This is a genomic window from Variovorax ureilyticus (genome assembly GCF_050632185.1).
GTDB classification, from domain to species: Bacteria; Pseudomonadota; Gammaproteobacteria; order Burkholderiales; family Burkholderiaceae_C; genus Variovorax; species Variovorax ureilyticus_A.
This window is the reverse complement of sequence record NZ_CP192579.1, coordinates 2,709,007-2,822,440: the sequence shown is the minus strand read 5'-3', so window position 1 is coordinate 2,822,440 and position 113,434 is coordinate 2,709,007. Positions and strand designations below refer to the sequence as shown.

At 62.7% G+C, this 113,434-nt stretch carries 103 protein-coding genes, 1 tRNA gene, 8 pseudogenes and 2 riboswitches (2 of these 114 running past the window's edge); of the genes and pseudogenes, 68 read left to right on the top strand and 44 right to left on the bottom strand.

Features of this window, described 5'->3' with window-relative positions; genetic code table 11:
• From ACQ858_RS13920 to ACQ858_RS13900, 5 genes and pseudogenes are all read right to left on the bottom strand, one after another.
• Positions 1-414, bottom strand: partial view of a GyrI-like domain-containing protein gene (locus tag ACQ858_RS13920; protein ID WP_431273302.1) — the 5' portion only. The gene continues 129 nt to the left of window position 1, outside the view; 414 of the gene's 543 nt are visible here — the first part of the coding sequence; its start codon is at positions 412-414; the stop codon falls past the left edge of the window.
• Positions 415-499: 85 nt separating this feature from the next.
• Entirely contained in the window at positions 500-643 is a 144-nt protein-coding gene (locus ACQ858_RS13915) for a hypothetical protein (protein WP_431273301.1), read from the bottom strand.
• Positions 644-706: 63 nt separating this feature from the next.
• Positions 707-2,450, bottom strand: a pseudogene (locus tag ACQ858_RS13910) (PhoH family protein).
• Positions 2,451-2,639: 189 nt separating this feature from the next.
• Positions 2,640-3,116, bottom strand: coding sequence for a peroxiredoxin (locus ACQ858_RS13905; RefSeq protein ID WP_431273300.1), 477 nt, complete (start codon positions 3,114-3,116; stop codon positions 2,640-2,642).
• 121 nt (positions 3,117-3,237) lie between these two features.
• Positions 3,238-3,624 (bottom strand): Mth938-like domain-containing protein, encoded by a 387-nt coding sequence (locus ACQ858_RS13900; protein ID WP_431273299.1) that lies wholly within the window; start codon positions 3,622-3,624, stop codon positions 3,238-3,240.
• A 66-nt stretch (positions 3,625-3,690) separates the two neighbouring features.
• Between ACQ858_RS13900 and ACQ858_RS13895 the strand changes: the two genes are divergently transcribed.
• The 6 genes and pseudogenes from ACQ858_RS13895 (at position 3,691) to moaD (ending at position 9,753) form a co-directional block, all read left to right on the top strand.
• Positions 3,691-4,914 carry a pyridoxal phosphate-dependent aminotransferase gene (locus tag ACQ858_RS13895; RefSeq protein WP_431273298.1) on the top strand — a complete coding sequence of 408 codons (1,224 nt, stop codon included), beginning with the start codon at positions 3,691-3,693 and terminating at the stop codon, positions 4,912-4,914.
• Positions 4,915-4,960: 46 nt separating this feature from the next.
• Positions 4,961-6,283 (top strand): homoserine dehydrogenase, encoded by a 1,323-nt coding sequence (locus ACQ858_RS13890; protein WP_431273297.1) that lies wholly within the window; start codon positions 4,961-4,963, stop codon positions 6,281-6,283.
• Positions 6,283-7,698: a threonine synthase gene (gene thrC, locus ACQ858_RS13885; RefSeq protein WP_431273296.1), complete on the top strand. Its 1,416-nt coding sequence runs from the start codon at positions 6,283-6,285 to the stop codon at positions 7,696-7,698. Before ACQ858_RS13890 ends, thrC begins: the two co-directional genes overlap by 1 nt.
• 13 nt (positions 7,699-7,711) lie before the next feature.
• Positions 7,712-8,258, top strand: a pseudogene (gene mobB, locus ACQ858_RS13880) (molybdopterin-guanine dinucleotide biosynthesis protein B).
• A 22-nt stretch (positions 8,259-8,280) separates the two neighbouring features.
• Positions 8,281-9,499: pseudogene (locus ACQ858_RS13875) on the top strand (molybdopterin molybdotransferase MoeA).
• Positions 9,500-9,501: 2 nt separating this feature from the next.
• Entirely contained in the window at positions 9,502-9,753 is a 252-nt protein-coding gene (moaD, locus tag ACQ858_RS13870) for a molybdopterin converting factor subunit 1 (protein ID WP_088957616.1), read from the top strand.
• Here moaD and dapA read toward each other — a convergent pair.
• A complete protein-coding gene (dapA, locus tag ACQ858_RS13865; RefSeq protein ID WP_431276857.1) occupies positions 9,740-10,636 on the bottom strand; it encodes a 4-hydroxy-tetrahydrodipicolinate synthase in 897 nt (298 codons plus the stop codon). The genes moaD and dapA overlap by 14 nt on opposite strands.
• A gap of 243 nt (positions 10,637-10,879) precedes the next feature.
• On the opposite strand from dapA, the gene ACQ858_RS13860 reads away from it, so the two are divergent.
• Complete coding sequence (locus tag ACQ858_RS13860) at positions 10,880-11,356, top strand: molybdenum cofactor biosynthesis protein MoaE (RefSeq protein ID WP_431273295.1); 477 nt, start codon at positions 10,880-10,882, stop codon at positions 11,354-11,356.
• 12 nt (positions 11,357-11,368) lie between these two features.
• On the opposite strand, the gene ACQ858_RS13855 is transcribed toward ACQ858_RS13860, so the two are convergent.
• The gene (locus tag ACQ858_RS13855) at positions 11,369-12,361 is read right to left on the bottom strand and encodes a Bug family tripartite tricarboxylate transporter substrate binding protein (RefSeq protein ID WP_431273294.1); all 993 of its coding nucleotides are present in this window, start codon (positions 12,359-12,361) and stop codon (positions 11,369-11,371) included.
• Positions 12,362-12,450: 89 nt separating this feature from the next.
• Between ACQ858_RS13855 and clpB the strand changes: the two are divergent.
• The 3 genes and pseudogenes from clpB to arfB all read left to right on the top strand — a co-directional run bounded on the left by clpB (position 12,451) and on the right by arfB (position 15,838).
• Positions 12,451-15,071: pseudogene (gene clpB / locus ACQ858_RS13850) on the top strand (ATP-dependent chaperone ClpB).
• 38 nt (positions 15,072-15,109) lie between these two features.
• A complete protein-coding gene (locus ACQ858_RS13845) occupies positions 15,110-15,406 on the top strand; it encodes a hypothetical protein (RefSeq protein ID WP_431273293.1) in 297 nt (98 codons plus the stop codon).
• Between the two features lie 24 nt (positions 15,407-15,430).
• On the top strand, positions 15,431-15,838 hold the full coding sequence (gene arfB, locus ACQ858_RS13840) for an alternative ribosome rescue aminoacyl-tRNA hydrolase ArfB (RefSeq protein WP_431273292.1): 408 nt from the start codon (positions 15,431-15,433) through the stop codon (positions 15,836-15,838).
• Here the strand turns inward: arfB and ACQ858_RS13835 are convergent.
• Positions 15,807-17,524, bottom strand: a pseudogene (locus ACQ858_RS13835) (SulP family inorganic anion transporter). The gene arfB and the pseudogene ACQ858_RS13835 overlap by 32 nt on opposite strands.
• 61 nt (positions 17,525-17,585) lie before the next feature.
• Complete coding sequence (locus ACQ858_RS13830) at positions 17,586-18,485, bottom strand: LysR family transcriptional regulator (RefSeq protein WP_431273291.1); 900 nt, start codon at positions 18,483-18,485, stop codon at positions 17,586-17,588.
• A gap of 141 nt (positions 18,486-18,626) precedes the next feature.
• Here ACQ858_RS13830 and ACQ858_RS13825 point away from each other — a divergent pair, with 141 nt between their 5' ends.
• Together ACQ858_RS13825 and ACQ858_RS13820 are read left to right on the top strand one after the other, a co-directional pair.
• Positions 18,627-20,411, top strand: a complete 1,785-nt coding sequence (locus ACQ858_RS13825; RefSeq protein ID WP_431273290.1) for a sulfatase-like hydrolase/transferase — start codon at positions 18,627-18,629, stop codon at positions 20,409-20,411.
• A gap of 18 nt (positions 20,412-20,429) precedes the next feature.
• Complete coding sequence (locus ACQ858_RS13820) at positions 20,430-20,831, top strand: hypothetical protein (protein WP_431273289.1); 402 nt, start codon at positions 20,430-20,432, stop codon at positions 20,829-20,831.
• A 51-nt stretch (positions 20,832-20,882) separates the two neighbouring features.
• On the opposite strand, the gene ACQ858_RS13815 is transcribed toward ACQ858_RS13820, so the two are convergent.
• Positions 20,883-21,770, bottom strand: coding sequence for an AraC family transcriptional regulator (locus tag ACQ858_RS13815; RefSeq protein ID WP_431273288.1), 888 nt, complete (start codon positions 21,768-21,770; stop codon positions 20,883-20,885).
• A gap of 113 nt (positions 21,771-21,883) precedes the next feature.
• On the opposite strand from ACQ858_RS13815, the gene ACQ858_RS13810 reads away from it, so the two are divergent.
• The gene (locus ACQ858_RS13810) at positions 21,884-23,125 is read left to right on the top strand and encodes an MFS transporter (protein ID WP_431273287.1); all 1,242 of its coding nucleotides are present in this window, start codon (positions 21,884-21,886) and stop codon (positions 23,123-23,125) included.
• Positions 23,126-23,244: 119 nt separating this feature from the next.
• On the opposite strand, the gene ACQ858_RS13805 is transcribed toward ACQ858_RS13810, so the two are convergent.
• The gene (locus ACQ858_RS13805) at positions 23,245-23,757 is read right to left on the bottom strand and encodes a 6,7-dimethyl-8-ribityllumazine synthase (protein ID WP_431273286.1); all 513 of its coding nucleotides are present in this window, start codon (positions 23,755-23,757) and stop codon (positions 23,245-23,247) included.
• A gap of 84 nt (positions 23,758-23,841) precedes the next feature.
• Positions 23,842-23,999, bottom strand: a riboswitch (FMN riboswitch).
• 208 nt (positions 24,000-24,207) lie between these two features.
• Here ACQ858_RS13805 and ACQ858_RS13800 point away from each other — a divergent pair.
• Positions 24,208-25,005, top strand: coding sequence for a hypothetical protein (locus ACQ858_RS13800; protein WP_431273285.1), 798 nt, complete (start codon positions 24,208-24,210; stop codon positions 25,003-25,005).
• Positions 25,006-25,088: 83 nt separating this feature from the next.
• A complete protein-coding gene (locus ACQ858_RS13795; protein WP_431273284.1) occupies positions 25,089-26,804 on the top strand; it encodes a thiamine pyrophosphate-binding protein in 1,716 nt (571 codons plus the stop codon).
• Positions 26,805-26,875: 71 nt separating this feature from the next.
• Here ACQ858_RS13795 and ACQ858_RS13790 read toward each other — a convergent pair whose 3' ends face one another.
• Together ACQ858_RS13790 and ACQ858_RS13785 are read right to left on the bottom strand one after the other, a co-directional pair.
• Entirely contained in the window at positions 26,876-27,295 is a 420-nt protein-coding gene (locus ACQ858_RS13790) for an SWIB/MDM2 domain-containing protein (RefSeq protein WP_431273283.1), read from the bottom strand.
• 183 nt (positions 27,296-27,478) lie between these two features.
• The gene (locus tag ACQ858_RS13785) at positions 27,479-28,342 is read right to left on the bottom strand and encodes a DMT family transporter (RefSeq protein WP_431273282.1); all 864 of its coding nucleotides are present in this window, start codon (positions 28,340-28,342) and stop codon (positions 27,479-27,481) included.
• A gap of 94 nt (positions 28,343-28,436) precedes the next feature.
• Here ACQ858_RS13785 and ACQ858_RS13780 point away from each other — a divergent pair, with 94 nt between their 5' ends.
• From ACQ858_RS13780 to ACQ858_RS13710, 15 genes are all read left to right on the top strand, one after another.
• On the top strand, positions 28,437-28,829 hold the full coding sequence (locus tag ACQ858_RS13780) for a gamma-glutamylcyclotransferase family protein (protein WP_431276856.1): 393 nt from the start codon (positions 28,437-28,439) through the stop codon (positions 28,827-28,829).
• Positions 28,830-29,070: 241 nt separating this feature from the next.
• Positions 29,071-30,402: an isocitrate lyase gene (aceA, locus tag ACQ858_RS13775; protein ID WP_088957602.1), complete on the top strand. Its 1,332-nt coding sequence runs from the start codon at positions 29,071-29,073 to the stop codon at positions 30,400-30,402.
• Positions 30,403-30,857: 455 nt separating this feature from the next.
• A complete protein-coding gene (gene thrS, locus ACQ858_RS13770; protein ID WP_431273281.1) occupies positions 30,858-32,732 on the top strand; it encodes a threonine--tRNA ligase in 1,875 nt (624 codons plus the stop codon).
• A gap of 171 nt (positions 32,733-32,903) precedes the next feature.
• Positions 32,904-33,440 (top strand): translation initiation factor IF-3, encoded by a 537-nt coding sequence (gene infC, locus ACQ858_RS13765; RefSeq protein WP_431276855.1) that lies wholly within the window; start codon positions 32,904-32,906, stop codon positions 33,438-33,440.
• Between the two features lie 147 nt (positions 33,441-33,587).
• Positions 33,588-33,791 (top strand): 50S ribosomal protein L35, encoded by a 204-nt coding sequence (gene rpmI, locus ACQ858_RS13760; RefSeq protein ID WP_028253491.1) that lies wholly within the window; start codon positions 33,588-33,590, stop codon positions 33,789-33,791.
• Between the two features lie 24 nt (positions 33,792-33,815).
• Positions 33,816-34,175 (top strand): 50S ribosomal protein L20, encoded by a 360-nt coding sequence (gene rplT / locus ACQ858_RS13755; protein ID WP_088957598.1) that lies wholly within the window; start codon positions 33,816-33,818, stop codon positions 34,173-34,175.
• Between the two features lie 129 nt (positions 34,176-34,304).
• On the top strand, positions 34,305-35,381 hold the full coding sequence (pheS, locus tag ACQ858_RS13750; RefSeq protein ID WP_431273280.1) for a phenylalanine--tRNA ligase subunit alpha: 1,077 nt from the start codon (positions 34,305-34,307) through the stop codon (positions 35,379-35,381).
• Positions 35,382-35,400: 19 nt separating this feature from the next.
• Positions 35,401-37,839 carry a phenylalanine--tRNA ligase subunit beta gene (pheT, locus tag ACQ858_RS13745; protein ID WP_431273279.1) on the top strand — a complete coding sequence of 813 codons (2,439 nt, stop codon included), beginning with the start codon at positions 35,401-35,403 and terminating at the stop codon, positions 37,837-37,839.
• Positions 37,836-38,207 (top strand): integration host factor subunit alpha, encoded by a 372-nt coding sequence (locus tag ACQ858_RS13740; RefSeq protein ID WP_431273278.1) that lies wholly within the window; start codon positions 37,836-37,838, stop codon positions 38,205-38,207. Before pheT ends, ACQ858_RS13740 begins: the two co-directional genes overlap by 4 nt.
• Before the next feature lie 66 nt (positions 38,208-38,273).
• Positions 38,274-38,738 carry a MerR family transcriptional regulator gene (locus ACQ858_RS13735; RefSeq protein ID WP_431276854.1) on the top strand — a complete coding sequence of 155 codons (465 nt, stop codon included), beginning with the start codon at positions 38,274-38,276 and terminating at the stop codon, positions 38,736-38,738.
• A 26-nt stretch (positions 38,739-38,764) separates the two neighbouring features.
• A tRNA-Pro gene (locus tag ACQ858_RS13730) sits at positions 38,765-38,841 on the top strand.
• 192 nt (positions 38,842-39,033) lie between these two features.
• Positions 39,034-40,230, top strand: coding sequence for a tyrosine-type recombinase/integrase (locus ACQ858_RS13725; protein WP_431273277.1), 1,197 nt, complete (start codon positions 39,034-39,036; stop codon positions 40,228-40,230).
• Positions 40,231-40,674: 444 nt separating this feature from the next.
• The gene (locus ACQ858_RS13720) at positions 40,675-40,866 is read left to right on the top strand and encodes a helix-turn-helix transcriptional regulator (RefSeq protein WP_431276853.1); all 192 of its coding nucleotides are present in this window, start codon (positions 40,675-40,677) and stop codon (positions 40,864-40,866) included.
• Between the two features lie 339 nt (positions 40,867-41,205).
• Positions 41,206-42,726 carry a DNA-primase RepB domain-containing protein gene (locus tag ACQ858_RS13715; protein WP_431273276.1) on the top strand — a complete coding sequence of 507 codons (1,521 nt, stop codon included), beginning with the start codon at positions 41,206-41,208 and terminating at the stop codon, positions 42,724-42,726.
• A 231-nt stretch (positions 42,727-42,957) separates the two neighbouring features.
• Positions 42,958-43,350, top strand: a complete 393-nt coding sequence (locus ACQ858_RS13710) for a MobC family plasmid mobilization relaxosome protein (RefSeq protein ID WP_431273275.1) — start codon at positions 42,958-42,960, stop codon at positions 43,348-43,350.
• Here the strand turns inward: ACQ858_RS13710 and ACQ858_RS13705 are convergent.
• The gene (locus ACQ858_RS13705; RefSeq protein ID WP_431273274.1) at positions 43,347-43,514 is read right to left on the bottom strand and encodes a hypothetical protein; all 168 of its coding nucleotides are present in this window, start codon (positions 43,512-43,514) and stop codon (positions 43,347-43,349) included. The genes ACQ858_RS13710 and ACQ858_RS13705 overlap by 4 nt on opposite strands.
• A gap of 1,188 nt (positions 43,515-44,702) precedes the next feature.
• Here ACQ858_RS13705 and ACQ858_RS13700 point away from each other — a divergent pair.
• The 5 genes from ACQ858_RS13700 to ACQ858_RS13680 all read left to right on the top strand — a co-directional run bounded on the left by ACQ858_RS13700 (position 44,703) and on the right by ACQ858_RS13680 (position 50,079).
• Positions 44,703-45,236, top strand: a complete 534-nt coding sequence (locus ACQ858_RS13700; RefSeq protein WP_431273273.1) for a hypothetical protein — start codon at positions 44,703-44,705, stop codon at positions 45,234-45,236.
• Between the two features lie 2,301 nt (positions 45,237-47,537).
• Positions 47,538-47,990 (top strand): HAD domain-containing protein, encoded by a 453-nt coding sequence (locus ACQ858_RS13695; protein ID WP_431273272.1) that lies wholly within the window; start codon positions 47,538-47,540, stop codon positions 47,988-47,990.
• Entirely contained in the window at positions 47,987-48,832 is an 846-nt protein-coding gene (locus ACQ858_RS13690) for a metallophosphoesterase (protein WP_431273271.1), read from the top strand. Before ACQ858_RS13695 ends, ACQ858_RS13690 begins: the two co-directional genes overlap by 4 nt.
• On the top strand, positions 48,829-49,239 hold the full coding sequence (locus ACQ858_RS13685; protein ID WP_431273270.1) for a hypothetical protein: 411 nt from the start codon (positions 48,829-48,831) through the stop codon (positions 49,237-49,239). Before ACQ858_RS13690 ends, ACQ858_RS13685 begins: the two co-directional genes overlap by 4 nt.
• 6 nt (positions 49,240-49,245) lie before the next feature.
• Positions 49,246-50,079 carry a metallophosphoesterase gene (locus ACQ858_RS13680; protein WP_431273269.1) on the top strand — a complete coding sequence of 278 codons (834 nt, stop codon included), beginning with the start codon at positions 49,246-49,248 and terminating at the stop codon, positions 50,077-50,079.
• Between the two features lie 98 nt (positions 50,080-50,177).
• Here the strand turns inward: ACQ858_RS13680 and ACQ858_RS13675 are convergent, their stop codons facing one another.
• The 4 genes from ACQ858_RS13675 to ACQ858_RS13660 form a co-directional block, all read right to left on the bottom strand.
• Positions 50,178-50,732: a DUF6988 family protein gene (locus ACQ858_RS13675; RefSeq protein WP_431273268.1), complete on the bottom strand. Its 555-nt coding sequence runs from the start codon at positions 50,730-50,732 to the stop codon at positions 50,178-50,180.
• 136 nt (positions 50,733-50,868) lie between these two features.
• Complete coding sequence (gene xseB, locus ACQ858_RS13670; protein ID WP_431273267.1) at positions 50,869-51,078, bottom strand: exodeoxyribonuclease VII small subunit; 210 nt, start codon at positions 51,076-51,078, stop codon at positions 50,869-50,871.
• Between the two features lie 11 nt (positions 51,079-51,089).
• Positions 51,090-52,421 (bottom strand): exodeoxyribonuclease VII large subunit, encoded by a 1,332-nt coding sequence (gene xseA / locus ACQ858_RS13665; RefSeq protein WP_431273266.1) that lies wholly within the window; start codon positions 52,419-52,421, stop codon positions 51,090-51,092.
• Entirely contained in the window at positions 52,418-52,888 is a 471-nt protein-coding gene (locus ACQ858_RS13660) for a DUF5710 domain-containing protein (RefSeq protein WP_431273265.1), read from the bottom strand. Before ACQ858_RS13660 ends, xseA begins: the two co-directional genes overlap by 4 nt.
• Positions 52,889-53,228: 340 nt before the next feature.
• Here ACQ858_RS13660 and ACQ858_RS13655 point away from each other — a divergent pair, with 340 nt between their 5' ends.
• Entirely contained in the window at positions 53,229-53,741 is a 513-nt protein-coding gene (locus ACQ858_RS13655; RefSeq protein ID WP_431273264.1) for a hypothetical protein, read from the top strand.
• Between the two features lie 138 nt (positions 53,742-53,879).
• Here ACQ858_RS13655 and ACQ858_RS13650 read toward each other — a convergent pair whose 3' ends face one another.
• Positions 53,880-54,155, bottom strand: a complete 276-nt coding sequence (locus ACQ858_RS13650; RefSeq protein ID WP_431273263.1) for a hypothetical protein — start codon at positions 54,153-54,155, stop codon at positions 53,880-53,882.
• Positions 54,156-54,270: 115 nt separating this feature from the next.
• Here ACQ858_RS13650 and ACQ858_RS13645 point away from each other — a divergent pair, with 115 nt between their 5' ends.
• The 4 genes from ACQ858_RS13645 (at position 54,271) to ACQ858_RS13630 (ending at position 56,335) form a co-directional block, all read left to right on the top strand.
• Positions 54,271-54,453: a hypothetical protein gene (locus ACQ858_RS13645; protein WP_431273262.1), complete on the top strand. Its 183-nt coding sequence runs from the start codon at positions 54,271-54,273 to the stop codon at positions 54,451-54,453.
• 92 nt (positions 54,454-54,545) lie between these two features.
• Positions 54,546-55,040, top strand: coding sequence for a hypothetical protein (locus tag ACQ858_RS13640; RefSeq protein WP_431273261.1), 495 nt, complete (start codon positions 54,546-54,548; stop codon positions 55,038-55,040).
• Positions 55,024-55,836, top strand: a complete 813-nt coding sequence (locus tag ACQ858_RS13635; protein WP_431273260.1) for a hypothetical protein — start codon at positions 55,024-55,026, stop codon at positions 55,834-55,836. Before ACQ858_RS13640 ends, ACQ858_RS13635 begins: the two co-directional genes overlap by 17 nt.
• 109 nt (positions 55,837-55,945) lie before the next feature.
• On the top strand, positions 55,946-56,335 hold the full coding sequence (locus ACQ858_RS13630; RefSeq protein WP_431273259.1) for a hypothetical protein: 390 nt from the start codon (positions 55,946-55,948) through the stop codon (positions 56,333-56,335).
• 375 nt (positions 56,336-56,710) lie between these two features.
• Here the strand turns inward: ACQ858_RS13630 and ACQ858_RS13625 are convergent, their stop codons facing one another.
• The 7 genes from ACQ858_RS13625 to ACQ858_RS13595 all read right to left on the bottom strand — a co-directional run bounded on the left by ACQ858_RS13625 (position 56,711) and on the right by ACQ858_RS13595 (position 62,695).
• The gene (locus ACQ858_RS13625) at positions 56,711-57,052 is read right to left on the bottom strand and encodes a hypothetical protein (protein WP_431273258.1); all 342 of its coding nucleotides are present in this window, start codon (positions 57,050-57,052) and stop codon (positions 56,711-56,713) included.
• Positions 57,053-57,108: 56 nt separating this feature from the next.
• Positions 57,109-58,545, bottom strand: a complete 1,437-nt coding sequence (locus ACQ858_RS13620) for a CAP domain-containing protein (RefSeq protein WP_431273257.1) — start codon at positions 58,543-58,545, stop codon at positions 57,109-57,111.
• Positions 58,546-58,693: 148 nt separating this feature from the next.
• On the bottom strand, positions 58,694-59,488 hold the full coding sequence (locus tag ACQ858_RS13615) for a hypothetical protein (protein ID WP_431273256.1): 795 nt from the start codon (positions 59,486-59,488) through the stop codon (positions 58,694-58,696).
• A 3-nt stretch (positions 59,489-59,491) separates the two neighbouring features.
• Positions 59,492-59,779 carry a hypothetical protein gene (locus tag ACQ858_RS13610; RefSeq protein WP_431273255.1) on the bottom strand — a complete coding sequence of 96 codons (288 nt, stop codon included), beginning with the start codon at positions 59,777-59,779 and terminating at the stop codon, positions 59,492-59,494.
• A gap of 7 nt (positions 59,780-59,786) precedes the next feature.
• On the bottom strand, positions 59,787-60,773 hold the full coding sequence (locus ACQ858_RS13605) for a hypothetical protein (RefSeq protein ID WP_431273254.1): 987 nt from the start codon (positions 60,771-60,773) through the stop codon (positions 59,787-59,789).
• Positions 60,774-61,311: 538 nt separating this feature from the next.
• Positions 61,312-61,857: a hypothetical protein gene (locus ACQ858_RS13600; protein WP_431273253.1), complete on the bottom strand. Its 546-nt coding sequence runs from the start codon at positions 61,855-61,857 to the stop codon at positions 61,312-61,314.
• Positions 61,850-62,695, bottom strand: coding sequence for a hypothetical protein (locus ACQ858_RS13595; protein ID WP_431273252.1), 846 nt, complete (start codon positions 62,693-62,695; stop codon positions 61,850-61,852). The genes ACQ858_RS13600 and ACQ858_RS13595 overlap by 8 nt, the downstream gene beginning before the upstream one ends.
• Positions 62,696-62,912: 217 nt before the next feature.
• Here ACQ858_RS13595 and ACQ858_RS13590 point away from each other — a divergent pair, with 217 nt between their 5' ends.
• From ACQ858_RS13590 to ACQ858_RS13545, 10 genes are all read left to right on the top strand, one after another.
• On the top strand, positions 62,913-63,443 hold the full coding sequence (locus ACQ858_RS13590; protein ID WP_431273251.1) for a hypothetical protein: 531 nt from the start codon (positions 62,913-62,915) through the stop codon (positions 63,441-63,443).
• Positions 63,444-63,702: 259 nt separating this feature from the next.
• A riboswitch (yybP-ykoY riboswitch) is annotated at positions 63,703-63,873 on the top strand.
• A 9-nt stretch (positions 63,874-63,882) separates the two neighbouring features.
• Positions 63,883-64,455 (top strand): TMEM165/GDT1 family protein, encoded by a 573-nt coding sequence (locus ACQ858_RS13585; protein WP_431273250.1) that lies wholly within the window; start codon positions 63,883-63,885, stop codon positions 64,453-64,455.
• Positions 64,456-64,583: 128 nt separating this feature from the next.
• Positions 64,584-64,952, top strand: a complete 369-nt coding sequence (locus tag ACQ858_RS13580) for a hypothetical protein (protein WP_431273249.1) — start codon at positions 64,584-64,586, stop codon at positions 64,950-64,952.
• 92 nt (positions 64,953-65,044) lie between these two features.
• On the top strand, positions 65,045-65,935 hold the full coding sequence (locus ACQ858_RS13575; protein ID WP_431273248.1) for a TolC family protein: 891 nt from the start codon (positions 65,045-65,047) through the stop codon (positions 65,933-65,935).
• A gap of 17 nt (positions 65,936-65,952) precedes the next feature.
• A complete protein-coding gene (locus tag ACQ858_RS13570) occupies positions 65,953-66,339 on the top strand; it encodes a TolC family protein (protein ID WP_431273247.1) in 387 nt (128 codons plus the stop codon).
• A gap of 9 nt (positions 66,340-66,348) precedes the next feature.
• A complete protein-coding gene (locus tag ACQ858_RS13565; RefSeq protein ID WP_431273246.1) occupies positions 66,349-67,941 on the top strand; it encodes an efflux RND transporter periplasmic adaptor subunit in 1,593 nt (530 codons plus the stop codon).
• Between the two features lie 16 nt (positions 67,942-67,957).
• Entirely contained in the window at positions 67,958-71,164 is a 3,207-nt protein-coding gene (locus ACQ858_RS13560; RefSeq protein ID WP_431273245.1) for a CusA/CzcA family heavy metal efflux RND transporter, read from the top strand.
• A gap of 72 nt (positions 71,165-71,236) precedes the next feature.
• Positions 71,237-71,689, top strand: a complete 453-nt coding sequence (locus ACQ858_RS13555) for a hypothetical protein (RefSeq protein ID WP_431273244.1) — start codon at positions 71,237-71,239, stop codon at positions 71,687-71,689.
• 113 nt (positions 71,690-71,802) lie between these two features.
• Complete coding sequence (locus tag ACQ858_RS13550; RefSeq protein ID WP_431273243.1) at positions 71,803-72,228, top strand: hypothetical protein; 426 nt, start codon at positions 71,803-71,805, stop codon at positions 72,226-72,228.
• A gap of 196 nt (positions 72,229-72,424) precedes the next feature.
• Complete coding sequence (locus ACQ858_RS13545) at positions 72,425-72,790, top strand: DUF4148 domain-containing protein (protein WP_431273242.1); 366 nt, start codon at positions 72,425-72,427, stop codon at positions 72,788-72,790.
• 34 nt (positions 72,791-72,824) lie between these two features.
• Here ACQ858_RS13545 and ACQ858_RS13540 read toward each other — a convergent pair whose 3' ends face one another.
• Positions 72,825-74,147 carry a heavy metal sensor histidine kinase gene (locus ACQ858_RS13540; protein WP_431273241.1) on the bottom strand — a complete coding sequence of 441 codons (1,323 nt, stop codon included), beginning with the start codon at positions 74,145-74,147 and terminating at the stop codon, positions 72,825-72,827.
• Entirely contained in the window at positions 74,144-74,827 is a 684-nt protein-coding gene (locus ACQ858_RS13535) for a heavy metal response regulator transcription factor (protein WP_431273240.1), read from the bottom strand. Before ACQ858_RS13535 ends, ACQ858_RS13540 begins: the two co-directional genes overlap by 4 nt.
• A 329-nt stretch (positions 74,828-75,156) precedes the next feature.
• On the opposite strand from ACQ858_RS13535, the gene ACQ858_RS13530 reads away from it, so the two are divergent.
• The 9 genes from ACQ858_RS13530 to ACQ858_RS13490 all read left to right on the top strand — a co-directional run bounded on the left by ACQ858_RS13530 (position 75,157) and on the right by ACQ858_RS13490 (position 86,767).
• Positions 75,157-75,486 carry a zinc ribbon domain-containing protein gene (locus ACQ858_RS13530; protein ID WP_431273239.1) on the top strand — a complete coding sequence of 110 codons (330 nt, stop codon included), beginning with the start codon at positions 75,157-75,159 and terminating at the stop codon, positions 75,484-75,486.
• A 49-nt stretch (positions 75,487-75,535) separates the two neighbouring features.
• On the top strand, positions 75,536-75,910 hold the full coding sequence (locus tag ACQ858_RS13525) for a hypothetical protein (protein WP_431273238.1): 375 nt from the start codon (positions 75,536-75,538) through the stop codon (positions 75,908-75,910).
• Between the two features lie 113 nt (positions 75,911-76,023).
• Positions 76,024-77,325, top strand: coding sequence for a TolC family protein (locus ACQ858_RS13520; protein ID WP_431273237.1), 1,302 nt, complete (start codon positions 76,024-76,026; stop codon positions 77,323-77,325).
• 79 nt (positions 77,326-77,404) lie between these two features.
• Complete coding sequence (locus ACQ858_RS13515) at positions 77,405-78,541, top strand: efflux RND transporter periplasmic adaptor subunit (RefSeq protein ID WP_431273236.1); 1,137 nt, start codon at positions 77,405-77,407, stop codon at positions 78,539-78,541.
• A gap of 16 nt (positions 78,542-78,557) precedes the next feature.
• The gene (locus ACQ858_RS13510; RefSeq protein WP_431273235.1) at positions 78,558-81,686 is read left to right on the top strand and encodes an efflux RND transporter permease subunit; all 3,129 of its coding nucleotides are present in this window, start codon (positions 78,558-78,560) and stop codon (positions 81,684-81,686) included.
• Positions 81,683-82,021 carry a P-II family nitrogen regulator gene (locus ACQ858_RS13505; RefSeq protein ID WP_431273234.1) on the top strand — a complete coding sequence of 113 codons (339 nt, stop codon included), beginning with the start codon at positions 81,683-81,685 and terminating at the stop codon, positions 82,019-82,021. The genes ACQ858_RS13510 and ACQ858_RS13505 overlap by 4 nt, the downstream gene beginning before the upstream one ends.
• A 475-nt stretch (positions 82,022-82,496) precedes the next feature.
• Positions 82,497-83,408: a cation diffusion facilitator family transporter gene (locus ACQ858_RS13500; RefSeq protein ID WP_431273233.1), complete on the top strand. Its 912-nt coding sequence runs from the start codon at positions 82,497-82,499 to the stop codon at positions 83,406-83,408.
• A 404-nt stretch (positions 83,409-83,812) separates the two neighbouring features.
• Entirely contained in the window at positions 83,813-86,425 is a 2,613-nt protein-coding gene (locus ACQ858_RS13495; protein WP_431273232.1) for a heavy metal translocating P-type ATPase, read from the top strand.
• Positions 86,426-86,533: 108 nt separating this feature from the next.
• Positions 86,534-86,767, top strand: a complete 234-nt coding sequence (locus tag ACQ858_RS13490) for a hypothetical protein (protein ID WP_431273231.1) — start codon at positions 86,534-86,536, stop codon at positions 86,765-86,767.
• Between the two features lie 92 nt (positions 86,768-86,859).
• Here ACQ858_RS13490 and ACQ858_RS13485 read toward each other — a convergent pair whose 3' ends face one another.
• From ACQ858_RS13485 to lhpI, 4 genes are all read right to left on the bottom strand, one after another.
• On the bottom strand, positions 86,860-87,978 hold the full coding sequence (locus ACQ858_RS13485; protein ID WP_431273230.1) for a branched-chain amino acid ABC transporter substrate-binding protein: 1,119 nt from the start codon (positions 87,976-87,978) through the stop codon (positions 86,860-86,862).
• 151 nt (positions 87,979-88,129) lie between these two features.
• Positions 88,130-89,410, bottom strand: coding sequence for a Glu/Leu/Phe/Val family dehydrogenase (locus tag ACQ858_RS13480; RefSeq protein ID WP_431273229.1), 1,281 nt, complete (start codon positions 89,408-89,410; stop codon positions 88,130-88,132).
• A 349-nt stretch (positions 89,411-89,759) separates the two neighbouring features.
• Complete coding sequence (gene lhpH, locus ACQ858_RS13475; protein WP_431273228.1) at positions 89,760-90,767, bottom strand: trans-3-hydroxy-L-proline dehydratase; 1,008 nt, start codon at positions 90,765-90,767, stop codon at positions 89,760-89,762.
• A 61-nt stretch (positions 90,768-90,828) separates the two neighbouring features.
• Positions 90,829-91,809, bottom strand: a complete 981-nt coding sequence (lhpI, locus tag ACQ858_RS13470) for a bifunctional Delta(1)-pyrroline-2-carboxylate/Delta(1)-piperideine-2-carboxylate reductase (protein ID WP_431273227.1) — start codon at positions 91,807-91,809, stop codon at positions 90,829-90,831.
• A gap of 292 nt (positions 91,810-92,101) precedes the next feature.
• Between lhpI and ACQ858_RS13465 the strand changes: the two genes are divergently transcribed.
• The gene (locus ACQ858_RS13465) at positions 92,102-92,848 is read left to right on the top strand and encodes a FadR/GntR family transcriptional regulator (RefSeq protein ID WP_431273226.1); all 747 of its coding nucleotides are present in this window, start codon (positions 92,102-92,104) and stop codon (positions 92,846-92,848) included.
• Positions 92,849-92,891: 43 nt separating this feature from the next.
• On the opposite strand, the gene ACQ858_RS13460 is transcribed toward ACQ858_RS13465, so the two are convergent.
• On the bottom strand, positions 92,892-93,017 hold the full coding sequence (locus ACQ858_RS13460; protein ID WP_431273225.1) for a hypothetical protein: 126 nt from the start codon (positions 93,015-93,017) through the stop codon (positions 92,892-92,894).
• Between the two features lie 343 nt (positions 93,018-93,360).
• Between ACQ858_RS13460 and ACQ858_RS13455 the strand changes: the two genes are divergently transcribed.
• Positions 93,361-94,206 (top strand): LysR substrate-binding domain-containing protein, encoded by an 846-nt coding sequence (locus tag ACQ858_RS13455; RefSeq protein ID WP_431273224.1) that lies wholly within the window; start codon positions 93,361-93,363, stop codon positions 94,204-94,206.
• A 148-nt stretch (positions 94,207-94,354) separates the two neighbouring features.
• Positions 94,355-95,669: pseudogene (locus ACQ858_RS13450) on the top strand (MFS transporter).
• 120 nt (positions 95,670-95,789) lie between these two features.
• Here ACQ858_RS13450 and ACQ858_RS13445 read toward each other — a convergent pair.
• A pseudogene (locus tag ACQ858_RS13445) lies at positions 95,790-96,088 on the bottom strand (YnfA family protein).
• A 582-nt stretch (positions 96,089-96,670) separates the two neighbouring features.
• Here ACQ858_RS13445 and ACQ858_RS13440 point away from each other — a divergent pair.
• Together ACQ858_RS13440 and ACQ858_RS13435 are read left to right on the top strand one after the other, a co-directional pair.
• Positions 96,671-97,927 (top strand): amidohydrolase family protein, encoded by a 1,257-nt coding sequence (locus ACQ858_RS13440; protein ID WP_431273223.1) that lies wholly within the window; start codon positions 96,671-96,673, stop codon positions 97,925-97,927.
• A gap of 117 nt (positions 97,928-98,044) precedes the next feature.
• Positions 98,045-99,652: a tripartite tricarboxylate transporter substrate-binding protein gene (locus ACQ858_RS13435; protein ID WP_431273222.1), complete on the top strand. Its 1,608-nt coding sequence runs from the start codon at positions 98,045-98,047 to the stop codon at positions 99,650-99,652.
• Positions 99,653-99,803: 151 nt separating this feature from the next.
• Here ACQ858_RS13435 and ACQ858_RS13430 read toward each other — a convergent pair whose 3' ends face one another.
• From ACQ858_RS13430 to ACQ858_RS13400, 7 genes are all read right to left on the bottom strand, one after another.
• The gene (locus ACQ858_RS13430; RefSeq protein ID WP_431273221.1) at positions 99,804-100,034 is read right to left on the bottom strand and encodes a hypothetical protein; all 231 of its coding nucleotides are present in this window, start codon (positions 100,032-100,034) and stop codon (positions 99,804-99,806) included.
• A gap of 42 nt (positions 100,035-100,076) precedes the next feature.
• Complete coding sequence (locus ACQ858_RS13425; RefSeq protein WP_431273220.1) at positions 100,077-100,271, bottom strand: hypothetical protein; 195 nt, start codon at positions 100,269-100,271, stop codon at positions 100,077-100,079.
• A gap of 60 nt (positions 100,272-100,331) precedes the next feature.
• Positions 100,332-101,246, bottom strand: a complete 915-nt coding sequence (locus ACQ858_RS13420; protein WP_431276852.1) for an SOS response-associated peptidase family protein — start codon at positions 101,244-101,246, stop codon at positions 100,332-100,334.
• Between the two features lie 300 nt (positions 101,247-101,546).
• Positions 101,547-102,215 (bottom strand): SOS response-associated peptidase, encoded by a 669-nt coding sequence (locus tag ACQ858_RS13415; RefSeq protein WP_431273219.1) that lies wholly within the window; start codon positions 102,213-102,215, stop codon positions 101,547-101,549.
• Positions 102,216-102,221: 6 nt separating this feature from the next.
• Complete coding sequence (locus ACQ858_RS13410; RefSeq protein ID WP_431273218.1) at positions 102,222-102,551, bottom strand: hypothetical protein; 330 nt, start codon at positions 102,549-102,551, stop codon at positions 102,222-102,224.
• 255 nt (positions 102,552-102,806) lie between these two features.
• Complete coding sequence (locus ACQ858_RS13405; RefSeq protein WP_431273217.1) at positions 102,807-102,947, bottom strand: hypothetical protein; 141 nt, start codon at positions 102,945-102,947, stop codon at positions 102,807-102,809.
• Between the two features lie 91 nt (positions 102,948-103,038).
• Positions 103,039-105,408 (bottom strand): heavy metal translocating P-type ATPase, encoded by a 2,370-nt coding sequence (locus ACQ858_RS13400; RefSeq protein WP_431276851.1) that lies wholly within the window; start codon positions 105,406-105,408, stop codon positions 103,039-103,041.
• A 93-nt stretch (positions 105,409-105,501) separates the two neighbouring features.
• On the opposite strand from ACQ858_RS13400, the gene ACQ858_RS13395 reads away from it, so the two are divergent.
• The 4 genes from ACQ858_RS13395 to ACQ858_RS13380 all read left to right on the top strand — a co-directional run bounded on the left by ACQ858_RS13395 (position 105,502) and on the right by ACQ858_RS13380 (position 109,364).
• Positions 105,502-105,633 (top strand): hypothetical protein, encoded by a 132-nt coding sequence (locus tag ACQ858_RS13395; protein WP_431273216.1) that lies wholly within the window; start codon positions 105,502-105,504, stop codon positions 105,631-105,633.
• A 116-nt stretch (positions 105,634-105,749) separates the two neighbouring features.
• Complete coding sequence (cadR, locus tag ACQ858_RS13390) at positions 105,750-106,193, top strand: Cd(II)/Pb(II)-responsive transcriptional regulator (protein ID WP_431273215.1); 444 nt, start codon at positions 105,750-105,752, stop codon at positions 106,191-106,193.
• A gap of 149 nt (positions 106,194-106,342) precedes the next feature.
• Positions 106,343-108,268 (top strand): FTR1 family protein, encoded by a 1,926-nt coding sequence (locus tag ACQ858_RS13385; RefSeq protein ID WP_431273214.1) that lies wholly within the window; start codon positions 106,343-106,345, stop codon positions 108,266-108,268.
• 250 nt (positions 108,269-108,518) lie between these two features.
• Entirely contained in the window at positions 108,519-109,364 is an 846-nt protein-coding gene (locus ACQ858_RS13380; RefSeq protein ID WP_431273213.1) for a hypothetical protein, read from the top strand.
• Positions 109,365-109,481: 117 nt separating this feature from the next.
• On the opposite strand, the gene ACQ858_RS13375 is transcribed toward ACQ858_RS13380, so the two are convergent.
• From ACQ858_RS13375 to ACQ858_RS13365, 3 genes and pseudogenes are all read right to left on the bottom strand, one after another.
• On the bottom strand, positions 109,482-109,844 hold the full coding sequence (locus ACQ858_RS13375) for a copper-binding protein (RefSeq protein ID WP_431273212.1): 363 nt from the start codon (positions 109,842-109,844) through the stop codon (positions 109,482-109,484).
• A 152-nt stretch (positions 109,845-109,996) separates the two neighbouring features.
• Positions 109,997-110,305: a hypothetical protein gene (locus ACQ858_RS13370; protein ID WP_431273211.1), complete on the bottom strand. Its 309-nt coding sequence runs from the start codon at positions 110,303-110,305 to the stop codon at positions 109,997-109,999.
• 411 nt (positions 110,306-110,716) lie between these two features.
• Positions 110,717-113,434 (bottom strand): annotated as a pseudogene (locus ACQ858_RS13365) (efflux RND transporter permease subunit); it runs 452 nt beyond the window's last position.

Below are 113,434 nucleotides of genomic sequence, written 5' to 3'. Positions count from 1 at the left end.
GGCCGCTGTACGCCTCGAAGTCGCTTCGATAGCGACGCTTGATTTCGGGATGTGCATCGAAATATTGCCAGATCGCCTGCCACACCGCGAGAACCATCTGCGGCATCGCACCCTGTCCGGCGAAGACGAGGTAGTCGCCCCCTCGATGCGCACCGCTTCCGGGCCATCCGCAACTGCGACGCCGGTCGTGATGTCGAAGGCGCCGTCCGCGTCGGTCTCGTAGGCCGAGTAGACGCCGTAGAGGTGCATGTCGGCGATCCGATGCGGCGTCTTCTCGTAGATGCGCTCGTCGAAAAAGCGGTTCCACAGGGTGCTGATTCGCGCGGCCTGGGGGTTGTTTTCATCATGGTTGGTGGTTCGTGCGGTCAGGCCTGCGACGCTGAACGCATCCAGTCGTTGAAGTTGAGGTTGCATGACTTGCTCCATATCGAATTCATCGCTCCGCTGGCAGAGCGAACCCGGTTGCGGCGTCGGATTCCGAGCCGCCGGATGACGCGTGTCAGGCCAGCGCGTGCCTGACTTCGTTGCCCTCGGTATCCCGCAGGTCGGCGACAGGGATGTCAAACCAGTTGACGCTGGTGGTCATGATGGGCTTCCTCAGGCGGTGAATGAAGCCTGGATGCTGCACGACAGCTGCTGACAACGTTCTGTCAGGAGCGTTGTCAGCGTGGAGCTCCGGCCGGTTCGACCCGGCTGCGAGCTGCTGCTAGAGCACTTCGCTGGCGAAGTCGGCGAGGCGCGAGCGCTCGCCGCGTGCCAGCGTGATATGGCCGCTGTGGGGCCAGCCCTTGAACTTGTCGACTGCGAAAGTCAGGCCGGACGAGCCCTCGGTCAGATAGGGGGTATCGATCTGCGCGAGGTTGCCCATGCAGATGATCTTGGTGCCCGGACCTGCTCGCGTCACCAGCGTCTTCATCTGCTTCGGCGTGAGATTCTGTGCCTCGTCGATGATCACGTACTTGTTCAGGAAGGTGCGCCCGCGCATGAAGTTCATGCTCTTGATCTTGATCTTGCTGCGGATGAGCTCGTTGGTCGCCGCGCGGCCCCATTCGCCGGCGCCTCCGCCGTCGCCCTTCGCGAGGAACTCGAGGTTGTCGTCGAGCGCGCCCATCCACGGGCCCATCTTTTCCTCCTCGGTGCCCGGGAGGAAGCCGATGTCCTCGCCGACGCTGACGGTGGCGCGGGTCATGATGATCTCGGTGTAGCGGCGGTCGTCCAGAACCTGCGTCAGGCCGGAAGCGAGCGCCATCAGCGTCTTGCCGGTGCCGGCGGTGCCGGTCAAGGTCACGAAGTCGACCTCCGGATCCATCAGCAGGTTCATTGCGAAATTCTGTTCGCGGTTTCGCGTGTTCACACCCCAGACTGCATTCTTGATGGAGCCGTAGTCCTTCAGCGTCTTGAGCACCGCCGTCTTGTCGCGGATCTCGGTGACCCGCGCATACATGCTCGGCTCGCCGGGCGCTTCGAAATAGATGAACTGATTGATGTAGAGGTTGGGCACGATCGGTCCGCTGATGCGGTAGAACGTGCTGCTGCCGCTCTGCCAGCTCTCGATGGTCTTGCTCTGGCGGGTCCAGAAGTCAGTCGGCAGCGCGAGCGAGCCGGAGTAGAGGAGGTCGCCGTCATCCAGCGTCTTGTCGTTCTGGTAGTCGTCGGCGTCCAGTCCGAGCGCGCGCGCCTTGACACGCATGTTGATGTCCTTCGACACCAGCACGACTTCCCGCTTCACGCGTCCCGGCGCGTCCTTCGAGTTGAGGTCGCGCAGCGCCTGGACGACGCCGAGGATCTGATTGTCCGCCTTGCCTTGCGGCAGACTGGTTGGCAGGGTGTAGTCGAGCGGTTCCGTCTGGAAGAAGAGCTTGCCGCCAGCTTCGCGATGGCCGGTGGTGTCCAGCTTCAGACCCTTGCCGATGTCCGCGCCCTGTGCCGCGGCCAGTGCGTCCAGCGTCCGGCTGGCCTCGGCGCCCGTTGCGGGCCACTTCCGTCGTGCCCTTCTTGTGCCCATCGAGCTCCTCCAGAACGATCATTGGCAGGAAGATGTCGTGCTCCTCGAAGCGGAAGAGGCACACCGGATCGTGCAGCAATACGTTGGTGTCGAGCACGAAAAGCTTGGCCGGCCCGTTCGACTTGTTACGTTTGGCGCGCGGCTGGGTCTGGCGCGTGACTGCAGCCGCGGTCTCCGCGACCGCCGACGGGACGGGCGAGGGCGCTTTCGCCACTGGGAGCGGGGCTTTCGCCTTGAGCAGGGGGAGGGCCTCGACGTTGCCACCCGATTCGGCGGCGTGGCGATCGAACAGTTCGAGCGGACGGGGTCCGGTCGTGCCGCTTTCTTCAGATTTCCGATCAGTTGAGCGGCGACCGCCTCGGCCCTGCGAAGGCCGAGCGGGCGCGTCGTGCGCGCTGGGCGAGAGCATGGCGGCACGTTTCGTGGGGGCGGGAGGCAAGGGCATGGGGCAGTTTGCTCGCAAGAATGAAGGGGCCAGAAAACGAAAAAGCCGCCTGAAGAACCTGGCGGCTTTGTTCGGTGGATGCGGTCGCGGAGCTCAACGGCATGGGGCCATTATGCACATCGCGTGTGTCACTACCTCTGTTCGTTGCGCGCCGCCAACGCAGACGCGCAAAACCTCGCACTTGGCAAATCAGGCGGCCTTTTTGAGCGCCTTGACAGCTTTGAGTACCTCGTCGACATGGCCGGGGACCTTGAGCCCGCGCCACTCGGCCTTGAGATGGCCGTCCGCACCGATCAGGAACGTGCTGCGTTCGATGCCCTTGACCTTCTTGCCGTACATGATCTTGTTCTTGACCACGCCGAACATGTGGCACATCTTTTCTTCGGTGTCCGCGATCAGTTCGAAGGGGAGCTCGAGTTTGGCCTTGAATTCGTCATGCGACTTCATGTTGTCGCGCGAGACACCGAACACGGTGGCGCCAGCCTTTTCGAAGTCCTTGTAGCGATCGCGGAACTGCATGGCTTCGGTGGTGCAGCCTGGCGTGTTGTCCTTGGGATAGAAGTACATCACCAAAACCTGGCCGAGATGCGAGGTGTTCGAGACCTTCAGGCCGCCGGTGGCATTGGCATCGAATTCGGGAATGGGTTTGTTGACAACGATCGCCATGAAACTTGTTTTCTCCAGTTTGGTTCCATGCTCGAGCGAGTCGAGTTCATGGAGGATTGGTCGTTGCTAGATGAGGGCGGGCCGCCGGATTGCAACCCACAATTTTACCTCGAAATGCCTCCTACTGCCCGCTGGGGGCCTCCTCAATAAGGAGGGCGGCGACCACGTGGCGCCCTTCGCTGGCGAGGATGTTGTAGGTGCGGCACGCCGCGGGCGTGTCCATCGTCTCGACGCCGGTCCGCTGAATCATGAGCGGCTGGAGCCAGGCCGGCTTGGGGAACCGGATGCGCTTTCCGCTACCGAAGATGATCAGTTCGGCGCCCAGTGAAGCCAGTTGGGCGAAGTGCTCCGGTCCCAGGTCTTCGAAGCGGCTGCAATCCCATGTGAAGCGCTCGCCGCGCGAGCCGACGACGACGCTGGAATCGATACGTTCGTTGTTGACGGCGACCCAACCCGGGCCGTGTGCAGTGAGTGTCTGGACGTCGGATTTGTCGGGCTGGAGCTTCATCGGAAAGGGCAGGGAACTGTGGTCAAATTATAGGTTTTCCCCCGCGCAGACCCCCTTGGAGGGACTTTGAAACCGCTCAAGAAATCGGCCAAGCTGGCCAATGTGCTCTACGACATCCGCGGGCCGATCATGGACGCCGCCAAGCAGATGGAGGAGGAGGGCCAGAAGATCATCAAGCTCAACATCGGCAATCTGGCCGTGTTCGGCTTCGATGCGCCCGAAGAGGTCCAGCAGGACATGATCCGCAACCTCCCGGCCTCGGCCGGTTATTCGGACAGCAAGGGCATCTTCGCGGCGCGCAAGGCGGTGATGCACGAGACGCAGAAGCAGGGGATCGCAGGCGTCACGCTCGACGACATCTATCTCGGCAATGGCGCGAGCGAGCTGATCGCGATGGCGACCAACGCGCTGCTCAACGACGGCGACGAACTGCTGCTGCCCGCGCCCGACTATCCGCTGTGGACGGCTGTCGCGAGCCTGTCGGGCGGCAAGCCCGTGCACTACCTTTGCGACGAGGACAACGGCTGGATGCCCAGGCTCGACGACATCCGCGCCAAGGTCACGCCGCGTACCAAGGGCATCGTCGTCATCAACCCGAACAACCCCACCGGGGCGCTGTATTCGGATGAGCTGCTCAAGGGCATCGTCGAGATCGCCCGAGAGCACGGCCTGGTGATCTTCGCCGACGAGGTCTACGACAAGGTGCTCTACGACGGTGTCAAGCACACCGCGATCGCGAGCCTGTCGAAGGACGTGCTCACGCTCACCTTCAACTCGCTCTCCAAGAGCTATCGCTCGTGCGGCTATCGCGCGGGCTGGCTGGTGGTGTCGGGCGACAAGAAGAGGGCCCGCGACTACATCGAGGGACTCAACATGCTCTCGAACATGCGCCTGTGCGCCAACGTGCCGGGGCAATGGGCGATCCAGACGGCGCTCGGCGGCTACCAGAGCATCAACGAGCTTGTGGCGCCCGGCGGGCGACTTCGCCGCCAGCGCGATCTGGCCTACGAGCTCATCACGGCGATTCCGGGCGTGAGCTGCGTCAAGCCGAGTGCCGCGCTCTACATGTTCCCGAAGCTCGATCCGAAGATCTACCCGATCGAGGACGACCGGCAGTTCTTCCTCGACCTGCTCAAGGAGACCAAGGTGATGCTAGTCCAGGGCACCGGCTTCAATTGGAAGACGCCCGACCACTTCCGCATTGTTTTCCTCCCCCACGAGGAGGATCTGCGCGAGGCCATCAACCGCATTGCCGGCTTCCTCGAACGCTACCGAAACCGGCTTGCCTGATCCGCCGGCCTTGCTTTTCCCGCTTTCCCGCATTGAAGACAAAATCATGAAACCCATCCAAGTTGGCCTGCTCGGCATCGGTACGGTCGGCAGCGGCACCTTCAAGGTGCTTCGGCGCAATCAGGAAGAGATCAAGCGCCGCGCCGGCCGCGGCATCGAGATCACGATGGTTGCCGACCTCGACACGACGCGAGCCAGGGCGGTCGTCGGAGAAGGCGTGAAGGTGGTTGACGATGCGCGAGCCGTCATCGCCAACCCCGAGATCGACATCGTGATCGAGCTCATCGGCGGCTATGGCATCGCGAAGCAGCTGGTGCTCGAGGCGATCGCCGCCGGCAAGCACGTGGTGACCGCCAACAAGGCGCTGCTCGCGGTGCACGGCACCGAGATCTTCGCGGCCGCCCACGCGAAGGGCGTCATGGTCGCGTTCGAAGCCGCGGTCGCAGGCGGCATCCCGATCATCAAGGCGCTGCGCGAGGGCCTCACGGCCAACAGCATCCAGTGGATCGCCGGCATCATCAACGGCACCACCAATTTCATCCTGTCGGAGATGCGGGACAAGGGGCTCGACTTCGAAACCGTGCTCAAGGAAGCGCAGCGCCTCGGCTACGCCGAAGCCGATCCGACCTTCGACATCGAAGGCGTCGATGCGGCCCACAAGGTGACGATCATGAGCGCGATCGCGTTCGGCATCCCGGTGCAGTTCGACAAGGCCTACGTCGAGGGCATCACCAGGCTCGCCGCGCAGGACATCAAGTACGCCGAACAGCTCGGCTACCGCATCAAGCTGCTGGGTGTCACCAAGCGCGTGGCGCAGGGCGTCGAGTTGCGCGTGCACCCGGCGCTGGTGCCTTCGAAGCGCCTGCTGGCCAACGTTGAGGGCGCGATGAACGCGGTCATGGTCAACGCCGATGCCGTCGGCACGACGCTCTACTACGGCAAGGGCGCGGGGAGCGAGCCGACCGCCAGCGCCGTCATCGCCGATCTGGTCGACATCGCGCGCCTGCACACGGCTGACGCGGCCCACCGCGTGCCGCACCTCGCTTTCCACCCCGATGCGATGAGCGACCTCAAGGTCCTGCCGATGTCGGAGGTGGTGACGAGTTACTACCTGCGCATGCGCGTCGCCGACGAAGCCGGCGTGCTGGCGAAGGTCACCGGTCTGCTCGCCAGCGCGGGCATCAGCATCGATGCGGTGCTGCAGCGGGAGGCCGACGAAGTGGGCGGCGAAGGCTCGACGCAGACCGACCTCATCATCCTCACGCACGACACGCGCGAAGGCACGCTCGACGAGGCGCTGGCCCAGGTGCAGGCGCTGCCGACCGTGCTCGCCCCGATCGTGCGGATTCGCAAGGAAGAGTTGTCCTGATGCGCTACCTCTCCACGCGCGGCCACCCTGAACGTCGCCGCTTCTGCGAAATCCTGCTTGAAGGCCTTGCGCCCGATGGCGGCCTGTATCTGCCCGAGCAGTATCCGAAGGTCGATGCCGCCACGCTCGCCAAGTGGCGCGGCCTGCCTTATGCCGAACTGGCATTTGAAATCCTTTCGCTCTACGTCGACGACATTCCGCCGGCCGATCTGAAAGCGATCTGCGCCAAGACGTACACGGAGGAGGTGTTCGGCACGCCCGACATCGTGCCGCTGCGCGAGCTCGAGGACGGCGTCTACATCGAAGCCTTGTCCAACGGCCCGACGCTCGCCTTCAAGGACATGGCGATGCAGCTCCTCGGCAACCTGTTCGAGTACGAGCTGGCCCGTCGCGGCGAACAGCTCAACATCCTCGGCGCGACCAGTGGCGACACCGGCAGCGCAGCCGAGTACGCGATGCGCGGCAAGAAGGGCGTGCGTGTCTTCATGACCTCGCCCGACGGCCGCATGAGTCCGTTCCAGCAGGCGCAGATGTTCAGCCTGCAGGACGAGAACATCCACAACATCGCCATCTCCGGCGTCTTCGACGACTGCCAGGACATCGTCAAGGCGGTGTCGAACGATCTGGCCTTCAAGCGCAAGTACAAGATCGGCACGGTCAATTCGATCAACTGGGCGCGGCTGCTGGCGCAGGTGGTCTATTACTTCGCCGGGTACTTCCAAGCCACGGCGAGCAATGACAAGCCGGTGAGCTTCACCGTGCCGTCGGGCAACTTCGGCAACGTCTGCGCGGGGCATGTCGCGCGCATGATGGGCCTGCCGATCCGCACGCTCGTCGTTGCGACCAACGAGAACGATGTGCTCGACGAGTTCTTCCGCACCGGCGTCTATCGAGTTCGCTCGGCGGCCGACACGCACGAGACCTCGAGCCCCTCCATGGACATCTCGAAGGCCAGCAACTTCGAGCGTTTCGTCTTCGATCTGGTGGATCGCGATGCCGCCAAGAGCCGCGCGCTGTTCGAGGGCGAACTTGGCCGCGCCGGCCGCTTCGACCTCAGCGGCGATCCGGCCTTTGCGAAGGCCGCAACCCAGTTCGGCTTCGCGAGCAGCCGCAGCACGCATGCCGACCGCCTCGCGACGATCCGCGACACCGACAAGCGCTTCGCGACCCTGATCGACACGCACACGGCCGACGGGCTCAAGGCCGCGCGCGAACATCTCGCGCCGGGCGTGCCGATGATCGTTCTCGAAACCGCCCTGCCGATCAAGTTCGCCGAAACGATCGTCGAGGCGCTGGGCCACGAGCCGGAGCGTCCCGCGCGGTTCAAGGGCATCGAGAACCTGCCCAAGCGGGTCGTCAAGCTCCCGGCCGACGTTGACGCGGTGAAGGCGTATATCGCCCGGCACTGCGATTGATCTCGCCCGACGCATGAAAGTCATCGGCTTCGCCGGCTTCTCCGGCGCGGGGAAGACGACGCTCGTGGAGCGGTTGATCCCCGTGCTCAAGCGGAAGGGGCTGCGCGTTTCCGTGGTCAAGCACGCGCACCACAAGTTCGACATCGACCACCCGGGCAAGGACACGTACCGGCACCGCGAGGCGGGCGCCTTCGAAGTGGTGGTCGGCTCGGACAAGCGCCCGGCACTCATCCGCGAATTCGAACAGCCGACGCGGCTCGACGTGCACGACCTGATCGCGGAACTCGATCCGGGCGCCGACTGGGTCCTGGTCGAAGGCTTCAAGCACAGCGACCTGTTGAAGCTCGAGGTGTGGCGTGCGCCAGCGGAAGGCGAAGAGCCACGGCCGGTGCGCTACGTCGAGGACCGGTTCATCGTCGGCATCGCCACCAACACGCCGTCGAGCCTGCCGCAGGCCGCCAGAGCTGCCGATCTTTGACCTCGACGACACCGATGGCATCGCCGAGTGGCTTCTGCTGCACGCCGAGCGATTCGCATACAAGGTGAAGGACCATGGCTGAAACTTCCTCACGTCCCCCGCTGATGGCGCTCGACGAAGCGCTGTCCCGCCTGCTTGCCGCGGCATCGCCCCGGCTTGGTGCTGAAAGCGTCTCGACCTTCGACGCCGATGGCCGCGTGTTGGCGCAGGACGTGGTTTCGGGCCTCACCGTGCCGCCGCGAGACAACAGCTCGATGGACGGCTATGCAGTTCGCGCAGGTGATTGCCGAGGCCGCTGGCGCCGTTCTGCGCGTGGCGCAGCGTATTCCGGCCGGCACCGTCGGCACGCCGCTCGCGGCCGGCACCGCGGCGCGCATCTTCACCGGAGCGCAGATCCCCGAAGGTGCCGATGCCGTGGTCATGCAGGAGGACACGCAGGCATTGCCGGAGGAAGGCAGCCTGGGCAGCGTTCGCATCGAGATCGCGCCCGCGCGGGGCCAATGGATCCGTCGCGCCGGCGAGGACGTGGCCGCCGGCGACATCGTGCTGTCAAAGGGCGAGCGTCTTGTCCCCGCGGGTCTGGGACTGGCCGCCAGCGTCGGACTGGCCCAGTTGCAGGTCTCGAAGCGTCCGCGCGTCGCGCTCCTGTCGACCGGCGACGAACTGGTGATGCCCGGTGAAGTGGCGCCCGAGGCGATGAAGCCCGGCTCCATCTACAACTCCAACCGTTTCTTCATGCGCGCGCTTCTCAAGCGCTTCGGCTGCGAGGTCAACGATCTCGGCATCGTGCCGGACCGCCGCGAAGCCACCATCGAGGCGCTGCGCGAAGCGGCACAGCGCAACGATTTGATCATCACCACGGGCGGTGTCTCGGTCGGCGAGGAAGACCACATCAAGGCCGCCGTGCAGCACCTGGGCAGCCTCGAACTCTGGTCGTTGTCGATGAAGCCGGGCAAGCCCTTTGCCTATGGCCGCATCGGGGACGCGCACCTGACCGGACTGCCCGGCAATCCGGTATCCAGCTTCCTGACCTTCCTGCTGCTGGTGCGGCCGTTCCTGCTCACGCTGCAGGGCGCGAAGCGCGTCGCGGTCGAACCGGTGGCGATGCGCGCCGATTTCGACTGGCCGCGCGCGGACCGTCGTCGCGAGTTCCTGCGGGCGAGGCGCAATGCTGCGGGTGGGCTGGATCTGTTTCCCAACCAGAGCTCCGGCGTTCTCACATCGACCGTGTGGGGCGACGGGGTCATCGACACGCCGGCCGGTCAGCCGTTCAAGGCCGGCGACATGGTCCAGTTCATTCCCTTCTCGTCGCTGCTGGCCTGAGCATGAAGATCAACGTCCGCTACTTCGCCTCGGTGCGCGAGGCGCTCGGCACCGGCGCCGAAGCGATTGACACCTCGGCGCCGAACCTCGGCGCGTTGCGCGACGAACTGATCGCGCGCGGCGAGCCGCACGCCAGTGTGCTGGCGCGAGGCCGGGCGGTGCGCATGGCGCTCGACCAGGTGATGAGCAACGAGCAGGCCCTGCTCCGCGAAGGCAGCGAGGTGGCCTTCTTTCCGCCGGTCACGGGCGGCTGATCGCGGACTGGATCTCCAGCAAGCGATCCAGAAGATTCGCCGGCGAGCGGGTCATCGGCGGACGCAGTTCATCGGCGATCAGCCCCTCGTGCGCGAGCAGGGCCTTGATCGGACCGGGGTTCGCATCGGCGAAGAGCGCCTCGATGAGCGGCAGCAGCGGCTGCCAGAGCGCCCGGGCCTCCTTCAGTCGCTCTTCGCCCAAGAGCCGCAGTACGCTGACGAATCGCGCGGTCTGCGCATGCGCGCTGGCCGCGATCGCGCCGACGCCGCCTTCCGCGACGGTGCCGAACATCTGCGCATCTTCCCCCGCGAGCACCTGGAGGCGGCCGTCCTCGATCAGGGCGCGTGTCTTGGCCATATCGCCGCCGCAGTCCTTGATCGCACGGATGCGGGGGTGCGCGGCAAGTTCGAGCAGGGTGTCCCGCGTGATCGAGATGCCGGTGCGATACGGAATGTCGTAGATCACGATCGGCATCGCACTGGCATCGGCAATGGCAGTGAACCAGTCCTGAATCCCGCCTTGCGACGGCCGAATGTAGCTTGGTGCCGGCACCAGGAGCCCTGCGAGGCCGAGTGCGCCGAGACGCCGCACCCAGGCGAGTGCCTTGCCGAGGTGGTAGCCCGAGAACCCCATGATGCGCGGCATCGAGGGCGCGGCGCGCGCGACCGTGTCCAGCACCGCGAGCTGCTCGTCCTCGTCCAGCGCGGCCGCCTCGCCGGTCGAGCCGCAGACCACGAAGCCGGCGATGCCTGTCGGCGCGAGCCGTTCGATCAGACGGGCCAGCGCAGGGTGATCCACCGCGCCGTCGCGAAATGGTGTGATGAGCGGAACCCAGAGCCCGGAGAAGTCGGGCGACCGATGTGGAGTGTGTTGCACGCGGATTTCCTTTCAGGAATCGACCGATGGAAGAACCACCGTCGAATGCGCGCGCACAACCGGCTGCAGCCTGGGCCTTGCGGTTCCGTCGCTCATCCGACGACGGAACCGAGGCTCCGGTCAGATGAGCTCGGTTTTCTTGGCTTTGCCTTGCAGGCGTGCGCAGGCCGGTTCTTCGAACGAAGAAAGGGGTCGTTGCGGAGCGTTGCAAGGCATCGCGCGAGTCTATCGCAGTGCCACAATCCCGGGATGGCCGGTGCGCGCGTTTCGATCCAGACAGAAGACTTCGACCTTCAAGGCGAGATCGCCGCCTTGCGCGCGGGCAACCCGCGCGTCGGCGCGGTCTGCAGCTTCATCGGCACCGTGCGCGACCGCAACGACGGCAGCGACGTCGCATCGATGGAGCTCGAGCACTATCCCGGCATGACCGAGAAGGCGATCGAATCCATGATCGACGAGGCGCACCGCCGCTTCGACATCCTCGGCGCGCGCGTGGTCCATCGCGTCGGCCTCCTGCAGCCGCAGGACCAGATCATGATGGTTGCCGTGGTCTCTGCCCACCGCGGCGAAAGCTTCCAGGCCTGCGAGTTCCTGATGGACTACCTCAAGACCCAGGCGCCGTTCTGGAAGAAAGAACAAACCCCGGATGGCGCCCGCTGGGTCGATGCCCGGGTCGACGACGACGCAGCATTGGCACGCTGGGGCATCACGGCCAGCAACGCCTGAACAGGGCGACTTCTATTGCGGTTGGAAGCCACTGGCTTTGATGATTTGAGCCCAGGTCTGCGTGTAGCTGCGCACGCTGCCGGCGAACTGGCCCTGCGGCATGAAGCCGACCGTCAGGCCCATCGCCGTCAGCCGCTCCTTCACATCGGGCATCGCCAGCACCTTGGCCAGCGCGGTGCCGAAGCGGTCGATCGCCGCCTGCGGCGTGCCCACGGGCGCGAAGACGCCGTAGTAGGGCAGATCCTCCAGCCCCGGAAGCCCCAGTTCCTCGAAGGTCGGCACCTGCGGCAGTACCGCCTGCCGCTTGGCGCCGATCACGGCCACTACGCGGATCTTGCCGGCCTTCTGGTTCTCGATGAAGTCGGGGATGGAGCCGATGCCCGCAGAAATCTGGTTGCCGAGCATGTCGGACATCATCGGCGCGCTGCCGCGGTAGGGCGCGGCCTGCAGGTCGAGCTTGTACTTGGTGCCGATGAGCTTCACGAGAAACTCGGGGATCGACGCCGGCGCCGGCACGCCGATCGTGTCCTTGCCGCTGCGCTGGGTCCGCACCCAGTTCACGTATTCGTTCAGCGTCTTGGCCGGCGTGCCGCCGGAAACCGCGAGCGCGTTCGCGAAGGTCGCAAAGCCCGCCACGGGGACGAAGTCGTGCGCCGGATCGAACCCCGGGTTCTTGACCACCTGAGGCAAGATGGAGATGGTGTGGTCGTGCGTCAGGAACAGCGTGTTGCCGTCCGCCGGCGAGGACTTGAGCACCTGGGCCGCGATCTGGCCGCCCGCGCCCGCGCGATTGTCGACCACGACAGGGGCGCCGAGCTGGTCCTTGAGCTTTTCACCCAACATGCGCGCAATGGCGTCGGTGCCACCGCCGGCCGGGAATCCGACCAGCAGGCGGATCGGCGTTCCACCCGGCTGCGCGAGCGCCACGCCTCCCGCGGCCAGCAGGCCGGCCGCGAAAAGGCCACGCACCAGGCGCCTGGCGCCACCCCATGTTGACTTGAACATCGATCCACTCCAAAGATTGCGATTGAAAAAATCCGGGTCGTCTTGATATCGACTCGGAACACCCCTATTTTGAATGCAGGAATCAAGCCATGCGCCAAGACAAACTCACCACCAAGTTCCAGGAAGCCCTCGCCGATGCGCAATCGTTGGCATTGGGCAATGACAACGCCTACATCGAGCCGGTCCATCTGCTGGTCGCCATGCTGCGCCAGGAAGACGGGCCGCGCGCGTTGCTGGAGCGGGCCGGCGCCAACGTGCCCGGGCTGCTTCAGGCGGCCGAAGCGGCGATCAAGAAGCTGCCTCAGGTGCAGGGCCACGACCAGGTTCAGGTGAGTCCGGACCTCGGCAAGCTGCTGCAGGCCACCGAAAAAGAATCCATCAAACGCAACGACCAGTTCATCGCGAGCGAACTCTTTCTGCTCGCGCTGGCCGACAGCAAGGCCGACATCGGCAATCTGGCGCGCAGCCACGGCGTGACGCGCAAGTCGCTCGAAGCCGCGATCGATGCGGTGCGCGGCGGGCAGAGCGTGAACAGCGCCGATGCGGAAGGCCAGCGCGAAGCCCTCAAGAAATACTGCCTCGACCTCACCGAGCGTGCCCGCCTCGGCAAGCTCGACCCGGTCATCGGCCGCGACGAGGAAATCCGCCGTGCGATCCAGGTGCTGCAACGCCGCACCAAGAACAACCCCGTGCTTATCGGCGAGCCGGGCGTGGGCAAGACCGCGATCGTCGAAGGCCTCGCGCAGCGCATCGTCGCGGGCGAAGTGCCCGATTCGCTCAAGGGCAAGCGCGTGCTGTCGCTCGACATGGCTGCGCTGCTCGCGGGTGCGAAGTACCGCGGCGAATTCGAAGAGCGCCTGAAGAGCGTGCTCAACGAGCTTGCGAAGGACGAAGGCCAGACCATCGTCTTCATCGACGAGCTGCACACCATGGTCGGCGCCGGCAAGGCCGAAGGCGCGATGGACGCCGGCAACATGCTCAAGCCCGCGCTCGCACGTGGCGAATTGCATTGCGTCGGCGCGACCACGCTCGACGAGTACCGCAAGTACATCGAGAAGGATGCCGCGCTGGAGCGTCGCTTCCAGAAGATCCTCGTGGGCGAGCCGAGCGTGGAGGCGACCATCGCGATCCTGCGCGGCCTGCAGGAGAAATACGAAGTGCACCATGGCGTCGACATCACCGACCCGGCCATCGTGGCCGCGGCCGAGCTGTCGGACCGCTACGTGACCGACCGGTTCCTGCCGGACAAGGCGATCGATCTGATCGACGAGGCCGCCGCGCGCATCAAGATCGAGATGGATTCGAAGCCCGAGGCCATCGACCGCCTCGACCGCCGCCTGATCCAGTTGCAGATCGAGCGCGAAGCGGTGCGCAAGGAAAAGGACGAAGCCTCGCAGAAGCGCCTTGGCTTGATCGAAGACGAGATCACGCGCCTGCAGAAGGAGATCGCCGACCTCGACGAGATCTGGCAGGCCGAGAAGGCGCAGGCGCAGGGCAGCGCGCAGATCCGCGAGGAGATCGACAAGATCAAGTTCCAGATCGCCGAATTCACCAGCAAGGAGACTTCAACAAGGTCGCCGAGCTCCAGTATGGCAAGCTGCCGGGGCTTGAGAAGCGCCTGAAGGAAGCCCAGGAAACCGAATCGAGCAAGGGCAAGTCGAGCGCGCCCACGCTGCTGCGCACGCAAGTCGGCGCCGAAGAAATCGCCGAGGTGGTTTCGCGTGCGACCGGCATCCCGGTCAGCAAGCTCATGCAGGGCGAGCGCGACAAGCTGCTCATGATGGAAGACAAGCTGCACGAGCGCGTCGTCGGCCAGGACGAGGCGATCAGCGCGGTCGCGAACGCGATCCGCCGTTCGCGCTCGGGTCTGTCGGACCCGAACCGCCCGACCGGCTCGTTCCTGTTCCTCGGCCCGACGGGCGTGGGCAAGACCGAGCTGTGCAAGGCGCTCGCGGGATTCCTGTTCGACAGCGAGGATCACCTGATCCGCGTCGACATGAGCGAGTTCATGGAGAAGCACTCGGTCGCGCGCCTGATCGGTGCGCCGCCCGGGTACGTGGGCTACGAAGAGGGCGGCTACCTGACCGAAGCCGTGCGCCGCAAGCCTTACAGCGTGCTGCTGCTCGACGAAGTCGAGAAGGCGCACCCGGACGTCTTCAACGTGCTGCTGCAGGTGCTCGACGATGGCCGCCTGACCGACGGCCAGGGCCGCACCGTGAACTTCAAGAACACGGTGATCGTGATGACCAGCAACATCGGCTCGCCGATCATTCAGCAGATGGTCGGCCGGCCGTCCGAGGAGATCAAGGACGCGGTGTGGGAAGAGCTCAAGAATTACTTCCGGCCCGAGTTCCTGAACCGCATCGACGAGACGGTGGTGTTCCACGCCCTCGACGCGAAGAACATCGAGGCGATTGCATCGATCCAGCTCAAGGTGCTGCAGCAGCGCCTCGCGAAGATGGATCTGTCGCTCGACGTGTCGCCGGCGGCGCTGGCGGAGATCGCCAAGGTCGGCTTCGACCCGGTGTTCGGCGCGCGGCCGCTCAAGCGTGCGATCCAGCAGCGCATCGAGAACCCGCTGTCGAAGCGGTTGCTTGACGGGACCTTCGGGCCGAAGGACACGATCGTGGTCACCACGGATCCGATCCAGGACCCCGGCCACTTCAGGTTCGAAAAGGCCGGGGAACCTGCGGCGAAGGCCGTGGCCTAAGACGGATGGTCAATTTCTTCGTCCGACTGATTCTCCTCATGCTGGGGCTGGTCTTCGCGGCCAGCCTCGCCGTCGCCGTGCTGTTGCTGGCGGTGGTCTGGGGCTTGCGCTATGCGTGGGCGCGGCTCACCGGCAAGCCGGTGCAGCCGTGGGTCATGCGCTTCGATCCGCGCAGCGGCTTCGATCGCTTCCGCTCCGCCGGGCAGCCCCAGGAGCCTTCGGCGGCGGACGTCGTGAGCGCCCGTGCACGCGGACAGGCATCCGACAGCCCGGTGCGTCTGAACGCTGCGGGCAGCGTGACCGACGTGTCGGTGAAGCCGTCGCGCGGCGAATAAGTCCGCTGCGCGACGCGCTCCCTCATGTTGCGACCCACGGTCCTCGTTGATCCGTCCGAGGTCGAATTCAGCGCCGTCCGCGCGCAAGGCGCGGGTGGGCAGAACGTCAACAAGGTGTCGAGCGCGGTGCACCTGCGTTTCGACATACCGGCCAGTTCGTTGCCGGACGACGTGAAGGCGCGGCTGCTCAATGCCCGCGACAGCCGCATCACCCACGAGGGCGTGCTGGTCATCAAGGCGCAGCGGCACCGCAGCCAGGACATGAACCGCACGGACGCGATGGCGCGTCTGCAGGAACTGGTGGATGCGGTCGCGACGCCCCCGCGCGTGCGGCGCCCCACCAAGCCGAGCTATGGGGCGAAGCAGCGCCGGCTCGAGGGCAAGAGCCAGCGCTCCGAGATCAAGAGCCTGCGACGACCGGTTCGCGATTGAGCTCGACCGGCGTCTGGTCCTGCGCCGCACCGGGCGTGAGCGCCGCGAGCGCCTCGGCGTCGGTGCGGTAGCTGCAGAGCATCGGCCCCGGCGCCAGCAAGCCGGCACGCTCCAGCACCTGCTGCGCCGGCAGCTTGAGGCCCGAGACGTGCAGCCGCACCCTTCCGATTCGAGCAGGCGGCGGATGCTGCCGAACACTTCCGCGCCGGTGATGTCCACGCGGTTGATCGGGTAGGCGAACAGGCAGACGTCGGTCAGCTTTCGCTGAGCGAGCGCGACGCTGATCGCCCGTTCGAGCGTGCTGCCCGATGCGAAGTCGAGCTCGGCGTCCATGCGCAGCGCATAGAGGTTGGGCGCGAGCGGCGGCAGGTGCCACAGATGACGGTCGCGCAGGCTGCCGTCCGGGTGCAGGCCTACTTCGATGATGCGCGGATGCAGGTGGCGGTACATGTAGTGCGCCAGCGCCGCGAGCAGGCCGCCGAGCACGCCCCAGTAGATCGAGGGGGCCGTCGCGATCGTGAGGCAGAAGGTCCCGAACGCGATCGCGGCTTCGATGCGCGAGATGCGCCACAGCGCGACGAAGGCGGAAGGCCGCAGCAGGCCGATGGTGGCGGTCGCCACGATCGAGGCCAGCACCGCCTGTGGCACGTGATAGAGCAGCGGCATCGCCCACAGCAGCGCGGCGGCGACCACCCCCACGCTGAACAGCGTCGACCATTGCGACTTGGCGCCCGCATAGAGCGTGATCGCCGAGCGCGAGAAGGACGAGCTCGTCGGGAACGAACCGGTGAGGCCCGATGCGATCTTGCCGAGGCCCTGGCCGATCAGATCCTGGTTCTCGTTCCAGAGCTTGCCGGCACGGGCGTTGTCGACCTTGGCGCTCGACGCGGTTTCCAGGAAGCTCACCAGCGTGATGAGAAACGCGGGCAGCAGCAGGTTGCCGAATTGATCGGGTGAAAGCCAACCCGGCCAGTAGAACGACGGCAGGCCCGAAGGCAGGGTGCCGATGACGGCGCCGCCGCGCAATGCGTAACTGGCCGCCGCGCTGATGACGGCTGAAGCCGCGACCAGCGCCATCGTCGTCGGAAAGCGCGGCACCCATTTCTTGCCGAGCCACAGCGCCGCCATGCCGCCGAGTCCGAACGCGATCGCGATGGAGTCCGGCGGCGGACCGTGCAACAGCTGCACGAAGCTGCGGCCGGTGAAGCCCAGCAGCGCCGGCAGTTGCGACAGCGTGATGAGCACCGCCGCCCCCTGCGTGAACCCCATCAGCACGGGCGAATTGACCATGCGAAGCAGCCAGCCGAAGCGCGCGGCGCCGAGCACGACCTGCATGACGCCCGACAAAAGCGTGAGCCAGACCGCGAGCGCCACCCATTCGCTGCTCCCCCGGATGGCCATCGGCGCGAGCGATGCGCCCACCAGCAGGCTGGTCAGTGCCGTCGGGCCGACCGAAAGGCGGGCCGATGAACTGAAGAGCACCGCCATCAGCGCCGGGAATAGTGCCGCGTACACGCCGGTGACCAGCGGCATGCCCGCCAGAGCGGCGTAGGCCACGCCTTGGGGAATGACCATCAGCGCGACCGTGACGCCGGCCGAGGCTTCGTTGATGAGCAGCGCGCGATCCGGTCGCGGCCATGCGAGGAAAGGAAGCCAGCGCGCGAGCTGATCGCGGTTCAAGGTCATGGTCCCGAGGCGCAGGAGATTGGGGAATGCACCCGCCGATGATACGTATGCGGCACCGCGCTCAGCGATCGGATGCGGCCAGTTCGGCAAGCTGTCCGAGCAGCAGTTCCGCCGCAGGCGAAGGCGTGCGACCGCGCAGGCTGACCGCGCCCACGTGGACCGGCCAGGGCCGGAAGTCGGAGGGCTTCAGTTGCACGAACTCCTTCGCCGCGAGCTCGTCGGCCAGCACCTGCTGCGTGCAGATCAGGATCACGTCGCTCTGGCGCGCGAGATCCTTGAGGAGGTAGACGTTGTCGCAGGTCAAGGCCCAGGGGATCGAGTCGGGCGTGCCAAGCATCCGCCGCAGCACGTCGTGGATCTGTGCTGGCAGATGGACCGATGCGAAGCGCTCGCGCGCGAGGTCGGACATCGCAAGCCGGCGTCGCCGCGCCAGCGGGTGCGCGGCGCGGCAGAAAAGGCCGCCGTGCTGGATGGTGAGCTGCCGCACGACAAGACCTTCCGGCAATTGCGCGGCGCGGGTGTCCGCGACGAACAGCTCGATGCGCTCGGATTCAAGCAGGCCGCAGAGCGCGATGGCATGGTCGATCTGCAGCGTGACGCTCAGCCCCGGGTGGCTCGTCCGCAGGCCGGCCAGCGCTCGTGGCAGGAGAGTCGCTGCCGGAAACGGCCCCGCGCCGACCGCCAGTTCGCCGATCTCGGCATGGCGCAGCAAGCGCATGTCGTGCGCGAGATCGCGTGCCGAGCGCAGCAGCGGCCGGGCGCGCTCCAGCAATTGCCGACCCGGCGCAGTCAGTGCCACGCCGCCCTGGCTGCGGTCGAACAGCCGCAGATCGAGCTCCGCCTCCAGGGCCTGGATGCTGCGGCTCAGCGCCGATTGGGTGAGGTGGGCCCGTTCGGCGGCGCGCGCGAAATGGCGCGTTTCCGCGAGAAGGGCCGCGTGTTGCAGTTTGCGCAGATCCATGGAAGAGCTTCGTCGATGACCAGGTGGGCGATGAGTGTTGCTCATCGAGATGCGGAAAACAATGCATTGGACGCGTACCGGCCACCTCACCAGAATCCGCTCCGGCCCGGCCGCTTGCCGCACGGGCGTGGAGACAAACGCATGAACCATCCGGGCCCCGGGCGCCGCCAGATGCTGGCGGCGCTGGCCGCAGTGGGCGTCGGTGCCGTCGTCGGCACGGTCGGCGAACGCGCGCATCGGCCGTACCGCGCGCCGAAAGCGCTTCCCTCCGCGGTGAGCGACAAGGCGCGCGCCGGCTGGCGGCCGAACATCCTGCTGATCATGTCGGACCAGGAGCGCGGCTGGCCCGATCTGCCGCCCGGGCTCGGTCTCGATGCGCACGAATGGCTGCTGGCGCACGGCACCGGTTTCACCCGCCACCATGTGCACACCACGCCGTGCTCGCCGTCGCGCTCGACCCTCTACTTCGGCCAGCACACGCAGCACACGCACATGACGGCCAACCTCGACGCGCCGCCGACTTTTCCGCAACTGTCGTCCGGCATGCCGAGCATGGGGCACCTGCTGCGCGCGCAGGGCTACTACACCGCGTACAAGGGCAAGTGGCACCTGAGCCCGGTCGCGCACGATCCGGGGCTGGTCTACGGCGCCTATCCGAACACCGTGGATGCGCTGGAGCCCTATGGCTTCTCCGACTACAACATCGACGGGGACCCGCACGGCGCCACCTGGACCGGCTACCGCTACGACGCGCAGATCGCGAGCCAGGCGGTGCAGTGGCTTGGCACGCGGGGCCGTGCGCTGGCGGACGAGCGAAAGCCGTGGTTCCTCGCAGTCAACTTCGTGAACCCGCACGACATCATGTATTTCAGCTCGGGCGATGCGCAGCAGCGCTCGCGACTGCGCCGGGATCTGCTCGCGCCGCTGTCCGCGCCTCCGACCGGCGGGGCCTACGACCGCCGGTGGGACATGCCGCTGCCCGTCAGCCACTACCGGGACGATCTCTCGACCAAGCCGTGGGCGCAGCGCTCGTACGTGGAGGTCTGCGACATGCTCTACGGCCGCATCGATCCGGCGGACGAGACATCGTGGCGTGCCTACCAGAGCTACTACTTCAACTGCGTCCGCGACGTCGACGGCCATGCGCTGACCGTGCTGCGCGCGCTGGAACGGCTCGGCATGGACCGCGACACGATCGTCGTCTACACCGCCGACCACGGCGAGATGGCGGGTGCGCACCGGCTGCGCCAGAAGGGGCCGCACATGTACAAGGAGAACATCCGCGTACCGCTGATCGTGCGCCATCCCGATGTGCGCAGCGGCGTGCAGACGGACGCACTCAGCGGTGCGGTCGACCTGCTGCCCACGCTGCTGGGATTTGCCGGGGTGGAGGACGCAGCGCGCAAGGAGCGCTATCCGTGGCTGCGCGGCGTGGATCTCGGAACGGCCGTCGCCGACGCGCGAGCGCGCACCGAACGCGATGCACGCGGCATCCTTTTCAACTACGGCGTACCGCTCTATATCGATCCGGACTTCATGCGCGACACCATCGAGACCGATGCCCGCAGCCCCGGCATCGCGGCGTTGCGTGTGGCGCTCGGCAAAGGCCAGATGTTCCCCGGGCGCGAACATCCGGCGCTCTTTCGCGGTGTGCACGACGGACGCTACAAGTTCGCGCGCTACTTCCGCCCGGCCGATCACCACACGCCCACCGACTGGGAAACGCTCACTGCGCGCAACGAGCTGGAGCTCTACGACACCCAGGCCGACCCGGACGAACTGGTCAACCTCGCCGCGCACCCGGACGCGCACAAGGATCTGATCCTGGCGCTCTCCGCCCGCACCAACGCACTCGTCGCACTGGAAGTCGGCAGCGACACCGGCGCCGAGTTTCCCGGTCCGGCGCACTGGTACGAGCGCGGCTGACGAGCCCGAAGGACAACCATGATCCATGACGACAACAAGAGATCGAAGCTGCTGTTCTGGACCGGGCTGGCGACCATGCTGCCCGGCCTGCAGTTCGTGTTTCCGTTGCCTGTGCTGAGCGCGCTCGGCATCGACGTAGCCGATTCGGCGGCGGCCATGTTCTATGCGCGGCATTGGGGCCTGATGGCGCTGTGCGTCGGGGCGCTGATCGTGCATGCGTCCCGGCCGATCGCCTCGCGGCGGCAAATCGTGCTGGCCGCAATGGTCGAGAAGCTCGGGCTCGCGCTGCTGGTGGCGCTGGCCTGGAACGACCCGGCGCTTCGCGGTCTGCGTGGCGCCGCCGTGTTCGATGCGGCTTGCGTGCTGTTGTACGCGCAGTTCCTGTGGCGTCCGGCGTGGTCACCATCAACGACGCGCTGATGCGGGTTGCGCACGAGGGCCCGCCGTAGGGCGCGCGCCTGCTGTGCAGGCTCAAGCTGCTGCGGATGCCGGGCTGACGTCGTTGGCTGCGCGCCGCTTGTGCTGGAAGGCGGTCGGCGACTTGCCGGTCGCCGCCTTGAACATCGCGCAGAAGGCGCTGTCGGTGGCGTAGCCGCTGGCCGACGCGACCTGGCTCACCGCCATCCCGCGCGCCAGCAACGGAAGCGCATGCGCGAGCACCGCCTGCTGTCGCCACTGCTGCCAGCTCATGCCGAGCTGGTCGCGAAACAGCCGCGCCACGGTGCGCTCGCTGGCGCCGATCGACTCGGCGCGCTCCGCCAGCGTGGCCCGGCCGGCCGGATTGCGGAGCAAGGCCTCGCACAGCTGGCGCAGGCGCTTGTCGGCGGGCAGCGGCACGTCGATGCGGATCTGGGTTGCGCGCTCCAGCTCGTCCACCAGCAGCGGGGCGATCCAGCGCTCGCGCTGCGCCGCATGCGGATCGGCTGGCGGCAGCCCGTCGGGCGTGGTGTCGAGCGCCAGCATGAGTGCGCGCAGCAAGGGGCTGATCTCCAGCACCTCGCACTTCTCCCAATTGGGGCCCAGCCAGCTATGCAGGTAGACGGTGCGCAGTTCTGCGTCCTCGATCAGCGTGATGCTGTGCGACATGTTCGCCGGCACCCAGAGCGCGCGCGAGGGCGGAACGATGTAGCTGCCGTCCTCGGTGCTCAGTCGTATCACGCCGCGCGTCGAGAAGGTGAGCTGCGGCCAGGGATGCGTATGCAACTCGACCAGGGTGTCGGCTTTCAGGAAGTGTTCCTTGGCGCGCAGCGGCCGCAGCGCGTCGGGGGCGTAGAGGTGCGGGGTGAGCGGCCCCACGCTGTTGGCGGGTGCCGGGTAGGGCGGCATGGCGCGTCGGGCGGGTGTGTCGACGGGCGCCATGGATGGGGCGGCTGTGGACGGCATGGTTTCGACAAATGTTGTCTCTGTATCGCCATTCTGCCGCCCCCGGCCCGCTTAGGATCGGTGCCCAACCGAGTTTCTTGTAGCAATCCATGTCTTCCAACACCGCCACCGCCGGCACGCCCACGCTGGGCGCCGACGCCAAACTGATCGGTCTCGTGGGGCTGGCTCATGCCGTCAGTCATTTCAGCCAGCTCATCCTGCCGCCGCTGTTTCCGTGGCTGAAAGACGCCTTCAACGCGAGCTACACCGAACTGGGCGCGGTGCTGACCGTGTTCTTCGTCGTCTCGTGCATGGTGCAGGCGGCGTCCGGGTTCATCGTCGACAAGCTGGGCCCGCGTCCGGTGCTGTTCGTCGGTCTCTCGATGCTCGGCCTGGCGGGCTTCGGCTATGCCTCGGCGCAGAGCTACTGGATGCTGCTGGTCTGCGCGGTGGCCGCAGGCATCGGCAATGGCGTGTTCCATCCGGTCGACTACACGCTGTTCAATCGCAAGGTCGCGCCCACCCGGCTCGGCCATGCCTACAGCGTGCACGGCATCACAGGTAGCCTGGGCTGGGCGCTCGCGCCGGCTTTCGTGGTGCCGTTGGCGATGGCCTTCTCATGGCGCGTCGCACTGGCCGGCGCCGGAGTGGTCGCGGTGGTTGTGCTGCTGATCCTGTGGATCAATCGCAGCGTGCTGTCGCTCGACGCGAGCGCGGTGCACAAGGCCACCGGTACCGACGGCGCAGCGGGCGGCGAGTTCGCCTTCCTCAAGATTCCGGCCGTGTGGATGTGCTTCGGCTTCTTCTTCTTCTATGCAATGGCACTGAGCGTGGTGCAGACCTTCGCGCCGGCCGCCGCCGGCCGGCTGCATGCGGTTCCCGTGGCACTGATCGCGATCTGTCTGACCGTGTACATGGTTGCGAGCGCCTCCGGCATGGTGCTCGGCGGCTTCCTCGCGTCGGACCCGTCGCGCTGCGAGCGTATCGTCGGCGCCGGCTTCGGCATTGCGGCGGGCATCGCGCTGATCCTGGCACTGGCGAACTTCATGCCGGTGCTGGTGCCGGTGATGTTCGGCGCGATGGGCTTTGCGGCGGGCATCGCGGGTCCCTCGCGCGACCTGCTGGTGAAGCGGTCGACGCCGGCGAATGCGTCGGGCCGCGTCTATGGTGTGGTCTATGCGGGGCTCGATATCGGGCAAGCGACCGCGCCGCTGATCTTCGGTCGGCTGATGGACCATGGCCAGTACACGAGCGTGCTGATCGGCCTCGCGGTGGTGCAGGGCGTGCTGATCGTGAGCGCATTCAACGTGCGCCGCGCGCGCCGGGAGTTGCTGGTCCCGGCTTCGGCTTGAGCGAGCTCACCCCACGCTTCGCTCACTTCTTCGGCAGAAGATCGAGCACCAGGTCCGCCGGCCGACACAGTCGCGTACCGACGGGTGTTTCGACGATCGGGCGGATCGCCGAAGACCGTTCAGGCGGTGAGGATTGCGTCCAGCCGCTGCAGGCCTTCGATCGTCTTCACGCAGGCTTCGGCCGCCTCGGTGCCCTTCACCGCGAAATGGCGGTGGAAGTACTTGCGATGCTCCACATGCTCGTGGAAATGGTGCGGCGTGAGCACTGCCGACAGAACCGGCACATTGGTTTCGAGCTGCACCGTCATCAGCGCATTGACGACGGTGTTGGCGACGAACTCATGGCGGTAGATGCCGCCGTCGACCACCAGCGCCGCGCCGACGATCGCGGCGTAGCGCCCCGACAGTGCGAGCCGCTTGGCATGCAGCGGAATCTCGAATGCGCCGGGCACATCGAAGATGTCGATGGTGTCGAGCGGCACGCCCAGCCGTTTCATCTCGGCGAGGAAGGCGTCGCGCGCCTGATGGACGATGTCCGAATGCCATTGCGCCTGCACGAAGGCGACACGGCGGCCGCGCGGCGCTTCGGATGCCGGGACGGCGGAGAGGGGAAGGTCGTTGATCTGACTCATGGTTTGCCTTTGAAGGGTTTGCCTGAATCAGGGCGCACGAAACCGGCGCCGGCACGCACGCGAACGTACCCACCGGCAACGGCATCGCGCTCTCTTTCATCCGGACTGTGACCGTCGGCCCCGGAATCGCACCGGGTCTGCTGACCCCGCGGCGCCTTGCGCGCCGCGGGCGCTCGCGGGCTCATGCGGCTTTCGCCGCCATCACCGCCGGTGGGGAATTTCGCCCCGCCCTGAGAACGCTTCGCTCCGGCCTGGGCCGGAGCACCGGCGATTCTAGGGAAGCGGCGCGCACGGCGCTGTCACGCGCGAGGCAAAGCCCTGGAACGCGAGCGGTTCGCCTTCTTCCGGCATGCCTCGACGCCGCCGGCGCCGGTCACCAGAATTGTGGTTGCGAGCGGCCATGCCTTCCGCAAAATGGCCGGGTCAGCCAACCTGCCGAAGGGGGTCAGCATGAACGCAGTAAAGTGGGTTCTCATCGATCAGACCAACGGTGCTGCCACGGGGGACGGCGCGAAGCTTTCCCCTTCCGTCCTCGCCCACATCGCAGAGGCGGTCAGCGACCAGGTGAACCACGAGTTTGCAGCCGAGTGGGGCGCCCGGGCGACACTGCGTGTCGGTACCAACGCGAAGGACATCCGTCCCGGCGAGTGGGCTTATGTCTTTCTCCCGAAGCTGCCGGAAGCACCCGGCGCCAGTGCCTACCATGACATCAACAAGAAGGGTGTCCCTTTTGCCCTCTGCGCAGTGACGACCTGCGACAGCCTCTACGGGCCGTCAGGCGTGAGCGTCGACGTCTCGCACGAGATTCTCGAGACTGCGGGCGACGAGGGTGCGAATCTCTTTGCGAACGACAACAAGGGTCTGCTCCACGCGATGGAAATGTGCGATGCCGTCGAGATCCAGACCTACGGCAAGACCTGCCAGGACGGAACCGTCGTGCAAGTCTCGAACTGGCTCCTCCAATCGTGGTTCATCCCTGGTGCTCCCGGGCACTATGCGTACATGTCGCGGGAGGGACTGCCGGGGGCCGTCTCACCTCCCGGCCCGCTGATGACCGCACCGGGCCATGGTGGGAACTATCAGATCGTCAGCAAGGCCGCGAGCACCAAGCAGGTGTTTGCAGCGGGCCCCGAGGCGCACGAGTGTCAAATCCAGGGCACGCGTCGCAAAGGGGCAACTCCGAACTGGAGCTCCCGCACAGCGCGCCGCATGGCACATAAGGCCGTCAACATGAGTCCCGACCTCTGAGAGCCAGTCGAGCGCTCACGCTGAGAAGCAGAGGCGCGCGGATAATCCGCGCACCCCATTTGAAGCAGAAAGGCGCATCGCACATGAGCTCACCACAACCCGCAGGGCACCTGATTGTCGAGTGCCTGATCGAGCAGGGGGTCGAGCTGGCCTTCGGTGTTCCGGGCGAGAGCTTCCTCGCGGTGCTCGATGGCTTTCACCAATACGGCGAGCGCATCCGCTTCATCGTGAATCGGCAGGAGGGTGGCGCGGCGTTCATGGCGGAGGCGCACGGCAAGCTGACCGGACGGCCGGGGGTGTGCTTCGTCACGCGCGGGCCCGGTGCCACCAATGCGTCGATCGGCGTGCACAACGCGTTCCAGGACTCGACGCCGATGGTGCTCTTCGTCGGCGACGTCGGCAGCGACTTCCGCGATCGCGAGGCCTTCCAGGAAGTCGACTACGGCAGCTTCTTCGGCCCCAGCACCAAGGGATTCGCCAAGCGCGTGGAGCGCATCGACGATGCCGATCGAATTCCGGAGTACATCGCGCGGGCGTTCGCGACCGCGATGAACGGGCGTCCTGGGCCGGTGGTGCTGGTGCTGCCGGAGGACATGCTGCGCAGCACCACGGCGTCGCGGCCGCTGCGCCGTGTCGAGGCGGTCGAGCCGTGGAGCGATCCCGGCGCATTGCGCACGCTGCGCGAGCTGCTGCTGAAGTCGCAGCGCCCGCTCGTGATCGCCGGCGGAGGCGGGTGGACCCAGCAGGCCGCGCAGGCGCTCGAGCGCTTCGCCGAAAACTGGAAGCTGCCGGTGACGAATGCGTTCCGTTTTCAGGACACCTTCGACAACCACCATCCGCTGTATGCGGGCGACGTCGGCATCGCCGTCAATCCGAAGCTTGCCGAGCGGGTGCAGCAAAGCGATCTGATCCTTGCGATCGGCCCGCGGCTCGGCGAGATGACGACCAGCGGCTACACGCTGCTCGAAGCGCCGAAGCCGAAGCAGACGCTCGTGCACATCCACGCCAGCGCGGAGGAACTCAACCGCGTCTACCAGGCCGATCTCGCGATCAACGCCGGCATGAGCGCTGCGGCGCGCAGCCTCGAAGTGCTGAGCGCGCCGACGGAGCTGCCCTGGGAGGCATGGACCGCATCCGCGCATGCCGACTACGTCGCGTACCTCGAGCCGCAGCCGCTCGCGGGCCTGCCGGCCGAGACGCCGCGCGGTGCGGTCGACATGGTGGCGGTGGTCAACCTGCTTCAGAAGCATCTCCCGCCGGATGCGGCGATCACCAACGGCGCAGGAAACTTCGCGAGCTGGGTGCATCGCTATTTCCGCTATCACGGTCTCGCGAAGGGGGCCAAGACGCAGTTGGCGCCGACCAGCGGCGCGATGGGCTATGGGGTCCCGGCTGGTATCGCTGCCAACCTCGCGACCGGGCGCGTCGCCTTCACGATCGCGGGCGACGGGGACTTCCTGATGACCGGCCAGGAGCTCGCTACGGCGTCGCAGCATGGCGGCAAGAGCATCATCGTGCTGCTCAACAACGGCATGTACGGCACCATCCGCATGCACCAGGAACGCGAGTACCCGACGAAGGTGAGCGGTACGGAGTTGCGCAACCCGGACTTCTGCGCGCTCGCGAGGGCGTATGGCTATGCGGCCGAGCGCGTCACCGAGACCGCGCAGTTCGAAGGCGCGCTGCAGCGCGCACTGGCGGCTGATACGGGCACGCTGATCGAGATTCCGCTCGACCCCGAGGTCATCACCACCCGAGGAACGTTGAGCGCGATCAGGAAGGCTGCACTGGCGCGATAGCGCCCTTTGCGCAGGCGAAAAAAGCCGGCGTATGCCGGCTTTCTTCATGGAGCGGGCAAGACGCCCGATGCTTACTTGACGTGCTTGCCAATCAGCGAAGCCAGTTCGAACATCGAGACTTGCGCCTTGCCGAAGATTTCCTTCAGCTTGGCGTCGGCGTTGATGTTGCGCTTGTTGGCCTTGTCTTGAAGGTTGTTCTTCTTGATGTAGTCCCACAGCTTGCTCACCACGGCGGTGCGCGGCAGAGGCGTCGAGCCGACCACGGCGGCGAGTGCCGGGCTGGGGGTCAGGGCCTTCATGAACGCAGCGTTGGGAGTGCGCTTCTTGGCGGGAGCCTTCTTCGCAGGAGCCTTCTTGGCCGGAGCGGCCTTCTTGGCGGGTGCTGCCTTCTTCGCAGGAGCAGCCTTCTTCGCGGGCGCCGCGGCCTTCTTGGCCGGAGCCGCCTTCTTTGCCGGCGCTTTCTTGGCCGGAGCCTTCTTTGCAGTTGCCATGGTTGATTTCCTTTTTTGGTTGGACGCTTTCACCAATGAGAGTGTGTCTCTTCACCGGCACTGCGGATGCTAAAGGAGAAGAAACGCGTTTCCAAGGGAAAAAGGGGTTTTTTCATTGGGAGCTGTTGTTTTTTCAGAGGGAAGAAGCACGGCGTTTTCCCTTGGAGGCACTCTGAGAGCCCTTCAGGCACGTCGCGCGGGCCATGTCGCGAGTACGACGCCCAGCAATGCGAGCGCGAACGCGACCACTTGCGGCGCCGAAAGACTCTCGCCGAGCACCACGACACCGACGAGTGCCGCACTCACCGGCAGCATCACGGTGAACACGCCCGCCTGCGATGCGGGCACGCCCTTGAGGCCGGTCATCCAGAGCCACACCGTCCAGATGCTTGCTGCGAGCGCATACACCACCAGCAGTCCCCAGAGACCCATCGGCACCGCGCCGAAGTCGAAGCGCAGTGCGAACCAGATGCCGAACGGCGTCGAGAGAACGAAGCCCCAGAGGTTGATGAGCGACGAGATGCGCTTGGGTCCGAGCCGTCCCGTGAGCGACTTGCCGATCACCGCATAGGATGCTTCGCACACCACGGCCGCGAAGACGAGCAGGTTGCCCAACCAGGGCAGGTGGCGTGGCGATGCGTCGGCCTGCGTCGCGGCTTGTGCCGGCGCAAGAGCAAGCAGTCCGATGCCGCAGGCCGCGCACGCGATCGCCAGCCCGACGCGCGGGGTGATGCGTTCGCGCAAGAAGAGCCGGCTGCCAATCGCCACCACGGCAGGGATCGACGCCATGATCACGCCGGCCGACACCGCGCTCGTCAGGCTGACGCCGAAGAGCATGCAGATCGAGAACATGAAGTTGCCCAGGAAGGATTCGAGGAAGACGAGTCCACGCGTGTGTGGCGTCATCGGCGCCTCGCCTTCGGGGCGCCGAAGCCAGTGCGGCATCGCGAGTCCCGCGATGCCGAAGCGCAGCCACGCGAGCAGCAGCACCGGAAATGCAGCGACCAGCGGCTTGGAAAGAGCGACGTAGCTGCCAACGAGCGACATGCTCAGCGCGAGGCAGCCATAAGCGACGACACGGCGAGGTGCCGGAAGTGAGGTGTTCAATAGAGTGGAAGACGTAGAGAGGAGTATTTGGATGATGCCGCAACCCGACCCCGGAGCCTTGCATGTGTTCGTCTACGGAACGCTTCGCAGTGGCGGCAGCAACGACATCTCGCGCTTCACGCCGGCTCCGGAGCGGGTGGCGGACGGCGAGATCGCGGGCACGCTCTACGACCTCGGGGCGTATCCGGGCGCGGTGCTCGGCGGGGAAGGGCGCATCAAGGGAGAGGTCTACAGGATCACGCCCGCGCTCGAAGCCCAACTGGACGTGCTCGAGGAAGCGAAGCCCGATGGCACGGGAGAGTACAGCCGGCGCGAAGCGATGGTGGCGCTTGGCGATCGCTCGGTCCGCTGTCTCGTGTACGAGATCCATCCGGCTCGCATCGCGGGAAGACCGAGGATCGCGAGCGGCGACTGGATGGCGCGTTGAGGCCGGTCCGGCTTTTCATGACGCGAAAGCATCACCGTAATGTGGAAAGCGCTTGTGTTGCGTCGCAATATTTTTTCTCAATACAAGAAAATTTATTTCGCATTGAGAAAAAGCGTCGTAAGTATTTGATTTTGTTGATTCAAAAATAACTCTTATATAAGACATAAGAGTCGATGCGCGACGTACAGTAATCCCCAAGGACGCGAAGCGACCGACCCTTTCAACAACTCTCGGAGTGACCATGCCTCAGACCCTCACCGAACAACTCAGCCGCGAACAGCAGATCGCCGCCCTCGAAAAAGACTGGGCCACCAACCCGCGCTGGAAGGGCGTGAAGCGCGGCTACAGCGCCGCCGATGTGGTCCGCCTTCGCGGCTCGCTGCCGATCGAGTACACGCTTGCCCGCCGCGGTGCCGAGAAGCTCTGGGAAAAGATCAACGGCGGTGCCCGCAAGGGTTACGTCAATGCTTTCGGCGCCATCACCGCTGGTCAGGCGATGCAGCAAGCCAAGGCGGGTCTCGAGGCGGTGTACCTTTCGGGCTGGCAGGTGGCAGCCGACGGCAACACCTCCGAAACCATGTACCCGGACCAGTCGCTGTATGCCTACGACTCGGTTCCGACGATGGTCCGCCGCATCAACAACACCTTCAAGCGCGCCGACGAAATCCAGTGGTCGCGCGGCATCAATCCCGGCGACAAGGAGTTCATCGACTACTTCCTGCCGATCGTCGCGGATGCGGAAGCCGGTTTCGGCGGCGTGCTCAACGCCTTCGAGCTGATGAAGAACATGATCGCCGCAGGCGCTGCCGGCGTGCACTTCGAAGACCAGCTCGCCGCGGTCAAGAAGTGCGGCCACATGGGCGGCAAGGTGCTCGTGCCGACGCAAGAGGCTTGCGAGAAGCTGATCTCCGCGCGCTTCGCTGCAGACGTGATGGGCGTGTCGACCATCGTGCTGGCGCGCACGGACGCTGAAGCGGCCAACCTGATCACCTCCGACCACGACGCGAACGACAAGCCGTTCCTGACCGGCGAACGCACGCAGGAAGGCTTCTACCGTGTGAAGAACGGCCTCGAGCAGGCGATCAGCCGCGGTGTCGCCTATGCGCCGTACGCCGACCTGGTGTGGTGCGAAACCGGCACGCCGGACCTCGGCTTCGCCCGCGAATTCGCACAGGCTGTGCATGCGGCGAGCCCCGGCAAGCTGCTCTCGTACAACTGCTCGCCGTCGTTCAACTGGAGGAAGAACCTGGACGACAAGACCATCGCCGCGTTCCAGGACGAGCTCTCGGCGCTGGGCTACAAGTACCAGTTCATCACCCTCGCGGGCATCCACGTCAACTGGTACAACACCTTCAAGTTCGCGCACGCCTATGCAAACGGCGAAGGCATGAAGCATTACGTCGAGATGGTGCAGGAGCCCGAGTTCGCAGCGCGCGAGCAAGGCTACACCTTTGTGTCGCACCAGCAGGAGGTCGGCGCCGGCTACTTCGACGACGTGACCACGGTCATCCAGGGCGGCTCGTCCAGCGTCAAGGCGCTGACCGGTTCGACCGAAGAAGAGCAGTTCCACTGATCGCCATCTTCAGTCGTTGAACCGAAATCCCCGTGTGAGCGATCCGCGGGGATTTTTCTTGGGCGGTGTCTATTCGGCCTTGCGCGGGTCCCGCACGCCGCGCACGAGGCGCTGGCGCAGCAGCGTCCGCGGTGTCACGCCTTCGGCTTAGCCGACGTTTGATGGCGAAGGCGCCGGACCTCAAGAACGCCGCTCCGGCATCCTGAGCCTCCCGCGGATAGAATCACGGGTTCCATCTCAGCAGCAACAAGAGCGAGAAAGGCACCTTGGTTATGACACCGCGAACTACGCCGCGAGGATTCAGCGGTCTTTTCCCAGAAGGAGAAGGCCGGTAGGCCGCGCATGCCGGGTTCCGGTACACCAAACAAGCCAAGCGCGGTCCCGTACCGCGCTTTTTTGTTTTCTCGCTCGAGGTTTTCCAATGATTCAGATCACGCTTCCCGACAATTCCCGCCGTGAGTTCCCCGGCCCGGTTTCCGTGGCCGATGTTGCCAAGTCCATCGGCCCCGGCCTCGGCGAAGATGACGGTCGCCGGCAAGGTCGACGGCCGCCTGGTTGATGCCAGCGACGTGATCGATCGCGACGCCAAGCTGCAGATCATCACGCCGAAGGACGAGGAAGGGTTGGAGATCATTCGCCACTCGACCGCCCACCTGGTCGGGCACGCGGTGAAGCAGCTCTACCCGACGGCGAAAATGGTGATCGGCCCGGTGATCGAGGAGGGCTTCTACTACGACATCGCGTACGAGCGTCCCTTCACGCCCGAGGACATGGAGGCCATCGAGAAGCGCATGCGCGAGCTGATTGCGCAGGACTACGACGTCATCAAGAAGATGACGCCGCGCGATGAAGTCATCTCGGTCTTCAAGGAACGTGGCGAGGACTACAAGCTGCGCCTCGTCGAGGACATGCCCGACGAAAAGGCGATGGGCCTCTACTACCACCAGGAATACGTCGATATGTGCCGCGGACCGCACGTGCCGAACACGCGGTTCCTGAAGGTCTTCAAGCTGACGAAACTGGCTGGCGCGTACTGGCGCGGCGATGCGAAGAACGAGCAGTTGCAGCGCATCTATGGCACGGCATGGGCCGACAAGAAGCAACTTGACGACTACATCAAGCGGATCGAAGAGGCCGAGAAGCGCGACCACCGCCGTCTCGGCAAGGAGCTGGACCTCTACCATATCGACGAGGTCGCGCCCGGCGTGGTGTTCTGGCACCCCAAGGGCTGGGCCATCTGGCAGCAGGTCGAGCAGTACATGCGGCAGGTCTACAAGGACACCGGATACCAGGAGGTAAAGGGCCCGCAGATCCTCGACAAGAGTCTGTGGGAGAAGACGGGCCACTGGCAGAACTACCGCGAGAACATGTTCGTCACCGAATCGGAAAAGCGCGACTACGCACTCAAGCCGATGAACTGCCCGGGTCACGTGCTGATCTTCAAATCCGATCTGCGCAGCTACCGCGATCTGCCGATCCGCTACGGCGAGTTCGGTCAGTGCCATCGCAACGAGCCGAGCGGCGCGCTCCACGGCATCATGCGCGTGCGCGGATTCACGCAGGACGACGGTCATATCTTCTGCACGGAGGATCAGATCCTCGAGGAATGCGTGGCGTACACGGCGCAGCTTCAGAAGGTCTATGCCGACTTCGGATTCACGGACATCCTCTACAAGGTCGCGACGCGGCCGGAGAACCGGGTCGGTTCCGACGAGCTATGGGACAAGGCCGAACATGCGGTGATGGAGGCGCTGCGCCGTTCCGGCGTCGAGTTCGTGATCTCCCCCGGAGACGGCGCCTTTTATGGGCCGAAGATCGAATACACGCTCAAGGACGCCATCGGCCGCCAGTGGCAATGCGGCACGATGCAGGTCGACTTCAACACAGCCGAGCGGCTCGGCGGCGAGTTTGTGAATGAAACGAGCGGGCGTTCGCACCCGGTGATGCTTCACCGCGCGATCGTGGGTAGCCTCGAGCGCTTCATCGGCATGTTGGTCGAACATCATGCGGGCGCGATGCCGTCATGGCTGGCTCCGGTGCAGGTGGCGGTGCTCAACATCAGCGAGGGACAGGCTGATTACGCATCTCAAGTTGCGAAAACGCTGCAAAATCAAGGGCTTAGAGTTTTGCTCGATCTGCACAACGAGAAGATTACGTATAAAATACGGAAGCATTCGTTGCAAAAGCTTCCGTACATCCTGGTCGTAGGCGACAAGGAGAAGGAAGCAGGAGCCGTCGCAGTGCGCGCCCGGGGCAATCTTGATCTCGGTGCCATGTCGGTGGAGGCGTTCTCGCAAAAGATCGCCCACGACATCCAACACAAGCTTTGAATTTGAACAAATTCAAGGGCCGATTTTTCGATCAACCCGGCTTGTGAGCGCGAACGCATCGGTACCCGCTACGGTTTTGTAGCAATTTGTTTGAAGGAACTGACCATCGCTACTGCATTTCGCGACCGCCGCCACCGCGAGGAACGCCAACATCGCCTGAACCGGGAAATCATGGCCCCGGAAGTCCGTCTGATCGGGCCGGATAACGAGCAACTGGGAGTTGTGAGCCTTGCCGAGGCGTTGCGCTTGGCCGGCGAGCAGGACGTGGATCTGGTGGAGGTCGTCGCTGCGGCCAATCCGCCCGTCTGCCGGCTGATCGAGTACGGCAAGTTCAAGTACCACGAGCAAAAGAAGGCGGCCGAAGCGAAATCGAAGCAGAAGGTCATCGAAGTCAAGGAAGTCAAGTTCCGGCCCGGTACGGACGAAGGCGACTACAACATCAAGATGCGCAACATCCGGCGCTTTCTTGAGGAAGGCGACAAGTGCAAGATCACGCTCCGTTTCCGCGGTCGCGAGATCACGCACCAGGAGCTCGGTCTGGCACTGCTGCAGCGCATCCGGGACGAGTTGGGGGACGCGATCATCGTGGAGCAGTTCCCGAAGCTCGAGGGCCGGCAGATGATCATGATGATCGCGCCGGGCCGCAGGAAGGCCGGCGGGGCTGCGAAGCCCGCGGCAGAGCCATCGGCCGCTCCGGCGGCCGCCTAGGCTTCAGGTGTAGACGAGGTTATTGAAGGGATTTCGCTGCTGCCGGTACTCCGGTGCCGGCAGGGCGGAATGAAGAAGTGTCTCGGGGCCAACAAGTCCGTGGAGTATCTGCGGCGCCTCACGAGCACAAACTAAAGGAGCAGTCACATGCCCAAAATGAAGACCAAGAGCAGCGCGAAAAAGCGTTTCCGCGTTCGTCCCGGTGGCACCGTCAAGCGCGGTCAAGCCTTCAAGCGTCACATCCTGACGAAGAAGACCACCAAGAACAAGCGTCACCTGCGTGGTGCAACGGCAGTACACGAGACCAACATGGTTTCGATGGCCGCCATGTTGCCCGGTAGTGGCATCTAACCCAGACGAACAAGGAGTACACACATGCCTCGCGTCAAACGTGGTGTAACGGCTCGCGCCCGCCACAAGAAGGTTCTCGCACTCGCCAAGGGTTTCCGTGGTCGCCGCGGCAATGTCTTCCGCATCGCCAAGCAGGCGGTGATGAAGGCGGGCCAATATGCGTATCGTGACCGCCGCAACAAGAAGCGCGTGTTCCGCCAACTGTGGATTGCGCGTATCAATGCCGCTTCGCGTGAACTGGGCCTGACATACAGCCAGTTCGCCAACGGCATCCGCAAGGCCGGTATCGAGATCGACCGCAAGGTCCTCGCCGATATCGCCGTGCACGACAAGGCCGCTTTTGCCGGCATCGTGGAGCAGGTCAAGGCCAAGCTGGCTGCTTGATTCCGCAAGCAGGTTGCCGCCTCCGGACGGCTGCCTGCGCCCACGGCACAAGGGCTGGCGCTTGAAAGGGCACCAGCCCTTTTTTCATCGCTCCCCGGCCCGTTTTTCTTTGACCTTGAAATATTTCCCATGAACGAGTTGGACACCCTGGTCGAAACCGCACGAGCAGCCTTTGCCGAGGCGAAGGCGCCCGCCGAACTCGAGAACGCCAAGGCTCAGTTTCTCGGCAAGTCAGGTCGCATCACCGAGTTGATGAAGGGCATGGCTGCCCTGAGCGTCGACGAGAAGAAGACCCGCGGAGCTGCCATCAACGTTGCCAAGCAGGCCATCGAGGCGGCCCTCACGGAGCGTCGCCAGCAACTCGCCGATGAGGAATTGGCCGTGCAATTGCGCGCCGAAGCGCTCGACGTCACCTTGCCCGGACGCCGTCGGGTCTCGGGCGGCCTGCACCCGGTGAGCCGCACGATGGAGCGCATCGAGGCCATCTTTTCAAGCTTGGGCTTCGACGTCGCCGACGGCCCGGAGATCGAGAGCGACTGGCACAGCTTCACCTCGCTCAACAATCCGCCCAACCATCCTGCGCGCTCGATGCAGGACACCTTCTACGTCGACATCAACGGCGAGGATGGCATCCCGTACAACTTGCGTCCGCACACCAGTCCGATGCAGGTGCGGTATGCGCATCAGCACATCAAGAAGTACGCGGCCCAGTTCCGGGCTGCAGCGGCGGACACCACTGGCACCGTCAAGGCGCCCGAGATTCGCGTGATCGCACCGGGCCGCACCTACCGCGTCGACAGCGATGCGACGCACTCGCCGATGTTCCACCAGTGCGAAGGCCTCTGGCTCGGCGAGAACGTGAGCTTCAAGGACCTGAAGGTCGTCTTCACCGACTTCTGCCGCACCTTCTTCGAGAGCGACGATCTGATCCTGCGATTCCGTCCGAGCTTCTTCCCGTTCACGGAGCCCAGCGCCGAGATCGACATCCAGTTCCAGAGCGGCCCCTTGGCCGGTCGCTGGCTCGAGGTGGCCGGTTCGGGCCAGGTGCATCCGAACGTGGTGCGCAACATGGGCCTCGATCCGGAGCGTTTCATCGGCTTCGCCTTCGGCATGGGCCCGGACCGGCTCACCATGCTGCGCTACGGCGTCAATGACCTGCGCCTCTTCTTCGATGGCGACCTCCGGTTCCTGAGCCAATTCCAGTAAACAGAACGAGATCGACGAGATGCAATTCCCCGAGTCCTGGTTGCGTGAGTTCTGCAACCCGCCACTCAGCAGTGCCGAACTGGCTGAAACGCTCACGATGGGCGGCTTCGAAGTCGAAGAGCGCCGGCCCGCGGCGCCTCCCTTCACGAAGGTCGTGGTCGGCGAGATCAAGGAAGCCGTTCAGCACCCCAACGCTGACCGCCTGCGCGTGTGCCAGGTCGATGCCGGGCAGGGCACCCTGCTCAACATCGTGTGCGGTGCGCCGAATGCGCGCGCCGGCATCAAGGTGCCGCTGGCGCTGGTCGGTGCCGAACTGCCGCCAGGCGAGGACGGCCAGCCGTTTTCGATCAAGCTCGGCAAGCTGCGCGGCGTCGAGAGCCAGGGCATGCTGTGCTCGGCGCGCGAACTCAAGCTGAGCGATGACCACGGCGGCCTGCTCGAACTGGCCGCTGACGCGCCGGTCGGCGCCGATGTGCGCGAGGTGCTGAAGCTCGACGATTCGCTGCTCACGCTCAAGCTCACGCCCAATCTGGCGCATGGCCTGAGTGTCTATGGCATCGCGCGTGAGCTCGCCGCGCTGACGGGCGCTCCGCTCAAGACGCCGGCGATCACGCCGGTGGCGGCGCTCGCATCGGCCGGGCTGCCGGTCAAGGTCGAGGCGCCTGAGCTGTGCGGTCGTTTTTCGGGCCGCGTCGTGCGCGGTGTCGATACCAAGGTCGCGACCCCGGCCTGGATGGTCGACCGGCTGGCCCGATGCGGACAGCGCAGTGTCTCGCCGCTGGTGGACATCTCGAACTACGTGATGTTCGAGTACGGCCAGCCGTCGCACATCTTCGATCTCGACAAGATCCACGGCGGCCTCGTCGTGCGCTGGGGCAGGCCTGGCGAGCAGCTCAAGCTGCTCAACGGCAACACGGTCACCGTCGATGAAAAGGTCGGCGTCATTGCCGATGATCGCGAGGTCGAATCGCTCGCCGGCATCATGGGTGGCGACGCAACGGCCGTGTCCGACGACACGCGCAACATCTATGTGGAGGCGGCCTTCTGGTGGCCGGCGAGCATCCAGGGGCGCTCGCGCCGCTTCAACTTCTCGACCGATGCGGGCCATCGCTTCGAGCGCGGCGTCGACCCGAGCCGTACCGTGGCGATCATCGAGCGCATCACGCAGCTGGTCGTCGAGATCTGCGGCGGCGAAGCGGGTGCTATCGACGACCGGGTTTTGCGCCTCCCGGAAGCCAAGCCCGTCACCCTGCGCGTCGAGCGCGCGGCGCGGGTGATCGGCATGCCGCTGACGCAGAGCCAGTGCGTCGCCGCTCTGCGCCGTCTTGCGCTGCCGGTCGAGGAGGGCAATGGCACGCTGGTCGTGACGCCGCCGCCGCATCGCTTCGATCTGGTGATCGAGGAAGACCTGATCGAAGAGGTCGCCCGCCTCGTGGGCTACAACAACCTGCCGACGACACCGCCGCTGGCGCCGATCACGGCACGTGTTCGCCCCGAAGCGCGGCGCAGCCGCTCGGCGGTCCGTCACGGTCTTGCATCCCTGGGCTATCAGGAGACGATCAACTTCAGTTTCGTCGAAGAGCATTGGGAGCGTGATCTCGCCGGCAACACCGATCCGGTGAAGCTCCTGAACCCGATCGCTAGCCCGATGAGCGTGATGCGCTCTTCGCTGATCGGCTCGCTGCTGCAGGTACTCAAGTTCAACGTCGACCGCAAGGCTGCGCGCGCTCGCGTCTTCGAAATCGGCCGCGTCTTTCTGCGGGACGACAAGGTGACGACGACCGACAGCACCGTGAAGGGCATTCACCAGCCGATGCGCGTCGCAGGCTCGGCCTGGGGCGATGCCGAAGAGGCACGCTGGGAAGGCAAGGGGCGTCGCACAGACTTCTTCGACGTGAAGGGCGACGTCGAAGCGCTGCTGGCGCCGGGCGTGGCGACTTTCGGACCGGTGGAGCACCCCGCTTTGCACCCGGGCCGCTCAGCCAGTGTGCTTCTGAACGGACGTCCGATCGGCGTCGTCGGAGAACTGCACCCCCGCTGGCGGCAGAAATGGGACTTCGCCCATGCACCGGTGCTCTTCGAGCTCGATCTTGACGCCGTCGTCGCGCGACAAGTGCCTGCGGCACGGCCTGTTCCCAAGCACCAGGCGGTGGAGCGCGACGTCGCCTTCGTTGTCGCTGAATCGATCACGCACGATGCGCTGATGCGCGCGATCCGTGAAGCAGCCGACAGCAGCCTGCTGCGCGAACTCACGCTCTTCGACATCTATCGTCCTGCGGTCGCCCGCGATGGCAGCGCCGTCGCCTCTGGAGGTCTCGCGCCGGGCGAAAAGAGCATGGCCGTGCGACTCAGCTTCAACAGCGAAGCGGCGACACTTACCGACGAGCAGGTCGAGGCGGCGGTTCATGCGGTCGTTGCTCAACTCGGCGCCAAGCTCGGCGCGCGCTTGCGGGTATGAACGCCATGGAATTCACGCTCGAAGCCCTCGAAACGCCGGCCCTGACCAAGGCGCACCTTGCCGATCTCCTGTTCGAGCAGATCGGGTTGAACAAGCGCGAGTCCAAGGACATGGTCGAGGCCTTCTTCGACCTGATCGCGGGAAGCCTGATCGAAGGCACGGACGTGAAGATCTCGGGCTTCGGCAACTTCCAGATTCGCGTGAAGGCACCCCGTCCGGGGCGCAATCCGCGCACCGGCGAAGCCATTCCGATCGGTGAGCGCCGCGTGGCGACTTTCCATGCGAGCGCCAAGCTCAAGGAGCAGATCCACGGAAGCATCTCCGAGGATGCGCCGCAAGAGGTCGAATGGAGCCTCGGCGCGGAGTAGGTTTCTTGTTTTGGAACTCGGAGGTGGAGTAACCTCTAAGGTTTCGCTCGCACCGTATTGATTTCAATGGAGAAAGCCCTCCCGCCGATACCCGTCAAACGCTACTTCACGATCGGTGAGGTCGGGGAGTTGTGCGGCGTCAAGCCGCATGTACTGCGTTATTGGGAGCAGGAGTTCACGCAACTGCGCCCCATGAAGCGGCGCGGCAACCGGCGGTACTACCAGCACCACGAAGTGCTGATGATTCGACGCATCCGTGATCTGCTGTATGACCAGGGCTTCACCATCAGCGGTGCGCGCAACAAGCTGCAGGAGATGGTCCAGTCCGAGCGCGAGCGGCGCAAGCCCGGCAACGAGGTGCCGCTCGAAGGAATGGAGGCGGTCGAAATCGATCAGGAGGAGTTCGACGCGGCCGTTCAGGACGACAAGGATGTGCCGCGGCCGCCGGTTCGCACGGTGGATCTGTCGCAGTTGCTCAACCTTCGGCGTGAACTGAATGAAATTCGTGAGCTGCTGACGCTGAGTCACTGAATTCACACGGCTATAATCTAAGGCTTCGGTGTGTGGCGCAGCCTGGTAGCGCACTTGCATGGGGTGCAAGGGGTCGAAGGTTCGAATCCTTTCACACCGACCAATTTAGCGTCCGGACTAGTCCGGTAAGCTCCAAAAAGCCCTTAAGAATCAACGCTTAAGGGCTTTTTCTTTGTCCGCGTTAGTCCGACGAAGTCCGGTGGCATCCGGCCCTTGTGGGGGCAGATTTGGGGGTACAAAGTTGCCCCCGTCGCGAGATGCCCCCAAAATGTGCTGCAGACACAGAAATTTACAAATGCAGCTTACAGATTCGGCCATCAAGAACGCCAAGCCCGGAGAGAAGACCAAAAAGATTGCGGACGGCGGCGGCCTCTACTTGGAGATCAGCCCAGCAGGGGGCAAATGGTGGCGCCTGAAGTACAGGTTTGGCGGCAAGGAGAAACGCCTGAGCCTTGGGGTGTATCCCGACACAGGCCTGAAGCTCGCGCGTGAGCGTCGCGAAGCAGCTCGCGCGTTATTGGCCGAGCGCATCGATCCCGGAGAAGTTCGGAAAGAGGAAAAGGCGAAGGCGGCCGTCTCTGCCGAGAACAGTTTCGAGGCGGTTGCTCGACGGTGGCACGCGTCGTGGAAGACCACGAGAACCCCGAAGCACGCGGACCAAGTGATGCGTCGGCTCGAGCTCGATGTGTTCCCTTCCTTGGGCGGGACACCGATCGAGAAGGTTCGAGCGCCGATGTTGCTCCAGATCGCCCGGAAGGTCGACGAGCGTGGAGCAGGGGACCTCGCTCGCCGCGACTTTCAAATCTGCAGCCAAATCTTGCGCTACGCAGTTGGTCATGGGCTGATCGAGTTCAACCCAGCGGCATCGGTCCATCCTGGCGATGCGCTGCGACCCCGCGTCAAGAAACACCGTGCTCGAATCGAAGGCTCAGAGTTGCCGGCGCTGCTCCGTGCGATCGACGCCTACGAAGGCAATCTGCGTACTCGCCTCGCAATCCAGTTGATGGCGCTGACGTTCGTCCGCACGGTTGAACTTATCGCGGCTAGGTGGAGCGAGTTCGACCTCGAGGCGAAGCAGTGGCGCATCCCCGCGGCGCGGATGAAGATGAAGACGCCGCACATTGTGCCGTTGTCAAAGCAGAGCATCGAGCTCCTTGATCAACTCAGGGAGACAGGCACCGGCGAAGAGTTGCTGTTCCCAGGTGAGCGTGATCACGAGAAGCCCATGTCGAACAACACGATTCTCTTCGCGTTGTACCGAATGGGCTATCACGGGCGAATGACCGGGCACGGGTTCAGAGGCGTGGCGTCGACGATCCTGCACGAGCTTGGATATAGACACGATCACATCGAGCTCCAGCTCGCCCATCAGGAAAGGGACCAAGTCGCCGCGGCATATAACCACGCGACCTATTTGAAGGACCGGGCGGTAATGATGCAAGACTGGGCCGACTATCTAGATCGCTCACGAGAAAAGTCAGAAGTTAGTTAACGTTCTTCTCTCGCGCTCGAGATTTTTTCGCGATGGACTTCATTGGACCCTTACGGAGCCCTTTGGAGTTATGTAAGATTTCGTCATTGCAGAGAGACATTCGCTTGACTCGATGATCCGGAAGCTCGGCTCGGGAACTAAAGCGAAACAGAGCTCTGCATGCTGGGTAGCTCCGTTGAGCATTTGCCAACGCCTCAGGTCGAGAGATGCTGAGGTAGCTAGTGACACAGGGTAGGCGGAACATCCTACCCGCGCATGGACCCACCGGTACTCGCCGGGCGTAGCCAAGGGGACACGAGCTCCAACTTTGGAATGTTTTTCTATTGTTGGAGTTTCGTGCCTGTCCGCACGACTCTCCATTTCTCTTAAACGGAGGAGCTCGTGAACGGACAAATTGGTAATCAGCATAGTCAAATCGCGCTGAATGCGACGACGGCTCCTGCAATGGTGAGGGGAGGTCTGCTCCGCTTGCCTCAGGTTTTGGCCATGTATCCCATCGGCAAATCGACGTGGTGGGAAGGTGTCAAGTCTGGGCGGTACCCGAAGCCGATACGAATCTCGACGCGCTGCGTTGCTTGGCGAATGACTGACATTCATGCATTGCTTCAAGAGCAGGCTGCGGGAGCAGACGCATGACTCGAGCAATTCGAACAGTCCCTTCGCATGTGCGATTGACCGCGGTCGAATCAGTCCTCCCGATAAACGTCAGGAGCCTGTATCGCGCTGTGCTTCGCGGCAATCGCCCGCCGTGGCTCTCTCACGCTGGCCCCGGAGGGGAGACAGTCGTGCATGGTGGGTAGATGTCGCCGGAATGATCGCCCACTATCGCGTTCGCGGAATCGAGCTGCCGCTCGAGGTCGACCAAAAAGTAGAAGCCGCGGCCGCGTTTCGGCAACCGGGCTTCTGGGATGCGACTTGTGGTGAGGCGCGCCCGAATTCTAGTTCGCTTTGCGGCCGTGGTCGAGCTCGACCATCGTGCAAGCACTTATTAGCCTTCTTGTAGGCAAGCACATCTACACCCGCCCCGGAGGCGGCAAGCTGAAGGGCTGTGTCAGCAGAGTTCTGCGCGCAGTCGCAGTGAACATGCACTGGACTGATGAGGTTCGTCAGGACGAAGGTTGCTGGCCCGGTCAGAAGAAGATCGGCGCGAACGGCGACGTATCAGAGAGGACGGTCAGCAGAAACCTGAAGGCGGCCGTAGAGCTCAACATCGTCAGGTACGTCGAGCAGGGTGCGGGCAAACCCAATCGCACGCTATTTCATCCCGCAATCCTCGAAGCTGCTCGACAGTTCGGCAAGCTCTCACAAAAGAAGCAGGACGCCTTTGTTGTCTACCTGTCGGAGTTGCCGCCATGGGGCGCTCCCGAGGTGAGCGATGTTGGGAATGCTATCAAAGTCATAGCAGACAAAAACGCTATCAAAGTCATAGAGGACAAAATGTCTAGGAAATCTTTAAGGGGTACACAGCCCCCGCCCCCAAGCTGTCGAGTCCATCGGACTCATTCCAAGTGCGCTAGCGGACGGGGATGTTCATCTCCCCGCCCTCAGGGGCAGGGGGCTGTGCCTACTCCTTGCGAATCAGATCCGGCGCGCGAATCCATGCTCGTCGCGAACGAGGTACCGCTCGATCCAAGCCACCTCAAAGATCTCGGACTCGGGGAGTTTGGAAATTTTCTCGATAGCTCCGGCATCGAGAAACTGATGATTGTTTGCCAGCGGCGAAAGATAGATGGCACTCGAGGCGGTATCTTTAGACGCGGCATGGCCCAAGCGTTTTCCGACATAGAAGACGCGATTCTGTGGGCGGCCAGCCAGTATGCGTACGGTTCGGGGGCGACATGCCGCATCGAAGTGTTGTGCAGCTCGCCGAGGCTCCTTTTGGTTGACGATGTCCTTCTCAGCTCGGTGGAGGCGTACTGCAAGAAGATGAATCTTCGCGCTGTGGTTCTCGAGACCAGCCCTGGCAACTATCAAGCTCTGTTTGTCGCACCGATCGGTTTTACGGACTTGCAATGCGCGAACGCACGGCGATCACTCACGGCGGCATTTCTCGCCGAGAGGGACCTTGCGATGAACATCAAGGGCGCCGATCCGAATGCAGTGGGTCGCGGCCAGTTGCACCGGCTTCCGGGCTCGTTCAATTGCAAGAACGGGCCGGATGGGCAACCTGGTTTGTTTATTACCCGTCTTGCAGCTGTCTTCGAAGGGAATGAACTCAGCGAGGCGCTCTTCCCTGAGGGCAGCGAGAAATTGGCTCCCCGCGAACCTCGGTCATCTGCAAATTCGGACGAAGCAGTTGACGATTCGCGAGTGGATTTCCGGAACGCTTGTTCAATGGTTCGACGCGGGCTGCCGCCGAGTGCAATTCAGGCCGCTATCTACCAGTCTGCAACTCGGCCAGATCGGCGCAGAGTCAGATCGCCAGACATTGCGCTCGCCTATGCAATCAGGACCACCAGGGAAGCTCAGCGCCGAGTCTCTGTTCAGCACGGCTGAGCCACTTTGGCCTCCGATCATTCGGCCGAATTTTGTCGCACACGTGTCGCATCCATGTCGCACCTGCGTAGTCGAACTGCTGCCCACAATGTGGGCATCCCTGAGAGACAGCAAGCAGACTGGTTTGCGGGATGCAAATGGAGCTGGTCGCGATGGGGTGCAAATGTTGTCGTGACTCGAACGCAATGCCTTGCGGCCACGATGGCGTCATAAACCTTGACTAATTCGACGATGTCGCGCTCAACATCTACAGATCCTCTGGTTCCTTTTGCAGTCCGCATTCCATCCAGTCTGAACTCTGCAATTCGGGATAAAGCGGAGAGGAGCGGAGCGACGTTGGCAGACGTTTTGCGAGCGCATTTGACGCTGGAACAGGCAAAGCCTTTGGCGGTGCCGAAGCCTCGGAGACGTCAGCCACAAGAGCTCGGAAAGGTGAGCAACGATCCCCCAGAACTACTTCGACAAATGTCCAGGATCGGTCTGAATTTGAGTGAGATTGCGCGAACCGCGAGCGCAGCAAGAAAGGCCGGACAACAGTTCGACGACATCAAAATTCTCGCCGTCCTCTCGAGCATCGATCTTGAAATCAAGCGCTTGGGCGTCGTAGCGGGGGTAAAGCTCTAGTGCACCAGACATGGTTTCCAAACGGCACCGGTTCCGGCCGGAGGGTTGTCGAATATCTGCTCGGGAGAAAGGATCACCAGGGCGTCGAACGGGAAGGTGTCCGCGTGCTGCGCGGCGATCCGCACCGCTTGGGACGGCTCGTAGACAGCCTCAGATTCGTCCATCGATATCGCTCAGGGTCTGTCAACTTTCATCTTGCTGATGACCCCAGCGAGGACGAGATGCAGGCATATTTGGATGAGCACTTCTCGGTTGCCTGCGCTGGGATGGAGACCGACCAGGTCGAGTGGAGCGCCGTCCTTCATGAGGACTCTGACGGCTCTCGCCATATACATGCCGTCTTTGCGCGTATATGCCTCTATTCGGGCCTTTCTTTCAACCCCGCCGCCCCGTTGTGGGAGAGTTGGAACAAGCCGCTACGAGACGCCTGGAACGCGGAGAAAGGCTGGAGGCGCCCTGAGATCCGGACCGCTCTTCTCCGTGCACCCGGCAAGTTGATGTATTCGGCAGCTTGGAAAGCAGGGCTGGATCCGCGGCAGACAGTATCGAGGTGGTTAGCCGCTCAGATCGATGCAGGGCTCTTGCCGGATCGAGCTGCGGTGATACGCGCCCTTGAAACGCGAGGGCGCATCAACCGCGTGTGCGACGACTACATCTCGATCACCTTGGCAGGCGGTAGTAGTACTAAGCCAATCCGGCTCTCTGGCGCCCTTTACGACGCGAACTACTCGGATGCGAAGGTGGTCGACCTTGCACGCGCGATGTCGAGCCGAAAGTGCGGGCGTGCCGAACCGGATTTCCAAGCTGCCCGTGTTGCACGGGCACACCTTGCTGAGGTGGTCGAGCGTCGCGCGGAATTCAATAGAAAGACCTATGGGCGCGAGCGTTTGCGCCGGAGGTCCGCCGTGTCTCTCGTCGCGGCCTTGCAAGAACAGAACCAACCCGAACCACCTCAGGAGAACACGATTCATGGCTCTGACGGACCTCGATCAATCGCTGATCACGAGTCTTATCGACAAGTGCAACGGGAACGAGCTTGCGCTGAAGTCCTTGGCGGAGCTCCAGGAGCAACAGGCGTCGCTCTTGAGCGGTTGCGCCGAGCGAATGAGCGCTTTGTCGGACTCCATGGAGCGCTTGAATCAGTGTCTCGAACGCTTGCTTCCGCCATCGACAGACGCTTCGGGGTCCGCTTGAGAGGCCCGCAGACTCAAGGGACGAGAACGATTGACGCTCGGCGATCGATGGTCAGCGCCCCGATGCGCCTAAGGTTCCCGGAGAACAGAACCGCCAGTGCTTCCAAGCCCCATTCGGCTGCGCAGCTTGCGTACACGTCCAAGGAAATTCAATCCGTCTTGGAGTTGCTCGGCCCTAAACCCAAGCGCTCGGGAGACGGTCGTGGTGAAGTCGGGCTCTACGCAGCGGTCGATGCGTTGATCGAGGTGTACAACGGGATTCTGAACCGATTGAAAGAGGGAGGGGGCGAACCTGGAACGGCTCAAGAGACTGATGCCCATAGCGCAGGTGTGGGCGCCCGTCGTCAGCAGCAGCTAGCCATTGCCGTTCACGATTGGGGCACTGTCCAAGCACTCGCCCCGGCGCTTCGAGCGAAGATCAGCCTACAAACCCAGAAGCTACCAGCAGTGTGGGCGGCCCGCTTGCCGATAACTGCGAAGCTAGCGATGCTGGAATCGCTCGAAGAACAGATCTGGACCGTTGTTCGCGTACTCGACATCCAGAACGAGGCGGCATTCGTTCAGCTCGCGATTGATCGTCCCCCCAGCATCGAATCGCTCGCTGCGGGCCAAACGGTCGATTCGGACGACGAAGCTATGACCACTGACCTCCCTGACGACGAGGTGGAGGGGGACCGAGGACCCTTTGGCTGACCAGCTCCGCAAGGTAGCAGGTGTGCTCGGCTTGATGAAGCGCCAAGGGTTGCTGGTCAGATCCATCAAACTTCGACAAAGATTGCAGCAAGTCCGCTGGGCGCCGTGGAGCTCGTCGAAGGTCGCCGATCAGATCCGTCAGACTTCAACAAAGTCTGCAGCAAGTCTGCTGGGCGTGATGGAGCTGCTCGAAGTTTGCCGATCAGATCCATTAGACTTCGACCAACTTTCGACAAAGTCTGCGTGCGCGAGGTAGGTCCTCGCCAGGCTGGTCGAATGCTGCATCAGACTTCGACCAACTTTCGACAAAGTCTGCGTGCGCCGGGATGTCTTCGGCAAGCTGGTCGAACGCTGCGTCAGACTTCGACCAACTTTCGACAAAGTCTGCGTGCGCGAGGGAGGTCCTCGCCAGGCTGGTCGAATGCTGCATCAGACTTCGACCAACTTTCGACAAAGTCTGCGTGCGCCGGGATGTCCTCGGCAAGCTGGTCGAACGCTGCGTCAGACTTCGACCAGCTTTCGACCAAGTCTGCGTGCGCGAGGGGTGTCCTCGGCAAGCTGGTCGAACGCTGCGTCAGACTTCGACCAGCTTTCGACCAAGTCTGCGTGCGCGAGGGATGTCCTCGGCAAGCTGGTCGAACGCTGCGTCAGACTTCGACCAGCTTTCGACAAAGTCTGCGTGCGTGAGTGGTGGCCTCGGCAAGCTGGTCGAATGCTGCATCAGACTTCGACCAGCTTTCGACGAAGTCTGCCTGCGCGAGGGTGGCTTCGGCAAGCTGGTCGAACGCTGCATCAGACTTCGATCAACCTTCGACAAAGTCTCCGGGCGGGATGGATGATGTCTTGACCGTCGTCGGCTGGATGGGCGGCCGCTGTGTTCCGGACTGAGACATAGGCGCGAACTATTCGTCTCACACGGGTGGCGACCTGGTCGCCACCCCCGCCCGGCTCGCTCCGATCGCCTGGCTCACTTTCCGGCCGGCGACTGGTCGCCACCCCCGCCCGGCTCGCTCCGATCGCCTGGCTCACTTTCCGGCCGGCGACCTGGTCGCCACCCCCGCCCGGCTCGCTCCGATCGCCTGGCTCACTTTCCGGCCGGCGACCTGGTCGCCACCCCCGCCCGGCTCGCTCCGATCGCCCGGCTCACCTTCCGGCCGGCGACCTGGTCGCCACCCCCGCCCGGACTCGCTCTGATCGTTTGGCTCACTTTCCGGCCGGCGACCTGGTCGCCACCCCCGCCCGGGCTCGCTCCGATCGCCTGGCTCACTTTCCGGCCGGCGACCTGGTCGCCACCCCCGCCCGGCTCGCTCCGATGGCCCGGCTCACTTTCCGGCCGGCGACCTGGTCGCCACCTCCGCCCGGACTCGCTCTGATCGTCTGGCTCACTTTCCGGCCGGCGACCTGGTCGCCACCCCCGCCCGGGCTCGCTCCGATCGCCTGGCTCACTTTCCGGCCGGCGACCTGGTCGCCACCTCCGCCCGGACTCGCTCTGATCGTCTGGCTCACTTTCCGGCCGGCGACCTGGTCGCCACCCCCCAAATTGCGGCGCGACCAGACATGGAGGTGACGTGTTCTAACCTCTCCGATCAGGTCTCCGCTCCCCCGGTGCGAGCGAAGACCTTGGACTTAGCTGTAGTCTGCTCTTGTGACGCGGCGCGTTTTGCCCCGCGTTGACGGCACCTCACGCGTCGGGGCAACCGCCAAGGCTACATGTCGCGGCGCATTTCCTCGGGAAGCAGCCAGGACGTTGTCCTTCACCCACGAACCCTTTGCCTCAGCGGGCGGAGCGAGGCTAAGATCCACATACATAGCAACTGACCAAGACTTCGTCATGTCGCGCACTTCGACCGCATCCACCAAACGCGCCGCTAGCGACGCGAGCGTGGCTCTGCGCGTGGCGATCGGCGCGGGCATGTCGTCGACGCGAAATTCGCGTCGATCGATGATGGCGATTTCGCCTTTCCTCCCCCTCGATTTCAAGTCTTAAGGAGCTGACCGATTCGGCTCCGTTCAGGAGCCCAGAATGGTCAGCAACAAGCAGCAAGGCGAAAGCTCCCCCGGAGACACCCCGGGCGGCACCCAGTGGCAATCTGGGCGCGTCGTTTCAGGCTTTCGTTCGCACGCCAACTCCCCTGCGAGCCCGCTTCCCCTGCATGTTCCTCCTCAACGTAGAGGAGCGACGTCGTGCCTAACGTTCAGGTGGAGGGTTAGCGCGATGAGTGGTATGCCATCAAAACCTTCCCGACTTCAGCAGATGTTGGCGCAAACGAAGCGCGTCACCGCTCAACGGAGAACCCGCAAATGATCCTGTTCCTGGACTTCGATGGTGTCTTGCACCCAGAAGGGGACGCCAGTCATCCTGACGGCAGCACGGACTTCTGCTTCTTGCCGCGCCTGGAGGTATTGCTGCGCGAGTTTCCTCACGTGAGGATCGTCATCAGTTCCAGTTGGCGCGAAAAGCTCGCCTACAAGACGCTGCTGAAGCCGTTCTCCGAGGACATTCGAGCCCGGATCCTCGGCGCGACGCCACACAGTGGGTTCGGCCTTCCTCACCCATTCGCCCATCGCGAAGGCGAGATCATCGCTTGGCTGCAGCTTCATGATGCGGTCAGTGAGCAATGGGTGGCGCTTGACGATGCCGAGTGGCAGTTCGACGACTACAAGGATCACTTGGTCGTCTGTGGATCATTCGTCGGCTTCGACGACGAGACTGAGGCCGCCTTGCGCGCTCACTTTGAAAGGCCTGTCCCATGAGGATCTTGATCCTGTCTGACCTTCATCTCGAGTTCGAGCCCTTTGAGCCTTCGCCGGGGCTCGAGTTCGATATCGTGATCCTGGCAGGCGACATCCACTCACCCGGTAGGCGCGCCGTTGAGTGGGCCGAGGCGCGCTTCGCAGGCAAGCCGGTGATCTATGTTCCCGGAAACCACGAGTACTACGACAGCCGGATGGACCTGGCGCAATTGGATGCCCGAACTGCGGCGACTGACGGCCCGGTGCACCTGCTGGATGGCGGCGAGGTCGTGATCGACGGTGTGCGCTTTCTAGGATGCACACTGTGGACGGATTTCGAGTTGACGATCGAAACGCCCGAAGGTCGCCGGCGGGATCCAGAACTGGCAATGAAAAGGGCCACGAACCTTTTGAACGACTACACGCTGATCCGGGCGGCGGACGAACTCGCGGAGCCGGATACGTGGCGAAGCCGTCAAGGGCGCAAGCTGCGCGCGGAGGATACGCTCGCTATCCATCAAGTCCAGCGAGCCTGGTTGAGCGAGAAGCTCGCTGAGCCGTTCTCTGGATCTACAGTGGTTGTCACGCACCATCCCCCGCACCGTGGCTCGCTTGCTCCGCGGTACGCGAAGGATTGGGTATCCGGCGCGTTCGTCAACGAGCTGCCCGAGGGGTTTTTCGACGTGCCGGCGTTGTGGGTACACGGTCACACGCACCAGAGCTTCGACTATCGGGTGCGGGGATGTCGTGTCGTTTGCAACCCCCGCGGGTACGTGAACTGGAGCGGAAGGACGGAAAACCAGACTTTTGACCCGGGCCTAGTGGTTCAAGTGCCGGAATGCAAAGATGGACTTCTGACATGACCAGAGATCTCTACGCCTCGGCCGCTGAGACGGCTGCCTTGCTTCGTGAGGGGCAAGCGTACCGCCGCGAACGCTTGCAGGCCGCAGACATGATCACGGTCGTCGAGGCAGCTTCGCTCATGGGGGTGGATGCCTTGACGATGGCGGCTTGGACCAGCGGTGGCCGGTGTATTGGGATTGCCGGCCCAGACGCAGCAATGAAGGTGCCTCGATGGCAGTTCGAGACTTTCGTCTGGTCGTCGATCGAGCGCATTTCCCAATCCCTGGGCACCCGGGATCCATGGCAGATCCTCGACTTCCTCGAGACGTCGGCGCCCGCGCTGGGCGGATTGACGCCGCGAGTGGCCCTCGAAAGAGGTACCGGGATAGAGCGTGTCCTCGCAGCCGCCATCGACGACGCGCACTGATCAAAGATGAAGCTACTGATCCTTTCTGATCTTCATGCTGAGTTCGAGACCTTCGAGGTACCGAAGGGTCTGGACTATGACGTGGCCATCCTGGCGGGCGACATCGTCGCGCCTGGTCGCGTGGTCGCGCGCTGGCTGCGACATCCGAGGCGCTTCGGAGACCGGCCCGTCGTGCAGATCGCCGGCAATCATGAGTACTACGAGTCCGTGCTCGATGAGGAAAGAGCGGAGATGCGCCGCCAAGCGAAAGAGCAAGGCGTTCACTTCCTCGACTGCGACGAGGTGGTGATTGCCGGCGTCCGCTTTCTGGGCTGCACGTTGTGGACGGACTTTGGGTTGCGCATTGACAACCCGGGCTTCCCGAAACAACCAGTGCGGTTGCTGTCTGATCGGTATCGCTCGATGACGGAGAGCTCGCGCTACCTTGCTGACTACTCAGCCATCCGCGTTGATGATCCGCACACATCAAACTCGCGCGGTTCACGACGCCTGGTGCCGATGGATACCTTGCTGATTCACCGGCGCCATCGCTCTTGGCTTCGCAGGAAGCTTGCCGAATCGTTCAACGGGGCAACGGTCGTGGTGACGCACCATGCACCTCATCGCAAGTCGCTGGCGCCGCGGTTCGCAGAGGACTGGTCCTCTGGTGGGTTCGTCAACGAGATGTTGCCCAAGTTCTTCAAGGTGCCGGTGCTGTGGGTGCATGGCCACACGCATGACAGCTTCGACTATCAGATCGATGGCTGCCGCGTCATATCAAATCCTCGCGGCTACATGAATTGGCACGGCGAGTTTGAAAACAAGGCATTCAACCCCGCTCGGGTTGTCGAAGTGGTGTAACGATGCATCGACCAGATTCGTGAGAAATCGTGGTTCCATGATGGCCTTCGTGAGTGTTAGCGGGCCTAGCAAGACCGGCGCTCTCGTTGGCGCGAACGTCAATAGGACGGCATCATCGGCGTGATGCAGTCTTCGAATCCGACGTGCACTCGGTTCATCCGGCGCATCAGCAGCGTGTCTCCCGTGAGGATTGCCAGCATCATGGCGCTGATCGTGACCAGGCCGTTTGAGCACTCGACGAGCTGGCGCACCATCTGGACTGGATAGCCATCCTGATGACGGCGCAGCGCATGAACGCCGCCGTGCACGAATGAGTTCAAGGCATTGCGCTGCATCTTGTTGAACTGGCCCAGCATCGCTGCGGGCGCCGCGGCCGCCGGCATCGCGACAGAGGCCTTCTGTAGATCCTTGATCATTCCTGTTGCCATCGGCAGATCGCGCGCCGCCTCTTCATTCTCGGCCGTGAGCGGCGCTCCTGCGATCGCGACCTGCACGTCGGTCGCAGCGAAGAGTAGCCAGGCCGAGCGCGTCGTGGCTTCGAACTGCATCCGCATGGTCGGGACCGCGGAGGAGACGAATCCGCCGGCCACAAGCAGGCGCAGGGCGCGCGCATGGTCGAATGACAGCGACGCCGCGGTCACGCTCAGGCCCATGCGCTGGCGATCGTCGCCATAGACGGGGTAGGTATCGAGATCGAGCAACTGGACGATCGTTTCGTCGAGTTCTTCGGATCGACGAAGTATTTGCTCTATTGGCATGAGTCGACTCGTGCGCGGACGCTAACTGAAGCTAGGCCGAAGGCTCGACGCCTGCGCCTTCAAGCGCCGCTTTCAAGGCTTCCTCCACGGCGTCGATCCGCGTCTTGCAAACCTTGTATGCCGCAACGGACTCGGTGACGATCTTGAGCAGATCATCGATGTTCGGCTCTTGCTGTTCGCGCAAGGTATCGGCGTGCCGCTGGAGCACGCCGTAGGCTTCGCGAAAGGTCTGTTGTTCCATGGCTTGTTCCTTCATTTCGCTTTGCCGGAACGCGCACCCATGGCGCCGTCCCGGAACTGGATCTCGATCGCTTGGTCAGGCTTGGCCTGATGCAGACTGGTGATGGGTTTGCCATCGGCGTCGCGCACTATCACGAAGCCGCGGTTGAGTGTCTTGTCCGGGCCTTGGCCTGCGATCTCGCGCATCAGTGCGTCGGAGTTCGCGCGAGCGCGACCCAGGGAGGCTGTGGCCCGTTCGCCCAGTGTGGAGATCGTTGCATCGGCCTGGCGTCGGGCCGCTCGTGCGTCGGCGCGCGCTCGATCGAGCACGGCGTTGATCGACACGTCGGCGATGGTGCGCGCCCGCCCGATGAGGGCGCCTGCTTGCGCCCGGATGTCCGCCATGTGTTGAGGGACGAGCCGGCGCGCCGTCGCTACCTGGTCGGCCGTCTCGCGCTGGATTTCGCTCATGAGCGAAAGCCCGTCGCGTGCTGCCCGGTGGACGTCCTGCAGCGCCGCCACGCCGATGCTGTTCATCGCATCGCGGCTGCCCTGGCGAGCATGAGCTATTTGGGCGCGCGCGTCGGTAGCGACCTGGCCGTGGGCTTGCTCCACGGAGACGCGCATCTCGCGCGCCGCGCGCCCGGCGATCGTCATGATCGCTTCTGATGCTGCCTTCGCTTCCTGGGCCCGCCGCACAATCAACTTCTCGATCGCACCGATCACCTTGCTCGGGGTGTCGAACTTTGCGAAGGCCACCTCGTCCAGGATCGTGCTGTCGCGCTCGTGGCCAATGCCCGTCAGGACCGGCAGGCGTTGGTCGCAGACGACCCGGGCCAAGTCGTAGTCGTTGAGCCATGCCAGGTCATTGACCGCGCCGCCGCCGCGGATGATGACGATGGCATCGGGCATGGAGTCTGCGGCCGCGCATTCGTCGAGCCCTTCGGTAAGAGCTGTGATGATCTCCCGCGCCGCCCCTTCGCCCTGAAATCGGCTGTGGGCGTAGGTGAAGCGGCACAGCCCGAACAGCGCAAGGCGGTCAGACTCCTTGCGAAAGTCCCCCAGGCCTGCGGCCTCGTGCGGCGCCACGACCAGCACGGATGTGAAGTCCCAAGGCGGCGGCACGAGCTTGTTCTGCTCGAAGACGCCTTCGCGCTGCAGACGCGCCCGGATCTCCTTCTTCCGGGCTTCCAGATCGCCCAACGTGAATGCCGGATCGATCGCGTCAATCTCCAGGCTGAACCCGTACTGCGCCTTGAAGCTCGGCTTCGCGCGAACGAGCAGCTTGATGCCGGCGCCGATCGTCGCCCCTGTGGCCCGCTCGAACTCGGGCAGGATCTTAGCGGCGGTGTTCGCCCAGATCATGGCGTGCGCCTTCGCGAGCACCGGCCGGCGCGGTCGCGCTCCGACAGCTCGAGGTAGACGTGTCCGCCTGTCAGCCTCACGTGCATCACCTCGACCGTGGTCCAGACGCCAGCCTTGAAGGCCTGAGCGATCGCGGTCGCGACGCCGCCGAGCAGACGGGACAAGGGGATGCCCTTCGCTGGCGAGGTGAGCTCGCCGCCCGCAGCGCCAGCAGCCACCTCGCGGGATGCAAACAGATCCGGTGCGGGGGCGTTGGCTGGCGCCGCGGAGCGCGCCGGCACCGGCGGTGCGTTCGAGGTGACGGGAAGGACATCCCACTTTGCAAAGGCCGAGAGGTCAGCGTCGGGGTGGACCCACCAGCGCCGGCTTGCGGGGTCATAGCGAGCGCCCAATGCCTTCGCGGCGTCCTTTTCCTTGAACGGGACGTTGAGGTAGTGGCGCTCTTCCATTCCTGGATTCTGGTTCATTCTCGAGGAGAGTCGGTCGAGGAGCGCCGATCGCTGGCGGCATTCGGTCGCGCGGATCTGGTGCTCTGGACGTCGGGCACTTTGCCGCATTTTCTCGGTCGAGAAGCTCGTGACAGCTGGTGCGACCTAGCGCACCCGACGTGCAGACAGGTACTATCCCGCCAATCGTACTTGGAGCCAAAAGTTGTCATTCCGAAAGAGCCACGCACTTCTGCGACGTGTCGCATGCGACTCGGCTTCCGAGCAGCGGTTTTGGAAGGCTGTGGACTCGATGGATCAGGATCCGAGACCAAACTGGGGTGTAGATCTGAATCCAGGTCGCCCTCCGCTATCCGCTGACTTGTTTGTCTACCTGTTCGATACAAGCTCCATGTGGGTAGCTTCGGCGGCAATCCAGCCAGCGCAGTTGGTTTCGATCCGATGTGACGAGGGCTCGGGCGGCGAATCCGACCATCGATCTCGCGCGGCGGCGGCCATCGCCAAGGCCAGTTCGCGGGGAAGGGTAGGAGCACAGGCACTGTCGTCCCCTGAGACGCTGGAGGCGCTCGCCGCCGGTCTTCGGGCAATCGCCACGTCGTCGTCATTCGGCACGGCTGCAGGGCGATCGCTGATGCTCGACAACTACCACTGGATCCTCTTGCTGTACCGCCTTGCCGATGGCGAGTTGGTGACAGGTGTTGGCTATGTCGATGATCCATATCCGGGGATGCTTGATCGCGGAACGCTCCTGGAGTGCGTAGAGACCATGGTCGAGATGGACGTGATGCCTGATGATTCGATCGTGGGTGTCGCGGTTCGAAAGCACCGCGGCGTAGTGCTCGCGCCGGAGCTCTCCCACGTTCGCCTTTCCTGAATCTGCCCCGCAATCGTCCCCGACCTCTCAACATCGGCGTGGCGCAGATCTGAAATTGAGGTCCGGGGGACTTCTTCGCAGATTCGCGCCCTCGAAATGTTTTTGGGGTGACGACCGATCACGATCTAACCACAGCGGCTAGGTCTTGCGGTGCATTTGGGCGTTATCAATCGCTACGCGCATTGCCAGGAGCGAGTACATCAGACCTCTTGCAAAGCCTCGCGGCGCACAAGATGCAAGCTCGGCCAACTCGGGTCGGGTGACACGATCGAGGCTGTTCAAGTCCTCAAATCGATTGAACCACTCGCGGTGCTGTGACCGCAGCTGTTCGAACTCCTGATTCGCGAGGGTGAGCCCTGCGTCCTCCGCGGCCCAACGCGAGGAGAGATTGGTGGTTTCAGCTGTTGCTTCCATTTCCTACCGTCCATTCGTAAATTGCGTCTAACGATAGCACATCTGTGTGTTTTGTGCGTTGTGTGCACGCTGTACCTTTTGGTTGGTCTGTGTGTTATGAGATAGACTTGCCGGCATGGCCCCCACCTCGAAATCGCGCGCCCCATCTAGCAAGGCTGCTCCTCCGGCCGCCGGTGACGTGCGCCTCGTCGTTGTCATCGACAAACCGCGCCATAACAAGCTGAAGGTCCATGCGGCCAAAGCCGGCAAGACGATCAAAGAAGTGATCACCGAGTACATCGATCAGCTTGGTGACTAATTTGTAGAGAAGCAACGGCGGAAAACATTTGCGCGGGATTCGAAGCGCGCAAATAGACTGCCTTGGCCCTTCGGGCTGAAACCTTCTCGACAATGAAAATCACGCTCCCTTTCGCTCGCCCGATCCACACGATTGCACTGATCACCTTCGCCGGCGTCGCACATGCCCAGATCCCGGTTACGGACGGCATGCTGATCGGCACAGTCAACCAGGCGACGCAGACGATCACGCAAGCCATTTCCCAAGGGTTTTCCGACCAAACGCAATCGCTGACCCAGAATCTCAGCGATCTGAAGTCCGGCTTGGCCAACGCAATCTCGGGCGCAGCAGAAACGACATCGAAGGCCTCGGCCGGCGGTGCCAAAGTGATCAGCGAGGCGGCTCAACGCACCGCCGCCGAGCAAGCGTTCATTCGCGCGGAGGAGCATTTCAGCGGCATCGATCCATGCAACGTCCTGGCGTCGACCATCGGAACATCCGAGGCGATGCGGAACGGAGTGACGGCAACCGGCGGCGGTGGGGGAGGGGCCCCGCGTCCGGCGCCTCGGTGGTTCGGGCAACCTGAACTCTGTGCTCGATGTGGCTGAGCGCCGGGTGCCCGCGGGCTTGCCCGAGGTGGAGGTTGCAAAGGCAGCAAAGGCCGGGTGCCTGAGCTTTGCGGCCGCCGGCAATCTGCGTGGCCAGGCCTGCGCCGACGCGGGCTTCTCAGCATCCGCCTCCACTGGCTACCCAAACGCCGATGTGCGCGCCTCCACGCTGTTCGATGGCCCTCAAACCGGTGACGACGGCACCACGTTCCGCAAGCGCCTGACGATCGATCTGGCCAGCGCCGATGGCACGGCGGTGCGTGCTCTTATGCGCAATCTCGATCAGCCGATCCAGCTGCAAGATCTGTCAAAGGCTCAGCGCAACACCGATTCCGGCCGCCAGTTCCTGGCGCTCGAAAATGCGTATCAAGCACGCATGAGCGTGGCCAAGTATCCGCAGGAGTACCAGGCTGGAATGTTGGCAGCAAAGCCTGCGCTGATCCCATTGCTGCAGCAGCTGCTCAAGTCCGATGACAACGGCTTCACGAGCAAGTACCTCGCGGACAACGTCCCCGACTGGCAGAGCAAAGGAATCTCGATCGCGGAGCTCGCAAGCATCGAGGTTCAACGCCATCAAATGAACGGCGATTGGCAGCTGCGTCTCCTCGGCATGTCCGACACGGATCTCGCGCGTGAGAACGTCCGGATGCTGGCACTGCAAGCCTGGCTATCGACGCTTGGGCTTGAGCGGCAGATCCATGCGTCGGTCGTGCAGTCCGCCGCTGCACAAGCCCAAGTCCGCACGGAGTTGATGCCGCAACTCGTCGCGGCCAATCGGCGCGCGGTCAACCGCTGATCGATGTCTGTTCAGCACCACGCGAACTGGCAAACACTTGTCAGCTTTTGAGAGTAGCTCGATAGACTATTTTCGTAGGCCCAGATTGACGGGCCCAAGGATCTTAGGAATGACCATCAAGCACCTCATCTCTGCTATCGCAATCGCCGCCGCCGCGCTTCCGACCGTGGCTCAGACCACCTTCTCGATGGCGGATTCGACGGGCGGCCACCAAGTTGCGGTCAAGTCCATCGACCAAGCCGACATTTACAACCGGATCAATACGGCTCAGGGGACGGCCAACACTGCGTCAGTGACTGCTGCCGACGCGCAGTGGCGCGCCACCAACGCCCAGGACACCGCGAATTGGGCACAGAGCGCCGCCATCACAGCTGATGGTCACGCGCGGACCACCTATGAGATGACGAAGGCCACGTGGCTGAACGTTTGCTACGTCCAGAACGGATTTGGCAATCCCTACTGCCAGAGCTTGGCCAACGCCCAGTTCCCAGGCCTGTAGTCGCACAAAGGATGGACTGACTTTGCGAGGTTCGCAAACCCATCAAAGCAGAAGTGCCCCGCGGGGCGCTTCTGCTTTGATGAAGGCAAGCTAAATTCATTCGCCTCCGCCGCGCAATGCGCGCTCGAAAAGAGCGTCCTGCTCGAGCCTGCGCTTCGAGGAAACGCGCGGCAGCGCGAGTCCTCGCTTGCCAAGTTCGACGAGTACCTCGCCATATGCGAGGTCTGCGGATTTTGAGAGTTCTCGCCAAGTCAGCTTCCCGTTCGCGAAGCGTGCGAGGAGCTCATCGAGTTGAAGCCGATATTGTGACCGAGGGGCGGGCATGCGAGATCGTAAACCAGAGCCCTTTCTTTCCGCAGAGCAGCCCCGTGATGATCACCGATCGCGTCGCGGAACCTGGAACTCTCGCCCGACCTTTCGCACTTCATCCCAGTCGCCGGTGATCTCCAGCGCGCTCTGACCGAGCCTCAGCACACGCTCTTGCAGAGCTGCGTCTCGGGCGAAGGGGTTGCTCGGGTCCACTCGACGCAGCTGCTCGAGGAGCGCGCAGCGCAGCGCCAGGTTTCCGGCATTGGCGTCCCTCAACGTTTGGATCGTTGCCCGGGCCTGTCGATCGCGCTCCGCCTGGCGTATTTCCTCGTCAACCTGGAGCCGCCGCTGGGTTATCTCTCTCGCGATCTGCGAGCCTTCCATCAGGAACATGTCGAACTGAGACATAGCGTGTGCGAACTCCAAGCGTGAAGCGCGCAAGGCGCGCTTCCTGGTGAGGGAAATCAGCTACCGGTCTTGAACGTGAACGTATTGGTGAACGCACCCGTCGTGTTGTACGTGATCGCAGGATTGGTCCCTGAGCTGACGAACGTCGTGCCATTGAAGGTCGAGAGGGTATTCGTTCCTTCGATCGTCACGGTGTACTGGGTGTCCGGCTGCAGCGGCGCGTCCGGGATGATCACAGCCTGCGTCGCATTCACGAGATGGTTGGGGTCATTCAAGAAGTCGAGCGCCGGCCGCAACGCCACCGCCGACCCGTCAGACTTCTTCACCATGGTCGCCGAGGTGATGTTGACCATCTGCCCAGGACGTACCGCAACGATGATCGGCTGACCGACCGGGCTGACAGTCAAGTCGCGCCCGGGAATCGGGTTCGGGCTTTCATTGGTCAGCTGATAGGCGGTGCCCGTCGTTCCTTCGCAAGGGTAGGTCTGGACAGAGGCGCTGTTCGGCTTCTGCGAATAGGCGCCTTGTGCCATGCCCAATGCGAAATGGGAGATCGCACGCGGACCGAAGGTGCCCGTGGTGCCGACCGTGTCGCTGCTGAGGATGCGCAAGCCGATGTCGAGTTGCGGCGAGACCAGGCTGATCGTGTGATACGGCGCACTCAGGAGGCTGCGCACGGCGAGAACGCCGCGACCGGTCAAGACATTCGCGCCACCGCCGGTCGTATCTGCCAAGTCATCCAAGATGACGCTCCATGCATAGCCTGCCGCAGTGGCTCGATCGCCAGGGCCTGTGCCGGTGAACGCCGGCTTCGTGTTGTCCTGGAAGTGTCCCGTGGCGTTGTTCACCATGAGGTAGTTTGCATGGCCGTTCGAAGCCACGTCGAGCATGGCGTTCTGCGCCAGCAGCCCGAAACCGCAGCGCTGACGCTCCGAGTTGAGGAAATTGAACGCTGCAAGCTCTTCCGAAGCAGGTGCATAGGTCGGCGCCGGCACAGAGCTGACCAACGTAGAGTCGCCACCGGTCGGGTCCGCTGAGGGCGCGGGTGCGGGCGCCGGGGAGGGAGCAGGAGAGGGTGCCGGCGCTGGTACAGCACTCGTGCCCACAACAATGGCCGCGCCGCCGCCACCACCGCCACCGCACGCCGTGAGCGCCAGGGCGCTGAGAGCTAGCGCGGGAAGGGTGGTCATGTACTTCGTCATATTTGTTGCGGGTCCTTCAGGGGCGTTGAAAAAGTTCGAGTTGATCGTTGGTCGACAGAGGAGGCGCGTTGACGGGGGCCTCGCGCTCAGATCGGGGAACCGCGGCCAGTACCTCCCTGTGTGCCAGTGCCACTTGCTCTTCAGCGCCAGCAGCCGCTTGGTCGCGTCTATGGAACTAGCCAGTGCATCGAGTCGGTACTCATGGTCGTCGAGTCGTTTGGAGAGCTCCCGGAGTTCGGCGAGGTCCTTGAGATCGCGCTGCAGATCCTCGTCGTGATTGGAGTGGGGCATAGGACTCGTCGCATTCTTCTCTGTTGGTCCTCTGAACAATAGCACATAACACACAAATAACACAATGCACACATAATGCACATCACCTGAGTGCGCGACACGGCTACGCCGCACGGAGGTCCGCGCGTGCCGGTTGATGAGAGGGGGCTCAGCGAATGGCGAGCTTCAGAATCCCAAAAGCCATGAGGAGCGTGGTCGCGCCACTGGCAGCGAGCCACCAAGTGCGCTCGCGTAGCTTGGAACGAAGAGCGGCCAACTCGCACTGCGCAGACTTGTGCGCCAGCACCAGCTGACGCCGCTTCTTGGCCGCAGCTTCCTGCTTCGCTGGGGCCGCCTCGAGCTCTGCGAGCCACGCTGCATATCGCTCGGAAATTTCTTGAGCCGCAGCCTCGGCGCTCAGGTCGGCCTGTGCCAGTTCGTGGGCTTGGGCGGCAGCCCAGCTAAGCGCCGTACCTAGGCCTGCGTCGGATCTCTCCTCAAGACCTTCGGGCAGATCTTGGAGGTCATACAAATTCATCTTCAGCGTCAGATCGCCAGCTGTCGTGCTCGCCGGGTTGGCTGCTTCGATGCGCTTGAGAAGGAGAAGATTCACGGCGAAGAATGCTGCGTCGTGGACATGGCCTCGTGCAAGTTGATGCGCCCACTCGTGAGCAACGATTCTGGTGATGCCGGCCTGCGAATACAGAACGATCCTGTTGCTAATGGCAACCCGCCCGTCGGGCGCGGTTGACCCGTTCCACGCCCATCCTCCCCATTCGCCAGTGGGCCGCAGTTCAATTGGTGGCGCCGGCCTTTCAAACCGGCACGCCTTGATCACTGGGGCGAAGTGGCGCTGCAGCCATCCGGCAATAGCCGGTGGCGCCGGCTGCACTTGGTACACCTTCAGAGCCCCGACAGCCGATGCGGTCATCTGTACCTCGACCATGTCGCTCAGATCCGCCATGACTCAATGGCCCTTCGGACCTGTCGGTTCTGCCTCTGCCAGAAGTTCGGCGTGAATCTTGGCCGTGACCGTGGCAATCTCGTTCAGCTTCCGACCGATCTGCTTAATGCGCTGCTCCAAGTGCGCTCGCACATGGGCATCCGTCGACGCCGGCAGTTGCGCACCGATCACTTCGAGTTCGTCCATCAGGGGGCTGATGTCGAGAAAGTCGATCCCCGCGAAGTGATCTACCAGCGCATCCGCTACGCGCAGGAAAACCTGGCACCGTGGATCAAATCTCAGATTCGTCATTTGGTCCTCACCCCTGTGGACCGCGACCGCGGTCGTCTTCATCTTGGTCCTGATGGTCGTCGACGATCGAGGTGTCCGTGCTTCCATGCATGAGGCGTAGTTTGGTCAGGACCTCGTCAATCGCTGCGAGTTCTGCTTGGCGCTCAAGGATCTCAGTGGCAAGGCGCCAACCGTCGGCGGAAAGGTCGCTGAGGCGCGTAAGGCGCGATGTCCCTCCGTTCCTGGCTTCACCTTGGAGTTCTTGCTTCTGGTGCAACTGAGCCAGTTCGACCTCGAGCACCGCGCGTCGCTCCCTCAGATGTTCGAAGCGTTCGGCCGGATCCAAGAGAGAATCATCCTGAGCGTCACCGAGATCTGCCTTTAATTTGGCAAGCATTGCGCCGACCCGGCTTTCAAGCTCGCCGAGGTCATTGAACTTTGCGGTGAAGGGTGTGTCGCCAGCCGCTTTGGCGGAAAGCCGTGCGATCTGTGTGTCGAGCTCGGACCGCAGACGTGCCGAGTGTTCTTTGCTTTGGCGAAGCTCTTCCTCGATGGCCTTCACTTGTTGCTGAAGCCCGGCTTTTGCCTCGGCGGTCATGCCTCCGGCAGCTTCGGCCTTGGCACGCTGCACAGCGACGTTCACACCCAGGAGCCGTTGCAAGATCGTGAAGATCCGGTCGAACAGTTCCGCCAGCGAGGCCAAAAATCCGCCGTCGGGGCCGGGTGCAATCGAAGCTGCTTCCGGCACTTTCGATGGTGCGATCGCATTTCGAGGGCGCGAGTGCTGTTCTCCAGCAGCCAGGCGGCGCGACTTTGCGACTGTCTCTTCGTCCATCGCTGCAAAGCCTGAGCTATCGGATGTACGACGCGGACCCCTTGCCTCATTGGCGGCGACGCTCTCCAGCACTTTCTTCTCATCGACCGAGGTCGGCATGGTCGCACTGGACGAAATGCGCTGCTCTTTAAGTCCGAGCATCAGAGCGCCTTTCAGAGAGAGTCGTCGTGTCTGAATCATGGTTGTGTGTAGGCTAGTGTTCAACGAGCATCCGGAAGGGCTTCTTCGAGTTGAGCATGAACTTGCGAAAGCTGTTCATTTTTTTCTTGTTCAACGCAATGCGATCCAGCATAGAAAGCCTTGCACCTCGTCCGCAAGGACACTGGGAACAAAGCCCTTAATGCCCCGCCATAGCGGAGGAGCGCCAAAGAAGCCAAGCATGGAGGCGTAAAAGACGCAAGAGAGACTGCGCCTGGAGCGCTCGTTCATCAGGGAATGAGCGGCGATGATTTGAAGGGAAGTCCTGCTCCGGTGCCGCATCCAGGCATGCTGGACTTCGCCATGCCCATGGATTCCGTCGAGTGCATGGTCGAGATGGATCTGACCCGAGGATTCGATCGTGGGTGCCGCGGCCCGCGAGCACCGAGGGGCGCTGCTCGCCCCCGAGTTTCGACGTCAAGGGTCGACGTGTCAGGTGATGGCGCGCTGAGCCCGTCGATCGGCGCCGTGAACGGAATATCGAAGCAGCATAGCGAAACACCCCGTCGGCACCTCGCTGCTAGTTTTGCTCCACCGACGTGATCTTCTTGGAAAAGAAAGAGAACTTCGTCTCGCTGGACTCAAGCGCTATCAGATAGCTGTAGTCCTGCAGGAAATACACCTTGAACACCTGTTTGTACTGATCCTGCAGTCCCCGGCACTCCATCAGTTTGGCATCGCCTTTGAGCGCCGGATGGAGTACGGCGGCGGAGATGGAGTTGATGATCTGGCACTCAGACGTGTTCGTTTGCTGGGGCAGCGTGCCGGTGCTGGTGTAAGTGGACCGACTCGCTAGGGTGTACCCCACCTTCGAGCCGATCGGCATGCGCCCCCAGTCGCCTCGAAAGCTCAGCTCGTTCGCAGCCTCATTCCCTTCCTGCCGCAGCGTGGTGAATTTCACCTGGCGTCGAATGCTCACATAGCCCAGGAAGCTCAATTCGTCGCTGCTGTACCCGTCGCCTGCTTCCGTACTGGAGACGAGACCAGGCTTCTCCCCGGCCTGAAACTCGCGCACCTCACGAAGGGTCGTGCGCTTTCCTTCGAAAACATGGGTCCCCTCAAGCACCAGTGCGCTTCAACTGACGGCGCGGGGGCGGAAGGTTCAGCGTGTCGATCGCGCTGAACACGCCCGGAGCCGGGGCGATACCGGCCGCCGGCGGTGCAGCTTTCTCGCGGGCGACAAATCTCGGCAGAGCTTTCAGTGCAGCGGGGCTCCCACACACGGCGGCAAAGAGTTCGCGATAGTCGCTATTCGCAGCCCCAACGCGCTCAGGGGTAGGGCGAGGGAAGATCGCTCCATCGGTGACGTGCTCTCGTTGATCCAGGTCATAGCCGCCCAGCAGCGAGTACTTCTGATCAGTGCAATTGAGCCGGAACCGCTCGGCCTTCCGGCCGTACGGTGCCTGGAAGGGCGGGTCCAAGGCGATCTCCGGGTAGTCGAACGCTCCCCAAAGCGTCACGCCGTCAGCCTCTACCTTGACGCTGTTCACGTCGACCAGCGTCGCAACCCCAAAGTCATTGGAGATCTGCCGCCAGTCGGCCGAGGTGTTGCAGGCATCCTGCACTTCAGGAAGGTCTACCAAGTCCCGCACGAACGGGCTCGTAGCTTCCTGGCGTTCCCCGAACTTGCCCAGTTGAGCCCGAGGATAGAGGCGCTTGCCTGCGATGTCGGAGTACAGCCACCAAACCTGATCGCCTTTGCACGAGATGGTGTAGTTCAACACGGAGGTCGCATTCTCAAGCGCGAGCGACACCTCATCGCCAATGCGGAGGACGCTGTCGGGGATGACGCGCGCTGCAATGCGCGACGTGCTTGGCTTGGTGGCCGGTTGCGGAGTTGTGCAACCGGCAAGGACGAGGGCTGCGGCTAGGCCAGCGCTAAGGCCAGAACGGGGAAAGCTCATGATCGGATTTCGGCAGAAGTAGCGGATGCTGAAGGGGTCGTCGTTTGGTATGGGTACGTCGAACCAGACTACAGGTTGCCGTGCGAACGCGATAGGGCGCGCGTCAAGTCACAATGCTCTGCGCGCGAAGATCAATAAGGCATACCGAGGAGCGAAACCGTGGCCATGTCCCAAATGCAGCTCATTCAGTCCCTGGGCGAGGCGGGGCTACGACGTCGTGAGCGCGGTCAACGAGCGGATCTCCGTCAAGACCACAGCGCAGAGCGGGCTCGACGGGTTCATCTCGTTCAATGCAAGAACGCTCGACCAGGTTGACCGCGTGTTCGTCCTGCGAATCAACACCGATGAGATGCAAATCGAGACCTTGCTGGACAAGCCGATCGGCGAGGTGCGCCAGCTCATGAACGAGGACCGAGCATCTGGCCGCCTGACCATTCCGCTGCGGCGCCTCGCGCCCAATCGATCCGCACCGCGGGAGACGTCGCCGCCCGCCACGGAGGCGACGCTGGATGGGGTGCTCGTTCGGGAGCTGGAAAGCGGAACGATCGAGGCCCTGCGAGATGGCGAGCCCCAGGTGCCCGCCAAACCGGTGCTGCGCGAGCTGGCCGTGCGGCTCAATGTCGGGCTGCTGAACGCGCGGGGCAATCCGCTCAACACGCGTCAGCTCGGGACATTGATCATCCGAACCATTCGGGAACTTGACACGCAGGATGGTCGAGTTCCTCTCCCTGCCGCGGATGGTCCGTAGAGATAGCGCGGCAGAATTTGGCCCAGGACTGATCCTTCATCGTGAATGCGAACCCAACTGCATCCTCCTCGAATTTGTCTCGTGAAGGGCTGAGTCAGGACGCACCCAAGCCAGTACTCAGTGCCGCCAGTCACTACGGCGTACGCGGCACAGTTGTCGCGGGCGGAACGATGATGCCATCGAGCGCGACCGGAAATGAGACTAGTTTGCATAGCTCGGGTGATCGCTCGCAGGCGGAAGGCCGTCGACTAGAATCCTGCCCTCAGTCATTGGGGAGTAGCTGACCTGCGCAACGCAGGAGCTCGCGTCAACACACTTGGCCCGCAGGCCATGGCGCGAGCAGCTTCATAGCCTGGCAAGACCTTTGACCACACCGCCTCCGGATTGGGCCGGGGATGCGGGGTGGTCTTCGCGTCTCCGGCCCTGGAATTTCCTTTTCATGGAAGCCTTTCTCGTATCCACCGGCGTTGTCGCGCTTGGTGAAATGGGCGACAAGACCCAGTTGCTCGCGATCGTTCTCGCCGCCACGTTTCGTCGACCTTGGCCGATTGTTGCGGGCATCTTCGTCGCCACGCTCGCCAACCACGCCGCGGCCGGCGCGCTCGGTGGTTGGGTGGCCCACATGCTGGGCCCGGATATCCTGCGCTGGGTGATCGGCATCTCGTTCCTGGCGATGGCCGGCTGGATGCTCATCCCCGACAAGATCGACGAGGAAACCGCTGGCAACAGTCGTCGCTTCGGCGTCTTCGGCACGACGGTCGTGGCGTTCTTCCTGGCCGAGATGGGCGACAAGACCCAGATCGCAACCGTCGCGCTGGCAGCTCGATATACCGACGTGGTGCAGGTGGTGCTGGGCACGACGCTCGGGATGATGCTGGCGAATGTCCCGGCGGTATTCCTTGGCGACAAGATTGCCCAGAAGGTGTCGATGCGGGTCGTCCACGGGGTGGCGGCTGCCATCTTCGGCGTGCTGGGTCTGTTGACCCTGTTCAACGTCGGCAAGTTGTTCTAACTCTGACGGCGATGAATGAACATTACAGGAATGTAATGTTCATGTTCGCTGGCCGTTGATTGCGCTTCCTAAGCTCGACAGGTTACCCCTTGACAAGGGGTGGACCTTTCTTGTGCCCAATCCAATCGATGTTCCGCCGACTGCTCGTTACCCTCGTGTTCGCTCTACCCGTCCAGTTCATCTGGGCGGCGGTGGCGCCCTATTGCGCGCTCGAGGCGGAGCAGGCGGCATTCCATGTCGGCCACCATGCTCACGCTTCGGATTCGAAGGCGCAGGATCTGCCCGCATCACAAGAGCGGGATCCATCGGCGAGCGCCGATGGGCTGGACCATGCCGACTGCAGTCAATGCCACGTGAGCTTCGCTCAGTTCGCTTCGGGCACGCGCGCTCCGCAGGAGCCCCAAGCAGAAGGCGGCGTTGCGGTCTCGCCGAGTGCGAGATATAGCTCGATAGCCGACCAGAACATCGAACGTCCCAAATGGACGCGCGCCAGCTAACCGGCGCGCCTTCTTCTCAGATCGTCTGGATCACTGCATGAACTGACGACGCGCCGGATTCCCTTGTCTCAATTTCTTGACCGGAGAATTCGATGTGTAGGTATTTCGTGCCGCTGGCGCTCGCGCTTTCGGCATTCGTGGGCGGCAATGCGCTCGCACAACAAAGCGTCCAGGGCTCCGCGCCAATGCAGGCCTTTGCGACTGCTACAACATCTCGTGGCCTCAATTTGTCGGATGCCCTGCGGCTGGCAATCGAGAGCAATCCTGAACTGTCTTCCACCCGGCGTGAAGTCGAAGCCGCCGAAGCGGCGCGCATCCAGGCAGGCGTGTTCCAGAACCCGTCTCTCAACGTCGAAGCCGAAGATCAGCGGCGTGACACGCGCACAACAACGGTCTTGCTGAGTCAACCGTTCGAGCTCGGGGGCAAACGAGGAGCGCGCATGGAAGCGGCCGACCGCGCGGTCGACGTGGCGCGCGTGCAGCTCGAGGGTCGAGAGGCCGACGTGCGTGCCAATGTCACCGCGGCATTCTTTGCCGCGCTCATCTCGCAGGATCGCGTGCGCTTGGCACAAGCGTCCCTCGATCTGGCACGCAGCGGCAGCCGGGCAGCAAGCAAGCGCGTCACCGCGGGCAAGATCTCGCCGGTCGAAGAGACGAAGGCCAAAGTCGCCGAGGCCAACGTCCGCTTGGAGCTGATCCAGGCCGAGGGCGAACTGCAAACCAATCTGCAGCAACTGCGTGCTGTGACCGGCGGCTCCACACTGATCGTCGCAGTTGACGGGGACGCCCTGGAGATTCCAAAGCCTCTGCCAGAAGGCTTGATCGAGCTACGCATCGTCGATTCGCCGTCGATCCGCCAGTCGAAGTTGGAGATCCGGCGTCTGGGCGCGTTGGCCGACCTGGAGAAGGCGAAGCGCATCCCGGACATCACCCTGAACGCCGGCGTGAAGCGCGATCGTGAGATGGGGCGCGACCGGCCGTGATCGGAATCTCGGTCCCATTGCCGATCTTCGACACCAATCGAGGCAACGTTCTTCAGGCACTTCGCCGGCAGGACAAGGCAGAGGACGATGCTCGCGCCTTGGAGCTTCGTTTGCGAGCCGAGGTCGGGTCAGCGCGCCAACGCTATCAAAGCGCCACCAGCGAAGTCGCCGCGTTGAGAGCAGACATCCTGCCGGGCGCAGAGAGCGCGTTTGACGCGGCCACCAAGGGCTTCGAACTTGGCAAGTTCGGATACCTCGACGCGCTCGATGCGCAGCGCACCTTGTTGCAGGCGCGCGTCCAGTACCTCCGCTCGCTCGCCGACGCACACCGCGCCGTCACAGATCTCGACCGCCTCCTTGGCGGGGCCAGTTCGATTCCCCGTTCCCCCGATTCGATTCAGTAAGGACCCATCATGTCCACCAACAGAACGCCGGCGTCGTCAAAGCCAGGACGCAAGCAACTCTTCATCATCATTCTCTTGCTCATTTTCGGTGCCGTTGCGGGCGTACTGATCCTGCGCAGCGGCCCGGACAAGAAGTCGGCGGCGCAAGGCCACAGCGAAAAGGCCGGCGGAGGCGAGGACGGACATGGGCATGGCAAGGAAGTCGCCAAGGGTGGCGACGATGGCCACGGACACGGAAGTGAGGAGGCTCATGAAGATGAGCCACCGAAAGGGCCGAATGGCGGCCAAGTCTTCAGGGAGGGTGATTTCGGCCTCGAATTGAAGCTCTCTGAGGAGGGCGGCCAGCCGCGTTTCAGAGCCTGGGTCTATGAAAAGGACCAACCTGTCGCACCTGCCGGGACCGAAGTGAACATCACCCTGACGCGTCCGGGCGGCGAGCAACAGGAAATCAAGCTCAAGCCCGAGGGGGCCATCCTTGCGAGCGCCCAGGCGGTCGCGGAACCCCACGTATTCGAGGCCACCGTGGCGGTGGTGACGCCGAAAGAGCCCTATCTGTTCACTTTCGAGCAGCAGGAGGGCAAGGTGAGCTTGAGCGATGCCCAGATCAAGGCGGCCGGGATCATCATGGAAACGAGCGCGCCCGGCGTCGTCCGTAGCGCGCTGCAGTTCCCGGGCGAGATCCGCTTCAATGAGGATCGCACTGCGCACATCGTGCCCCGCGTGGCTGGTGTGGTGGACAGCGTCAGCGCCAACCTCGGCGAGGTGGTCAAGAAGGGGCAGGTTCTGGCGGTGATCTCCAGCTCCGTGGTCTCTGAGACGCGCGCCGAGTTGCAGGGTGCCCAGCGACGCCGCGAACTGGCCCAGACGACCTACGAGCGCGAAAAAACGCTGTGGGAGCAGAAGATTTCACCCGAGCAGGACGTGTTGCAGGCACGACAGGCACTGCGAGAAGCCGAAATCGCGGTGGCCAACGCGACGCAGAAGTTGCTGACTCTGGGGGCCACGACGAGCAGCAGTTCGCTCGGACGCTTCGAGCTGCGCGCCCCGTTCGACGGTATGGTGGTCGAGAAGCACATCGCATTGGGCGAATCGATCAAGGAGGATGCCAATGTCTTCACGGTCTCGGACCTATCGACGGTGTGGGCGGAAATGAGTGTGGCAGCACGCGATCTCCAGCAGGTCCGTGTCGGCGAGCGTGCCATCGTGCGCGCTGGCGCCTTCGACGCGAGTGCAAACGGAACGATCTCCTATGTCGGCTCGCTGATCGGAGAGCAAACGCGTACGGCACGTGCTCGCGTGGTCCTTCCGAACCCACAAGGCGCCTGGCGTCCGGGCCTGTTCGTCAATGTCGAGGTCCTCGCCAACGAGGTCACCTCGCCAGTCACGGTGGCGAGCTCGGCGTTGCAGACCGTCGACGACAAGCCGGTGGTCTTTCTCAAGGTGCCGGGTGGATTCGTTCCGCAGCCGGTCCAGGTGGGTCGTAGCGACGGCAAGCGCATCGAGATCCTGAGCGGCCTGAAACCGGGCGCAAGCTACGCCGCGGCTGGCAGCTTCATCGTCAAGTCGGAGCAGGGCAAGGGCTCTGCGACCCACACCCACTGAAGCGGGACAGGACCCCATGTTCGAACGCATCATCCGCTTCTCCATCGAACAGCGATGGCTCGTCTTGCTCGCGGTGCTGGCGATGGCAGGCCTGGGCATCTACAACTACCAGAAGCTGCCCATCGACGCCGTCCCTGACATCACTAATGTTCAGGTGCAGATCAATACGGCGGCGCCAGGCTACTCGCCTCTGGAAACCGAGCAGCGCATCACATTCCCGATCGAGACGGTCATGGCGGGCTTGCCGGGCCTGCAGCAGACGCGGTCCCTGTCTCGGTATGGCCTGTCGCAGGTGACCGTGATCTTCCGCGACGGGACCGACGTCTACTTCGCGCGCCAGCTTGTCAACGAGAGACTTCAGACCGCGACTGGCGAGATGCCTGACGGAATCCATCCGCAGATCGGTCCCATCTCTACTGGCCTCGGCGAGATTTATCTCTGGACGGTTGAAGCCAAGGAAGGTGCGCGCAAGCCGGACGGCACGCCCTACACGGCCACCGACCTTCGCGAGGTGCAGGACTGGATCATCAAGCCGCAGCTTCGAAACGTGCCCGGCGTCACCGAGATCAACTCGATCGGAGGCTACGAGAAGCAGTATCAAATCGCGCCCAGCCCGGAGAAGCTGTCTGCGTACGGTCTGTCGATGGCCGATGTGGTGAAGGCGCTGGATCGCAACAATGCAAATGTCGGCGCCGGCTACATCGAGCGACGAGGCGAGCAGTACCTGATCCGGGCACCGGGCCAGGCCCGTGGTCTCGAGGATCTTCGCAACATCATCCTGTCCAGTGGCGGCAGCACACCCGTGCGGGTGCGCGACGTTGCCGAGGTGGAAATCGGCAAGGAGCTGCGCACTGGCGCCGCCACGGACAACGGCCGCGAGGTGGTCCTCGGCACGGTGTTCATGCTGATCGGCGAGAACAGCCGCATCGTGTCCCAGGCTGTCGATCGCAAGATGAAAGAGATCAATCGCACGTTGCCAGAGGGTGTGCAAGCCATCACGGTGTACGACCGCACGGTGCTGGTCGACAAAGCCATCGCGACCGTCAAGAAGAACCTGCTCGAAGGTGCGGTGCTGGTCATCGTCGTTTTGTTCCTGTTCCTCGGGAACCTTCGCGCGGCGATCATCACGGCGCTCGTCATCCCACTGTCCATGCTCTTCACCTTCACGGGCATGGTCAACCAGAAGGTCAGTGCCAATCTGATGAGCCTGGGCGCCCTGGATTTCGGGATCATCATCGATGGCGCAGTGGTGATTGTCGAGAACTGCGTGCGGCGCCTGGCCCATGCCCAGGCCCGTCACGGGCGCCCGCTGACCCGCAAGGAGCGCTTTCACGAAGTCTTCGCCGCCTCACAGGAGGCCCGCCGGGCGCTTCTGTTCGGGCAGCTCATCATCATGATCGTCTACCTCCCCATCTTTGCGCTCACCGGCGTGGAGGGGAAGATGTTCCATCCGATGGCGATGACGGTCGTGATCGCGCTCCTGGGCGCGATGATCCTCTCGGTCACCTTCATTCCTGCGGCTGTTGCGCTCTTCATCGGCAGCAAGGTCTCCGAGAAGGAGAACCGTTTGATGACATGGGCTCGGAACGCGTACGAGCCCCTGCTGGATCGGGCACTGGCTGCCAAGTCGGTCGTGATCACCATCGCCGGTGTCGCCGTCGTCCTGTCTGGCTTGCTCGCGACCCGACTGGGAAGTGAGTTCATCCCGAACCTGAACGAAGGAGATTTCGCGGTCCAGTCGCTGCGAATTCCGGGCACAAGCCTGACTCAGTCATTACAGATGCAACAGCAACTGGAACGCACGCTCAAGGAGAAGGTGCCGGAGATCGAGCGGATCTTCGCGCGCACGGGCACCGCGGAGATTGCTTCGGACCCGATGCCCCCGAACATCTCGGATGCCTACGTGATGCTCAAGCCCATCGATCAGTGGCCGGCACCGAGACGCACGCGAGAAGAAATCGTGGCGGACGTGCAAAGGATCGTGGCGAAGATCCCGGGCAACAACTACGAGTTTTCCCAACCAATCCAACTGCGATTCAACGAACTGGTTTCGGGCGTTCGCGCCGACGTCGCCGTCAAGGTGTTCGGCGACGACATGGATGTGCTGAACAAGACGGCACGCGAGATCGAGGGCGTTCTGAAGTCGATTCCCGGTGCGGCCGAGGTCAACGTCGAACAGACGACGGGCTTGCCGATGCTCACGGTCAACATCGATCGTGAGAAGGTCACGCGATACGGCCTGAACATTGCGGACGTGCAGGACACCATCGCCACCGCGATCGGCGGACAGAACGCCGGCACCCTGTTCGAGGGAGACCGGCGCTTCGGAATCGTTGTGCGGCTCCCGGAGAAGGTCCGAGGTGATCTCGAAGCCATCAAGCGGCTGCCGGTGGCGTTGCCCATGGATGGCGCGGCCGGCAATCGTGCCGATCGAAGCAGCTTCATTCCCTTGGGAGAGCTGGCGACGCTGGAGTTGGCGCCGGGTCCGAACCAGGTATCACGTGAGGAGGGCAAGCGCCGTGTGGTGGTTAGCGCCAACGTGCGGGGGCGCGATCTCGGCTCGTTCGTGAGCGAGGCCGCGGCGGCGATCGATGCTCAGGTCAAGGTGCCCACCGGCTACTGGACGACGTGGGGCGGGCAGTTCGAGAACCTGCAGTCCGCCACGCAGCGGTTGCAAATCGTGGTGCCCGTTGCGCTGCTGCTGGTCTTCACGCTGCTGTTCGCCATGTTTGGCAACGTGAAGGACGGCCTGATCGTGTTCACTGGCATTCCCTTTGCTCTCACAGGCGGGATCCTTTCGCTATGGTTGCGCGACATCCCGCTTTCCATCACCGCGGCGGTCGGCTTCATCGCGCTGTCAGGCGTTGCGGTCCTCAACGGCTTGGTGATGATTTCCTTCATCCGCAATCTGCGCGACGGAGGTGCCTCCCTGGATAGCGCCATTCGCGAGGGCGCGCTGACGCGTCTGCGGCCCGTGCTGATGACGGCGCTGGTCGCTTCCCTCGGCTTCGTTCCGATGGCAATCGCCACCGGGACTGGCGCAGAGGTCCAGCGACCGCTCGCAACGGTCGTGATCGGCGGGATTCTTTCCTCTACGGCGCTGACTCTGTTGGTCCTGCCAGTGCTCTACCGGCTGGCCCACGGACGAGACGAGGAGGAGGAAGTCTTCGATCAAGCCGCCTCGAAAGAGTCGCAGCACCCGCCACCCCAGCCGGCGGTCTAGTCGTCGCGTCCGTGAAGCCTCCGCACGGCGATTCGACGGGGGCATTCATTTCAAAACCATGAGGAAATCATCATGAAGCTTTCGATGTTTGTTGCAGCCACCGCACTTGGCATGTGCGGTGCCGCATTCGCGGCGAACGATCACAAGGGGCACGATCATGAGGCCAAGGGCGGTGCTCACGCCCACGAGGCCACGGCACAGCACGGCGGCGTGGTGAGCATCGTCAAGGATGTCAGCTACGAACTGGTCGCGCGGCCTGATGGGCTTGCGCTGTTCGTCAGCGACCACGGGAAGGCCTCGGACTTGAGCGGCGCTGCAGCGAAGCTGACGCTGCTTTCCGGATCGACCAAGCAAGAAGCGACCTTGACGCCGAATGGTGACGCGCTTCAGGCCAAGGGGACCTTCAGCGTCGGTCCGGGCACCAAGGTAGTTGCACAGGTGACGTTGAAGGGGCAGCCATCGCAAGCTGTGCGCTTCACGCTGAAGTGGCGGCCCGCGGCCCTCTGCCTGCATGTGAACGATTGATGACAGAACCGTAATCGAGGCGTCCTGAATCTGGCGGTCTGGTTTTTAAAGTCTAAGCACGCCGCCGATGAACGCGGCGCCCACCTACCAACCACCACTTCAAAGGATCAAAAATGCAAATGTCCGCGCTTCGATTGCCCCTCGCCGCCCTGGTTCTCACCGCCGCTGCCGTTCCGGCTTTCGCTGGCAACTATGCCGAAGGCGATCCGCGTCCTGTTGCCCTCAGCTCGAGCGTTTCGGGTTCCGCCGTCGCCGCCGATACGCGCGCCTGGATGGCGTCCGCTCCGACGGTCGGATACCCGGAAGGAAATCCTCGTGCGGTTGTTCAAGTTCAGGAAAACACACGTGCCGCGGTCCAAGCTGACACGATGAACTGGATCAAGTCGGGCCTGGCGTCGGTGCAGTTCGGCGAAGCCGGTGCAGATCCTTCGCGTCCGACCTATCGTCAGGCCGCACAAGCCTACGCTGAAATGCGCAATGCAAGTCCGGGCGCGAAGACCTCGCAAAATTCGGGCGGCGCGAGCGCTCTGGTTCGCTAAGACGCTTTCACCCAACGCCAAACGCCTCGTGGCCGCCACGGGGCGTTTTTGTTTTCAGAGTCGAAGGCACCAGTTCATGACAGGGGGATGACTTACTTGTAATCGCTCAGTCGACGAACTGTCGGAGTGAATTTCTAGAGTTGATCTACGCCTCGATCGACCGATTGCGGCGACAGCAACCCAAGGAGACCCTGTTATGACAATCCGTACATTGAGCTTCGTCGCAGCCGCCGCTACCGTCGCGGCAACCCTGTTCGTCCCGGTCGGTGCAATGGCCAATGGCATTTATCACCCTGCCAACGGCGAGGCAGGGGTCACCTACCATCCCGACCACGCCAAGTGGTCCAGCGGACAGCAGGTCGCTGCGGAATTGGAAAAGGCTCAAAAGAGTCCTGCCTGGAACGCCGCAAGCCGTGGTGCTCCGTGGCCAGTGCAGTCTGCGGGGCAGCCGAAGACGCGGGAAGAGGTCAACGCCGAGCTCAACGCCGCGATGCGGGACCCTGCCTGGAAGAGCGTGAGTCGCGGTGCGCCGTGGCCAACGCCGGTGGCCGACCCCAAGTAGTTCGAACTGCGCTGCCGGCAGTGCGCCCGGGCGACTACTCTCCCGGGCCGGCCAGCACCAGACCGATGCGTGTCACGCCATGCGCGGATTCCGCAAAAGTGCTCCCGCCGTGCATGCGAGCAATGGCCGCGACGATCGCCAAGCCAAGCCCGTGATGACTCGAGGATCCGCTTCGCGACCGGTCTGCACGATAGAAGCGCTCGAACAGATGTGGCATTGCCTCAGGGGCGATCGTGGCGCCACGGTTCTCGACCGTGATGCTGACGCCACCGCCGGGGTCCGGCTGGATCACGACCCGGATCAGGCTCCCCGGCTCGGCGTAGCGGATCGCGTTGCTCACCAGGTTCGAAAGGGCCCGCCGCAGCAGCCCCGCATCGAGCTCAAGCTCTGCATCGCCTTCCACACGCAAGGCAAGCTGCGCGTTCTCGACTTCGGCCTCGTGAAAATCCGCCACCGCCGCCACTTGTTCGACCACTCGAACGGTTCCCGCTCGCCGGGCGCTCGCACCGCGATCCGCCTTCGACAGAAAAAGCATATCGGTGACGATGCTGGATAGCCGCTGTGCCTCTTCAAGTTGAGAGCTCAAGGCGTCCTGAAGCGCCGCGATCGAGCGGGAGTGACTGAGCTCGACCTCGGCCTGGGCGATCATGTTCGAAAGCGGCGTGCGCAACTCGTGGGCTACATCTGCGTTGAAAGCCTCCAGTTGGGCATAGGCTTCCTCCACCCGCTCCAGCAATGAGTTGAACTGGTGGATCCAGGGCTGCAGTTCAGATGCAAACACGGAGGAATCGATTCGCTTGCCCGGCTGGCCTGGACCTGCGGCGGCGGTTTGCGCCGCAAGTAGCTTGAGCGGCTTGAGGCCTCTACGAACGACGATTGCCCCGGTCAGTGCCACCAGCAGTGATCCAAGGCTGGCGGCGCCGAACAAGGTCCACGCCAGACGCTTCAGCAAAAGCTCGTCGCTTTCCACATTGAGCGCGATACGCAGATCGACAGGCTTGTCGGCAAAGGTGAGGTTCTCGAGCGGTGCTGAACGGGAGATGAGATGCTCTTGGGTGGTTGGCCGCTGCGATTGATAGATCAGCTGTCCACCGGCCCACAGATCGACCGTGGCATCGGGATGGCTCATGAAGTAGTCGTTGAGCTTGTGGCGCAGCGCATCGACGTTAGGGGGCGATCGCGTCTCGTCGACTACATGCCGAACGATCTCCGCGTAGCGCTCGAATTGCTCAGACTGCTTGAGCTGGAAGCTCCAACCAGTGGCTGCATAGATCGCCGCACACGCGATGCTCAGCCCGATCAGGGTGAGGGCCGCGAACCAGCGCGACAGAAGAGTCTGGATCGAGCGGGTCTTCACGTGCTGCCGTCATCCCGGTGCTCCAGGACATAGCCCATGCCACGAACCGTGTGAAGAAGCTTTTCCTCGAAAGGGTCATCGATCTTGGCGCGCAGCCTGCGGACGGCGACTTCCACCACGTTGGTGTCGCTGTTGAAGTTCATCCCCCAGATTTGATCGGCGAGCACGGCTCGGGAGAGGATTTGCCCTTGCCTGCGCAGCAGCAGAGACAGTAGGGAGAATTCTTTGGCGGTCAGGTCCAGGCGCTTGCCGCCGCGGCTGGCTCGACGCGTCGTCAGATCGAGTTGAAGATCCGAAAGCGCATAGCGCGTTGATTCCTGAAGTGCGCCACGTCGCAGGAGCGCACGAACCCGTGCCAGCAACTCGGAGAAGGCAAAGGGCTTGGCGAGGTAGTCGTCTGCTCCGCTCTCCAGGCCCTTGACCCGGTCGGCGACGTCATCTCTGGCGGTGAGCATGAGCACGGGTGTTGACGCCGATTTGCGCAGTGTCTCCAGGACCTTGAATCCATCGATGCCAGGCAGCATGACGTCCAGCACGATCGCGTCATAGTTGCCGGTCAGAGCCATGCCCAAACCTTCCGTGCCATCGCGCGCCAGGTCCACGTTGAATCCGCTCTCGATCAGGCCCTTGCGCAGGTAGTCGCCAAGCTTGAGTTCGTCTTCGATTACCAGAAGATGCATCGGGCAATCGTACCTTTGAGGCCGCCCCAGCCGATTACAAATCGGTAATCCATGGCGCTCTCCCCGCGCGGATGGTGTGCGGATTACGCACTTGTAATCTGTCCGTTCGGTGATTGTTGGTCGTGATTTCTATCGTCCGCGGTCAACCTTCGAGAGCTGCCGAGAGCCGTGCATCTTCGAGCTGGCCGGGAGGCTAGCGAATGGATTTTGTGGGCTGCGCACGCGGAATAGGGAGATGCGAAGGACCGCTTGACCTTGAAGTTACTTCAGGGTTTCCAATCCTCCCATGCTCCTGACGAACTTCGTAGGGAGTCTTCACAGGAATCACCATGAGCTTCTTCGAGAACATGCTGCGCAACATCACGACCGGAAGTCACGGCCGCCACGGCAAACACGGCGGCTACGGTGGGCAAGGTTCGAGTCATCATTCCGGGCACCGTCCCGAAGACAGCTATGGCGACAGGACCGCGGGATACCCTCAGAGCGGCGGTGCGGACCGATCGGGATCCTGTCCGGCGTGCCGTGCGCCGCTTGCGACGGGCGCCAAGTTCTGCTCACAATGTGGAAATGCCGTCCCCGCTAAGCGCTTCTGCGAAGGATGCTCCGCCGCCTTGGCGGATGGCGCACGCTTCTGCGGTTCGTGCGGCAAGTCTGTTTGAACCTTAGCGCGCTACGATCCGCCTGCCCACCAAATCCGCTGACCGCTCGATGATTGAATTCATGAACCGCCTGCGAAGCGCCGCCCGTCCGTCGGCGATGCGCAGGTGCCTGTTCGCGTTGCTTCTCGTCATCGTTCCCTTTCAGTTTGCATGGAGCGGAGCCGCCGTCTACTGCTGGCATCAGGCCGGCGAGGGGGCCATGCATTTTGGGCACCACGATCACAAGGTCACGGCCAAGGCTGGCGACAAGTCGCATGATCAGAAGTTGAAGCAGATTGCCGATGGTGACGATGACTGCATCGGGTGCCACATCAACGTAGCACAACAGGTGGCAGATCGCGTGCCTCCCGTCATCTCGATGGGGGCTATCCGTCCGCCTGATTCCGATCCGGACCGTTATCGATCACCCACCCCCGGGGCTTGAACGCCCTGCGCGGCCGCTCGCCATCTGATCGGCGAGCTTCCTTTCTAATCCAACCCCCACGCCACAGCTCGCCGATTCCCCTGCAGGTTGTTTTTCAACGCTAGGAGAATTCGATGCGAATCAAGACGCTGGTGATCGCCAGTGCATTGGCCGTCGGCGCGTGGCCGAGTCACGGCCAGAATGCGCCGCCTTCGGTGCAGACACAGGTTCAGGCTGTCCCCCTGAGTCTTTCGGACGCGGCGCGTCTCGCCGAAGAGGCCAACCCGGCTCTGAGGTCCAAACGCGCCGAGCTTGCCGCGACGGAAGGCGTCCGCACGGATGCCAACGCGCTGCTCTACAACAATCCGGTGCTCGGTTTCGATGGGATCCATCGAGAAGTTCCGCTGGAGGGGCCGGCCACGGAAAAGCGCCGCGAATGGGCAGCCACGGTCCAGCAAACCTTTGAGATCGCTGGACAGCGAGGCTATCGACGCGAGGCGGCCGATGCCGCCCTGACCGCCTTGCAGAGCGAGATCGAAGAGGCCCGACGCCAGCTGCGCGCTGACGTCGCGCAACAGTATTACCGCATCCTTGCACTTCAGCAGCGCGTGGAACTGGAAGAGCAGGCGCTGGGCCTGTTCGAGACCACGGCAGCCGCCATCGAGAAGCGCCGGTCGGCGGGCGAGGACACTAAGCTCGATTCCAACGTGGCGGCCGTAGAAGCGGACCGCGCGCGCAATCAGTTCGCGCTTGCGAAGGAGCAGCTTCTCGACGCGAGGGCGGACCTCGCAGCCAAGTTGCAGCTTTCCGAAGGGCGACTGCCGGTGGCAAGCGGAGATCTGCGTCCACCCGCGGCGCAGCGCTACGACCTGGATGCACTGCTTGCGCAGGCCGCGTCGCAACCGCGCCTGCAAGCACTCAGCGCGCGCGAGGATTCGGCTCGTGCTCGACTGAAGCTCGAGAACGCGAGCCGCTATCCCGACGTCACGCTCGGCGTGGGCGCGGGCCGAGAAGGATCTTCGGCCGCGCGCGAACGCCTGACCACGCTGACGATTTCTGTGCCGCTGCCGCTCTTCAAACAGAACGCGACCAATATCGGGCAGGCGAGCAGTGCGCTGACGCAGGCGGAGATCTCGCGCGCGGCGGCAGTGCGGGACACCCAGGCGCAGGTGCGCACGCTTTGGGCGAAGCTCGAAAGCCTGAAGGCACGGCTCAGCCGAACCCAGGACCGGGTCGTGCCGGCCTTGATGGACAACCAGCAGCTGTCCGTGAAATCGCAACGCGCCGGCCAGATCGGACTGCTTGAGCTCATCGTTGTCAATCGCCAGGCCCTCGATGCACGGCGCGACCTGCTCGACACCTTGCTCGACTACCAATCCACCCGCCTCGCACTCGAACTGGCCGCCGGTTGGGCGCCCGAAGGAATCACCCCATGAACACCGAACTCTTGCGCGGCCTCGCTGCACGTCCTCATCGGACGAATCTCCACAGGTTCGCGGTGGCGATCTGCACGGCGTGCTCGCTGTTGGCTCTTTCCGCCTGCGGTGGCGCGAAGGATGCGGCGGCCGAAAAGGCAGTCACCGAAGAGAAGGCGGAAAAAAGGACGAGCTGAAACTCTCGAAGGAAGAAGCCGATCGCGCCGGAATTGCCCTCGAAGAGCTCAAGGCCCAGTCTCTCGTCGACACCGTCACGGTCACTGCGACCATCCGCGCCAATCAGGATCGCACCGCCCGCATCGCACCTCGTGTTGAAGGGCGCGTCGTCAGCGTGAGCGCCAACCTGGGCGATGCGGTTCGCGCCGGGCAGGCGCTGGCCACGCTGGACAGCATGGCCGTCGGTGAGGCCTCGTCGGCCTTGAGCCAGGCGCGTTCTGCCAGTCGCGTGGCCGAGGCCGACTTCAAGCGCGCGGCGTCGCTGCAAGCCGAGGAGATCATTTCGCAGAAGGACTACCTGCGCGCCAAGGCGGAGAACGAAAAGGCGAGTGCTGCACTGCGCGCGGCGGAGGATCATCTCCGTTTGCTCGGCATTCCGAGCAACGCCTCCGGCGGCGTCGCGTCCGTCTTTCCGCTGACCTCTCCGCTTGCCGGCACCGTCATCGAGAAGAAGGCTGTTGTCGGTGGCCTGGCGGGTCCCCAGGACGGTCTGTTCGTCGTGGCTGACCTCTCAAAGCTCTGGATCGAAGCCAGTCTCGCCGAGACGCAACTGGCAAAGGTTCGCGTGGGAGCGAAGGCAACAGTCACAGTCGCCGCCTATCCCGATGAAGCCTTCCCGGGCCGCGTGACCTACGTCGCCAGCATTCTGGACAAGGACACGCGGTCCATCCCAGCGCGCATTGAGGTGGACAACGCTGATGGACGCCTGAAGCTCGAGATGTTCGCAACGGCGACCATCGAGAGCGCGGCCGCTCAGGCCGCACCCAAGCGCGACGTCATCACGGTGCCCGATCAGTCGATTGTGCTCATGCAAGGGCAGCCGACCGTGTTCGTCTTCGAGAACGGTGCCTACGAGCAGCGGGCGATTGAAGCGGGTGAGCGCCTGGGGAATCGCACCGTCGTCAAGTCCGGCCTCAGCGCGGGCGAGCAGGTGGTGAGCGCTGGAACCTACGCGCTGAAAGCCCGCGTCTTGAAGTCGCAGATCGGCGACACGCATTGAGGAACGAAAGCACAACATGCTCAATGCCATCGTAGACGCTTCGCTACGCTACAAGGTCCTGGTGCTGGTCTTCTTCGTCGTGGTCATCGGACTCGGCGTGCAGGCCTTTCGAAACGTACCAGTCGACGCCTTCCCGGACGTCACGCCGGTCCAGGTCAACATTTACACGGAATCCGCCGGTCTCGCCGCGGAGGATGTGGAGAAGCTCCTGACCGCGCCCATTGAAGGCGCCATGGCCGGATTGCCCGGTGTCGAGGAAGTTCGATCGGTCTCGCTGTTCGGGCTCTCCTACGTAGGTGTCTATTTTAAGGACGACGTCGACATCTACTTCGCGCGACGGCTCGTCGGCGAGAAACTCCAGGAGGTCAAGGGACGTCTGCCGCAAGGCTACGGCGAACCCGTGTTGGGTCCGAACAGCTCGGGACTCGGGCAAGTGTTCTGGTACACGGTCGAGTCCGCGGACAAGAGCATGAGCACCATGGACCTGCGCACGCTCCACGACTGGACCGTCCGGCTGATCCTGCGTACCGCTCCCGGCGTGGACGATGTCACGTCGTGGGGTGGTGAGCAGAAGCAATTCCAGGTGCAGATCGACCCCCGCAAGCTCATCAAGTACAGCTTGAGCTTCAAGGAAGTGATGGAGCGCCTGACCGCCAACAACAAACAGGTCGGTGGCCAGTCGCTCACTCTCAATTCGGAACAGTATCTCGTTCGCGGACTGGGTCTGGTCGGCTCCGTCTCGGACATCGAGCGGATCGTGGTGGCCGAGCGCAATGGGACACCGGTCTACGTTCGCGACGTCGCCACCGTCAAGGAGGCGCCGGCGCCGAGGGTCGGCGCGGTGACCCGCGATGGTGAAGAGGCGGTGCTCGGTATCGCGCTCGCGCGCGTCGGGGAGAACGCAAAGAACGTCGTGGACGCCGTCAAGGCCAAGATGGCCGTGGCACAGGCAGCACTCCCGAAGGGTGTGACGCTGAATCCTGTCTACGACCGGACCGAACTCGTGAAAAAGGCGTTGCGGACTGCGGAGAGCTCGCTCGTCGAGGGCGCCATCCTAGTGGCCGTGATCCTGTTTCTCTTCCTTGGAGAGATCCGCTCCGCGATCGTGGTTGTCATCACGCTGCCGATGGCGATGCTCATCGCGTTCATCCTGATGCAACAGTTCGGCGTGTCCGCCAACCTGATGTCGTTGGCCGGATTGGCCATCGGCACCGGGATGATGGTCGACGGAGCTGTCGTGCTGGTGGAGAACGCGTTTCGCCTCCTGGCGCATGCGAAGGAATCCGGCAAGCCGATCCACAAGACCGCCCTCATCCTCGAAGCGGCCCGCGAAGTTGTCAACCCGATCGCTTTCGCGATCCTGATCATCATCGTCGTGTTTCTGCCTCTGTTCTCGCTCACGGGACTGGAGGGCAAGCTCTTCAAGCCGATGGCCTACACCATCACGTTTGCAATGGCGGGCTCATTGCTGTTGTCCCTGACACTGGTTCCGGTGCTTGCAGCCTTGATCCTCAAGCCCAAGGAAGAGCGCGACACCTTCCTGGTGCGCCATGCGAAGCGCCTCTACCTCCCGATGCTTGACTGGGCGCTTGAGCGCAAGGGGTTGGTGTTTGGTTCCGCAGTCGCGCTGCTACTTGCCTCGCTCGCTCTTTTCCCTTTCCTCGGGAAGGAGTTCATGCCGCAACTTCAGGAGGGAACGATCCAGTTCCGGGTGACTGGAATTCCGTCCGCGTCGCTGGACGAATCGGTACGCGTCTCGAAGGTGGTGAGCGCGGAGCTCCACAAGCAGTTTCCGCAGGTTCGCACGGTGGTGGCGACGATCGGCCGTGCCGAGGGCGGGGAGACGACCGATGTGAACTACATGGAACTCAATCTCGAGACCAAGCCGCAGTCCGAGTGGCCCGAGAAAATCAGTTACTCCAAGCTGGCGTCGGACATGCAGGAGGCGCTGGAAAAGGTCGTTCCCACCGTCGTCTTCGGTGCAACACAACCGATCCAGTCGCGCGTGGAAGAGTTGATCTCCGGCGTGCGAGCAACACTGGCCCTCAAACTCTACGGTGAAGACCTCGCGACGCTGGATCGCCTGACCAGCAAGATTCAGGGCGTGCTTGATGGGGTTCCAGGTGTGACGGACCTCTCGGCCGAGGCAAACAGGGGCAAGCCTCAACTGGTCATCAAGGTCAACCGCGAGGCTGCTGCGCGCTACGGCATCAATGCCGATGAGATTCTCGAGGTCGTCCAGTCCGGCATCGGCGGAAGCGCTGTGTCGACGCTCATCGACGGGACGAAGCGCTTCGAGATCGCCGTGCGGCTGACCGACGAGTTTCGCGGCAGCCCGGCTTCGATCGCCAATATCCCGATCCGAACCGGAGAGGGCGCGCTGGTTCCGTTCTCGCAAGTCGCGACGATCGAACTCGATGAGGGCTACTCATTCATCCGGCGGGAATCGCTTCAGCGCTATTCCGTGCTCCAGATGGACGTCAAGGGACGCGACGTCGACAGCTTCGTGAAGGAAGCCAATGAGCTGATCAAGCAGAAGGTGGACCTGCCGGCTGGCTACTGGATTGAATGGGGCGGTTCGTTCGAGAACCAGCAACGTGCAATGGCGCGGCTCGCGTTCATCGTCCCGTTGACGATCGGCCTCATCTTCATCCTGCTCTACACGGCGTTCAACTCGGTCCGCCACGCCACCATCATCATCGCCAACGTGCCGTTCGCGATCATCGGGGGCATTGTCGGGCTGTTCGTCAGCGGGCAGTACCTGTCGGTGCCTTCAGCCATCGGCTTCATCGCGGTCTTCGGCGTGGCGATGCTCAACGGCATTGTCATGGTGACCTTCCTCAATGACCTGCGAAGACAGGGATTGTCGATTCGGGAAGCCGTGGAGCAAGGAGCCGCGCTGCGCTTGAGACCCGTCCTGATGACCGCGTCGGTTGCCATCCTCGGCCTCATCCCGATGCTGCTGTCGACAGGCGTCGGTGCCGAAACCCAGCGGCCGCTCGCCACCGTCGTGGTTGGAGGGCTTTTCACATCCACCGCTCTGACCCTCCTTCTTCTGCCGCTCATCTGGGAGTGGGCCGAGCACCGGGCCGAAAAGCGCAGGGCGAATTCTCAATACACAACAACCGTGGGGACCGCACCATGAAAGAGATCAAGGCTTATCTGCACAGCAATCGCGTCGCCGCCGTCATCGCTGCGCTCAAGGGATCGCCAGCCTGGAGCGCAGGCGCCAATGGCCGGGGGCACAACCTGACCCTGTACGCCGTGAAGGGTTCGCTCGCGCCTTTGCATGAGGCAGAGCGCCGCTATTCGATCGAGCTCGGTGATGAGGTCGTGAACGAATACAAGCTCGAGCTTCACTGCGACGACGACCAGGTCGACGAGTTCATCTCCGTCATCGCGGCGGCTGGCCGGACGGGGCAGCCCGGTGCGGGGTGGATCTACGTCACGGAGGTCCATCGTGCCGAGCCCATCGTTTGACGTGCGCCGAACGCTTCGCGAGGCATCGCGAAGGCCGCCGTGCCGGCATGCACGCGGACCAGCTCGCTGGGCGTTCGGTCTTCCGGTTCTTCTGTGCCTCGGGATGTCGGGCCTCTCGGGATGCTCTTCGCTGCAGGACGTCGGCGCTTACCAGGAGGGTTGGCGCAGGGCCGAAGTTGTCGAGGTCGGCGGCGCCAAGGAGATCAAGTCGCGAGCCATGACGGATTGCAGGGCATCAGCAAGTGCTGCAGAGCTTTCTTCATCACGGTTTGCGCTTCTGAGCTACCGCGCAGGGCTGCGTCGTCACCTGCATATCGTGAGCGTGCATCACACGACGAACCTCACCCGTGGAGACACGGTGTTCACCAACGTCCTGCGCTGTGGAACCCCCATTGAGGTCCTCTCACCGGAACCGGCTCGTGGTGATGGAGCCTCTGCAGCTCTGTCCATCTGAACCCGTCCGAGGAAATAGCCAATGACATCCGGACATTCACACGCGCCGCCTTCGACCGCCGCGGGCCCAAGTCACGAGCGTTCGCTTTGGATTGCCCTCGTTCTCACAACGGTATTCATGGTGGCGGAGGTCATCGGAGGGGTCGTGACGGGGAGCCTCGCACTGATCTCGGATGCCGCACACATGTTCACTGATACCGCGGCGCTCGCGATCTCACTCGCTGCGATCCAGATCTCCAAACGGCCCGTCGACGCCAGGCGCACCTTTGGCTATCACCGATTCGAGATTCTGGCCGCGACGTTCAACGCGGTCCTCCTGTTTGGCGTCGCGGCCTACATCCTCTACGAGGCGTGGCGCCGCTTGAAGGAACCGCAGACCGTGGATTCCGTGCCGATGCTCGTGATCGCCGTGATCGGCCTGATTGTGAACATCATCAGCATGCGTCTCCTGGCAGCAGGAAAGGACACGAGCCTGAACGTGAAAGGCGCCTATCTGGAAGTGTGGAGCGACATGCTGGGGTCGATCGGCGTCATCGTCGGCGCGGTCGTGATCTGGTTCACCGGATGGAACTACATCGACTCGGCGATCGCAGTCCTCATCGGGTTGTGGGTGATTCCCCGAACCTGGATGCTCCTGCGCGAAAGCATGAACATTCTTCTGGAGGGCGTGCCCGAAGGCGTCGATCTTCCCGCGATCGAGAACGCTTTGCTTGGACTGGAAGGGGTCGAATCGATTCACGACCTGCATGTGTGGGCGATCTCTAGTGGCAAGACCAGCCTGAGCGTGCACGTTGTCAGCCCGACCGGAGATCTGGAGCGCATCTCCCTCAATGCCTCTGAAGCGCTTGCGAGCCGCTTCGAAATTCACCACGTCACCGTTCAGATCGAACGCCGCCCATGCGCTCAGGCGTCGGGTGCCCATCGATTCGCTTGATGGCGGATATATGAATCAGGACCGTCGACTGCACCGCGTATCGGGTGCCCATGACCCTTCAAAACAACTACTCGCTGGGAGACAACGTTGCATCGGGAAATCGCAGAACCTTCGGTCTCCTTCTCCATTTTCCTGGTCTACCTTGGAGTACTTGGTGCAGGAGCGATTGCGATCTACCTGTTTCGCCGGTGGAAGCGAGGGCGTCCGAACTCGCACAGTCTGCCCTATGCAAAACGTCTCGCGTCCCGTCTGCGAAACGGGCGCGCTAGGAAACACACAGGAACTGGAACGACCAAAGGCAGGCGTCGCCGCTAGTCCCTCGTCAGCTTCTCGGGGCCTCTCACGATGTGCCCAATCCTCTCGTGGCAAACACGGGCCATCTCTATCCTGAAAGAAGGTATTCCATGAACGAACCCAGCAAGCTCCGTCTGGATCTGCCGCTGATACTGCCGGACGTCCACGAGGTGGATGACCGTTGCGTGCACCGCCTCATCGATGCGCTCAAGGGCAGGCCAGGGGTCGCGGAGGCGCACATCGTGCCTGACGACTCGCAAGCGCCGCAGCTCTGCGTTCACTACGACCCGAACGTCATCTCGCTGACTCGTGTGCGCGAGATCGTGGAATCTGTCGGCGCTCAGCTGAGTGATCGGTACTCGCACCTCTCGATCAGGGCCGACAGGGCGCTTGATGTGCGCGCGGCGCGCCGGATCGCGGATCAGCTTCGAGAGTTCAAGGGTGTCTTGGAGGCCGATGTCTCCGGATCAGGCGCTGTTCGCATCGAGTACGACCGGCAGCTCGTCTCGGAGCAGGCGCTGCGCGACAGGGCAAATGAACTGGGGGTCCACGCAGGAGGCGCGGTCGGAGCGTCTCGAGATGCGGTCGCGGGAGCGGTAGTACACGCGCCCCACGACGGCCATGAACACCATGAACATGGAGATCATGAGCACGAGGACCATAAGGGGCACGACCATGCCGGCCACAAGCATGAAGGGCAGGGAAAGGGTGGCCATGCTGGACACGACCATGCCGAAGGCATCTTTGGGGAGCGGACCGAACTGATATTCGCGTGTCTAGCCGGTGCAATGCTCTTCGTGGGCTGGCTCGTCGAGCGCGCGGGCGGTGGGCCTGAGTGGGCTGCGACGGCCTTCTATGTCGCGGGTTATTTCTTCGGCGGCTTCTACACCGTAAAGGAAGCCGTGGAAAACCTGCGAGCACGTCGCTTCGAGATCGACACCTTGATGCTCGTGGCAGCTGCGGGGGCCGCCGCGCTCGGGAAGTGGGCTGAAGGCGCTTTGCTGCTGTTCCTGTTCAGCCTCGGGCATTCACTCGAGCACTACGCTATGGGGCGAGCGCGCAAGGCCATCGAAGCCCTGGCCAAGCTCGCACCCGAAACGGCGATGGTTCGGCGACAAGAGGGCACCGTTGAGGTCCGCGTCGAGGATCTTCAAGTGACGGAAGTGATCGTCGTCCGCCCCAACGAGCGATTGCCCGCTGACGGCGTGGTGATCGTTGGCACTTCGAGCGTGAATCAGGCGCCCGTCACGGGCGAGAGCGTACCGGTAGACAAGCGCCCGATAGACGATGCGAAGGCCGGACTTGCCGCGTTCGAACGTGTAGCACCGGAGCACAGAGTGTTTGCGGGAACCATCAATGGTTCGGGCGTGATCGAGGTGATGGTTGCGCGGCGCTCCGAGCAATCGACGATGTCACGTGTCGTCAAGATGGTGACCGAGGCGGAGGCGCAGCGTTCGCCAACCCAGCAGTTCACCGAGCGCTTCGAGCGGATTTTCGTTCCGGCCGTTCTGATCCTGGTCGTTCTTCTTCTGTTTGCTGGCGTCGTCATCGACGAGCCTTTCTCCGCCACTTTCTATCGCGCGATGGCTGTTCTCGTCGCGGCCAGTCCATGCGCTCTTGCGATCTCGGTGCCAAGCGCCGTCCTGAGCGGTGTTGCCAGAGCCGGTCGTGGCGGCGTGTTGGTCAAGGGCGGTGGGCCGCTGGAGAACTTGGGGACGTTGACGTCGATCGCTTTCGACAAGACCGGCACCCTAACGGAGGGCAAGCCGAGGCTGACGGACACCGTCCCGATGAAGGGGGTGTCAGAAGACGAACTTCTGTCCGTGGCCCTCGCGGTCGAAGAGCACAGCGATCACCCGCTGGCTGCCGCCATCGTGACGGGAGCCCGTGAGCGACTTGCCGATCGGGTCAAGCTCCCCGCGGCGTCCGAAATCACGAGCATCACCGGCCGCGGTGTCCAGGCGCAGGTCGATGGCGAGCCCGTTCATATCGGGAAGGCCATCCTGTTCTCGGAACTCAAGGACTTTCCTGTGCCTCAGGAGGTCACGGAGTTGAATGAACGCTTGGTGGCCTCAGGGCGAACCACCATGGTTGTGCGCAAAGGAGGCCGTTTCCTCGGTGTCATCGGCGTGATGGACACGCCACGGCCCGTGGCTGCGCAGGTGATGGCAGAACTGCGCAGCTTGGGAATCGAACGCCTGATCATGATTTCCGGCGACAACCAGAAGGTGGCGGAAGCTGTGGCCAAGACCGTTGGCCTGACGGAGGCTCGCGGGGACCTGATGCCGGAGCAGAAGGTGGATGCCATCAAGGACCTGCGCGCCAAGCACGGCAAGGTCGCGATGGTCGGGGATGGTGTCAATGACGCGCCGGCGATGGCAAATGCCACGGTGGGCATCGCGATGGGGGCCGCCGGCTCTGACGTTGCACTCGAAACGGCTGATGTCGCACTGATGGCCGACGATCTCGCGCAACTGCCGTTTGCCGTGGGTCTGTCGCGCAGCACGAGTCGGATCATCAAACAGAACCTCTTCGTCAGTCTTGGGGTCGTGGCCGTCCTCATTCCGGCCACGATCCTCGGGCTCAACATCGGAACGGCGGTGCTGTTCCATGAAGGATCGACGTTGATCGTGGTGGCCAACGCGCTGCGTTTGCTCGCTTACAAGAAGCGCGAGGCCAAGGCTGCGGTTCACTCGCTTCAGCCAGCCGGCGAGGCGCGCTAATGGCATGCGGGATTCGCTCGTCAGGCGCTTTGTTGGTTCTGCGTAGGCTGATCGGAACGCAACACACGAACTCGCGATTCGACGTCGACAGCCTGCTCTGAGCAAGACGTGCTGTCGAAGCGAAACGAAACCCTCACGATGTCACTTCAAGTTTGGGTTGCCCTGGCCGTGATCTTCGCTGGGGTGTCGCTGGCTGTGTCCGGAGAAGAAATCTGTCATCACCAGTGCTGGCTGGATCGGGGGGTCGACTTCATTCTCCCGGACGCGCTCGAGTCTTTTTCTGGTGGCGTGCCCGTCATTGTCGTCGGCCTTATTTTGCTGGCCAGCTGTCGCATTCGCTGACGATGAAACGCGGCCTGCTCGTTGCGAGCACTTGCGCCTGCGACCGCACTTCCCAGATGCCGCCCACGTCGCCGATCCGTGTTTTACGGCGCTTACAGGCTCTTCAGCGGCACGACCTCTTTGCCCTTGAGGGTGTACACGGTGACAGCGGAGGACTTCAAGTTATGCTTGTCGTCATACGAATACTCTCCACTGACGCCGGCAAATTTGCCCTTGGCAACATGGGTGATGATTGCCTGAGGATCCGTCGACTGAGTCGCTTCAATCGCTGAAGCCAAGAGATTCATACCGTCGTAGAAGGCCGCGGCGTAGGTGAGCGGATCGCGCTTGTATTCCTGGCGATAGCGCTCAGCAAACTTCTGACCTTTGTCGCTCTTGTCAAGCATCGATCCGCCCTGTGTGCAGTACACGTTCAAGTCACCGGAAACTTGAGACAAGGTCGCGGTTTCAGATGAACAGATGCCATCGCCACCCAACAGGGGGACATTCATTCCAAGGGCGCGAAGCTGCCGCAGCATGAGGCCACCTTGTGGAGCATAGCCGCCGAAGAAGATGGCATCCGGCTTGGTCGAGCGAATCTTGGTCAGGATAGAAGAGAAGTCCGTCGCCTTGTCCGTGGTGAACTCGTTGGCGACAACCTTCACACCGAGGCGCTTGGCCTGTTCACCAAACTCTCCGGCAACTCCCTGTCCGTAGGCTGTTCGGTCATCAATGATCGCGACGTTCTTGACCTTCAAGTCTTCGGCGGCGTACGTGGCCATTTTGCCGCCCAACTGGTTGTCACTGGCTCCGATGCGAAACAGGTTGGTCTGGCCTTGCTCCGTGACCTTCGGATTCGAAGCGACGGTGAACACGACCACATTGGCGTCAGCGAAAGGGCGAGACGCTGGCATGGTGACCCCGGAGTTGTAGGGGCCCAGAACAAAGTTGATCTTCTTGTCCGCGAGCATCTGCGCAACCTGCACACCTTGCTTTGGGTCGGCGACGTCGTCGTTCACGTCCAACTCGAAGGTGACCGGCTTCCCTTTGACCTTGATTCCTCGATTGTTGAGTTCTTTGATCGCGAGCAGGGCGCCGTCTCGATTGTCAACGCCGTTTGCTGCTTGCGGGCCCGTGAGGGGGCTCATGAAGCCGACGCGAACGCGCTCCTGCGCATGAATTCCGCTAGTCAACCCAGCGACCATCAGCAAGCTAACGACTATGCTTTTCATTACTTTCTCCTCACGTGGGCCTTACAACGAACAGTGTCTCACTGGGCCCACGAGGGAGACACTGTTTGAATGAGTTCTTGAAGTTCCGAAACGGAGGGAAGGAATTTGTCTTGGAGAGAAGGCACGACACGATCCCTCCTTCGCCTCGTGTTCACGGATACAGGCCACGCTCTTCGCGTGCCATCAGGATTCGCTCGCAGGCCACCGCGTACGTCGCGGTGCGCAGGCTGATCTTGTGCTTGTCGGCCTTTTCCCAGATGCCGTTGAGCGCGATCATCATGATGCGGTCGAGGCGTTCGTTGATCTCGTCCTCGTCCCAGAAGAAGGACGAGAAGTCCTGTACCCACTCGAAGTAGCTCACCGTCACGCCGCCTGCGTTGCAGATCACGTCGGGCACGACCAGCACGCCGCGATCGGCGAGGATGTCGTCCGCCGCCGGGACCGTCGGGCCGTTGGCGCCTTCGAGCACCAGTTTGGCTTTGGTCTTCTGCGCGCGTTCGGCGGTCAGTTGTCCTTCGAGCGCCGCTGGGATGAGGATGTCGCAGGCCACGTTCCAGAAGGATTCGTTGTCGATCACGTCGCCGCCCTTGAAGCCGACGACGCCGTCGGTGCGGGAGACCGGCACCAGCGTCGCCAAGTCGAGGCCCTTGTCGTTGAAGATCGTGCCTGTGTGGTCCTGCACCGCGACGATCTTGGCGCCGGCCTCGGCGAACAGTTCTGCCGCGACCGAGCCGACGTTGCCGAAGCCCTGCACCGCGACGCGCGCGCCCTTCAGGTCGAGGCCCAGGCGTCGCGCTGCCTCGCGGCCGGTCACGAACACGCCGCGGCCGGTGGCCTTCACGCGGCCAAGCGAGCCGCCCAGGTGCAGCGGCTTGCCGGTGACCACACCGGTCGCCGTGCCGCCGACGTTCATGGAATAGGTGTCCATCATCCACGCCATGATCTGGGCGTTGGTGTTCACGTCGGGCGCGGGGATGTCGCTGTGCGGGCCGATGATGATGCCGATCTCGCTGGTGTAGCGGCGGGTCACCTTCTCCAGTTCCTGCAGGGAGAGCTTCTTAGGGTCGACGCGGATGCCGCCCTTGGCGCCGCCGTAGGGGAGGTTCACCGCGGCGGTCTTGACCGTCATCCAGGCCGACAGGGCCATCACTTCCTCCAGCGTGACGTCCGGGTGGAAGCGCACGCCGCCCTTGCCGGGACCGCGCGACAGGTTGTGCTGCACCCGGTAGCCCTCGAAGTGAGCGATAGTGCCGTCGTCCATCTCGATCGGTACGTCGACGATCAGCGCACGCTTCGGGCGCTTGAGCGTCTCGACCCAGCGGGCGAGGCCACCCAGGTACGGCACGACGCGGTCGACCTGCGACAGGTACGTGCCCCAGGGGCTGTCGGGCATTGGGGTAACGAACGAGAGTTTTTCAATTGTGGAGGGCATCTGACGTAGGTTCGCTGAGTGGGGCGAGCGGGGATTGAGTGCGCCGTATGTACTTTCGAGCTGACGGCGTGGCTGGTCTGTCAGGGTCGCACCAGACGAGAGGGGCCCGGACCGAAATCACGTGAAGCCAATAAGCTTCCCGTTGAAGATCGATGGAGTGTGGTTGTGGCTTGATCAATTTGATCCTGAATGGGCGCAGCCTTTGTCAAGGGTGGTCTTCGGTCCGCGCCATCTGTCGAAGAAGACCTGCGTTCCGCCCAACGCCTCCATGACTTGATTTGCAAGATAGCCCTTTGTGGTGGTTTCGCACGCTGAGCGAAAGAACAAGGAAGGCGAGGAGTATTCGGTCTCAGCGGACGAGAAAGCCGTTCATCAAGGGATCGCGTGCGTCGAGAACCCAGGTGGCGAAGCCGCAGACGTAGGCAGTGCCGGAGACTTCCGGAACAACTGCCTTGAAACCGCCGATCTCCGTCTCCTCAAGAACCTTGGCGCGAAAGGACGTACCGATGACGGACTCGTTGGTGATCGACTCTCCGAGTCCGATCTTTCCGCGCAGATAGAGTTGTGCAACGCGCCCGCCGGTTCCTGAGCCGGTCGGGGAACGGTCAACCTCGCGGTCGGCAAACACGCAGCAGTTCGCCTGCGTCGAGCCCGGGTGGCGCGGGGCTCCATCGATGATCGTGCCGTAGATGTGATTAATCTCTGGAATCTGCGGATGCACGACGGCGATTGCTGCGTTCGCCGCTTGTTTGACCTCGGCGCCGAACTGCTTCAGGGCTTCGATCGACGATTCCCGGATGTCCAATCCGAACGGCTCGCCGCTCGTATAGAAGTAGAACGCGCCGCCGTATGCGATGTCGCCTGTCACAGCGCCGTAAGTGGGGGTCTGGACGGTGACATCTCGCTTGAAGATGAAGGAGGGAACGTTGACAAATCGAACGCCGTTCGCGTGCTCGCCGTCCCAGCTCACGAAGGCCTCGATGAAGCCGCATGGGGCGTCAATGCCGACGCGCGTCTCAGGAACTTGACGCTCCACCCATCCTAGTTCGACAGCGGCCGTTGCGAGTGCGATGACGCCGTGCCCGCAGTGGTCGCTGTAGCCCTCGTTGTGCATGAATATGACACCGAAGTCGGCGGTTGGCGTCACCGGCGTGGTGAGGTAGCCGCCGTACATGTCCGCATGCCCCCGCGGCTCGAACATGATTGATTTTCGAATGTCATCGGCGTTCTCGAGTAGCCAGGCACGTCTTTCGACGATGGAATTGCCTGGCAATTTCGGGATGCCTGAGGTAACGATACGAAAAGGCTCTCCGCATGTGTGGACCTCGACGGTGCTGATGGTTCTGGTGATCTGCATGGTGGTTGAACTCGTGTAGTGGTGATGCAAGCCTGGACGGCATTGCTCGAAAGCAGGTACGTTATGAAGACGCCGTAGAAGGTTCGGAGCGCGCATACAAGGCTCGAAGTGCGACGCGTGCGGCAGCGAGGTCCCACGCGGCAGTGCCAACGCTCTTGAAAACGAAGGGACGCGATCGGTCGACCTGGCCCTTCAATGCCGCCTGAAGAGAATGAACGCGGGACCAATCGATACCCGCCTGCAGCAAGTCACCGGCTTCGTGGCGAGCGCCGGCGGGATCATCTGCGTAGATGTCGCTGCCATCCAGCGTGGTCTTGCCAAGTTCGGCCATCTCTGGCTTGAATGCCCCAACGCCGATGACGAGACGACCGGCCGTCGGTACCTCGTCGTAGACGGCCTTGGTGCTGGTGGTCAGCGTAATCACCACATCGACAAGTGCCGAAATGTCCTGGGCGGCCGGCGCGAGGTCGCCGTGAATGTCCTTGCACGCGTCGCAGAATTCCAAAGCGGCGGCCATGTCGAGGCCGCGCACCCATATTTTCGTGCCCGGATAGACGCGGTGAAGAGCGCGCACATGGTAACGAGCCTGCGCGCCGGTTCCGATCAGCAGCACCTCGCGTGGAGCCTTCTGAAGCAGCGTGCGGATCGCCAGCAGGGTGACCGCGGCGGTCCTGCGCCCTGTAACTTCCGGGCCATCGAGCAGGCAGATCGGCTTGCCCGTGTCGGTTTCGCACACGGTGACTGTTCCGTGAATGGTTGGCAGGGACCTCTTCGCATTGGCCGGCTGGACGTTCACCAGTTTGTGAATTCCTATGTCGGCTGCGGTGGCAGGCATGCTGAGAAGCACGCCGCTTTCGCCGAGCGGCACCACCATGCGTTCAGGGCTATGGATCTTTCCGTCCTCGTACTCGGCGGCAGCCACAGCAATGGCATCGACAAGGGGCTCGAAGTCCAGCAGTTCGGCTGTGCGCCGCTTGTCCAAGACAACGATTTGCTGTTCGATGTTCGAAGGAGACGCGGCGTAAGCAAAGGTTGATTCCATGACTCGTGTTTCCAGGTCTAAGGGTTGGTTCAACGACGTTGAAGGTGGTAATACATCAATACCAATAATGGAGCTTGCCGACCCAAGTGGTAACGCGATAGCCACGCAAAGTAGTCATAAGTGGATAGGTAATATATCCACTAGAGGTAAAGTTTCGGACCACCTGTTCACTTCGGTTATAGGGAAAACACCTACATCGGCCATTGTTTTGCGCGATTCAGCGTAATCCCGGTGTCAACTCCGAAAAGTGCGTGTCGTAAACTGGTCATCTCGAAACCAAGCGGAAGTGGGCATGAAAACGGACCAAACAGCCTCGACGGCGATCTTTCGCGCCAAGCAGGTCTACGAGCAGGTGGCCGATACGATTCGTGAAGGGATCGAAAGCGGCTCCTTCGCGATGGGCTCGCGACTGCCCTCCGAACGTGAGTTGGCTCTGCGATTTGGCGTCAGTCGCCCCGCTGTGCGCGAGGCAATCGGAGCGTTGCAGAACGAGGGGATGGTGATCACCCGCCACGGTTCTGGTACCTACGTCCGTGTCGCGCCGGTCGAGAGTGACGACGAGGCCACGCAGTCTCCGCGTGTCGCCGACTTCAGCCCCGTGAGCACATTAGAAGTGCGAATGCTCATCGAACCAGCGATCGCACGATTGGCGGCCCGCCACAAGAAGCGGGACCCTCTGGCCGAGCAATACCTGAATCGGATGGCCGAAGTGATCGACATAGAGGATCCTGCGCAGCAGGAGTTGTGGAGCGAGTGCGATCGTCTGTTTCACCGTCAGCTTGCCTTCATGACCCAGGACGCATTGATCGTCAAGATTGCAGACGAGATCTCAAAGAGCATGGATCAGCCGTTGTGGCAGCGACTGCGCGACGATGGGATCTACGACCCGCAGCGCATCCAACTCTATGTCGCCGAGCACCGCTTGATCTATGAGGCCATCGTGAGCGGAGACGCCGATGCTGCGGCCTTCTATGTCGAGGGGCACCTGAAACGGGTTCGCCGAGACATTGCCCCGCTAGATTCGACGCCCCGCAGCTGATGGCTTCGCTCAAGGGAGACCGTCTACTGCACACCTTCGTGTTTCAGGAGATGGTCATCAGACTCGCATTGCCGCCTGCTGCCGCCGTGTTGGTGCTGACGGCCCGCTCGATCACCAGTGCCTCCAGAGGCAACTCGCCCGCGGCGGCATCGAAGCACCGAACGCCCACGATGGGACCCTCGCGCCTGGATAGCTGAGCGCCTGAGGAACGCGGTTTCTCGGTACGGATATCGGCAGCCTTGGGCGAATCGTCGACGGGGGTCGATGCGGTTCGACTTGCCGCTCGTGATGAACCCCAAGGTGCAACGGTTATCGAGGTGATGGCCAGCGGCAAGGCAATCGTGGTCGAGACCGAATGCTCCCCTGATGCTCTTGGGAATCGCCCCACGCGGCCGTCCGCTTGGAAGGCGGAAAATCGAATGATGGTTGCACAACTTACCTTGATCTAGCATGGCCCTCGCCCCACTACCCCCCTAGGGTGCCTTCTGGCATTCGAGGCTAGCGCAAGGCTTTTGAGCTTCACCCGAGCCGGCGAGGAGCTTCACCTGTCGCCTAGCGCCGTCAGTCGGCAGATCTCCCAACTTGAAGAGTTCCTCGGGCGCCGCCTTTTCGCCCGCGAGCACAACGCGTTGCGCCTGACGCCAGCCGGGGAGAACTATTCGACTGATGTTCGACGCATCCTGGAGCTCTCGAGCAGTGCGACTGCCAGCATCATGGCTCGGGTGGTGAAGTCCCGCCTGACAATATCCTGCACTGCGGGGCTTTCCACCTTCTGGCTTGCTCCGCGGATCGGTTCCTTCATAGCTGCGAACCCGGATGTGGAAATTCGAATCATCGTCCGTGATCATTTCGGCGTCGTTTCCCCTGCGGAATATGACGTAGGCATCTTCCACCTTCATACCACGCAGACGCCAGGGACACGCTTGCATCAGATCTTCGAGGAGTGTGTGTTCGCAGTGTGCTCTCCCGAGTATCTGGAGGGCAAGCGGCTCCAGCCTTCCGAACTACTGTCGAGCACTTTCCTCGTGCTCGAGGATGCGGAGCGAAACTGGATGTCGTGGAATAGCTGGTTTGAGCTCAACGGCGTTGCGCGCTTCGCGCCGGCCTCGACCATCATCGTCAACAGCTATCCCGTGATCGTGCAGCTCGCAGTGCAGGGCAAGGGTCTGGCGCTCGGATGGCGAAACGTAATCGATCCGCTCCTGCAGAGCGGCGCGTTGGTGAAGGCTTCGGACGCTTCGGCTTCGTTCGGGGGAGGGTATTTCCTGACTTGGCCGGCCGACCGGGCTCAGAGTCCTGCGGCACGGCGCTTTCATCAATGGGTCTTGGACCAAATGGAGATTAGGGAAGAGGCCTGATTCGCCTGACGCACCGGGATGGGGTTGCGTAGTGTGCAAACGCGTGTGCGAAAAGAGCGTTTGGGGAAATTCAAAGCTTAAAACTACATTTCCTGCCGCGGGGGCCGGAGGCCGCTGCAAATGACAGAGAGCAACCCCAGGAGACCTCATGGCCTTGAATATCCCACAAGACGCATTGGCGGCATATGCGGCCAAATCCGGCAAGCCTCCCGTCTCTTTGACGACAACGCGGCGCCGCGCCGTGCTTGCGACCGTCGTCGGCAGCGGGCTGGAATGGTTCGACTTCTCTGGCTATGCGTTCTTTGCCGCAACGATCGGCAAGCTCTTTTCCCCGCGGGCAACGAGACCACTTCACTGCTGCTGGCCCTTGCCACCTTTGGTGTAGGGTTTGTCGTGCGTCCTCTGGGCGGTATTCTTTTTGGAATCTATGCCGATCGGGTCGGTCGCAAGCGTGCCCTGTCGCTGTCCATGCTGGTGATGGCGGCCGGCTGCGCCATCATCGCCTTCGCACCTACGTACGAATCGATCGGAATCGTTGCTCCTTGCCTGATAGTGCTCGCCCGGATGTTGCAGGGGCTGTCTGCGGGAGGAGAAATGGGGGAGCCACAGCGTTCCTCACTGAGCACGCACCACCTGAACGTCGTGCCTTCTACTCCAGTTGGATTCAGACCAGCGTCGGGTTTGCTGTCGTGATTGGCAGCCTCGTCGGAACGCTGATTGTTTCTGCGCTTTCCGCTGAAGAGGTCATGTCGTGGGGCTGGCGCATTCCCTTTGTTGTCGGCATGTTGATCGCTCCAGTCGGCTACTACATCCGTCTGAAGATTGACGAGACTCCCGAGTTCGCCACCGAAGCGAAGCACACCGAGACACCGCTTCGTGACGTGGTGATGAAGTATCCACGCCAAGTCGTCTCCAGCCTGATGATGGTTGTGTTGTGGACTGTATGTACCTACGTCATCCTGTTCTACATGCCCACCTATGCGACGCGCACGTTGGGTCTTACACAGCAGGAGGGATTCATCTCCGGTCTCGTCAGCGGTGTGGCGCTCATGGTAATGGCGCCGGTCATTGGCGCCTTGTCGGACCGGGTAGGCAGGAAAAAGGTCGTAACCGCGGCGGCCCTATCGGTGCTCGTTCTGGCCTATCCACTCTTCGCCTACTTGAATGCCGAACGCAGTTTTCATGTCCTGCTGATCTTCCAGTTGGTCTTCGGCATCCTGATCGCGAGCTACACCGGTCCAATCTTGGCGATCTTTGTTGAAGCTTTCCCCACGCGTGTTCGGACCACAGGCCTCTCGCTTGCCTACAACGGTGCGGTCACCATCTTCGGCGGCTTTGCCTCATTCATCGTGACTTGGCTAGCCAAAGCGACCGGTGACGCACAGTCTGCAGCCTACTACATCATGTTTGCAGCTGCGGTGAGTCTCGTCGGCTCTGCTCTCATGAGGCCCCACCAACAATGAGGTCCCGCGGCAACGCGAAGATGGGATTGTCGGTCCGCTCAGCTTGGGGCGCACACGAAGTGTCGAGATAGCAATAGCTGCGGAGTCTGAACGCAGCCTGGAACCAACTCTCTGCTGTGCTTAGTTCACCGGCGGCTGAAATGCGATCAGTGCCATGTCCGCCAAGCTGACAGCCACACCGGCTAAGTCCCATGAGCTAGGCCGGATGCCATTCACTGCCCACAGCCGCCCCAGCGCCACGGCGATGTAAACATCGCCGTAGGCTGCATAGACGCGAGTGTCAGTGGTCAGGCGAACAGACCAAGTGCAAGCGCCGCCGGCATGAGCAGCCAGACCGTCCCCCTTTTTGTTCAACCATGGGTGGGGAGATGGCAGCCCACGATCTCTGCGATTGCGGTGATGACGAACAAGGCAGTCATCAAGTGAGCTCCTCAGAGGCAATGTGATCGTTCCGATTGCAGCATCTTAATGCCGGGCGAGGCCACGGAGAACTCGCTCTAAAGGATCATCGTCAAGAGACGGGAAGGCGAGGCGAACCGGCATTCGCCATTGGTGTGCGGTCGTTTCGAGTTTGATCCAACCGAGTGCCCTGCGAACCGGGGCTAGCGCCCTCGGGCGCGTTTCGTTTCGAAGCGCGACTATGGCCAATCCGGGCCACCAAGGCATGCTGAAGTTTCCGAACGCGAGCGGGGTTCGAGACCCGGTTTCGTCGATCTCCTTCTTGCGTCGGCATTGGGTCTCTTTCGGCAGAAGATGCGCTTAAAAGCAGTTGCTGCTGATCGGGGCGCGATAGAGAAGCCTTTGCATTTTCTGCAATCGCACTTGCAAAACCAACGCTTTGAGAACGGTGGCATCGGTCAATACATTAAGTGCACAGCCAAGCGAGGCGGGTCACGATAGATGGACGATCTTCACCTGCGGACGACAGCGAACGAGTTTTGTTCTGCGTCTCCTCGCCTTTCAGGTCGGCGTTTTCCGTTTGTACAGTTTGAAAGTTTGAAATGAGCTCTGTGTTGCTTGAAAGGGTCAACGTATTTGATCCTGCCAGTGGTGTTCGCACTGAAAACATGAACGTCCACATTGAAGACGGTTCTGTTCGCGCGATCAGTCCCGAGCCAATAACGGCAAGTGTGGATCTCCGTCTCGCAATGCCCGGGCACACGGTGCTGCCAGGATTCATTGACCTGCATGTGCACATTGTTGCCTCGAAAGTCGATTTCGCAGCCAACGCCAGGATGCCCAACTTTCTTGCCGCTTTGAAGACATTGCCAATTTTGCGAGGCATGCTCAATCGGGGATTTACGACGGTACGCGACGCCGGCGGTGCGGACTATGGAATGTGCGAGGCGGTCAACACGGGCGTTCTGTTGGGACCAAGGATCTTGTCTTCCGGAAAGGCGCTTTCTCAAACCGGCGGACATGGGGATTTCCGTCCGCGCAGCGACCAGTTAGGCGATACGTGCGGTTGCCTCGGCCGTCAAGGCTCGATCTCCCGGGTCGTGGACGGGGAGGACGCAATGCGGCTAGCAGTGCGTGAAGAGCTGCTCAAGGGTGCATCGCAGATCAAGGTCATGGCTTCCGGCGGCGTGGCGTCGCCCAACGATCCGATTGGCAACACGCAGTACTCCCTCGCTGAACTCCGGGCGGCGGTCGAAGAGGCGCAAGCCGTTGGGACCTACGTAATGGCGCATGCCTATACGCCTCAGGCCATTCAGCGAGCAATCAAGTGCGGGGTGCGGACGATCGAGCACGGAAACCTCATCGATGAGGAAACTGCACGTTTGATAGTGGAGCACAACGCTTTTGTTGTTCCCACCCTGTCGACTTTGGACAGGCTTTCCGAGCAAGGTCCTGCTCTCGGCTTTCCGCCGGAATCTTTGGCGAAGATCGACCAGGCCCGTAGCGTGGGTCGTCAAGCTCTGGCGCTGATGGCGCGCGTGGGTGTCAAGATGGGATACGGATCCGACATGCTGGGCGAGCTGCATCAGTTCCAGTCAGACGAGTTTGGCGTCCGGGCGAAAGTCATTGGGCCACTTGAGGCGATCCGGTCTGCGACTTCCATTGCCGCCGAAATTATCGGCGAGCCAGGTCGCAGTGGGACGGTAGCCGCGGGCGCGAAAGCCGATCTGGCAATCGTAGCCGGGGACCCCTTGGAAGACATCTCGCTGCTGTCAGGCCAAGGCGAAAACATTCCTATGGTCATCAAGGATGGAAAGGTCGTGAAGCTGAAGGGTCAATTGACGGAGTCCGTCAAGTGACAGAACTTTGATCATCACGCCCCTTTCCCTGCAGGCAAGTGCCTGCCTCTTGAAGAGTCCTCGTCAAACCAATCAAAGCGAACCTGTGCAAGGTTCGATTCAAACCTGGAGACTGCAATGAATCTTTTCCTCCGTTCATTCGCCCGTTCGGTTCTGGTCGCGGCGACCGTCCTGAGCGCCTTCTATGTTCAGGCGGCCGATTTTCCGACCAAGCCCATCAAGCTCATCGTGCCTTATTCTCCAGGGGGATCGACGGACGTGATCGCCCGCTTGGTGGCGACCAAGCTGTCGAGCAAGCTCGGACAGCCTGTCGTGGTCGAGAACAAGACGGGCGCTAGCGAGATGGTCGCCGCATCATTCGTTGCGCAGTCGCCCGCGGACGGCTACACCCTTTATGTCCCAACGATGACCGGCATGTCAGTCAACCCGATCCTCTACCCAAAGCTATCGTACTCCCCGAAGCGCGACTTCGTGCCGCTTGCTCTTGCTGCAACGATCCCAGGGATATTCGTTGTGAATCCCAACCTGCCGGTCAAGAACATGACGGAGCTGGGCCAGTACCTGAAGAAGAATCCCGGCACCTCATATGCATCGGCCGGAAATGGCACTCCCAACCATCTGGGGGTGGAAATGTACAAGCATGCCGCGAACGTCGACGCACTGCACGTGCCGTACAAAGGCGGCGCACCCGCGCAGGCTGATGTGATGGCAGGCCAGGTTCAGTTCATGCTGGGTCTGGTGCCTGACACCACGCCGCTGATCAAATCGGGGAAGCTGAGGGCGGTTGGCATTGCGACCCCCAATCGTCTACCGCAGTTCCCAGATGTTCCTACCGTCGCAGAGAGCGGTTTTCCCGGGTTCGAAATCGGCACGTGGGTTGCGTTCGTGGCACCGGCGGCGACCCCCAAGAATGTGGTTGACATCTTGAGCACCTCGCTTGAAGCAATCATTCAGGATCCTGAGATGCAGGCGAAATTGAAGGAGTACGGTGCTGTGCCAGGAACTGGGGTGGTCCCAAGAAGGTCGCCGAGTTCATCGATAGCGAGACGGCGAAGCTGCAAAAAGTTATCGATCAGGCAGGCATCAAGGCAGATTGAAAGCTGGCGCCCCTCCTTCAGTGGCGCGCATCCTGATGATCGCCCGAAGGCGACGGTGAAGGAAGCACAGGTAGCTGTGCGCGCAAGGCTACCCCTTCGAAGAACTGGTATTCCTCCGGTAGAAACGATGCAATACGTAATCGACGCCGCAATGGTCGAACTGTGCGCCACGATGAGGAATCCGCACAGTTCAGCTGAACTGATGGAGCAGGTGGCCCAATGGCTTCAAAGCAGAATTGGGCACAAGCTCTGCACGATCCTCATGATCTGTGCTGACCGCAAGAACACTGTGCGAATCTACTCGGATAACCATGGTGCCTATCCGCTGAACAAGTTCAAGCGTATGGGTGTGACCGCATGGGGCGATCATGTGATTCATGGAGGCAAATGCTGGATCGGCCGCAACGACGCAGACATGCAGTGGGCTTTCCCCGATCACGAGCTCATCAAATCTCTGGGCTTGTCGTCGGCCCTCAGCGTGCCGCTGATGTACAAGGGCGAGTGTTTGGCGGTGTTGAATATGGAACACATCGAGAACTGGTATCAGCCCGAACATGTTGCGATTGCGCAGCTGATGATTCCCTTCTTGGTGCCTGAACTACTTTCGCTCTCAGGAGCGGGGGCATAGCCGCCTTCCGTTCTTGCCAACTCGCCATGCGTCCAGGATGGGACGGAATCCGTCCGGGAAGCCACGCCCTGTCATCGCCCCGTTGCGCCAGCTTCGATGCTGCGATTTTTCCTCCTCCGTCAACAGCGCGTCGCGATGATCGGCTTCACCTTCAAGAATCCGAGTTTCGCAACTCCCGGCGGATGATCTCCACCGGTCCGATCCCCGAGTAGACCGTCTCGCCGGTCTTCAGCAGCACAACCGTCCAGCGATCGCCGGGGGTGATCTTGTAGTCGCCGGGCTCGAACGCGAGGGCGATCTCCTCGTGCACCTCTCGGCCCAGCCATGAGGGAGTGCGAAGGAGGGCAGAGGTGCGTTCGAAGAGGTCGAGGGAATCAGTCATCCGCCGATCGTACCCGCACGAGTAACACGGGCCAGGGGCGGCTCAGGAGCACTTGGGCGCGCAAATCCGGTGGTTCTTGCCGACGAAGCGCTTGACGATCATTTCCGAGGGCAGTTTGAACTTGCCGCACTTGAAGCACGACATCATGGACTCGGCGCGCGGGGTGGAGATGAAGGAGCCGGAGGGCTTCTTGACGTAGCGCAGGCCGTCTTGGGAGAGAGTGGTGGGATCTGACATCGGGGGCGACATTTTACCCGGCTGAAAATGGCGCATGCCCGGCCGTTTGCAAACAACCCTTCAGGCTGCCAGCCGATGCTCGTAGTACGGGCGTTCCCGATCATCGAGCAGCGCGTGCAAGTCCGCGGAACTCTTGCCTTGCGGCTGCAGCCACGCATCGATGTTTTCCGGCCTGATTGGCACGATGCACCGGTCGTGTCCGGCGGCCGCGATCTCTGGTGGCGGCTCGTCGGTGATCGCCGCGAACGAGAGCAGGTCAGGCTGACCCGGCTCGCTCCAGTGTGAGCACAGACAGGCCACCAGCATGTCCTGCTGCGGCTGCGGCCTGAACTCGAGCACGACGTTCTTCCCGCCGCGCTCGACGTTCTCGTAGAAGGCGTTCACGGCCAGGATGCCGTGGAACTCGCCAAAGGTCCCGCGCCAGAAGCTGCTCTCGAGGTTGTCCTTGCGCGCGTTGTAGGACCCCGCGAACTTCGTGTCGTAGAACGCCGGCTTGCCGGGCGGCCGGCACTGGTACCGCATCGGCTTGATCACCCGCTTGCCGTCTTCCCAGACCATCACCGGCGCGTAGACGCCCGGAAAGATCCGCCAGTCGTCCGGCACCAAGTCGACGCGCCTCAGGTCTGCGAGCTTGCCGAGCGCCCAATCGATCTTGGTGGTCGCGATGCGCTGATCATCTGTTGCCTTCTTGGTGACCTTGACCTGCAGCGAGCGCTCGGCATCGACCAGGCGCTTGCGTTGCTTGAAGACCTCCTGTTCGAGCTTTGTCGTCTGCTCGGCATTGAACGCGTCGATCCACGCCTTGATCCGCCGTTCCTCGTCCGATTGCGGCTCGTTGAAGAGGGCGTCCATTCCCTTGGGGATCTTGATCTTCGGATCGCTTTGGCGCTCGAAGTACAGCTTCGAAAACGCGCGCAGGCTCAGCTCGCCGCCGAACATGCGAACGAACTTCTTGATATGTGGTGCACCACATATCAAGGCTGATGTTGCGGCCCAAGATATGTGTTCCCGGCCTCCGTCCTGTCGTGTCCGGCCGACTGGGGGAGCCGGCCACGCCGCACATAAATTTCAGCAGTCCTCACCTTGCACAAGCGGCCGCAACGAGCATTTGCCGCAGGCCATACAACTCGGCCAAGGGTCCAGGAACGGGGGGCGGTGAGGCCAAAAGAAAACCCGCACAAGGCGGGCTTAAGGCAGCCGAGACAGGTGGAGTGGGTTCGAAAGGAGGAGGCTGCTGCTATCGAGCATTCCAGACCGGGCTGACCAGGGACTGAGCTAGGTGCTGGCGGCCGGCCCTGCGTCGAAAATCTCGACCGGAGACAGGCTCAGCAACCTTGTCGCCTGCTCGACCGTACCGGAGAGCCACAGATCGATGTCGCCCTTCTCGATCGCGATCACGCTGCGCTTGTCTTGCTGATCGGGCGGCAACTTCGGATCTGGCTTGTGCATGCGCGACATCAGCGGGTGCTGGTCGGCGTTGAGCGTCAGCATCGTGTACGACTCGTGCACTTCGCCCGTGGCCTTGTCGACCCAGGTGTTCCACAGGCCGGCCAGGCCCCACGGATCGCCGTCCGCCCGTCGAAAGCTCCACCACTGGTTTTTGCCGCTTTCCCAGTTCGGTTCGTCGAACGACCGCGCAGGGATGATGCAGCGCTGGCCACGCCTCCAGGGGTCCTTGTAGCTCGCCTTCGATTCCAACTCTTCCGACCTGGCATTGTTGGTCGCATAGGTGAGCTTTGCGCCCTTCGCGAACCACGGGATGAGGCCCCACTGTCCAACTACGAGCTCGCGCTCGTAGCCGGTCGCATGTCGGGCACGGCGGATGAAGGGGCCCGGGGCACGAGGGAATACTGCCTTGACCCACCGCGGCGCGCCATCATCCCTGCCGATGTGCCAGTAGCGCTCCACTTCCCAGACCTCAGGCGTTTCGTAGCGATTGCACATGGCCGATCACTCCTCGAAATCGAGCAGGGCCATCTCGCCGCCTGCTGCCGTACCGAGGACCCCATTCGCTGCAGCCTGAGCACAAGTCAGGACGTCGAGAGCGCGCACATCGGCTGCGCTCAGCGCGTAGCGCTGATCACCGCCGCTGTCATGCCAAGCGGCTTCTCGCGCGAGCGACTGGAGCGATTTGTACGCATCGACGTCTTCGTACTCGAAGACCTTGATCGCAGCGGAAAGTCCCCTCTTCAGCTGCTTAGGGCTCACATCGGGATGGACAAGGACAAGTTGCAAATGCACCTCCCGGCCGGTGATCGTCCGGCGCGAGTCGCGGAGCATACCTGTCTACTTGGCTGTGCATCCATGCGGGGTATCCAGTTAGTTCCAGCTTCGAACAAGGCACTGAACGCCCATCCATGCGTCAATGGCCCAGCGCAGTCGTCCGCAAACAGCCGGAGAGGGCCCCACTGCCGACCTACGACCATCAAGATTGGGAGCCGCAAAGCCGACATTGAAAGCGTGGAGGCAGTGCCAAGGTGGTGGGCATGGGTGTGTTCGAGCTTCTCGCGCGCGATCACACGCCGGTGCCACACATCACCTGTACTTCACGTACAGCTGGCCTTCCTTGGCAAACTCGAATTCAACGTCCTTGACGTCGGCGAATTTGTCCAACAGCGCATATTCACTATCACCATCCCCATCGGCATTGAGCGCACGCACCACCAAGCGCAGCATGGTTGCCGAGTGCGTTCAACGCCGGGCGGTGACTCCTTTGGACTTGGGCGCGTTCGGGCTGCCCCAAGCTATCGCAAAAGCAGGTCCAGAACTAGGTCTTGTTCCGCAGCAATCGCAATCCATTGAAGACCACCACCAAGCTGCCGCCCATGTCTGCAAACACCGCCATCCATAGGGTTGCCTGACCGGTCAGCGCGAGCGTAAGGAAGGCGACCTTGATGCCGAGTGCAATGGAGATGTTCTGCCACAACACCGCCCTGGTCGCTTTGGACAGCCTGACGAACTCCGCAAGCTTGCGAGGGTCATCGTCCATCAGTGCCACGTCTGCCGTTTCAATCGCGGTATCCGCGCCGGCCGCGCCCATCGCAAAGCCAATGTTCGCCTTGGCGAGCGCCGGAGCGTCGTTGATGCCGTCTCCCACCATGCCAACCGTTGAGCCGCCAGCCGAAAGCTCTTCAATTGCCTTGAGCTTCCCTTCCGGCAAGAGCTCGCTTCGCACATCCCCGATGCCGACCTGATGCGCGATGGCCTCGGCCGTGTGCCGGTTGTCGCCGGTCAACATCACGGGACGGATGCCGAGTTGCTTCAGCTGCGCGACCGCATCTCGGCTCTCCGGACGTACGGCGTCGGCGACCGCGAAAATGGCTAGCGCCTTCGTGCCTTCGATGAGCACCACTGCCGTCTTGCCCTCCTGCTCGAGGGCGTCTAGCTTCGACTCAAGTTCATCGGAGCAAGCACCCGATTCTTCGACCAGCCGATGATTTCCGAGCCGGTAGAGCACGCCGTTCAATCTTCCCTCTACGCCTTTGCCGCGAAGCGCAGAGAAGCCTGACACTTCGGGGAGGCCCTCTGAATCCTTCAGACCCTCGGCGACAGCACGCGACACCGGGTGGTCACTTCTCGCAGCAAGCGCCGTAGCGAGGGTCGACAAGGTTGGCTTGTTGCCGTCGATGGCGATGACGTCTGTTAGCACTGGACGTCCCTGCGTCAGCGTTCCCGTCTTGTCTAAAGCGAGGACTTGCAGCCGGTGGCCTTGCTCAAGGAATACACCTCCCTTGATGAGAATGCCGCGGCGTGCCGCTGCAGTCAGACCTGAGACCACTGTCACAGGCGTCGATATGACCAAGGCGCAGGGGCACGCGACGACGAGAAGTACGAGTGCACGGTAGACCCATGTGAACCACTCGGCTCCCATGGCCAGTGGAGGAATGACCGCAGTGGCGATTGCCACCGCGAAGACCGCAGGCGTGTAGTAGCGTGAGAAGGTGTCCACAAAGCGCTGCGTGGGAGCACGCGTGGCCTGCGCCTCCTGTACTGCGTGAGCGATACGGGCAAGGGTCGAGTTGCTGGCGGCTGCGGTCACCCGATACTCGAGCTCTCCGTCCTGGTTGATGGTCCCCGCATAGACGGCATCGCCGGTGGCCTTGTCCACCGGCACACTTTCGCCGGTGATGGGCGATTGGTCGACTGCCGACGTTCCGGAGGTCACGCTGCCGTCCAGGGCGATGCGCTCGCCGGGCCGAGCTCGCACTGTTGCGCCCACTGCAACTTCCGCGGCATGGACGTCCTGCCAGCCCGACGGCGTGTTCACCATCGCCATCTCGGGGGCCATCGACATAAGCCCTTCGACGGCTCGTCGCGCGCGGTCAAGGGAACGAGCCTCAATCATTTCCGCAATAGCGAACAGGACCATCACCATCGCCGCTTCCGGCCATTGCCCGAGGATGGCCGCGCCTGTGACGGCGACGGACATCAGCGCGTTTATGTTTAGGTTGAGATGGCGAACGGCAATCCATCCTTTGCGGTAGGTCTCGATGCCGCTCACCGCGATGGCGGCCAACGCGAGACCGATGACGCCCACCGACCTGTCGCCCAGCTTGAGCGCGACCAACTCGGAAGCCAGCGCCAAGGCTCCTCCGATTGCGAGCTTCCAGTACGCAGGACGAGGACTCTGGGGTTGGGCCGGTTTGGCAGGCGCGTCTTGCCGTTCTGGCAGACCGCCCATGCCGACCTCGTTCAGAGCTGCGAGCACATCGCCCAGCCGTCCGGTCGCATGGCTAACGGTCAGCTTGCGCTGCAACAGGTTGAACGTGAGGTCATGAACCCAGTCCTCCTTGCCCAGTCGTTGCCGGATGAGGGCCTCTTCGGTGGGGCAGTCCATCTTTTCGATGAGGATGGTGTTGGTGTCCATGCCTGGCTGCGCGGCGGGCTGGTCGGCGACCCCGCGCATGCCGATTTCATCCAACGCCTTCAGAACCTCGGGGAGCTTCCCCGGCGCGTGTACCACGGTCAGCTTGCGCTGCATCAGATTGAACGAGAGTTCGCGCACCGCCTCGTCGCCGCCAAGGCGCTTCCGTATAAGTGCCTCCTCGGTCGGACAGTCCATCTTCTCGATGAGGATGGTGTTGCGCTCGTCCTTCAAACTGATGGCCTGAACCGGTCCTGGTAGCCGAACCTCCATGCCGGAGCGCTGCGCTGCACCCAGCAGGTCGGCCGTCGTCACCGAGTCATGTTCCACACGGACGCTTCTGCGCAAGAAATCTGGCGTAACGGCATGGACGCCAGCCAGCCGGCGAAGTTGTTTGTCTACCAGGCCGAACTCGGTCGGGCAGCACATCTCGGGTACGTCGAGAACGGTTATTGGGCGCTCCAATACGGCGTCGGCCACGGCCGTGCCGTTGCCTGACCCGCAACTCTTTGAACTGCAACCCGTCGACCCGCACTCATCCGCCATAGTGAACTCCTAGATTGCCTCCATTTGAAAGCCTATAGTAGGTAGAGAGTCAAGCAGAAGGAAGGCACATGAAGATTGGAGAACTGGCTGCGCGCGCAGGCTGCCAGGTACAGACCATACGTTTCTACGAGGGCGAAGGCCTGATGCAGCCGCCGGAGCGAGGCGTGAACAACTATCGAACCTATGACGACGCGCACGAAAAGCGGCTGCGCTTCATTTTGAGGTGCCGTTCGCTCGATATGGCGCATTCTGAAATCCGTATCCTGCTGAATTTGCAAGACGACCCCGGTCGCCCGTGCGACGAGGTCAACGCCCTCCTCGAAGAGCACGTCCGCCACGTGCAGACCCGAATATCCGAACTCAATCTACTCAAGGACCAGATTCAGGAAATCCGAAGCGCTTGCGCCGGCGGCGGGTGCATCGGGGAGTGCGGGGCGCTTGAATCCTTGCGGCAGACCACGGGGGAGAACCCTCCGGCTCCGAGACGGCATATCAAAGGCGTCCACGCCTGAGGCACGAAGGATGCACGCTTCGAAATTGGAAACCCTCTAGTCGGTAGAGGGTCAACAAGTTCGTGCCAGTAGCCCTTCAGCCTACTCGGCAGTCGAGCCCAGTGCAGAACTAAAAACTAGAATTATTCCCATTTGCATTGGGTTGGGTGATGTCGGGCTTCCTAAAACTGCTTCCTCGGGCCGCGGTGTGCGCTACGCTGCTCCTGCTTGCGACGGTCGCAAGCGCCACCGAATCTGATGTGCGCCGCATCTGGCAACTTCTTGACTACTTGGCCGTGGACTACCGCGGAGCCGTCAAGGACGGTGCTGTTCTCAGCGCTTCCGAGTTCGCGGAGATGCGCGAGTTTGCCAAGGCCAGCCAAACGAAGCTTGCTGCCTTGGACCCTCATCCGGAACAGCCTGCTTTGGTGACGGAGGCGAACGCCCTTGCGGCCGCCATCGATGCACGAGAAGACCCGGCGCGTGTTGCAACGCTCGCCAAATCTTTGGGCAATCACCTTCTCGCCGTCTATCCGGTCTCGTCCTCACCCAGCGCTCCGCCAAACGTGGCCGCCGCAGCGGCCATCTATCAAGCGCAATGTGCCGCGTGCCATGGCGCCACCGGCAATGGAGATGGACCGCTCGGACTTCGCCTGGAGCCGCGGCCTGTCGCCTTCACCGACCAAGCTCGTGCACGTGAGCGCAGCGTTTTCGCCCTGTACCAGGTTATCAGCCAGGGCATCGATGGCACGCCCATGGTGAGCTTTGCTTCCCTTCCCGAGGCGGACCGCTGGGCCTTGGCCTTTTACATTGGGCAGTTCGCTCACAACAAAGAAGACGTCACAGCCGGCGAAACGGTCTGGAAAGACAACACCGCCGTACGTGCACAACTCACGAACTTGGATGCCTTGGCCCGCGCGACCGAGGGCGACCTCGCGAAGGAGGTTGGGGTTGGGCCTGCTGCTGCTGCGATGGCCTTTCTTCATGCTCATCCCGACGCCGTTGTTCAAAAGCGTCCCCTGACCTTCGACATTGCACGGCAGCGGCTCGCTCAGAGCGAAGAGGCGTACGACAAGAAGGACCTAAAGCGCGCGGCAGACCTGGCGCTCTCGGCATATCTGGATGGCGTCGAGCCGCTCGAGCCGACGCTTGCCACGCGCGACAAGGCGCTGCTTGGCCGCATCGAAACCGCGATGAGCCAGTTCCGCTCGCTTCTTGCCAGCAAGGCGTCCTCGCAGGAACTCAAAGCGCAGACCTCGCGGATTGATGCCTTGTTCAAGGAAGCGGACAGCGTCTTGTCGACAGCAGCCGACGACTCCACTGCCGCGTTCTTGGGAAGCTTCACGATTCTTCTTCGCGAAGGCCTTGAGGCGCTCCTGGTCGTGGTGGCAATGGTCGCGTTTCTTCGCAAGGCGGAGAGACCCGACATGCTGCGGTACGTGCATGCGGGCTGGGTCGGAGCCTTGGCTCTTGGCGCAGTGACCTGGGCCATCGCGACGTACATCGTCAACGTGAGCGGCGCGAGCCGCGAAGTCACCGAAGGCCTCTCGTCGCTTTTCGCAGCGGCTGTGCTCCTGAGCGTTGGCATGTGGATGCATCAAAAGAGCATGGCAGGCAGATGGCAGCACTACATCCACGAGAAGCTGTCCGCCGCACTCAATCGCAAGTCGGCGTTCTTCATGTTCAGCCTTTCCTTCATCGCGGTGTACCGGGAAGTTTTCGAGACCATCCTGTTCTATGCGGCGCTTTGGGAGCAAGGTAACCACGCGGCCGTTCTGGGCGGTTTGGTCGCCGGCCTGGTGGTACTGGTTGCAGTGGCGTTCGCGCTCCTGAAATTTAGCGCTCGCCTTCCTATCGGCAAATTCTTCTCTTGGAGTTCCATGTTGGTCGCTGTGCTGGCGGTGGTGCTGACCGGCAAGGGCGTCGCGGCGCTCCAAGAGGCAGGATGGATTGGCGCACTCGCCATCAACACGCCGCGCATCGATATCCTGGGCGTCTTCCCGTCCGCACAGGCTCTGGGAGCGCAACTTGTGGTCGCCGCCATCATCATTCTTGGCTTCGCCATGAACGCTCGAGCCGCCAGACGGGCGTCCTAGCACGTGCCGCCCGGGACCCTAGCCACGGTCGCCGCCCGTATGGGACCTGTACGGGCGGTGGCCGGGGGCCAGACATGGCCCGACCTTGACCTTCATCAATTCCCGACCCAGGTTGCGGCGTATCTTCGCCTTAGCAACTGGCAGAGGTACTCGCCTAACCGGGCGTAGACCACCAGACGAATGCCTGGGCGGAATGACTGCGCTTCTGCTTGACGGCACTATCAAGCCGACCACGAAGGGAAGGAATGCCATGACCAAGCTGAACAGAACGGCCTTAGCGGCGTTGCTTGCTGGGCTTCTCGGCATCGCGCCACCAGTTCTAGCTCAAGCGCAGGCTCCAACCGCAGCGTCCGCGCCGACCGACGCGCAGGTGCGCGAACTACAGCAACAAGTTGAGACCTTACAAAAGCAGTTGGACCAGCTCAAGGCCGCGCCCGACGCGGCCGCCCGCCAGCAACTCATGCAGCAGCACTGGCAGAGCATGCAAGGCCATATGGGCCAGATGCACGACCGGTGGGGTATGGGCTATCCATGGATGATGGGACACCCGTGGTCGATGATGGGGCCCGGGATGATGGGCGGCGGGGCATCGTGGCCCCTACCCCAGGGGGTGACGCCCGACCAATACAACCAGCAGATGCGCGACTACACGCAGCGGATGCAAGAGCAGATGAGCAAGATTGCGCAGACGACCGACCCTCAGGAGCGCCAACGCCTCATGCAGGAGCACTGGCAAGACATGTATCAGAGCATGCAGACGATGCGCGGCAGGGGATGGATGTGGGGCGGCGGGATGATGGGCCCAGGCATGATGATGGGCCCCGGAATGATGCGTGGGGGGATGATGGGGGGCGGCCCGCCGCCGAGTTCGAACCCACTACCGGACGCGAAGTCAGCAGGCGCCAAGCTGGTGTCAACCTATTGTGTCCAGTGCCACGCTGCACCTGCGCCCACGCTGCATACCGCCCAGGAATGGTCGAGCGTGACTCAGCGAATGCACATCCGTATGAACAGCGGCTGGCCTGGAATCAAGGCGCCGACTGAAAAGGAAATGAAGTCTATCGTCGCGTACATGCAGAAAAACGCGCGGCAATAGTCGCAACGACACGTCGAGGGCAACGGAAGCCGTCTCCCGGAATAGACAGGAAGCTGACAGGCTGTGCGCCTTTGCTTTGCCCCTCGCGCGCAATCACACGCCGATGCCGCATTGCCGTTACTTCACTGACTTGACGATATACAGCTTGCCTTCCTTGGCAAACTCGAACTCAACGTTCTGGCCGTCGGCGAACTTGTCCAGCAGCGCCTTGTCCTTCACCTTGAAGTCCATCGTCATGGCGGGCCAGTTCATGCTCGGGACTGGTTCGTGCGCAACCGTGACCATGCCGGCCTTGGCATCGATCTTCTTGACCACGCCCTTCGCCGTATGGATGGTTTGATGGCTCGCAGCGGGCTTCTTGGACATGTCCATGCCCTTCATCTCCATACCGTTCATATCGTCCTTCTTCTGCTGGGCGAACACGCTGGATGCAGGCAATGCCAAGGCCAAGACGATGGTGGCGAGAGTGACGTTCTTCATACAAATCTCCTGTTGAGAGGGTTGGGGAAACAAAAATTCCGCGCGGTCATCCCGACCGTCGCGATGAGGAAGGGTTCGCGGATGCCGCGGCCTACGACGAACGTGCGACCGCGGCAAGCGCCAACACGAGGTCAACCGTGGGCGCACGGGCTTCACTTGATGGCCTCCTGGCAGGCCTTCAACTGCGCGTCGTACCGAGCTTTGCGAGAGCGGTTTTCGCTCGGCGTGGTCTGCGCGCGCAGGCCATGATCCAGCGGCAGCACGAGCGGCTCGGGTGGGCATTTCAGAGATTCCCCGCCAGCCGGTCCCTGAACCACGCGAACGTCCGATGGGCGTTCGGCCTGTTCAGCCTGCTTCGCCTTGCGTGCTCGCTCGATGAGCTGGAAGTCGGGCCCAGCGAGGGCCGGCACGCTGGCTCCCAGCACAAGGGCACCGACGATGGTAATGAGTAGTCGTTTCATGATGAGCTCCTGGAGTTGATCGGTTCAAGGCGAATGCGAGCCGCGAGCCTCGCGGCCACCGATCAATCCAGCCATCGGCAGTACAGGATGCGCACAGGCAACCGGACATACCCGCCTCCTGAATCGGAATACGCAGCAACCAGCACCGAGGGGGCATGGGCCTGCCAGATCGGCGCCTGATGTTCTTTGCACTCGCCACTGAAGCCGTGCGACGTCGGAGCCGGAGCGGTGTAGCAGCGCGCACAGGGCATGCAATCCGTGGCTGTCGGCATCGACTCCGAAGCCATCGCGGAGACCGCGACCGGCCCCGCGTGCCGCATCTCCGGCATCGACGCCCGAGCTCCTGCGCCAAGCAAGGCCAGACACAGGAGCAGCGCAACGCCAAAGAGTGCGCGCCATCGTTGGAGCCGTTCAGGTCGTGCCATGGCGCCTCCTCCAGAACGCGAGACGCCATGCCTCGCGCTCACGCGGTCGGCGCATCAGCAAGTACGCCGCTGGAATCACGAACATCGAAAGCAACGGCGCGGTGATCATCCCGCCCACCATCGGCGCGGCGATGCGCTGCATCACCTCGGAGCCGGTGCCGGTGCCCCACATGATCGGGAACAGGCCGGCCAGGATGACGGCAACCGTCATCGCCTTGGGCCGCACGCGCAGCACCGCGCCTTCGCGGATGGCATCCAGCAGGTCGGTGGTTTCCGTGCGACCGTCGTCGAGCCGGTCCTGCCGGGCATGCTTCAGGTAGAGCAGCATGATCACGCCGAACTCGGCGGACACCCCCGCAAGCGCGATGAATCCGACCGCCCCTGCGACGGACAGGTTGTAGCCGAGCAGGTAGAGCAGCCAGATGCCCCCGACCAGCGCGAACGGCAGCGCGACCATGATCAGAAGCGCTTCATCAAAGCGCTTGAAGGTCAGGTACAGCAACACGAAGATGATCAGCAGCGTGAACGGCACGACGACTTTCAGCTTCGCCGTGGCGCGCTCCAGGAACTCGAACTGCCCCGACCAGGAGATCGAATAGCCTGGTGGCAGCTTCACCTCTTTCGCGACCACGCGCTGCATGTCCTGTACGGCTGAGCGCAGGTCTCGACCGCGGATGTCCACGTAGACCCAGCCCGACAGCCGCGCGTTCTCGCTGCGCAGCATCGGCGGCCCGTCGGTGATGTGGATGTCGGCGACGTCGGACAGCACGAGCCGGGCGCCCCGCTCGGTGACGATCGGCAAGGTCCGCAGCTTCTCCAGCGAATCGCGGATCTCGCGCGGATAGCGCATGTTGATCGGGAAGCGCTGCAGGCCTTCGACCGTCTCACCGATGTTCTCGCCGCCCACCGCCGAGGCGATGACCGATTGCACGTCGGCGATGTTCATGCCGAAGCGCGCGGCTTCGTCGCGCTTGATGTTGACATCCACGTAGCGACCTCCGGTGAGCCGCTCGGCCAACGCGCTCGACACACCCGGCACGTCCTTGAGCGCACGCTCGATCTCGCCCGTAATGCGGTCGATGGTCGCCGGTCGGTGCCCGCGACCTTGACGCCCACCGGGCTCTTGATGCCAGTGGCCAGCATGTCGATACGGTTGCGGATCGGTGGGACCCAGATGTTGGTCAGTCCTGGCACCTTGACGATGCGATCGAGTTCCTCGACGAGCCCGTCCTGCGTCATGCCGGCGCGCCATTGGTCGCGCGGCTTGAACTGAATGGTGGTCTCGAACATTTCCATCGGCGCCGGATCGGTGGCCGTCTCGGCGCGCCCGGCCTTGCCATAGACGCTGGCCACCTCGGGCACGGTCTTGATCAGGCGGTCGGTCTGCTGGAGCAGCTCGCCGGCCTTCCCGGCCGACAGGCCCGGAAGCGCCGAAGGCATGTAGAGCAAGTCACCTTCGTCCAGCCGCGGCAGGAACTCGCCGCCAATGTGCTTCAGCGGCCACAGGCTCAGCACCAGAATGACCGCGGCGCCAAAGAGCGTCAGCTTCGGCCAGCGCAGCACCGCGTTCAGCAACGGCCGGTAGACCGAGATGAGAAAGCGATTGAGCGGATTGGTCTTCTCGTCGGGAATCTTGCCCCGGATCAGGTACCCCATCAGCACGGGAATCAAGGTCACCGAAAGACCGGCCGCCGCCGCCATCGCGTAGGTCTTGGTGAAAGCCAGTGGCGAGAACAACCGGCCCTCCTGCGCCTCCAGCGTGAACACAGGAATGAATGACAGCGTGATGATCAGCAGGGAGAAGAACAGCGCCGGCCCCACCTCGGCCGCCGAATCGGCGATCACGCGCCAGTGATGCTCGCCCGACAATGTTTGATTCGGGTGCTCGTGGTTCCACTGCTCGATGTGCTTGTGCGCGTTCTCGATCATCACGACCGCCGCATCGACCATGGCGCCAATGGCGATCGCGATGCCGCCCAACGACATGATGTTCGCGTTGACGCCTTGGTAGTGCATCACGATGAACGCGACCAGGATGCCAATCGGCAGCGAGACGATCGCAACGAACGCAGAGCGCAAGTGGAACAGGAAGATGAAACACACCACCGCCACGACGAGAAACTCCTCCAGCAGCTTGTGGCTCAGGTTCTCCACCGCGCGCTCGATCAGGCCTGACCGATCATAGGTGGGCACGATCTCCACGCCCTGGGGCAAGCTCGCCTGCAGCGTCTTGAGCTTCTCTTTGACGGCGGCGATGGTCTCCAGCGCGTTCTTGCCCGAGCGCATCACGATCACGCCGCCTGCGGCCTCGCCGTCACCGTCGAGCTCGCCGATGCCACGCCGCATCTCCGGACCCAGCTGGATACGGGCCACGTCGCCGAGACGCACCGACACGCCGGCATCGGTCGTCATCAACGGCACCTTGCGGAAATCGTCCAGGCTCTGGAGATAGCCCGAGGCTCGCACCATGTATTCGGCCTCGCCAAGTTCGAGCACCGATCCACCGGTCTCCTGGTTGGCCTTCTGGATTGCCTCGACCACCTTGGTGTGCGGGATCCTGTAGGCGGCAAGCTTGTCGGGGTCGAGCACGATCTGGTACTGGCGCACCATGCCACCCACGGAGGCCACCTCGGCTACGTTGGGCACTGTTTTCAGCTCGTACTTCAAGAACCAGTCCTGCAGGGCGCGCAACTGCGAGGCGTCC

Coding starts and splice junctions, on each gene's coding strand:
- ACQ858_RS13480 (WP_431273229.1), bottom strand. CDS start 89,410: ATGCCCTCCACAATTGAAAAACTCTCGTTCGTTACCCCAATGCCCGAC.
- lhpH (WP_431273228.1), bottom strand. CDS start 90,767: ATGCAGATCACCAGAACCATCAGCACCGTCGAGGTCCACACATGCGGA.
- ACQ858_RS13605 (WP_431273254.1), bottom strand. CDS start 60,773: ATGATTCAGACACGACGACTCTCTCTGAAAGGCGCTCTGATGCTCGGA.
- cadR (WP_431273215.1), top strand. CDS start 105,750: ATGAAGATTGGAGAACTGGCTGCGCGCGCAGGCTGCCAGGTACAGACC.
- ACQ858_RS13575 (WP_431273248.1), top strand. CDS start 65,045: ATGTGTAGGTATTTCGTGCCGCTGGCGCTCGCGCTTTCGGCATTCGTG.
- ACQ858_RS13580 (WP_431273249.1), top strand. CDS start 64,584: ATGTTCCGCCGACTGCTCGTTACCCTCGTGTTCGCTCTACCCGTCCAG.
- pheS (WP_431273280.1), top strand. CDS start 34,305: ATGAACGAGTTGGACACCCTGGTCGAAACCGCACGAGCAGCCTTTGCC.
- ACQ858_RS13630 (WP_431273259.1), top strand. CDS start 55,946: ATGACCATCAAGCACCTCATCTCTGCTATCGCAATCGCCGCCGCCGCG.
- infC (WP_431276855.1), top strand. CDS start 32,904: ATGGCCCCGGAAGTCCGTCTGATCGGGCCGGATAACGAGCAACTGGGA.
- ACQ858_RS13685 (WP_431273270.1), top strand. CDS start 48,829: ATGACCAGAGATCTCTACGCCTCGGCCGCTGAGACGGCTGCCTTGCTT.
- ACQ858_RS13645 (WP_431273262.1), top strand. CDS start 54,271: ATGGCCCCCACCTCGAAATCGCGCGCCCCATCTAGCAAGGCTGCTCCT.
- ACQ858_RS13405 (WP_431273217.1), bottom strand. CDS start 102,947: ATGCTGCGCTTGGTGGTGCGTGCGCTCAATGCCGATGGGGATGGTGAT.
- moaD (WP_088957616.1), top strand. CDS start 9,502: ATGAAGATCAACGTCCGCTACTTCGCCTCGGTGCGCGAGGCGCTCGGC.
- ACQ858_RS13465 (WP_431273226.1), top strand. CDS start 92,102: ATGAAAACGGACCAAACAGCCTCGACGGCGATCTTTCGCGCCAAGCAG.
- ACQ858_RS13510 (WP_431273235.1), top strand. CDS start 78,558: ATGCTCAATGCCATCGTAGACGCTTCGCTACGCTACAAGGTCCTGGTG.
- ACQ858_RS13905 (WP_431273300.1), bottom strand. CDS start 3,116: ATGGCGATCGTTGTCAACAAACCCATTCCCGAATTCGATGCCAATGCC.
- rplT (WP_088957598.1), top strand. CDS start 33,816: ATGCCTCGCGTCAAACGTGGTGTAACGGCTCGCGCCCGCCACAAGAAG.
- ACQ858_RS13565 (WP_431273246.1), top strand. CDS start 66,349: ATGTCCACCAACAGAACGCCGGCGTCGTCAAAGCCAGGACGCAAGCAA.
- ACQ858_RS13535 (WP_431273240.1), bottom strand. CDS start 74,827: ATGCATCTTCTGGTAATCGAAGACGAACTCAAGCTTGGCGACTACCTG.
- ACQ858_RS13485 (WP_431273230.1), bottom strand. CDS start 87,978: ATGAAAAGCATAGTCGTTAGCTTGCTGATGGTCGCTGGGTTGACTAGC.
- lhpI (WP_431273227.1), bottom strand. CDS start 91,809: ATGGAATCAACCTTTGCTTACGCCGCGTCTCCTTCGAACATCGAACAG.
- xseB (WP_431273267.1), bottom strand. CDS start 51,078: ATGGAACAACAGACCTTTCGCGAAGCCTACGGCGTGCTCCAGCGGCAC.
- ACQ858_RS13680 (WP_431273269.1), top strand. CDS start 49,246: ATGAAGCTACTGATCCTTTCTGATCTTCATGCTGAGTTCGAGACCTTC.
- ACQ858_RS13820 (WP_431273289.1), top strand. CDS start 20,430: ATGATCCATGACGACAACAAGAGATCGAAGCTGCTGTTCTGGACCGGG.
- ACQ858_RS13900 (WP_431273299.1), bottom strand. CDS start 3,624: ATGAAGCTCCAGCCCGACAAATCCGACGTCCAGACACTCACTGCACAC.
- ACQ858_RS13810 (WP_431273287.1), top strand. CDS start 21,884: ATGTCTTCCAACACCGCCACCGCCGGCACGCCCACGCTGGGCGCCGAC.
- ACQ858_RS13825 (WP_431273290.1), top strand. CDS start 18,627: ATGAACCATCCGGGCCCCGGGCGCCGCCAGATGCTGGCGGCGCTGGCC.
- ACQ858_RS13610 (WP_431273255.1), bottom strand. CDS start 59,779: ATGACGAATCTGAGATTTGATCCACGGTGCCAGGTTTTCCTGCGCGTA.
- ACQ858_RS13550 (WP_431273243.1), top strand. CDS start 71,803: ATGCAAATGTCCGCGCTTCGATTGCCCCTCGCCGCCCTGGTTCTCACC.
- ACQ858_RS13440 (WP_431273223.1), top strand. CDS start 96,671: ATGAGCTCTGTGTTGCTTGAAAGGGTCAACGTATTTGATCCTGCCAGT.
- ACQ858_RS13725 (WP_431273277.1), top strand. CDS start 39,034: ATGCAGCTTACAGATTCGGCCATCAAGAACGCCAAGCCCGGAGAGAAG.
- ACQ858_RS13400 (WP_431276851.1), bottom strand. CDS start 105,408: ATGGAGGTTCGGCTACCAGGACCGGTTCAGGCCATCAGTTTGAAGGAC.
- pheT (WP_431273279.1), top strand. CDS start 35,401: ATGCAATTCCCCGAGTCCTGGTTGCGTGAGTTCTGCAACCCGCCACTC.
- ACQ858_RS13785 (WP_431273282.1), bottom strand. CDS start 28,342: ATGTCGCTCGTTGGCAGCTACGTCGCTCTTTCCAAGCCGCTGGTCGCT.
- ACQ858_RS13695 (WP_431273272.1), top strand. CDS start 47,538: ATGATCCTGTTCCTGGACTTCGATGGTGTCTTGCACCCAGAAGGGGAC.
- ACQ858_RS13830 (WP_431273291.1), bottom strand. CDS start 18,485: ATGGATCTGCGCAAACTGCAACACGCGGCCCTTCTCGCGGAAACGCGC.
- ACQ858_RS13780 (WP_431276856.1), top strand. CDS start 28,437: ATGCCGCAACCCGACCCCGGAGCCTTGCATGTGTTCGTCTACGGAACG.
- ACQ858_RS13805 (WP_431273286.1), bottom strand. CDS start 23,757: ATGAGTCAGATCAACGACCTTCCCCTCTCCGCCGTCCCGGCATCCGAA.
- ACQ858_RS13860 (WP_431273295.1), top strand. CDS start 10,880: ATGGCCGGTGCGCGCGTTTCGATCCAGACAGAAGACTTCGACCTTCAA.
- ACQ858_RS13435 (WP_431273222.1), top strand. CDS start 98,045: ATGAATCTTTTCCTCCGTTCATTCGCCCGTTCGGTTCTGGTCGCGGCG.
- ACQ858_RS13625 (WP_431273258.1), bottom strand. CDS start 57,052: ATGTCTCAGTTCGACATGTTCCTGATGGAAGGCTCGCAGATCGCGAGA.
- ACQ858_RS13720 (WP_431276853.1), top strand. CDS start 40,675: ATGGTGAGGGGAGGTCTGCTCCGCTTGCCTCAGGTTTTGGCCATGTAT.
- ACQ858_RS13735 (WP_431276854.1), top strand. CDS start 38,274: ATGGAGAAAGCCCTCCCGCCGATACCCGTCAAACGCTACTTCACGATC.
- ACQ858_RS13505 (WP_431273234.1), top strand. CDS start 81,683: ATGAAAGAGATCAAGGCTTATCTGCACAGCAATCGCGTCGCCGCCGTC.
- ACQ858_RS13530 (WP_431273239.1), top strand. CDS start 75,157: ATGAGCTTCTTCGAGAACATGCTGCGCAACATCACGACCGGAAGTCAC.
- ACQ858_RS13790 (WP_431273283.1), bottom strand. CDS start 27,295: ATGGCAACTGCAAAGAAGGCTCCGGCCAAGAAAGCGCCGGCAAAGAAG.
- ACQ858_RS13525 (WP_431273238.1), top strand. CDS start 75,536: ATGATTGAATTCATGAACCGCCTGCGAAGCGCCGCCCGTCCGTCGGCG.
- ACQ858_RS13380 (WP_431273213.1), top strand. CDS start 108,519: ATGACCAAGCTGAACAGAACGGCCTTAGCGGCGTTGCTTGCTGGGCTT.
- ACQ858_RS13675 (WP_431273268.1), bottom strand. CDS start 50,732: ATGGGCCTGAGCGTGACCGCGGCGTCGCTGTCATTCGACCATGCGCGC.
- rpmI (WP_028253491.1), top strand. CDS start 33,588: ATGCCCAAAATGAAGACCAAGAGCAGCGCGAAAAAGCGTTTCCGCGTT.
- ACQ858_RS13555 (WP_431273244.1), top strand. CDS start 71,237: ATGAAGCTTTCGATGTTTGTTGCAGCCACCGCACTTGGCATGTGCGGT.
- ACQ858_RS13585 (WP_431273250.1), top strand. CDS start 63,883: ATGGAAGCCTTTCTCGTATCCACCGGCGTTGTCGCGCTTGGTGAAATG.
- ACQ858_RS13595 (WP_431273252.1), bottom strand. CDS start 62,695: ATGAGCTTTCCCCGTTCTGGCCTTAGCGCTGGCCTAGCCGCAGCCCTC.
- ACQ858_RS13690 (WP_431273271.1), top strand. CDS start 47,987: ATGAGGATCTTGATCCTGTCTGACCTTCATCTCGAGTTCGAGCCCTTT.
- ACQ858_RS13815 (WP_431273288.1), bottom strand. CDS start 21,770: ATGGCGCCCGTCGACACACCCGCCCGACGCGCCATGCCGCCCTACCCG.
- ACQ858_RS13520 (WP_431273237.1), top strand. CDS start 76,024: ATGCGAATCAAGACGCTGGTGATCGCCAGTGCATTGGCCGTCGGCGCG.
- ACQ858_RS13410 (WP_431273218.1), bottom strand. CDS start 102,551: ATGCTCCGCGACTCGCGCCGGACGATCACCGGCCGGGAGGTGCATTTG.
- ACQ858_RS13425 (WP_431273220.1), bottom strand. CDS start 100,271: ATGTCAGATCCCACCACTCTCTCCCAAGACGGCCTGCGCTACGTCAAG.
- ACQ858_RS13395 (WP_431273216.1), top strand. CDS start 105,502: ATGGACGCCAGCCAGCCGGCGAAGTTGTTTGTCTACCAGGCCGAACTC.
- ACQ858_RS13795 (WP_431273284.1), top strand. CDS start 25,089: ATGAGCTCACCACAACCCGCAGGGCACCTGATTGTCGAGTGCCTGATC.
- ACQ858_RS13650 (WP_431273263.1), bottom strand. CDS start 54,155: ATGGAAGCAACAGCTGAAACCACCAATCTCTCCTCGCGTTGGGCCGCG.
- ACQ858_RS13705 (WP_431273274.1), bottom strand. CDS start 43,514: ATGGACGAATCTGAGGCTGTCTACGAGCCGTCCCAAGCGGTGCGGATC.
- ACQ858_RS13660 (WP_431273265.1), bottom strand. CDS start 52,888: ATGAACCAGAATCCAGGAATGGAAGAGCGCCACTACCTCAACGTCCCG.
- ACQ858_RS13500 (WP_431273233.1), top strand. CDS start 82,497: ATGACATCCGGACATTCACACGCGCCGCCTTCGACCGCCGCGGGCCCA.
- aceA (WP_088957602.1), top strand. CDS start 29,071: ATGCCTCAGACCCTCACCGAACAACTCAGCCGCGAACAGCAGATCGCC.
- thrC (WP_431273296.1), top strand. CDS start 6,283: ATGCGCTACCTCTCCACGCGCGGCCACCCTGAACGTCGCCGCTTCTGC.
- ACQ858_RS13370 (WP_431273211.1), bottom strand. CDS start 110,305: ATGAAACGACTACTCATTACCATCGTCGGTGCCCTTGTGCTGGGAGCC.
- ACQ858_RS13845 (WP_431273293.1), top strand. CDS start 15,110: ATGCTGGGGCTGGTCTTCGCGGCCAGCCTCGCCGTCGCCGTGCTGTTG.
- ACQ858_RS13560 (WP_431273245.1), top strand. CDS start 67,958: ATGTTCGAACGCATCATCCGCTTCTCCATCGAACAGCGATGGCTCGTC.
- ACQ858_RS13800 (WP_431273285.1), top strand. CDS start 24,208: ATGAACGCAGTAAAGTGGGTTCTCATCGATCAGACCAACGGTGCTGCC.
- ACQ858_RS13495 (WP_431273232.1), top strand. CDS start 83,813: ATGAACGAACCCAGCAAGCTCCGTCTGGATCTGCCGCTGATACTGCCG.
- ACQ858_RS13640 (WP_431273261.1), top strand. CDS start 54,546: ATGAAAATCACGCTCCCTTTCGCTCGCCCGATCCACACGATTGCACTG.
- ACQ858_RS13890 (WP_431273297.1), top strand. CDS start 4,961: ATGAAACCCATCCAAGTTGGCCTGCTCGGCATCGGTACGGTCGGCAGC.
- ACQ858_RS13545 (WP_431273242.1), top strand. CDS start 72,425: ATGACAATCCGTACATTGAGCTTCGTCGCAGCCGCCGCTACCGTCGCG.
- ACQ858_RS13375 (WP_431273212.1), bottom strand. CDS start 109,844: ATGAAGAACGTCACTCTCGCCACCATCGTCTTGGCCTTGGCATTGCCT.
- ACQ858_RS13615 (WP_431273256.1), bottom strand. CDS start 59,488: ATGGCGGATCTGAGCGACATGGTCGAGGTACAGATGACCGCATCGGCT.
- ACQ858_RS13710 (WP_431273275.1), top strand. CDS start 42,958: ATGTCGCGCTCAACATCTACAGATCCTCTGGTTCCTTTTGCAGTCCGC.
- ACQ858_RS13430 (WP_431273221.1), bottom strand. CDS start 100,034: ATGACTGATTCCCTCGACCTCTTCGAACGCACCTCTGCCCTCCTTCGC.
- ACQ858_RS13740 (WP_431273278.1), top strand. CDS start 37,836: ATGAACGCCATGGAATTCACGCTCGAAGCCCTCGAAACGCCGGCCCTG.
- ACQ858_RS13620 (WP_431273257.1), bottom strand. CDS start 58,545: ATGCCCCACTCCAATCACGACGAGGATCTGCAGCGCGATCTCAAGGAC.
- xseA (WP_431273266.1), bottom strand. CDS start 52,421: ATGATCTGGGCGAACACCGCCGCTAAGATCCTGCCCGAGTTCGAGCGG.
- ACQ858_RS13855 (WP_431273294.1), bottom strand. CDS start 12,361: ATGTTCAAGTCAACATGGGGTGGCGCCAGGCGCCTGGTGCGTGGCCTT.
- ACQ858_RS13415 (WP_431273219.1), bottom strand. CDS start 102,215: ATGTGCAATCGCTACGAAACGCCTGAGGTCTGGGAAGTGGAGCGCTAC.
- ACQ858_RS13385 (WP_431273214.1), top strand. CDS start 106,343: ATGTCGGGCTTCCTAAAACTGCTTCCTCGGGCCGCGGTGTGCGCTACG.
- arfB (WP_431273292.1), top strand. CDS start 15,431: ATGTTGCGACCCACGGTCCTCGTTGATCCGTCCGAGGTCGAATTCAGC.